The organism is Pantoea dispersa (assembly GCF_014155765.1).
Taxonomy (GTDB): domain Bacteria; phylum Pseudomonadota; class Gammaproteobacteria; order Enterobacterales; family Enterobacteriaceae; genus Pantoea; species Pantoea dispersa.
On record NZ_SCKT01000001.1, the window covers coordinates 683,987 to 796,681 of the forward strand.

Annotated in this window: 112 protein-coding genes, 5 tRNA genes and 1 pseudogene (1 of these 118 running past the window's edge); 46 read left to right on the plus strand and 72 right to left on the minus strand. The window is 57.3% G+C overall.

Annotation, left to right across the window (positions count from 1 at the left end):
* The first annotated feature begins 113 nt into the window (after positions 1-113).
* The 4 genes from bssS (at position 114) to H7K56_RS03315 (ending at position 3,024) form a co-directional block, all read left to right on the plus strand.
* Positions 114-368, plus strand: coding sequence for a biofilm formation regulator BssS (bssS, locus tag H7K56_RS03300; RefSeq protein ID WP_021506436.1), 255 nt, complete (start codon positions 114-116; stop codon positions 366-368).
* 106 nt (positions 369-474) lie between these two features.
* Positions 475-1,590: an N-methyl-L-tryptophan oxidase gene (solA, locus tag H7K56_RS03305; protein WP_150360965.1), complete on the plus strand. Its 1,116-nt coding sequence runs from the start codon at positions 475-477 to the stop codon at positions 1,588-1,590.
* A gap of 284 nt (positions 1,591-1,874) precedes the next feature.
* Positions 1,875-2,447: a cytochrome b gene (locus tag H7K56_RS03310; RefSeq protein WP_104092803.1), complete on the plus strand. Its 573-nt coding sequence runs from the start codon at positions 1,875-1,877 to the stop codon at positions 2,445-2,447.
* Position 2,448: 1 nt separating this feature from the next.
* Entirely contained in the window at positions 2,449-3,024 is a 576-nt protein-coding gene (locus H7K56_RS03315) for a YceI family protein (RefSeq protein ID WP_021506439.1), read from the plus strand.
* Positions 3,025-3,067: 43 nt separating this feature from the next.
* Here the strand turns inward: H7K56_RS03315 and trhO are convergent, their stop codons facing one another.
* Positions 3,068-4,123, minus strand: a complete 1,056-nt coding sequence (gene trhO / locus H7K56_RS03320; RefSeq protein WP_141495574.1) for an oxygen-dependent tRNA uridine(34) hydroxylase TrhO — start codon at positions 4,121-4,123, stop codon at positions 3,068-3,070.
* A 267-nt stretch (positions 4,124-4,390) separates the two neighbouring features.
* Between trhO and H7K56_RS03325 the strand changes: the two genes are divergently transcribed.
* The 3 genes from H7K56_RS03325 (at position 4,391) to H7K56_RS03335 (ending at position 6,658) form a co-directional block, all read left to right on the plus strand.
* Positions 4,391-5,314 (plus strand): Kdo(2)-lipid IV(A) acyltransferase, encoded by a 924-nt coding sequence (locus tag H7K56_RS03325; protein WP_021506441.1) that lies wholly within the window; start codon positions 4,391-4,393, stop codon positions 5,312-5,314.
* A 557-nt stretch (positions 5,315-5,871) separates the two neighbouring features.
* Positions 5,872-6,138 carry a hypothetical protein gene (locus tag H7K56_RS03330; protein ID WP_021506442.1) on the plus strand — a complete coding sequence of 89 codons (267 nt, stop codon included), beginning with the start codon at positions 5,872-5,874 and terminating at the stop codon, positions 6,136-6,138.
* A gap of 121 nt (positions 6,139-6,259) precedes the next feature.
* Positions 6,260-6,658, plus strand: a complete 399-nt coding sequence (locus H7K56_RS03335) for a MysB family protein (RefSeq protein ID WP_021506443.1) — start codon at positions 6,260-6,262, stop codon at positions 6,656-6,658.
* Between the two features lies 1 nt (position 6,659).
* Here H7K56_RS03335 and H7K56_RS03340 read toward each other — a convergent pair whose 3' ends face one another.
* From H7K56_RS03340 to H7K56_RS03350, 3 genes are all read right to left on the minus strand, one after another.
* Positions 6,660-6,899: a YceK/YidQ family lipoprotein gene (locus H7K56_RS03340; RefSeq protein WP_021506444.1), complete on the minus strand. Its 240-nt coding sequence runs from the start codon at positions 6,897-6,899 to the stop codon at positions 6,660-6,662.
* Positions 6,900-7,126: 227 nt separating this feature from the next.
* Positions 7,127-9,679 (minus strand): glucans biosynthesis glucosyltransferase MdoH, encoded by a 2,553-nt coding sequence (gene mdoH / locus H7K56_RS03345; RefSeq protein WP_058780762.1) that lies wholly within the window; start codon positions 9,677-9,679, stop codon positions 7,127-7,129.
* The gene (locus H7K56_RS03350; RefSeq protein ID WP_182688977.1) at positions 9,672-11,207 is read right to left on the minus strand and encodes a glucan biosynthesis protein G; all 1,536 of its coding nucleotides are present in this window, start codon (positions 11,205-11,207) and stop codon (positions 9,672-9,674) included. Before H7K56_RS03350 ends, mdoH begins: the two co-directional genes overlap by 8 nt.
* A 278-nt stretch (positions 11,208-11,485) precedes the next feature.
* Between H7K56_RS03350 and mdoC the strand changes: the two genes are divergently transcribed.
* Positions 11,486-12,631, plus strand: coding sequence for a glucans biosynthesis protein MdoC (gene mdoC, locus H7K56_RS03355; RefSeq protein ID WP_021506447.1), 1,146 nt, complete (start codon positions 11,486-11,488; stop codon positions 12,629-12,631).
* A 40-nt stretch (positions 12,632-12,671) separates the two neighbouring features.
* Here mdoC and H7K56_RS03360 read toward each other — a convergent pair whose 3' ends face one another.
* Positions 12,672-14,132, minus strand: a complete 1,461-nt coding sequence (locus H7K56_RS03360) for a phospholipase D-like domain-containing protein (protein WP_021506448.1) — start codon at positions 14,130-14,132, stop codon at positions 12,672-12,674.
* Positions 14,133-14,284: 152 nt separating this feature from the next.
* Between H7K56_RS03360 and H7K56_RS03365 the strand changes: the two genes are divergently transcribed.
* Complete coding sequence (locus tag H7K56_RS03365) at positions 14,285-15,424, plus strand: beta-glucosidase (protein WP_150360966.1); 1,140 nt, start codon at positions 14,285-14,287, stop codon at positions 15,422-15,424.
* Here H7K56_RS03365 and H7K56_RS03370 read toward each other — a convergent pair.
* From H7K56_RS03370 to H7K56_RS03485, 23 genes are all read right to left on the minus strand, one after another.
* Entirely contained in the window at positions 15,421-15,597 is a 177-nt protein-coding gene (locus H7K56_RS03370; RefSeq protein WP_021506450.1) for a hypothetical protein, read from the minus strand. The two genes, H7K56_RS03365 and H7K56_RS03370, sit on opposite strands and share 4 nt — an antisense overlap.
* 313 nt (positions 15,598-15,910) lie before the next feature.
* Positions 15,911-18,112 (minus strand): TonB-dependent receptor, encoded by a 2,202-nt coding sequence (locus H7K56_RS03380; RefSeq protein WP_150360967.1) that lies wholly within the window; start codon positions 18,110-18,112, stop codon positions 15,911-15,913.
* A gap of 169 nt (positions 18,113-18,281) precedes the next feature.
* A complete protein-coding gene (locus tag H7K56_RS03385) occupies positions 18,282-19,514 on the minus strand; it encodes a beta-ketoacyl-ACP synthase (protein WP_058759684.1) in 1,233 nt (410 codons plus the stop codon).
* Positions 19,514-20,245 carry a 3-ketoacyl-ACP reductase FabG2 gene (locus tag H7K56_RS03390; RefSeq protein ID WP_058769608.1) on the minus strand — a complete coding sequence of 244 codons (732 nt, stop codon included), beginning with the start codon at positions 20,243-20,245 and terminating at the stop codon, positions 19,514-19,516. The genes H7K56_RS03385 and H7K56_RS03390 overlap by 1 nt, the downstream gene beginning before the upstream one ends.
* The gene (locus tag H7K56_RS03395; protein WP_058769607.1) at positions 20,245-20,718 is read right to left on the minus strand and encodes a hotdog family protein; all 474 of its coding nucleotides are present in this window, start codon (positions 20,716-20,718) and stop codon (positions 20,245-20,247) included. Before H7K56_RS03395 ends, H7K56_RS03390 begins: the two co-directional genes overlap by 1 nt.
* Positions 20,711-21,868, minus strand: coding sequence for a beta-ketoacyl-[acyl-carrier-protein] synthase family protein (locus H7K56_RS03400; RefSeq protein ID WP_058759687.1), 1,158 nt, complete (start codon positions 21,866-21,868; stop codon positions 20,711-20,713). The genes H7K56_RS03395 and H7K56_RS03400 overlap by 8 nt, the downstream gene beginning before the upstream one ends.
* Positions 21,865-22,440 (minus strand): DUF3261 domain-containing protein, encoded by a 576-nt coding sequence (locus H7K56_RS03405; protein ID WP_058769605.1) that lies wholly within the window; start codon positions 22,438-22,440, stop codon positions 21,865-21,867. Before H7K56_RS03405 ends, H7K56_RS03400 begins: the two co-directional genes overlap by 4 nt.
* Positions 22,437-24,758 carry an MMPL family transporter gene (locus tag H7K56_RS03410; protein WP_150360968.1) on the minus strand — a complete coding sequence of 774 codons (2,322 nt, stop codon included), beginning with the start codon at positions 24,756-24,758 and terminating at the stop codon, positions 22,437-22,439. Before H7K56_RS03410 ends, H7K56_RS03405 begins: the two co-directional genes overlap by 4 nt.
* Positions 24,724-25,335, minus strand: coding sequence for an outer membrane lipoprotein carrier protein LolA (locus H7K56_RS03415; protein ID WP_150360969.1), 612 nt, complete (start codon positions 25,333-25,335; stop codon positions 24,724-24,726). Before H7K56_RS03415 ends, H7K56_RS03410 begins: the two co-directional genes overlap by 35 nt.
* Positions 25,332-25,748: an acyl-CoA thioesterase gene (locus H7K56_RS03420; protein WP_021508257.1), complete on the minus strand. Its 417-nt coding sequence runs from the start codon at positions 25,746-25,748 to the stop codon at positions 25,332-25,334. The genes H7K56_RS03415 and H7K56_RS03420 overlap by 4 nt, the downstream gene beginning before the upstream one ends.
* Entirely contained in the window at positions 25,741-27,435 is a 1,695-nt protein-coding gene (locus tag H7K56_RS03425) for a glycosyltransferase family 2 protein (RefSeq protein WP_150360970.1), read from the minus strand. Before H7K56_RS03425 ends, H7K56_RS03420 begins: the two co-directional genes overlap by 8 nt.
* On the minus strand, positions 27,429-27,776 hold the full coding sequence (locus tag H7K56_RS03430; protein ID WP_058780771.1) for an ApeI family dehydratase: 348 nt from the start codon (positions 27,774-27,776) through the stop codon (positions 27,429-27,431). The genes H7K56_RS03425 and H7K56_RS03430 overlap by 7 nt, the downstream gene beginning before the upstream one ends.
* On the minus strand, positions 27,763-29,091 hold the full coding sequence (locus H7K56_RS03435) for an AMP-binding protein (protein ID WP_150360971.1): 1,329 nt from the start codon (positions 29,089-29,091) through the stop codon (positions 27,763-27,765). The genes H7K56_RS03430 and H7K56_RS03435 overlap by 14 nt, the downstream gene beginning before the upstream one ends.
* Positions 29,088-29,648, minus strand: a complete 561-nt coding sequence (locus tag H7K56_RS03440) for a COG4648 family protein (protein ID WP_021508261.1) — start codon at positions 29,646-29,648, stop codon at positions 29,088-29,090. Before H7K56_RS03440 ends, H7K56_RS03435 begins: the two co-directional genes overlap by 4 nt.
* An 8-nt stretch (positions 29,649-29,656) precedes the next feature.
* Positions 29,657-29,908 carry an acyl carrier protein gene (locus H7K56_RS03445; RefSeq protein ID WP_021508262.1) on the minus strand — a complete coding sequence of 84 codons (252 nt, stop codon included), beginning with the start codon at positions 29,906-29,908 and terminating at the stop codon, positions 29,657-29,659.
* Positions 29,909-29,919: 11 nt separating this feature from the next.
* On the minus strand, positions 29,920-30,177 hold the full coding sequence (locus tag H7K56_RS03450; protein ID WP_021508263.1) for a phosphopantetheine-binding protein: 258 nt from the start codon (positions 30,175-30,177) through the stop codon (positions 29,920-29,922).
* Between the two features lie 3 nt (positions 30,178-30,180).
* Positions 30,181-30,981 (minus strand): lysophospholipid acyltransferase family protein, encoded by an 801-nt coding sequence (locus H7K56_RS03455; RefSeq protein WP_021508264.1) that lies wholly within the window; start codon positions 30,979-30,981, stop codon positions 30,181-30,183.
* On the minus strand, positions 30,971-31,702 hold the full coding sequence (locus tag H7K56_RS03460; protein WP_150360972.1) for a beta-ketoacyl synthase chain length factor: 732 nt from the start codon (positions 31,700-31,702) through the stop codon (positions 30,971-30,973). The genes H7K56_RS03455 and H7K56_RS03460 overlap by 11 nt, the downstream gene beginning before the upstream one ends.
* Positions 31,703-31,895: 193 nt before the next feature.
* Complete coding sequence (locus H7K56_RS03465; protein WP_375140407.1) at positions 31,896-32,285, minus strand: hypothetical protein; 390 nt, start codon at positions 32,283-32,285, stop codon at positions 31,896-31,898.
* A 236-nt stretch (positions 32,286-32,521) separates the two neighbouring features.
* On the minus strand, positions 32,522-33,892 hold the full coding sequence (locus H7K56_RS03470) for an efflux transporter outer membrane subunit (RefSeq protein ID WP_152391139.1): 1,371 nt from the start codon (positions 33,890-33,892) through the stop codon (positions 32,522-32,524).
* On the minus strand, positions 33,889-34,980 hold the full coding sequence (locus tag H7K56_RS03475; RefSeq protein WP_059008898.1) for an HlyD family secretion protein: 1,092 nt from the start codon (positions 34,978-34,980) through the stop codon (positions 33,889-33,891). Before H7K56_RS03475 ends, H7K56_RS03470 begins: the two co-directional genes overlap by 4 nt.
* Entirely contained in the window at positions 34,977-36,662 is a 1,686-nt protein-coding gene (locus H7K56_RS03480) for an MFS transporter (RefSeq protein ID WP_150360666.1), read from the minus strand. The genes H7K56_RS03475 and H7K56_RS03480 overlap by 4 nt, the downstream gene beginning before the upstream one ends.
* 2 nt (positions 36,663-36,664) lie before the next feature.
* Positions 36,665-37,096 carry a MarR family winged helix-turn-helix transcriptional regulator gene (locus H7K56_RS03485; protein WP_058769594.1) on the minus strand — a complete coding sequence of 144 codons (432 nt, stop codon included), beginning with the start codon at positions 37,094-37,096 and terminating at the stop codon, positions 36,665-36,667.
* A 478-nt stretch (positions 37,097-37,574) separates the two neighbouring features.
* On the opposite strand from H7K56_RS03485, the gene H7K56_RS03490 reads away from it, so the two are divergent.
* Both H7K56_RS03490 and H7K56_RS03495 read left to right on the plus strand, forming a co-directional pair.
* A complete protein-coding gene (locus H7K56_RS03490; protein ID WP_058759735.1) occupies positions 37,575-37,832 on the plus strand; it encodes a biofilm/acid-resistance regulator YmgB/AriR in 258 nt (85 codons plus the stop codon).
* Between the two features lie 151 nt (positions 37,833-37,983).
* Entirely contained in the window at positions 37,984-39,483 is a 1,500-nt protein-coding gene (locus H7K56_RS03495) for a SulP family inorganic anion transporter (protein ID WP_021508272.1), read from the plus strand.
* 41 nt (positions 39,484-39,524) lie between these two features.
* On the opposite strand, the gene rclA is transcribed toward H7K56_RS03495, so the two are convergent.
* On the minus strand, positions 39,525-40,850 hold the full coding sequence (rclA, locus tag H7K56_RS03500; protein ID WP_150360665.1) for a reactive chlorine resistance oxidoreductase RclA: 1,326 nt from the start codon (positions 40,848-40,850) through the stop codon (positions 39,525-39,527).
* Between the two features lie 138 nt (positions 40,851-40,988).
* On the opposite strand from rclA, the gene H7K56_RS03505 reads away from it, so the two are divergent.
* On the plus strand, positions 40,989-41,852 hold the full coding sequence (locus H7K56_RS03505; RefSeq protein ID WP_150360664.1) for a helix-turn-helix domain-containing protein: 864 nt from the start codon (positions 40,989-40,991) through the stop codon (positions 41,850-41,852).
* Positions 41,853-41,962: 110 nt separating this feature from the next.
* Entirely contained in the window at positions 41,963-42,133 is a 171-nt protein-coding gene (locus H7K56_RS03510) for a hypothetical protein (RefSeq protein ID WP_058769590.1), read from the plus strand.
* 207 nt (positions 42,134-42,340) lie between these two features.
* On the opposite strand, the gene H7K56_RS03515 is transcribed toward H7K56_RS03510, so the two are convergent.
* The 7 genes from H7K56_RS03515 to uvrY all read right to left on the minus strand — a co-directional run bounded on the left by H7K56_RS03515 (position 42,341) and on the right by uvrY (position 46,776).
* Positions 42,341-42,781, minus strand: coding sequence for a WapI family immunity protein (locus H7K56_RS03515; protein ID WP_150360663.1), 441 nt, complete (start codon positions 42,779-42,781; stop codon positions 42,341-42,343).
* 452 nt (positions 42,782-43,233) lie between these two features.
* Positions 43,234-43,319, minus strand: a tRNA-Leu gene (locus H7K56_RS03520).
* Between the two features lie 11 nt (positions 43,320-43,330).
* Positions 43,331-43,404, minus strand: a tRNA-Cys gene (locus H7K56_RS03525).
* 43 nt (positions 43,405-43,447) lie between these two features.
* A tRNA-Gly gene (locus H7K56_RS03530) sits at positions 43,448-43,523 on the minus strand.
* Between the two features lie 151 nt (positions 43,524-43,674).
* Positions 43,675-44,223, minus strand: coding sequence for a CDP-diacylglycerol--glycerol-3-phosphate 3-phosphatidyltransferase (gene pgsA, locus H7K56_RS03535; protein WP_021508275.1), 549 nt, complete (start codon positions 44,221-44,223; stop codon positions 43,675-43,677).
* Positions 44,224-44,291: 68 nt separating this feature from the next.
* Positions 44,292-46,124 carry an excinuclease ABC subunit UvrC gene (gene uvrC / locus H7K56_RS03540; protein ID WP_021508276.1) on the minus strand — a complete coding sequence of 611 codons (1,833 nt, stop codon included), beginning with the start codon at positions 46,122-46,124 and terminating at the stop codon, positions 44,292-44,294.
* Positions 46,117-46,776 (minus strand): UvrY/SirA/GacA family response regulator transcription factor, encoded by a 660-nt coding sequence (gene uvrY, locus H7K56_RS03545; RefSeq protein ID WP_021508277.1) that lies wholly within the window; start codon positions 46,774-46,776, stop codon positions 46,117-46,119. The genes uvrC and uvrY overlap by 8 nt, the downstream gene beginning before the upstream one ends.
* 433 nt (positions 46,777-47,209) lie before the next feature.
* Between uvrY and H7K56_RS03550 the strand changes: the two genes are divergently transcribed.
* The gene (locus H7K56_RS03550; protein WP_010616664.1) at positions 47,210-47,437 is read left to right on the plus strand and encodes a DUF2594 family protein; all 228 of its coding nucleotides are present in this window, start codon (positions 47,210-47,212) and stop codon (positions 47,435-47,437) included.
* A gap of 31 nt (positions 47,438-47,468) precedes the next feature.
* Here H7K56_RS03550 and H7K56_RS03555 read toward each other — a convergent pair whose 3' ends face one another.
* Both H7K56_RS03555 and H7K56_RS03560 read right to left on the minus strand, forming a co-directional pair.
* Complete coding sequence (locus H7K56_RS03555) at positions 47,469-48,080, minus strand: acyl-homoserine-lactone synthase (protein WP_031279842.1); 612 nt, start codon at positions 48,078-48,080, stop codon at positions 47,469-47,471.
* A 124-nt stretch (positions 48,081-48,204) separates the two neighbouring features.
* On the minus strand, positions 48,205-48,927 hold the full coding sequence (locus H7K56_RS03560; RefSeq protein ID WP_021508278.1) for an autoinducer binding domain-containing protein: 723 nt from the start codon (positions 48,925-48,927) through the stop codon (positions 48,205-48,207).
* 539 nt (positions 48,928-49,466) lie between these two features.
* On the opposite strand from H7K56_RS03560, the gene H7K56_RS03565 reads away from it, so the two are divergent.
* Positions 49,467-50,141, plus strand: a complete 675-nt coding sequence (locus H7K56_RS03565) for a DUF4396 domain-containing protein (protein WP_059008910.1) — start codon at positions 49,467-49,469, stop codon at positions 50,139-50,141.
* 1 nt (position 50,142) lies between these two features.
* Here H7K56_RS03565 and H7K56_RS03570 read toward each other — a convergent pair whose 3' ends face one another.
* A complete protein-coding gene (locus tag H7K56_RS03570; RefSeq protein ID WP_058769587.1) occupies positions 50,143-50,841 on the minus strand; it encodes an extensin-like domain-containing protein in 699 nt (232 codons plus the stop codon).
* Between the two features lie 286 nt (positions 50,842-51,127).
* Between H7K56_RS03570 and cycA the strand changes: the two genes are divergently transcribed.
* A complete protein-coding gene (gene cycA, locus H7K56_RS03575) occupies positions 51,128-52,519 on the plus strand; it encodes a D-serine/D-alanine/glycine transporter (protein WP_021508281.1) in 1,392 nt (463 codons plus the stop codon).
* A gap of 41 nt (positions 52,520-52,560) precedes the next feature.
* On the opposite strand, the gene H7K56_RS03580 is transcribed toward cycA, so the two are convergent.
* Together H7K56_RS03580 and rutR are read right to left on the minus strand one after the other, a co-directional pair.
* Positions 52,561-53,535, minus strand: coding sequence for a metal-dependent hydrolase (locus tag H7K56_RS03580; protein ID WP_058769586.1), 975 nt, complete (start codon positions 53,533-53,535; stop codon positions 52,561-52,563).
* A gap of 25 nt (positions 53,536-53,560) precedes the next feature.
* Positions 53,561-54,196, minus strand: coding sequence for an HTH-type transcriptional regulator RutR (gene rutR, locus H7K56_RS03585; protein ID WP_031279844.1), 636 nt, complete (start codon positions 54,194-54,196; stop codon positions 53,561-53,563).
* 308 nt (positions 54,197-54,504) lie between these two features.
* Here rutR and rutA point away from each other — a divergent pair, with 308 nt between their 5' ends.
* From rutA to rutG, 6 genes are read left to right on the plus strand one after another with little or no spacing between them, the layout of a single operon-like run.
* The gene (rutA, locus tag H7K56_RS03590) at positions 54,505-55,596 is read left to right on the plus strand and encodes a pyrimidine utilization protein A (protein WP_058759710.1); all 1,092 of its coding nucleotides are present in this window, start codon (positions 54,505-54,507) and stop codon (positions 55,594-55,596) included.
* On the plus strand, positions 55,596-56,306 hold the full coding sequence (gene rutB, locus H7K56_RS03595; RefSeq protein WP_059008915.1) for a pyrimidine utilization protein B: 711 nt from the start codon (positions 55,596-55,598) through the stop codon (positions 56,304-56,306). The genes rutA and rutB overlap by 1 nt, the downstream gene beginning before the upstream one ends.
* Before the next feature lie 42 nt (positions 56,307-56,348).
* The gene (rutC, locus tag H7K56_RS03600; RefSeq protein ID WP_021508286.1) at positions 56,349-56,744 is read left to right on the plus strand and encodes a pyrimidine utilization protein C; all 396 of its coding nucleotides are present in this window, start codon (positions 56,349-56,351) and stop codon (positions 56,742-56,744) included.
* Entirely contained in the window at positions 56,744-57,544 is an 801-nt protein-coding gene (gene rutD / locus H7K56_RS03605) for a pyrimidine utilization protein D (protein ID WP_021508287.1), read from the plus strand. The genes rutC and rutD overlap by 1 nt, the downstream gene beginning before the upstream one ends.
* Positions 57,545-57,558: 14 nt before the next feature.
* Positions 57,559-58,080 (plus strand): NADH-dependent FMN reductase RutF, encoded by a 522-nt coding sequence (gene rutF / locus H7K56_RS03610; protein ID WP_058780788.1) that lies wholly within the window; start codon positions 57,559-57,561, stop codon positions 58,078-58,080.
* 45 nt (positions 58,081-58,125) lie between these two features.
* On the plus strand, positions 58,126-59,451 hold the full coding sequence (rutG, locus tag H7K56_RS03615) for a pyrimidine utilization transport protein G (RefSeq protein WP_021508289.1): 1,326 nt from the start codon (positions 58,126-58,128) through the stop codon (positions 59,449-59,451).
* On the opposite strand, the gene H7K56_RS03620 is transcribed toward rutG, so the two are convergent.
* From H7K56_RS03620 to H7K56_RS03645, 6 genes are all read right to left on the minus strand, one after another.
* Positions 59,448-60,362 (minus strand): DMT family transporter, encoded by a 915-nt coding sequence (locus H7K56_RS03620; protein ID WP_021508290.1) that lies wholly within the window; start codon positions 60,360-60,362, stop codon positions 59,448-59,450. The genes rutG and H7K56_RS03620 overlap by 4 nt on opposite strands.
* A 110-nt stretch (positions 60,363-60,472) precedes the next feature.
* Positions 60,473-60,637 (minus strand): con-10 family general stress protein, encoded by a 165-nt coding sequence (locus H7K56_RS03625; RefSeq protein ID WP_010616548.1) that lies wholly within the window; start codon positions 60,635-60,637, stop codon positions 60,473-60,475.
* A 425-nt stretch (positions 60,638-61,062) separates the two neighbouring features.
* Positions 61,063-62,211 carry a hypothetical protein gene (locus H7K56_RS03630; RefSeq protein WP_150360662.1) on the minus strand — a complete coding sequence of 383 codons (1,149 nt, stop codon included), beginning with the start codon at positions 62,209-62,211 and terminating at the stop codon, positions 61,063-61,065.
* 90 nt (positions 62,212-62,301) lie between these two features.
* Complete coding sequence (locus tag H7K56_RS03635) at positions 62,302-64,344, minus strand: hypothetical protein (RefSeq protein WP_150360661.1); 2,043 nt, start codon at positions 64,342-64,344, stop codon at positions 62,302-62,304.
* A 227-nt stretch (positions 64,345-64,571) separates the two neighbouring features.
* The gene (locus H7K56_RS03640; protein ID WP_150360660.1) at positions 64,572-65,399 is read right to left on the minus strand and encodes a hypothetical protein; all 828 of its coding nucleotides are present in this window, start codon (positions 65,397-65,399) and stop codon (positions 64,572-64,574) included.
* Between the two features lie 94 nt (positions 65,400-65,493).
* Entirely contained in the window at positions 65,494-65,700 is a 207-nt protein-coding gene (locus H7K56_RS03645) for a hypothetical protein (protein WP_150360659.1), read from the minus strand.
* Positions 65,701-66,185: 485 nt separating this feature from the next.
* Here H7K56_RS03645 and H7K56_RS03650 point away from each other — a divergent pair, with 485 nt between their 5' ends.
* Entirely contained in the window at positions 66,186-66,506 is a 321-nt protein-coding gene (locus H7K56_RS03650) for a hypothetical protein (RefSeq protein WP_150360658.1), read from the plus strand.
* Positions 66,507-66,514: 8 nt separating this feature from the next.
* Here the strand turns inward: H7K56_RS03650 and H7K56_RS03655 are convergent, their stop codons facing one another.
* Both H7K56_RS03655 and H7K56_RS03660 read right to left on the minus strand, forming a co-directional pair.
* Complete coding sequence (locus H7K56_RS03655) at positions 66,515-66,727, minus strand: hypothetical protein (RefSeq protein WP_150360657.1); 213 nt, start codon at positions 66,725-66,727, stop codon at positions 66,515-66,517.
* A gap of 243 nt (positions 66,728-66,970) precedes the next feature.
* Positions 66,971-67,534, minus strand: coding sequence for a recombinase family protein (locus H7K56_RS03660; RefSeq protein WP_150360656.1), 564 nt, complete (start codon positions 67,532-67,534; stop codon positions 66,971-66,973).
* A 108-nt stretch (positions 67,535-67,642) separates the two neighbouring features.
* Between H7K56_RS03660 and H7K56_RS03665 the strand changes: the two are divergent.
* A pseudogene (locus H7K56_RS03665) lies at positions 67,643-68,787 on the plus strand (IS3 family transposase); the annotation flags it as partial.
* On the opposite strand, the gene H7K56_RS03670 reads toward H7K56_RS03665, so the two are convergent.
* Entirely contained in the window at positions 68,787-69,239 is a 453-nt protein-coding gene (locus H7K56_RS03670; protein ID WP_150360655.1) for a hypothetical protein, read from the minus strand. The pseudogene H7K56_RS03665 and the gene H7K56_RS03670 sit on opposite strands and share 1 nt — an antisense overlap.
* Before the next feature lie 315 nt (positions 69,240-69,554).
* On the opposite strand from H7K56_RS03670, the gene H7K56_RS03675 reads away from it, so the two are divergent.
* On the plus strand, positions 69,555-69,947 hold the full coding sequence (locus H7K56_RS03675) for a hypothetical protein (RefSeq protein WP_150360654.1): 393 nt from the start codon (positions 69,555-69,557) through the stop codon (positions 69,945-69,947).
* Positions 69,948-70,029: 82 nt separating this feature from the next.
* Here H7K56_RS03675 and H7K56_RS23285 read toward each other — a convergent pair whose 3' ends face one another.
* Positions 70,030-70,398 carry a hypothetical protein gene (locus H7K56_RS23285; protein WP_259395338.1) on the minus strand — a complete coding sequence of 123 codons (369 nt, stop codon included), beginning with the start codon at positions 70,396-70,398 and terminating at the stop codon, positions 70,030-70,032.
* Between the two features lie 87 nt (positions 70,399-70,485).
* Positions 70,486-71,730, minus strand: coding sequence for a recombinase family protein (locus H7K56_RS03680; protein WP_249042716.1), 1,245 nt, complete (start codon positions 71,728-71,730; stop codon positions 70,486-70,488).
* 43 nt (positions 71,731-71,773) lie between these two features.
* On the opposite strand from H7K56_RS03680, the gene wrbA reads away from it, so the two are divergent.
* The 3 genes from wrbA to H7K56_RS03695 are packed head-to-tail and all read left to right on the plus strand — an operon-like array spanning position 71,774 to position 74,071.
* Complete coding sequence (gene wrbA / locus H7K56_RS03685) at positions 71,774-72,394, plus strand: NAD(P)H:quinone oxidoreductase (RefSeq protein ID WP_150360653.1); 621 nt, start codon at positions 71,774-71,776, stop codon at positions 72,392-72,394.
* 20 nt (positions 72,395-72,414) lie between these two features.
* Positions 72,415-72,645, plus strand: coding sequence for a YccJ family protein (locus tag H7K56_RS03690; protein ID WP_021508292.1), 231 nt, complete (start codon positions 72,415-72,417; stop codon positions 72,643-72,645).
* A gap of 52 nt (positions 72,646-72,697) precedes the next feature.
* A complete protein-coding gene (locus H7K56_RS03695; RefSeq protein WP_150360652.1) occupies positions 72,698-74,071 on the plus strand; it encodes an NAD-dependent succinate-semialdehyde dehydrogenase in 1,374 nt (457 codons plus the stop codon).
* Positions 74,072-74,190: 119 nt separating this feature from the next.
* Here H7K56_RS03695 and agp read toward each other — a convergent pair whose 3' ends face one another.
* The 3 genes from agp to H7K56_RS03710 form a co-directional block, all read right to left on the minus strand.
* On the minus strand, positions 74,191-75,813 hold the full coding sequence (agp, locus tag H7K56_RS03700; RefSeq protein WP_182688959.1) for a bifunctional glucose-1-phosphatase/inositol phosphatase: 1,623 nt from the start codon (positions 75,811-75,813) through the stop codon (positions 74,191-74,193).
* 256 nt (positions 75,814-76,069) lie between these two features.
* Positions 76,070-76,157, minus strand: a tRNA-Ser gene (locus tag H7K56_RS03705).
* 39 nt (positions 76,158-76,196) lie between these two features.
* Positions 76,197-76,284: transfer RNA gene (locus H7K56_RS03710), tRNA-Ser, on the minus strand.
* A 223-nt stretch (positions 76,285-76,507) separates the two neighbouring features.
* Here H7K56_RS03710 and yccA point away from each other — a divergent pair.
* Positions 76,508-77,164, plus strand: a complete 657-nt coding sequence (yccA, locus tag H7K56_RS03715; protein WP_021508295.1) for an FtsH protease modulator YccA — start codon at positions 76,508-76,510, stop codon at positions 77,162-77,164.
* A 100-nt stretch (positions 77,165-77,264) separates the two neighbouring features.
* A complete protein-coding gene (gene tusE, locus H7K56_RS03720; protein ID WP_150360651.1) occupies positions 77,265-77,591 on the plus strand; it encodes a sulfurtransferase TusE in 327 nt (108 codons plus the stop codon).
* On the opposite strand, the gene yccX is transcribed toward tusE, so the two are convergent.
* Complete coding sequence (gene yccX, locus H7K56_RS03725) at positions 77,592-77,870, minus strand: acylphosphatase (protein ID WP_150360650.1); 279 nt, start codon at positions 77,868-77,870, stop codon at positions 77,592-77,594.
* 82 nt (positions 77,871-77,952) lie between these two features.
* Here yccX and rlmI point away from each other — a divergent pair, with 82 nt between their 5' ends.
* Positions 77,953-79,143 (plus strand): 23S rRNA (cytosine(1962)-C(5))-methyltransferase RlmI, encoded by a 1,191-nt coding sequence (gene rlmI / locus H7K56_RS03730; protein ID WP_150360649.1) that lies wholly within the window; start codon positions 77,953-77,955, stop codon positions 79,141-79,143.
* 59 nt (positions 79,144-79,202) lie between these two features.
* Complete coding sequence (hspQ, locus tag H7K56_RS03735; protein ID WP_058780792.1) at positions 79,203-79,520, plus strand: heat shock protein HspQ; 318 nt, start codon at positions 79,203-79,205, stop codon at positions 79,518-79,520.
* Positions 79,521-79,551: 31 nt separating this feature from the next.
* Here hspQ and H7K56_RS03740 read toward each other — a convergent pair whose 3' ends face one another.
* The gene (locus H7K56_RS03740; RefSeq protein WP_058769578.1) at positions 79,552-79,965 is read right to left on the minus strand and encodes a CoA-binding protein; all 414 of its coding nucleotides are present in this window, start codon (positions 79,963-79,965) and stop codon (positions 79,552-79,554) included.
* Between the two features lie 173 nt (positions 79,966-80,138).
* Between H7K56_RS03740 and H7K56_RS03745 the strand changes: the two genes are divergently transcribed.
* Together H7K56_RS03745 and H7K56_RS03750 are read left to right on the plus strand one after the other, a co-directional pair.
* Positions 80,139-80,765: a YccT family protein gene (locus H7K56_RS03745; protein WP_058780793.1), complete on the plus strand. Its 627-nt coding sequence runs from the start codon at positions 80,139-80,141 to the stop codon at positions 80,763-80,765.
* A 68-nt stretch (positions 80,766-80,833) separates the two neighbouring features.
* Entirely contained in the window at positions 80,834-81,295 is a 462-nt protein-coding gene (locus H7K56_RS03750; protein ID WP_021508301.1) for a methylglyoxal synthase, read from the plus strand.
* A gap of 4 nt (positions 81,296-81,299) precedes the next feature.
* Here the strand turns inward: H7K56_RS03750 and helD are convergent, their stop codons facing one another.
* Complete coding sequence (gene helD, locus H7K56_RS03755; RefSeq protein WP_150360648.1) at positions 81,300-83,354, minus strand: DNA helicase IV; 2,055 nt, start codon at positions 83,352-83,354, stop codon at positions 81,300-81,302.
* Positions 83,355-83,477: 123 nt separating this feature from the next.
* Here helD and H7K56_RS03760 point away from each other — a divergent pair, with 123 nt between their 5' ends.
* Together H7K56_RS03760 and yccS are read left to right on the plus strand one after the other, a co-directional pair.
* A complete protein-coding gene (locus tag H7K56_RS03760; protein WP_150360647.1) occupies positions 83,478-83,921 on the plus strand; it encodes a YccF domain-containing protein in 444 nt (147 codons plus the stop codon).
* Positions 83,922-83,929: 8 nt separating this feature from the next.
* Positions 83,930-86,068, plus strand: coding sequence for a YccS family putative transporter (gene yccS, locus H7K56_RS03765; protein ID WP_150360646.1), 2,139 nt, complete (start codon positions 83,930-83,932; stop codon positions 86,066-86,068).
* On the opposite strand, the gene H7K56_RS03770 is transcribed toward yccS, so the two are convergent.
* Positions 86,065-86,694, minus strand: coding sequence for a TfoX/Sxy family DNA transformation protein (locus H7K56_RS03770; protein ID WP_021508305.1), 630 nt, complete (start codon positions 86,692-86,694; stop codon positions 86,065-86,067). The two genes, yccS and H7K56_RS03770, sit on opposite strands and share 4 nt — an antisense overlap.
* Before the next feature lie 224 nt (positions 86,695-86,918).
* On the opposite strand from H7K56_RS03770, the gene sulA reads away from it, so the two are divergent.
* Together sulA and ompA are read left to right on the plus strand one after the other, a co-directional pair.
* Positions 86,919-87,410: an SOS-induced cell division inhibitor SulA gene (gene sulA / locus H7K56_RS03775; RefSeq protein ID WP_031279848.1), complete on the plus strand. Its 492-nt coding sequence runs from the start codon at positions 86,919-86,921 to the stop codon at positions 87,408-87,410.
* A gap of 348 nt (positions 87,411-87,758) precedes the next feature.
* Positions 87,759-88,832 (plus strand): porin OmpA, encoded by a 1,074-nt coding sequence (ompA, locus tag H7K56_RS03780; RefSeq protein ID WP_058769572.1) that lies wholly within the window; start codon positions 87,759-87,761, stop codon positions 88,830-88,832.
* A gap of 69 nt (positions 88,833-88,901) precedes the next feature.
* Here ompA and matP read toward each other — a convergent pair whose 3' ends face one another.
* Entirely contained in the window at positions 88,902-89,369 is a 468-nt protein-coding gene (matP, locus tag H7K56_RS03785; protein WP_021508308.1) for a macrodomain Ter protein MatP, read from the minus strand.
* A gap of 53 nt (positions 89,370-89,422) precedes the next feature.
* Between matP and H7K56_RS03790 the strand changes: the two genes are divergently transcribed.
* Positions 89,423-91,285 carry an AAA family ATPase gene (locus tag H7K56_RS03790; protein ID WP_150360645.1) on the plus strand — a complete coding sequence of 621 codons (1,863 nt, stop codon included), beginning with the start codon at positions 89,423-89,425 and terminating at the stop codon, positions 91,283-91,285.
* 67 nt (positions 91,286-91,352) lie between these two features.
* On the plus strand, positions 91,353-91,871 hold the full coding sequence (fabA, locus tag H7K56_RS03795; protein WP_010616565.1) for a bifunctional 3-hydroxydecanoyl-ACP dehydratase/trans-2-decenoyl-ACP isomerase: 519 nt from the start codon (positions 91,353-91,355) through the stop codon (positions 91,869-91,871).
* A gap of 66 nt (positions 91,872-91,937) precedes the next feature.
* Here fabA and rmf read toward each other — a convergent pair whose 3' ends face one another.
* The 6 genes from rmf to rlmKL all read right to left on the minus strand — a co-directional run bounded on the left by rmf (position 91,938) and on the right by rlmKL (position 99,881).
* Positions 91,938-92,105 carry a ribosome modulation factor gene (gene rmf / locus H7K56_RS03800; protein WP_150360644.1) on the minus strand — a complete coding sequence of 56 codons (168 nt, stop codon included), beginning with the start codon at positions 92,103-92,105 and terminating at the stop codon, positions 91,938-91,940.
* A 267-nt stretch (positions 92,106-92,372) separates the two neighbouring features.
* On the minus strand, positions 92,373-92,939 hold the full coding sequence (gene pqiC, locus H7K56_RS03805) for a membrane integrity-associated transporter subunit PqiC (protein WP_150360643.1): 567 nt from the start codon (positions 92,937-92,939) through the stop codon (positions 92,373-92,375).
* Positions 92,936-94,579: an intermembrane transport protein PqiB gene (pqiB, locus tag H7K56_RS03810; RefSeq protein WP_021508311.1), complete on the minus strand. Its 1,644-nt coding sequence runs from the start codon at positions 94,577-94,579 to the stop codon at positions 92,936-92,938. Before pqiB ends, pqiC begins: the two co-directional genes overlap by 4 nt.
* On the minus strand, positions 94,551-95,834 hold the full coding sequence (gene pqiA / locus H7K56_RS03815) for a membrane integrity-associated transporter subunit PqiA (RefSeq protein WP_150360642.1): 1,284 nt from the start codon (positions 95,832-95,834) through the stop codon (positions 94,551-94,553). The genes pqiB and pqiA overlap by 29 nt, the downstream gene beginning before the upstream one ends.
* Before the next feature lie 16 nt (positions 95,835-95,850).
* Positions 95,851-97,758 (minus strand): ABC transporter ATP-binding protein, encoded by a 1,908-nt coding sequence (locus H7K56_RS03820; RefSeq protein WP_150360641.1) that lies wholly within the window; start codon positions 97,756-97,758, stop codon positions 95,851-95,853.
* Positions 97,759-97,763: 5 nt separating this feature from the next.
* The gene (gene rlmKL / locus H7K56_RS03825; protein WP_150360640.1) at positions 97,764-99,881 is read right to left on the minus strand and encodes a bifunctional 23S rRNA (guanine(2069)-N(7))-methyltransferase RlmK/23S rRNA (guanine(2445)-N(2))-methyltransferase RlmL; all 2,118 of its coding nucleotides are present in this window, start codon (positions 99,879-99,881) and stop codon (positions 97,764-97,766) included.
* Between the two features lie 96 nt (positions 99,882-99,977).
* Between rlmKL and H7K56_RS03830 the strand changes: the two genes are divergently transcribed.
* A complete protein-coding gene (locus tag H7K56_RS03830) occupies positions 99,978-101,087 on the plus strand; it encodes a YcbX family protein (protein ID WP_058769568.1) in 1,110 nt (369 codons plus the stop codon).
* Positions 101,088-101,090: 3 nt separating this feature from the next.
* Here the strand turns inward: H7K56_RS03830 and H7K56_RS03835 are convergent, their stop codons facing one another.
* From H7K56_RS03835 to H7K56_RS03855, 5 genes are all read right to left on the minus strand, one after another.
* The gene (locus tag H7K56_RS03835; protein ID WP_058759732.1) at positions 101,091-101,633 is read right to left on the minus strand and encodes a cell division protein ZapC; all 543 of its coding nucleotides are present in this window, start codon (positions 101,631-101,633) and stop codon (positions 101,091-101,093) included.
* Between the two features lie 150 nt (positions 101,634-101,783).
* Positions 101,784-102,794, minus strand: coding sequence for a quinone-dependent dihydroorotate dehydrogenase (gene pyrD, locus H7K56_RS03840; protein WP_021508317.1), 1,011 nt, complete (start codon positions 102,792-102,794; stop codon positions 101,784-101,786).
* A gap of 120 nt (positions 102,795-102,914) precedes the next feature.
* Positions 102,915-103,919 carry a glycosyltransferase family 2 protein gene (locus H7K56_RS03845; protein ID WP_058769566.1) on the minus strand — a complete coding sequence of 335 codons (1,005 nt, stop codon included), beginning with the start codon at positions 103,917-103,919 and terminating at the stop codon, positions 102,915-102,917.
* Entirely contained in the window at positions 103,916-105,433 is a 1,518-nt protein-coding gene (locus H7K56_RS03850; protein WP_150360639.1) for a lipopolysaccharide biosynthesis protein, read from the minus strand. The genes H7K56_RS03845 and H7K56_RS03850 overlap by 4 nt, the downstream gene beginning before the upstream one ends.
* A gap of 102 nt (positions 105,434-105,535) precedes the next feature.
* Positions 105,536-106,330, minus strand: coding sequence for a hypothetical protein (locus H7K56_RS03855; protein ID WP_031279850.1), 795 nt, complete (start codon positions 106,328-106,330; stop codon positions 105,536-105,538).
* A gap of 732 nt (positions 106,331-107,062) precedes the next feature.
* On the opposite strand from H7K56_RS03855, the gene ssuE reads away from it, so the two are divergent.
* From ssuE to ssuB, 5 genes are read left to right on the plus strand one after another with little or no spacing between them, the layout of a single operon-like run.
* The gene (gene ssuE, locus H7K56_RS03860) at positions 107,063-107,614 is read left to right on the plus strand and encodes an NADPH-dependent FMN reductase (protein WP_021508321.1); all 552 of its coding nucleotides are present in this window, start codon (positions 107,063-107,065) and stop codon (positions 107,612-107,614) included.
* 10 nt (positions 107,615-107,624) lie between these two features.
* A complete protein-coding gene (locus tag H7K56_RS03865) occupies positions 107,625-108,584 on the plus strand; it encodes a sulfonate ABC transporter substrate-binding protein (protein WP_021508322.1) in 960 nt (319 codons plus the stop codon).
* 11 nt (positions 108,585-108,595) lie between these two features.
* On the plus strand, positions 108,596-109,741 hold the full coding sequence (ssuD, locus tag H7K56_RS03870) for an FMNH2-dependent alkanesulfonate monooxygenase (RefSeq protein WP_058775379.1): 1,146 nt from the start codon (positions 108,596-108,598) through the stop codon (positions 109,739-109,741).
* Between the two features lie 9 nt (positions 109,742-109,750).
* A complete protein-coding gene (gene ssuC, locus H7K56_RS03875) occupies positions 109,751-110,542 on the plus strand; it encodes an aliphatic sulfonate ABC transporter permease SsuC (protein ID WP_125308465.1) in 792 nt (263 codons plus the stop codon).
* Positions 110,539-111,330, plus strand: a complete 792-nt coding sequence (gene ssuB / locus H7K56_RS03880; protein ID WP_021508325.1) for an aliphatic sulfonates ABC transporter ATP-binding protein — start codon at positions 110,539-110,541, stop codon at positions 111,328-111,330. Before ssuC ends, ssuB begins: the two co-directional genes overlap by 4 nt.
* Before the next feature lie 79 nt (positions 111,331-111,409).
* Here the strand turns inward: ssuB and pepN are convergent, their stop codons facing one another.
* Positions 111,410-112,695 carry the 3' end of an aminopeptidase N gene (pepN, locus tag H7K56_RS03885; RefSeq protein WP_150360638.1) on the minus strand. The gene runs 1,330 nt beyond the window's last position, so 1,286 of the gene's 2,616 nt are visible here — the last part of the coding sequence; the start codon falls outside the window, past its right edge; its stop codon occupies positions 111,410-111,412.

The following is a 112,695-nucleotide window of genomic DNA, read 5'->3' on the forward strand; positions in this document are numbered from 1 at the left end:
CACTTTTTAACTACTGTACTGTTAATTCCATGTTATAATTATCTCGCTAGTGCAAGATACAGACGCATTGAACCTCGAAAGCACTTCGTTTAACGAGTAATAAGGAGGTTATAATGGACAGAAGTAAAGACGTCATCCAGACCCATCCGCTGGTGGGATGGGATATCAGCACCGTTGACAGCTATGACGCCATGATGATCCGCCTGCACTCGCTATCATCGCAGGACCAGAAAGAAGAAGAAGCTGACGTGGGCCCAACATACTGGCTGACAACTGACGTAGCCAGACAGTTTATCTCTATCCTCGAAGCTGGCATTGCAAAGATCGAGTCCACTGAGCAATACCTACGCGATAATCGCAAGCACTAATCATCACCATCGCGTGAAAAGGCACCCTACAGGGTGCCTTTTTCATGGGCGCACTCTTTTGATATGCTATTGAAAAAAATCGCCGTTTTGCAGGAGTGATGTCGTCATGGTTTATGATCTGATTGTGGTGGGGGGTGGTTCCGTCGGAGCTGCCGCGGGTTTCTACGCAACCCAGGCGGGCCTGTCGGTGCTGATGATCGACAGCGTGCACCCGCCCCACAGCCAGGGGACGCATCACGGCGAAACCCGCCTGATTCGTCATGCTTACGGCGAAGGTGAACGCTACGTGCCGCTGGTGCTGCGCGCCCAGACGTTATGGGATGAGCTGGAGCGCCAGAGCGGCGAACGCATTATGCACCGCAGCGGCATTCTTAATCTGGCGCCGGCCAGCTCGGATTTCATTCACAACGTAATCGACAGTGCTAACCGCTGGCAGTTAGCGGTGCAGGTGTTACAGGCCGATGAGGTGCGTAAACGCTGGCCGCAGCTTAGCGTACCGGACGGCTACGTCGGCGTGTTTGAGCCCAACTCTGGCTTCCTGAAATGCGAACAGGCGGTGCGCAGCTGGGTGCAGCTGGCGGAACAGGCTGGCTGCGCGCAGCTGTTTAACTGCCCGGTCAGCGCGATTGGCCGCGAGGGCGATCTGCAGCAGGTCACCACCAGCGATGGCGTATTCCGCGCGCGCAAGCTACTGATCAGCGCCGGCACCTGGGTCAGTCAGCTGGTGGACAATCTGCCCGTTACGCCGGTGCGCAAGGTGTTTGCCTGGTATCAGGCCGATGGGCGCTACAGCGAAAATAACCAGTTCCCCGGCTTTACGGTAGAGATGCCGGATGGCAGCCATTTCTACGGTTTCCCGGCAGACAATAATGCCCTGAAAGTGGGACGCCACGATGGCGGTCAGCCGATGCAGACGCCAGCGGACCGCAAACCGTTCGGCAGCATCGCCGCTGACGGTAACGAAGCCTTTAGCTTCCTGCGCCAGTTTCTGCCAGGCGTAGGCGTGTGCCTGCATGGTGAAGCCTGCAGCTATGACAACACGCCGGATGAAGATTTTATTATCGATACCCTGCCCGGCGAGCCTGACCGACTGATTATCACCGGCCTGAGCGGCCACGGGTTTAAATTCGCCAGCGTGCTGGGTGAACTGGCCAGCGAATTTGCGCAGAATAAACCGTTCTCCTTTGACCTCACGCCCTTCTCACTTACGCGTTTTGCCTGATTTTGTTGCTGCCGGTGCGGAGCGCACTGGCAGTTATTGACCTTTCCTGACACAGATTTACTTTCCTCCCGCGTTTATGGCGCATTTGGTGAAGCAATACCCATTGCCGCCAGGGCTAAAACTGCTTTTTGCTTATCTATTCAGAATTATTGAATTACACCGCCAGCCTTTCGCCATATATATCGAACCCCTAAATTCAAAGTTATAGAAAAGTAAGGACGATTGATTTTCTATTTCAGGTTGTAGATTCTCATTACCACTTATTTCCTGATAACGGCTTAACTATGTGGCGTAATTCTCCACGGCATTACGGTGCGTTAACCATTGCGTTGCACTGGCTGATGGCGCTGACGATTTACGGTATGTTCGCGCTGGGTTTATGGATGGTCGGACTTGGCTATTACGACGGCTGGTATCACAGCGCCCCTGAGATTCACAAAGGCATCGGCATCTTACTGTTTGGCGCTCTGCTGCTGCGCCTGTGCTGGCGTGTGATATCGCCGCCGCCGGCACCGCTCAACAGTTACTCGCCGCACGTACGCCGTGCCGCCCATGCTGCGCACTGGCTGCTGTATGGCCTGCTGCTGGTGTTGCTGATCAGCGGCTATCTGATCTCTACCGCAGACGGCAAGCCGGTCTCAGTGTTTGGCTGGTTTGAGGTACCGGCACTGTTTAGCGGCGCGGGTGAGCAGGCCGATGTCGCCGGTGAGGTCCATTTATGGCTGGCGTGGGCTCTGGTGCTGTTGTCTGCCCTGCACACCCTGGCCGCGCTGAAACACCATTTTGTCGATCGCGACATGACGCTGAAACGGATGCTCGGTTACCGCATCCCCTTAACCTCTGAAAAGGAAAAGTAATATGATCAGGAAAACCCTGCTGGCGCTCAGCGCCGCTGCCCTCTTTTCGACCAGCCTGAGTGCCAGCGCGGCTGAGTATAAGTTTGATAAAGAGGGTCAGCACGCGTTTGTTCAGTTCCGCATTCAGCATCTTGGCTACAGCTGGCTGTACGGCAGCTTTAAAGATTTTGATGGCAGCTTTACCTTTGATGAAGCCAATCCGGCCGCGGACAAGGTCAACGTGACCATCAATACCAACAGCCTCGATACCAACCATGCCGAGCGCGACAAGCATTTGCGCAGCGCGGATTTCCTCAATACCGGCAAATTCCCGCAGGCCAGCTTCAGCTCGACTGAGGTTAAAAAACAGGGCAAGGATTATAAGATCACCGGCAACCTGACGCTCAACGGCGTAACGAAGCCGATCACGCTGGATGCGCAGCTGATTGGGGAAGGCAAGGATCCGTGGGGCGGTTATCGCGCCGGCTTTGCCGCCAGCGGCGAAATTGTGCTGAAAGAGTTCAACATCAGCAAAGATCTCGGTCCGGCCTCACAAAAAGCCGAGCTGATCATTTCAGTGGAAGGTGTGCGTCAGTAATGGGCAGTACAGCCTGGCGGCAATACGCCAGGCTGTTAAGCCGTTACTTTTTGTCCGGCACGGGGATCGCCATGGTCATGTTGAGTAAACCGCGCGATTTATTGAACACTTTGTTGCCATTTTCACGGCCAGCGCGGCGCGCGCGCTGCTCTTCCGGCGCCAGTTTCGACTCTTCCATGCACAGCGGGCTGCAGCAGTTCTGATATTTTTCCGCACAGCTCGGGCACTGAATAAACAGCAGATGGCAGCCGTCATTGACGCAGTTGGTGTGGCTGTCGCACGGCGCACCACACTGGTGGCAGCTGGAGAGAATATCGTCAGAGATACGCTCGCCCATACGCTCGTCAAACACGAAGTTTTTGCCTTTGAAGCGCACCGGTAAACCCTGCTCGCGCGCGCGACGGGTATATTCGATGATGCCCCCTTCAATGTGGTAAACATCATCAAAACCGTTGTGCTTCATCCACGCACTGGCTTTTTCACAGCGGATGCCGCCAGTACAGTACATGACGATTTTTTTGTCTTTCTGCGCCTGCAGCATATCCACCGCCATCGGCAGCTGATCGCGGAACGTATCGGCTGGCACTTCCAGCGCGTTGTCGAAGTGGCCCACTTCGTATTCGTAGTGGTTACGCATATCCACAAACACCGCATCCGGATCGTCGAGCATGGCGTTGACTTCGGCCGCTTTGAGATAGTTACCGACGTTACTGGCGTCGAAGCTACCGTCTTCAATACCGTCAGCCACGATGCGATCGCGCACTTTCAGGCGCAGCACCCAGAACGATTTGCCGTCGTCATCCAGCGCGATGTTCATGCGCAGATTGTCGAGCGCCGGGTCAAAGGCATAGAGCATCGCCTTCATCGCCTCATAGCGACTGGCCGGCACGCTGATTTGTGCATTAATCCCTTCCTGCGCCACGTAGACGCGGCCGAACACCTTCAGCTGGGTTAAGGCAACATAGAGACGGTCGCGGAATGCCTGTGGATCGGCAATCTGGAAGTATTTATAAAAAGAGACTGTGGTACGCGGCTCGGTTTCGGCCAGCATACGTTCTTTCAGCTCTTTATTGGAAACGAGGTTGTGTAACACTGGCATGGTGAACACCTGTTAGCAATCAGAGAAATTTAGCGCGCATATGATACCTGAATTGAGCGTGATGCAAAGCCTCTGGTGCAATTCTCCTGCCGTCAGCCACAATCGACGGGGTTCTGCGTCATGCTCGCCAATATCTGCGCAGAAATGCTGTTCGTCGTGCGCTGACGCACGGATGGTTGATTTCAGTCAGAGAGAAAAAATGGCATAATCCCGGCCAATTACAGAAACCGGACTCTCTGGTACACGACGCAGGACATTGATATTTCCATGACGCAACTTCCGCAATTTACCCGCGAACTCCTTCATCCACGCTACTGGCTGACCTGGCTGGGCATCGGTTTCCTCTATGTGCTGGTGCTGTTGCCCTACCCGCTGCTGTACGTGACTGGCTGCGGGCTGGGACGCCTTGCCATGCGTTTTATGAAGCGTCGTGTTCAGGTCGCGCAACGCAATCTGGCGCTGTGCTTCCCGGATATGCCGACCAGCGAACGTGAAGCCATGGTGAAGCACAATTTCGAATCGGTGGGAATGGGGCTGATTGAGACCGGCATGGCGTGGTTCTGGCCGGACTGGCGTATTCGTAAATGGGTCAGCACCAGCGGCCTGGAGCACGTTACCGAGGCGCTGGCCCAAAAGCGCGGCATCCTGCTGATTGGCATGCACTTCCTGACGCTGGAACTGGGTGCGCGCGTGTTTGGCATGTACAACCCGGGCATTGGCGTGTATCGCCCTAACGACAACAAGTTACTGGACTGGCTGCAAACCTGGGGACGCATGCGTTCCAATAAAAGCATGCTGGATCGCAAAGATCTGAAAGGCATGATCCGCGCCATGAAGAACAACGACATCATCTGGTATGCGCCCGATCACGACTACGGCCCGCGCAGCAGTGTATTCGCCCCGTTCTTTGCCGTTCAGGAAGCCGCGACCACCACCGGCACGCATATGCTGATTCGTCTGGCTAATCCGAGCGTGGTGCCGTTCCTGGCACGCCGCCTGCCGCACGGCCGCGGCTACGAACTGAAAATGATGCCGGATATCCGCCACAAATTCTCACTGGAGAGTGAACTGGATACCGCTATCGTAATGAATAAAGTGGTGGAAGAGACGGTGCTGCTGGCGCCTGAGCAGTATATGTGGCTGCATCGCCGCTTTAAAACCCGGCCTGAAGGGCAGCCTTCACGCTATTAATCGGTTGCGGGGTATTATCAATGCCCCGCGTTATTTACCGCACATTTGCCTTAATTCACGTGATTGTCTGCGCAGTGGCACGCAAAAAAAGGCCCAGCCTGAACTGCTATGCCTTCCACACGGCGACACTCAAGTCAACGACACCCTTTACGCTGACTGCTGCTATCTTACGAATTAATCACGGTTTTTCGCTGCTACGCCGACGCGTTCTCCCTCGCCCGCCGCTGCTTTTCATTGCCTGAGTTTGTACGGCAATATGCGTAAATATGACGGGTGCGGATCTGATTTTGATGACTTCCAGGCCTTTTCCTATTTAATTTTACTCAGGCTTGCCGTCTTGTTTACTTATCTAATAAATTTTACTGATTAAACAAGTATTTGTCTGAAAGTTAACTGCCATATTCTTTTTTGATTAAAAATTCATCTTTAATATATCTTTATGGAATTGGTTAGCCCGATCGAATCCAGTTAGTTTCGACCCTGACAGTTAGCTCGTTAACTGCGCGTTTAAAAATATAAAAAGATTACACACAGCAAATATATTCAGGACACATAATATGAATAAAGGTATCTACTACTACGTGACGATCAGTACCGATCAGGAGGGTTACCATCTGCTGCATCGGAAAGAGTGTAAACGTCTGCCGGTTAAGGAGGATATGGTGTTCATCGGTACGCTCTATAATTTAAATCAGGCTTTGGCCACCGCACGAATTAATTTTAAAAAGGTGAAGCCCTGTATTAAATGCTGCATCCGTTATTCTGCACCCGTGTTACGCGAGTCGGTACGACCGGTTCTGCACTTTCCGCAAAAAATGATGTAACCGGCGCGGGTGGATGACTTTTTACGCATCCACCCCGTCATTGTTCTCTCCCGCCCTGACAGCCGCCAATTTTCGTCTATTCTTCTGTGAAATCCCTTTTTGCACTGACAAGGAGTTGCAGATGAGCCTGTATAGTACGTTAGAAGAAGCCATTGAAGCCGCACGCGAAGAGTTCCTCGCCAGCCAGCCTGAGCTGGAGCAGGATGACGCCAGTGTCAGCCAGTTTGCGCTGCAGAAGTACGTGATGCAGGATGGCGACATTATGTGGCAGGCGGAGTTTTTCGCTGACGAAGACGGCCAGGGCGAATGCCTGCCAATCTGCAGCGGTGAAGCGGCGCAGGCGGTGTTCGACGGTAATTTCGATGAAATTGAGCTGCGCCAGGAGTGGCAGTCGGAAAATACCCTGCACGAATGGGATGAAGGCGAATTTCAGCTGGAGCCGCCGCGCGACCTGGAAGAAGGCGAAGCAGCGGCCGAAGAGTGGGAAGACGACGACAGTCCGTCAGACAACTGGGCGTAAGTTACTCGTACGGGCCGTGCTGTGCGTCAACCGGCAGTAGCAGCGTGTCCATCACCAGCGACAGCGGCAGATCGAGAATGGTCAGCACGCGCCACGGCCCGTCACGCACATCCCACTGCACGCCTGGATAGTACTGGTTGCCGTGCCCCTGTCCGGGTACGGTGCGGCTGATAATGCTGCCACAGCCCGTCAGCAGCAAAATGGCGGCGCACAGCGCGATTAACTTCAGGCAATATTTCACTGCATTTACTCACCCTGAACTGACACCCCTGATTCTGATGTGCGTCAGTGACTGTTTAAATGTGCTCAGGAACACTGGCACGTGTCATCGAGCCATTTTAGCTGCGGGTGCAGCTAAACCGCTATGTCTTTATGCGTAAAGATTGTGTGAGGCGCGTTAAGCACTTCGCTGAAGCGCAGGCATAAAAAAAGCGGCATCGCTGCCGCTTTTTCATCACCGTTAGCCTGTCAGGCGCGCTGAGGCAGCGCCTGCGGGTTAAGCGTGAGTTTCTGATAACTCTCTACCCACTGATGATATTTATCCGCACTTTCCCACAAACGCGTGTGCACGCGCGCCAGCACCACCGGATCGCTGATCAGCTGCAGACGCTGTTCGCGATTCAGTTTTTCCGGTGCATCGCTCAATGCCTGATCGACGCGGCGATCGCGTGCGTGATCCAGCAGTGCGCTCTGCTTATGGCGCGATGTCGCCATCGCCGTCGCCAGCGCGTTGAACGCCGGATTGAACAGCGCATGCATAAAGCCATGCTTCAGCGCACGTTCCCGGTTCAGCTGCAGATAGTGATCGGTGTCGACCAGCTCTTTCGGCGGCTCATACTCTTCCGGGATCAGGAACAGCCTGGCACGCTTACTCTTCAGCCCGACCGTGGCGCGACTCGACATCACCGAGACAAACGGCGACAGAATCAGCGAGAAGACGATTGGCGCCAGCCACCACAGGAAGTTGAGATCGAGCACGCCCATCCCGACGGCCCAGACAATCCCCAGCAGCATCTGTGAACCATGGCGACGGAACGCTTCGCTCCACGGCGTGGCGTCATCGTCACGCTGCGGCGAGTTCCACACCACTTCCCAGCCGAGGAAGGCGCTGACCACAAACACGGTGTGGAACAGCATGCGCACCGGTGCCAGCAGCACCGAGAACAGCATCTCAAGCAGCAGCGAGAGGAACAGGCGGAATGCGCCACCGTACGGTTTCGCCCCTTTAAACCAGATCAGCACCACGCTGAGCAGTTTTGGCAGGAACAGCAACACCAGCGTGGTGGAGAACAGCGCAATCGCCAAATCCGGACGCCACTGCGGCCACACCGGGAACAGCTGACGCGGCTGCAGGAAGTAGGTCGGTTCCATCAGCGTATGCACCACCTGCAGGGCGGTCGACAACGCAAGGAACATAAACCACAGCGGCGCCGACAGGTAGGACATCACGCCGGTCAGGAACACCGCGCGGTGCACCGGGTGCATGCCTTTTACCAGGAACAGACGGAAGTTCATCAGGTTGCCGTGGCACCAGCGACGGTCACGCTTCAGCTCGTCCAGCAGGTTCGGCGGCAGTTCTTCATAAGAACCCGGCAGATCGTAGGCGATCCACACGCCCCAGCCGGCACGACGCATCAGCGCCGCTTCCACGAAGTCATGTGACAGAATCGAACCGGCGAAGGAGCCTTCACCCGGCAGCGGCGCCAGCGCACAGTGTTCAATAAACGGCTGCACGCGAATGATGGCGTTGTGCCCCCAATAGTGCGATTCGCCCAGCTGCCAGAAGTGCAGACCGGCGGTAAACAGCGGCCCGTAAACGCGGGTGGCGAACTGCTGACAGCGCGCATACAGCGTATCCATGCCTGACGCTTTTGGCGAGGACTGGATAATACCGGCGTTCGGGTTCGCTTCCATCATGCGCACCAGACCGGTAAGACACTCACCGCTCATCACGCTGTCGGCGTCCAGCACCACCATGTAGCTGTAGTTGCTGCCCCAGCGACGGCAGAAGTCATCGATGTTGCCGCTTTTACGCTTCACGCGGCGGCGACGACGGCGATAGAAGATCTTGCCTGCCCCACCGACATCCCGCACCAGCTCCATCCACGCTTTTTGCTCGGCGATGGCGATGTCGGCATCGTAGCTGTCGCTCAGGATGTAAACATCGAAATGCTCCGCGTTACCGGTGCGTTTCACCGACTCCCAGGTGGCGCGCAGACCGGCGAACACGCGTTCCACGTCTTCGTTACAGATTGGCATGATCAGCGCGGTGCGATGTTCCGGATTGAGCGGCTCATCACCGGTGGTCGAGTACGAGATGCTGTACTTATCGCGGCCGATCAGCAGCTGCAGGAAGCCCATCAGCGCGGTCCAGAAACCGGCCGATACCCAGCAGAACAGGATGGCAAACAGGAACAGGATGCCGGTCTGCAGAATATACGGCAGGATCAGCTCCACCGACTGCAGCCAGTTCTGGTTAAACAGCTCGACCGGATCGAGCAGCGTCCAGCCCTGATACGGCAGAATGGTTTTCATGTACCAGGTGGCGACCACGGTCTGCAGAATGGTCAGAATCAGCAGCACATAGCGACGCATGGAACCTACGTGGCGCCATTTGTCTTCCGCTTTCTGCTCTTCCACCGTGGCATAGCGTGGGTTGCCTTTTTGCCCGCGCAGTGAATCCCAGGCGCGCGCGATCGGGTTAGTACGCCAGGCTTCCGGGAACATCAGCGAACGCTTCACCGGCGGCATCGCCTTCAGCGTGGTGCGGTCGAGGTAATCTTTACTGAGCTGCTGGCCATCGGCGAGCGAATCCGGCCACGCCATGGATACGCGCGACGAGACCGATTTCAGCGGCGCATCGTCCGGCCGTTCGCTGGCGGCGATATCCTGCCCCAGCGCGCTGTGAATGGCATGAAACGCCTGCGCATTCTGCAGCGAGGCGCTGAGCGTGGCGCGTGCTGCCGCATCAAGCGGCAGCGCCTCCACATAAGATTGAGGTAAATAAGTCGATTTATTCATTGGCAGGTAACTGATAGCTCCAGGTTTCCGTCAATGTCTTGTCGCCGCTTACCAGCGCCGCACGCATTTCGGTCGGCTGCTTGTTGTCTTTGACGCGCAGACGCAGCACCAGACGCCAGCCTTTGGTGACCGGGTTGTAGCGTACGCTCTGCTCGACCACGTCGGCGTTGTTACCGACGCTGACCTGCGGCGCCACCTGGGTGTTTTCCGGCAGCTTGCTCATCGCTTTACCGACAAAGTCCACGGTAAAGGCGATGGAACCATCCGGCTGACGCACCAGGTTAGACTGCTTCACATCGCCCGCAGAACGCAGCGTGTCTTTCACCCAGGCCACATCGTCCTGGTGCAGCTGGTTTTCATCACGCGTAAAGTGCAGACGGTATTTGAAGTTCATCTCTTTGCCTGGCTCTGGCAGGCTCTCCGGCGTCCAGAAGGCCACGATGTTATCGTTGGTTTCATCTGCCGTCGGGATCTCCACCAGCTCTACGCGGCCTTTGCCCCAGTCGCCCTGCGGCTCAACCCAGCCGCTTGGACGCAGATCATAGCGGTCGTCCAGGTCCTGGTAATGGCTGAAGTCACGGCCACGCTGCAGCAGACCGAAGCCTTTCGGGTTTTCGATGGTAAAGGTGCTGACGGCCAGGTGTTTCGGGTTATTGAGCGGACGCCAGATCCACTCGCCATTTCCGGCGTGAATCGACAGGCCATTTGAATCATGCAGTTCCTGACGGAAGTTGCTGACCGGCGACGGCTGGTTAGCGCCAAACAGGAACATACTTGTGAGTGGGGCTACGCCGAGTTTGCCGACGTTGTCACGCAGATACACTTTAGACTGCACGTCCACGGTGGACTCTTTGCCCGGCTGGATCACAAAGCGATAGGCACCGGCGGCGCGCGGAGAATCCAGCAGCGCATAAATCACCAGCTGTTTATCCTGCGGCTTCGGCCGCTCGATCCAGAACTCTTTAAAGCGCGGGAACTCCTCACCGGAAGGCAGCGCGGTATCAATCGCCAGACCACGCGCCGACAGGCCATACACCTGGCCTTCGCCAATCACGCGGAAATAGCTGGCACCCAGGAAGCTGGTAATCTCATCGTCTTTACCCTTTTTATTTAAAGGATACAGCACTTTGAAACCGGCAAAACCGAGGTTTTTCACCGCATCGGCATCGTGTTTCACGTTGCCGAAATTGAAGTAGTCAGGGTTATATTTGATTTCACGTACCGAAGACGCGGTGACTTCATTGATTTTCACCGGCGTGTCGAAATACATGCCCTGATGATAGAACTCGAGCTTAAACGGCGTGCGCAGTTTGCCCCAGTATGCTTTGTCGTGGTTAAACTGGATCTGCTGATAGTCAGCAAACTTCATTTCACGAAACTGAGAGGGTAAATTGCTTTTTGGCGCTTCAAAACCTTTCCCTGCCAGCGCCTTAGCTTGCTTTGCCACATCATCAATGTTGAACGCCCAGCTATTGTTGGCGTACAACGCCAGCAGAACTGCTGCGCCTACCCAGCGCATCTTCACCAGCCCGCCATTATTCTTCACTTTAGTCAGCACATCCCCCCCTTTCGTGTGCTTAGATCAAACCCATTTATCTTAAAGGATTATTCGGTTTTCCGACAGCTTATGTAAAAGATTGTTCCCCTGATTCGTAAGCCGAAAGTGTACTTTTCGGATAATTAAACCCGGAAGATTAAGAAACAGATTCACCTGATAGTATACGCTGTTTACAGCCGGTAGAATTTCGTCCGGCATAATCCGGTTTCAGGGTGAAACCGGCAAGTAAACTGACAAACCGGAAGCTTATGAGTTCAGCAAAACCCGAACGTGAATATTTCCTCGACTCGATTCGAGCGTATTTAATGCTGCTGGGCGTGCCTTTCCACGTCTCGCTGATTTACTCGACCCAACGCTGGTCGGTTAACAGCCAGGACGCCTCACTGTGGCTGACGGTGCTGAATGATTTTATTCACGCCTTCCGCATGCAGGTGTTCTTTGTTATTTCAGGTTATTTCTCATATATGCTCTATCTGCGCTATCAGCCCAACCGCTGGCTGAAGGTGCGGCTGGAGCGCGTCGGCATTCCGCTGTTAACTGCGGTGCCGCTCATTACCCTGCCACAGTTTTTTATGCTGAAAAATCTCACCAGCAAAGTCGGCGACTGGGCAAACTTCTCGCTGTATGACAAGTACAACGCGCTGATGTGGGATCTGATTTCGCACCTGTGGTTTTTACTGGTACTGGTGATTCTGACCGCGTTTGGCATGCTGAGCTTCCGCTGGCTGCGCGATCAGCAGCGCCGCATCGATTATCAGCAGGTTGGCTGGGGCAAGCTGACGCTGGCCCTGCTGGCCTATGCGCTGGTGTGGTGCGCCTTCCGCCGGCTGATTTTCCACTTTGCTCCCGCGCTGTTAATGGATGGCCTGTTCAGCATTGCGGTTATGCAGTCGCTGTTCTTCCTGCCGTTCTTTATGCTGGGTGCGCTGAGCTGGAAACATCAGGCGCTGAAAGCGCTGTTTGTGCGTTTTAATCCGGTGATGTGCTTTGGTGCCATTGCGGTGTTTATCGCGTACAGCCTGAATCAGCGCTACAGCAGCGGTGAAGGCTGGCTGTACGAGCTTGATGCCATCATTTCTACGCTGATGGGCTTGTGTATGCTGAACGTCTGCTTTAGCTTCGGCCACAAGCTGCTGAACAGCCACTCGCCGCGCATCATGTATCTGGTGAACGCGTCGCTGTTTATTTATCTGGTGCACCATCCGCTGACCATCCTGTACGGCATCTACGTTACGCCACACATCAGCAGTAATACGCTGGGCTTCTTTGTCGGCCTGCTGATGGTGTTTGGCGTTGCCTTTGCCCTGTACGAGATTCATCTGCGTATCCCGCTGCTGCGCTTTTTGTTCTCCGGCAAGCCGCAGCGCAAACCAGAGACCTCCGCGCAGACGTAACGGCGTGCTTACCCGCCGGGCTGCGCGCGGTGCAGCCCGACTATAGCAGCCACTCCACCGGCAGACGCCATACCAGCCGCACCAGCAAACGCTGCAACAGCGTGCACTGCGGCTCGTGCTTATGCACCACTTCCCGCGCTTCGCCGCTGTACTCCACCCAGTTAACGCGGCCCCACTTATCCAGTCGCAGTGCCCAGGCGCGGTCGCGCATGCCGCTGCTGAAGCGCTGATGGGTCTGCTGCGCCAGCGCTTCGCTCTCAATCACCAGCCCCATCTCCGTATTCAGCACCGCCGAACGCGGATCGAAATTAAACGAGCCAATAAACACTTTGCGGTTATCGACGGTGAAAGTCTTGGCGTGCAGGCTGGAGCCGGAATTCCCGGTCAGGCCGCGATCGTGCGGGGCATCCGCGGCATTGGCCTGCGGCTTTAGTTCGTAGAGCGCAATGCCGTGACGCAGCAGCTTCTTGCGCCAGCGCGCATAGCCGGCGTGAACCACGGTGACATCATTGGCGGCCAGCGAGTTAGTTAAGATGGCGATCTTAACGCCCCGCCGCTTCAGCGCCAGCAGCTGCGCCACCCCGGCACGGGTCGGGACAAAATAGGCCGAGATGATATCGAACTGCTGCTGCGGCGTGCCGATCACCTCCAGCATGCGCTGCGGCAGCAAAGAGGAGCGCTTCGCTTTGCCCAGCCCTTTGCGCGGATCGTCACTTAACAGCCGCGTGTGTGCCCAGGTCATGCTCAACGAGCCCTGCTCCAGCTGGCTGACAAACGAAGATTTCTCCAGCCGCGCCAGATAGCGCTGCACCGCCTCGCTCTGCTGCCACTCCGGCGGTAAACGCACCGCTTCATGCGGCGGTGCGCCGGTGTCCACGACGCTGCGCAATGGCGATACCGCTTTGCTGTGCCAGTAGCGGGCGAAATCTTCCGCCACTTCATCTACCGCCGGTCCCAGCGCCAGCACGTCGAGATCGGTAAACAGCGGCTCATTGCCGGTGCCAAAATATTCGTCGCCGATGTTACGGCCACCCACCAGCGTTACCGCGCCGTCCACGGTCAGGCTTTTGTTGTGCATCCGGCGATTCAGGCGGGCGAAGTCAGTCAGATAGCCCAGCGCGCGCAGGGTTCGAAACGAGAAGGGATTAAACAGCCGCACGGCGATATTCGGATGCCGATCGAGTTCGGCCAGCGTTTCATCCAGCCCGGGCGTATTGTTGTCATCCAGCAGCAGGCGCACCTGCACGCCGCGCTCCGCCGCATCCAGCAGCGCGCTGAACAGCAGGCGTCCGGACATGTCGTTGTGCCAGATGTAATACTGGACGTCGATGGTGTGCTGCGCCATGCCCATCAGCAGATAGCGTGCCGCAAACGCATCCAGCCCATCGTTCAGCGGATGAATGCCGCTCAGTCCCGGATGACGGGCACATTGCTGTTGCGCATGTTCTCTCAGCCCGTCGCCCGGCCGTTCGCGTGAGGAACGCAGTGCCGCTTCGCTCATACTCAATCCCTGCTTACCCTGAAGCTGTTATTGTTGGTATCACCGCACGTAAAGGCAATCAGAGCCGTCTACTTCCGCGTCGGGTGCGGCGTTAATTTAGTCTAGACTTAGCCAGGCGTTCTGCATCCGGCGTTCTTCGTGAGGAGAAGATCATGACTCAGCTATCCCCGCGCCATCAGCCCCGGCTATTTCGCAGCTTTTTTCAGGGCAGCTTCCCCTGCTCTACCGCCTGCCGCAGCGGCGGGCGACGACTGGATATGGTCATCAGCAGCGGCCACGACATGCTGCTGGAGAAAGATTACGCCGCGCTGGCGCAGGAGGGATTGCGCACCGCGCGCGACGGCGCCCGCTGGCACCTGATTGAGGCCACGCCAGGTGAATACGACTGGCGCACCTTTCTGCCGATGATTCACGCGGCGGCGCGTCATGATTTACAAATCATCTGGGAGCTGGCGCACTTTGGCTACCCCGATCATCTCGATATCTGGAAGCCGGCGTTTGTGGAGCACTTTGGCCGCTTCGCGCGCGCCATGGCTGAGCTGATGCGGGATGAGGGCGTGGAGCAGCCGTTCTTTACGCCTATCAATCAGATATCCTTCTGGTCCTGGGCCGGCGCCGATGTCTCGTGGCTCGATCCCTACGCCAGCGCGCGAGGTCGCGAACTGAAACGTCAGCTGGTGCGCGCCTCGCTGACGGCCATGCACGCCATTCGCGACGTCTATCCGGACGCCCGCTTCGTGCTGACCGACCCGCTGGTGCAGATCGCCGCCGATCCGCATAACCCCGACAGCAAACCCTATGCCGACAGCCAGTATCAGGCGCAGTTTGAAGCCTGGGACTGGCTGGCAGGACGCGATGCGCCGGAGCTGGGTGGTCAGCCCGATTTTCTCGACATCCTGGGGCTGAACTATTATCCCGACAACCACTGGTTCTTCTCCGGCGACACCATTCCGCCCGACCACCCGCAGCGTCAGCCGCTGCACCGGCTGCTGATGCAGTGCTGGCAGCGTTATCAGCGCCCGCTGCTGCTGGCAGAAACCGGCGCGGAAGGCGACGCGCGCGCGCCCTGGCTGCGGCATGTCAGTGAGGAAGCGCGGCTGGCCTTAGCGCAGGGCGTGGCGCTGGAAGGCATTTCGCTCTATCCGGTGGTGGAGTATCCGGCGTGGGCCGACGATCGGCGCTCGCCTGGCGCGCTGTTTGGTCTGAGCGATCCCAATGGCAATCGCACCCTGCACGAAGCGCTGGCGCTGGAGTTACGCAGTCAGCAGATTAAATGGCGCACCCAGGATTAAGAGTGCTGCACCGGGCTGGCGGTTTTGGGCGGGCAGGTTTGTACATCCAGTGACGGATCGGCTGGATGGCGCACGTCCGTCAGCCAGGTCATGGTGAAAAGGAACACTACGCCGATCAGGCAGGCGGAAAGCAGTCCAATGATGGCGATCAGTTTGTCATCCCGGGATTCCATCGACATCTCCTTGCGGGCGTCCGTAGTCGGTTGCTGGCCTCAGCTCATCCATAATGTAAGCATCAGGACGAAGATTATAAGGGTAACCGAGGTCACTGCAAGTACCACAATGGCGAAGTGCGCATCATCCAGCGGTTGCCGTAAAGGTTCGTCGTGATCGTCAGGTGGCGCGGGTGAACTCATGATGACTCAACAGGAAAGAGGCGTTTTTCAGCGGGATTGCCGCACAGAGTGTAATGGAATAGCGGCCAACGTACAGCACTATTTCTGTCGGAAAAGACCACGGAGCGTCACTACGCCCCGTGGTGGCCGCTTAGAAATCGTAGCTCATGCTGATTTTCAGCGTGCGCGGGTCGCCCTGCGCGAGATAGGTGCCGGTGTCATCAACGTTTGACCAGTACTTCTCATTGGTGACGTTTTCGACCGCCACGCGCCACACCAGATCGTTCTGATTCACCTTCATGCGGTAACGCATACCAAGATCCAGCGTGGTATAGCTGTCCAGCTTGAGGGTGTTGGCCGAGTTGGCGTACTGAGCACCGCTGTGGTTGAGCAGCGCCGTGGCCGTCAGACCCTCCACCGGCTTGATGTCATACTCCGCGCCCAGCACGTAGGTGTAGCGCGGCACGCCGATCGCCTGTTTGCCATCGTAAGTGCCGCCGGCGGTTTTCTTCATCACCGGATCGATCCAGGTGGCGCTGGCGTTGAGGCGCAGGCCCAGCACCGGCTCACCAAACACGTTGGCTTCCACGCCGCGATGGCGCTGCTCGCCATCCATGACGTAGACATTGTCACTGTTGATCAGGCCGGACGGTTTCTGGATTTCGAACAGCCCCAGCGAGCCGCCGATGCGGCCGAAATCGGTTTTAACACCGATCTCATTCTGCTTCGAGTGCGCCACGCCGGTCACAGTGCCATAGTTGATGGCGTCTTTAGGGGCCACTTCACCAGGCTGCAGCGCTTCCGTATGGTTCGCGTACAGCGCCACTTCTTTCCATGGCTTGTAAACCACGCCGTACGTTGGCATCCAGCGGTCGTTGGTGAAGCGCGAATCAACGCTTTCCGCGCCGGTGTTGTAGTTATAGCTGCGCACCACCACTTTCTGATGGCGAGCACCGACGGTCACCAGCAGCGTATCGTCCAGTAATCCGAGCGTATCGCTCAGCAGATAGCCCTGGGTGCGGGTACGTGACGTGGTAAGCGGATCGGAGAACTTGCCGCCGGCGAAGGTGGCCGCCGGTTCCGCCACGTCACCGCTGTGGTAGATATTAAACGGCGTGCCCACCAGCGACATGTCGTAGGCATTTTTCGCATTGGTGGTCAGCGCCGAGTAACCCACGTTGACTTTATGACTGACGAAACCGGTGTGGAACTCACCGCGCAGCCCCACCATGCCGCTCATGTTGTCCTGAATGCGGTTGGAGTAGAAGCTGCTGATGGTGCCGTCACCGTTGCTGTTGGTAATGGTCGGCGCGCCGTAGTTGCCGGTTTCATGAGCGTGCTGTGCGCCGAGACCGGCATAGGCCGTCCAGCTGTCGGTAATATCGTATTCTGCTTTGGCGATACCGAATTCAGATTCCATATCGCTGTACACCCATTTCTGGCTGTAGTTGTGCGAATTTGACGGCACCGCCGGGATCACCCCGGCGCTGGCGAATTTCACGCCCTGTAAGCCGTCATGGAAGGTTTTCTTCTGATAGCCGACGTCCAGCGAGGTGCGCAGCCGGTCGCCGCGATAATCAAGACCGACCGAGGCCGCCGTGGTGCGTTTTTTCTCGCCGTCAACGCCGGTTTCACCCTCGCGATGCACGGCATTAACCCGCACGCCAAACTGATTGTTATCGCCAAAGCGACGCCCCACGTCCAGCGTTCCGCCAACCTGAGACGAGGAGGTGTAATCGAGGCCCACGCGATTGATCGGCGTATCGTCGGCATGTTTCGGCTCGAGGTTGATCATACCGCCGACGCCGGAACTGGCTGCGCCGTTAACCAGACTGTTCGCGCCTTTGAAGATCTCCACGCGATCGATCAGCGAAGCGTCCATCACCTGGCGCGGCACCACGCCCGGCAGACCGCCGAAGGTCATATCATCGCCGTCGAGAGTGAAACCCCGGATGCGGTAAGTTTCAGCAAAATTGCCGTAACCTTTTACGTTCTGCACGCCCGCATCGTTGCGCACCACATCGGCGATGGTTTGCGCTTGCTGGTCCTGAATCATTTTTGCCGTATAGCCGATGACGTTGAACGGCACGTCCATGGCGTTTTGCTCGCCCAGCATGCCGAGGCGACCGCCGTGGGCAATCTGGCCGTCGAGAAAGGCCGGTACTAAGTCGTTGCCGCCGGGTTTGAATTCACTCTGCGGCGTGGCGGTGACGGTCAGCGTCTGCTGTTCGTTAGCGCCCTGAGGTGCGTTACTGGTGTTAGTGGTAGCAGCCATCACTGGCAAACAACCGGCGCTGACCAGCATGGCCAGCAGCGTCGGTTTCATTCCGGGATTGAAAGGCGTTCTGCGCATGGTTATCCCCTGATGTAAATTATACTGAGAATCATTATTATTGCGGTTTGCGATTATGCGCAGCGTACAGCTAAATGCAAGCGAAATCCGGCGGTGTATCACCGCCAGAGGCATCATCGGGGAGGAAGATTCCCGCCGGGCGACGGGAATGAGGGGTAAACGGAGAGACTCAGGCGTCGCGCCAGCGTTTAAACACCAGTGAGGTGTTGATACCGCCAAAAGCAAAGTTGTTTGACTGGACGTAATCGGTCTGTAGCTGCCGGGGCGCGCCAGTGATGTAATCCAGCTCACCGCATTCGGCGGCGGGCTGCGTCAGATTCAGCGTGGGCGCAAACCAGCCCTCACGCATCATCTCAATACTCATCCAGGCTTCCAGCGCGCCGCAGGCACCCAGCGTGTGACCGAAATAGCTTTTCAGCGAAGAGATGGGTGTACGATTGCCAAAAATTGCTGCCGTCGCCTGGCTTTCGGCAATATCGCCGCGATCGGTGGCGGTACCGTGTGCGTTAATGTAACCAATCTGCGCTGCCGTCACCCCTGCGCTGTCCAGCGCGCGCTGAATACAAATCTGCATGGTTTCACGCTGCGGCTGAGTGATATGGGCCGCGTCACAGTTAGTGTGAAAACCGACCAGCTCCGCATAGATGGTCGCGCCGCGCGCCTGCGCATGTGCCAGCGATTCCAGAATCAGCGTGCCCGCCCCTTCGCCAATCACCAGACCGTCGCGCTGTTGATCGAACGGTGCCGGCGAGGTGTGCGGCGCGTCGTTACGCTGGCTGGTGGCAAACAGCGTATCGAACACGGCGGCTTCCGAGGGGCACAGCTCCTCTGCCCCGCCCGCGACCATCACGGTCTGATAGCCATGGCGAATGGCTTCCCACGCGTAGCCAATCGCCTGGCTGCCAGAAGTGCAGGCGCTGGACGTGGGGATCACGCGACCGCGAAGACCAAAAAACAGTCCGGCGTTGACTGCCGTGGTGTGCGGCATCATCTGCACGTAGGTGGTGCCGGTGATGTTGTTGGTGTGCTTTTCCGTCAGCATGGTGGCGAATTCGCTCACCGGACCGGTGCTGCCGGTCGAAGACCCATAGGCGATGCCGGTTTCACCACTGGTCAGCACCGGATGGTCAATCAGGCCGGCCTGCTCCAGCGCCAGCTCGGTGGCACGCGTCGCCAGCAGTGAGACGCGGCCCATGGCGCGGATGCGTTTACGCGTGTAGTGCGGCGGCAGCGTGAAGTCATCGATCGGCGCGCCCAGCAGCGTGTGCAGGCCATCATAGACTTGCCACTCCGGCATTTTACGTACCGCATTCTGGCCCTGTTTAATGCGCTGCGCCACCGCGCTCCAGCTCTCACCGAAAGCGGTGACGCCGCCCATACCGGTAACCACTACCCGCTGCATCACAACATCCCTCCGTTGATGGAAATCACCTGACGCGTAACGTAGCCAGCGATATCCGACATCAGATAGCTGGCCAGGCCAGCGACTTCGTCTGCCGCGCCCATACGTTTCATCGGAATGATTTTCAGCGCTTCGTCGATTACCTGTGGCTCAAGATCGGTCATGCCGGTATCGATCAAACCTGGCGCGATACAGTTAACGGTGATTTTGCGTTTCGCCAGTTCAATCGCCAGCGCTTTCGTGGCGCCGATGATACCGGCCTTGGCCGCGCTGTAGTTGACCTGTCCGCGGTTGCCCATCATGCCGGATACCGAAGAGAGGGTAATGATGCGTCCGCCCTGGCGCAGGCCGATCATCGGCATGACGCAGGGATGAATCACGTTGTAAAAGCTGTCGAGGTTGGTGTGGATCACGCTGTCCCATTCATCTTCGGTGAGCGCCGGAAAAGCGCCGTCGCGGGTAATGCCCGCATTGCTGATCACACCATAATAAGCCCCGTGCGCGGCGATATCCTGCTCCAGCGCGTTACGCGTGGCTTCCCGCTGTGCCACGTCAAACTGCAGCGTGCGGCCGCGGCCGCCTGCGGCAACGATCTGCGCCAGCGTCTGCTGCGCACCGGCGGCGTCGCGGTGGTAATGCACCACAATATCAAATCCGTCGACGGCCAGACGTAAAGCCATGGCACGGCCAATACCTTTACTGGCCCCGGTTACTAATACGCTGCGGGTCATCACTCGGTTCCTTGTTGCGCTAATCGGGTTAATTCGTCGTCGTCGGGCTGGTAGGTGTTCAGTCGTCCGCTGGCCAGCAGGCTGGTGCCGCAGCGGATCTCGCCCTCAAAACTGCCCAGCTTGTCATCGCGCATCAGCAGGTGCATCTCAATCTGCAACTCACTGTGTGCCGCGAAGGTGGACGCACTGGCACGATAGCCGCGCCCGCCCAGCAGCATGCCGGGGCGGATATCACTGGCACCGCGCTGGCGGGCATGAAAGCCGGACCAGACGCCCACGGTCTGCGCCATGATCTCGACGCCAAACCACGCCGGCAGCTCGCCCTGCGGCGTGAGAAACGGTGCCAGCACGCCATGCGGGCTCACCGTGACCGCACAGACAACGCTGTCTGGCGTGACGTCAAGCACGCGCTCAAGCAGCAGCAGCGGCGCGCGGTGCGGCAGGTAATCGCCCACCGGCAAAAAATCATTCATGCGAAGATCCTACAATCAGGCAGGTATTGTTCCCGCCAAAGGCAAATGAGTTGGAGGCAATCACCGGGCGCGCCAGCGGCTGTGCCACCGTCAGCAGTCCACAGGGCGGCAGCGTACTATCCTGCGTCGCGTGCGAAAAATCCTGCGGCGGCAGCGACAACTGTTGCTGGATAATCAGGGCCGCCAGCGCGGCTTCGGTGGCGCCTGCTGCGCCTAACGTGTGGCCGGTGAGGTGCTTAGTGGAACTGCATGGCACGGCATCGCCAAACAGGCGGTGAATCACCGCCGCTTCAACCTGATCGTTGAGCGGCGTGGCGGTACCGTGCAGATTGATATAGCCCACCTCGTGCGGCTGCAAACCGGCCTGCTGCAGCGCCATGCGCATGGCGGCTTCCGCGCCCACGCCCTGCGGATGCGGCGCTGACATGTGCCAGGCATCTGACGATTCACCGCAACCCAGCAGCGCCAGCGGCTGCGGCTCGCGCGTCAGCAGCAGCAGCGCCGCCGCTTCGCCAATAGAAATACCGTCGCGTCCGGCGCTGAACGGTGCGCAGTGATGTTCCGACAGCGAATCGAGGCTGGCAAAGCCGTTAATCGGCATGCGGCTGAGCGAGTCCGCACCGCCCACCAGCGCTACGTCGGCCAGACCGGCAGCAATCAGCCGCGCCCCGCTGATGATGGCGCGCGCGCTGGAGGAGCAGGCCGTAGAAATCGTGTACGCCGGGCCATCCAGCTGCAGATAGTGCGCCAGAAAGCGCGACGGATCGCCCAGTTCCTGCATCCGGTAGTCATAACCGGCATGGCCGCCGTCCGTCTGCCGATCGCCCTCATCCACGCCGGAAGTACTGGTGCCCAGCACGATGGCCACACGGGCGCGACCATAGCGCGTAATCGCCTCATCCAGCGCTGGCTGGCACTGCTGCAGCGCCGCCAGCAGCAATCGATTGTTGCGCGTATCATGCGCCGCCAGTTCAGCCGGTACCGGCGGCAGCGCGCCCGGCACTTCACCCAGCCAGCAGCGCTTGCCCTGCGCTAACCAGCCGTCACGCGGCTGCATGCCGGGCGCTGTGCCCTGCTGTAGCTGGGCGGCAATCTGCGCCAGGCTGCTGCCCAGCGCATTGACCATGCCAAAAGCCGACAGGTAAATCATGAGGAGGCGTCCAGATGCTGGATGTGAATCTGATAGCCAAAGGCGCGCTGATCAACGCTAATCGGCTCACGCTGTTCCCCGCGCTGCAGATAATGAATCAGGCTGATCAGCTGGCCGGAGGCATCGCGCAATTCGCGCCGGTCGCCCACATCGCGCAGCGTCCAGCCGGAGGGCAATTGCGGCTGCCACGCGCTGACCGGCCAGTAGCTCAGCATAATATCGGCCAGCACCTGGCTGGCTGGCGGCAGGTCGGGCAGCGCCATCATCTGCTGGGTATGAATCCCCTGTTGATCGTAAGTGACGCGGAATAGCCGGATGCCAAGCGACGACAGCCCGGCCAGCGAGATCTGCTGCGCATCCGCGCTGAGCAGCACCAGCAATGACTGGGTTTTGCCCTTCACGCGGCCGGTCAGCAACTGCTGCTGCTGAAAGCCGGGCGAAATGCCCGGTGCCGGCAGCGTGACGCGCACGCCGGGTTTGAGCCAGGCCGTGGGTCGGCTGGACTCGTCATGGTGAGACGCACACCCGCTCAGCAGCAGGCTGAGCGCCAGCAGTAACGCACCCATTCTCATCGTGATTTCCTTTTTCCGCCCGCCAGCGCCAGCGGCGCCAGTAAAAATGCACAAAAAATTCCGCTGCACAGCACGGTACCAAAACTGCTGATAGCGCTGGTGCTGCTGAATACCAGCATGCCCAGCGTCAGCAGCGTGGTCATCATCGCCAGCGTCACCGCCAGCATCGACGTCAGCGGCGTGCCGCGCGGATTACTGAAAAACAGCGTGTAATTGATGCCAATGCCCAGCACCAGAATCAGCGCCAGCAGCGCAAACAGATTCAGACTGGCACCCAGCCAGCCGAGCGTGGCCAGCGCGGCCGCCAGCGACAGCCATGACGGCAGCGCGCTGCGCAGCCCGGCTTTGAGGCCAAGGCGCAGGGTGTAGCTGACGGTGATCAGCAGCAGCGCCAGCGCCAGCAGGCCGCTTAGCAGCGTGCGCCAGAAGCCAAACAGCTCATCGTAACGGGCCTTGCGATCAACCCAGCTCACACCTGCCTGCGCTGTCGCCAGCTTTTGCAGCGCGGCACTGTTCTGCACGCCGCTCACCGGGACCAGCACGCTGCTGCGTCCGTCAGGCAGCGAAAGCCACAGCAGCCGCCAGCCTTCACTCAGCGGACTCGCCAGCCACGCCTGCACGCTGACCGGCATCGGCTGCAGACTGGCCTGCGCCGGACGAATACCGGCCTGTTGCAGACGCGCCATGATGGTCGGGGCCGCCTGCTGTAACAGCGCGACATCCTGCTGCTGCTGTTCCAGCGTGCTGAGCGGCAGCAGGCGATAGCTCGCCAGCCAGCCCTGCTGCTGCGCGCGCTGCAGTTCGGGCGCCAGCGCATTAAGCCGCTGCAACACCTGCTGCTCGTTATCACCCCAGACGACAAACCAGGTTTGATCGGCCTGTTGCCCGGTGAGCTGCGCCAGCTGGCGATCCTGCGCCAGCAGCTGCGCCGGCGCGCTCTGCAGATGAGCAATATTATCGTCGACGCGCAGCTGTAAGATGCCGCTCAGCGCGTAAAGGGCTACCAGCAGCGGTAACCCGACGCGCAGCCCGCGCTGGCGGCGCCACGCGGCCAGCCAGCGCGCCAGCCACACCATCGCTGGCACCGGTCGCACCGGCAGGCCGCGCACCAGCCACGGATAGAAACAGATCACCGTCAGGCACGAGGCGCTCAGGCCGCTGGCGGCAAATACCGCCAGCTGGCGCAGCCCGGGAAACGGTGCCAGCAACATCAGCAGCCAGGCGATCGCCGTGGTGCCCAGCGCCAGCAGCAGCGTACCGCGCACTTTATGCAGACTCTGCCACGGTGTGGCGTGCTCACCGTGCACCATGCGTTCCGTCAGGTAGTACAGCGTATAATCGGCCGAGATGCCGACAATACTGAGACTCATCACCAGCGTGGTGAGATGCAGCTCACCAAAAAACAGCAGCGTGAACACGGTGCCGGCCATCGCCCCGATGGCTACCGACAGCGCGCTCAGCGCCAGCGGCCGCAGTGAGCGAAACACCAGCCACACCAGCAACAGCAAACCGCCCAGCGTCACGCTGCCCAGCGTGGCAACATCATGCTGCGCGCGCTGGCTGGCATCGTCGCCGAACAGCACCGTGCCGCGCGTCAGCAGCTGCGCCTGCGGCCAGCGCTGTTTCAACTGCTGCTCAAGCTGATGCAGCGCGCTGACCAGCTGATGGCTCTGCGCCATGCTGAAGGCGTTATGTACCAGTTCGCCGTGCAGAAAATACCAGCGGCGCTGCTGCGCATCGCTGACCGTCAGCCAGCCGTTGTGCAGCACCATTTTGCTGGCGTTCTGCTGCAGCGCCAGCTGCGCGCCACGCACCAGCAGCAGCGGGTCACCGGCAAGCTCTTTGCTGCTCACCCCGGCAAACGCCGAAAACAGCTGCGCCAGAATCCAGTCGGCCTGCGCGCCGCCGCCGTGCTGCAGTCGCGCACGCGTCAGCGGATCGATCAGCCCGTTGCGATGCTGATAAGCAAAGCTTCCCCAGCGCTGCAGCTGATCATCATCCAGCGCGCCGCTGACCTCACTGAGCATCGGCAGTGCCCGGAGCTGCGCCTGCCACCACGCGGCGGCGGCGTCACCGTCTGCACCAGGCGCACTCACCAGCCACACCAGCTGGCGGTCGAGCCGCTGCATAAACCCCTGCTGAATCTCTGCCGGCGCCTGGCCAAGATTCTGCTGCGGCAGGAGAGCCAGCACGCTGCTGTTAATGTGGCTGCGCGGCAGTAACCAGGCCAGCGCCAGCATCAGCAGCAGACAGACGGCCAGCCAGGCGCGCGCGGCAAAAATCTCACTGCGCTGCGGCAAAACGGGCTCGCTCTTCATCAGTCAGTTGGCAGGGCTGCGTACGGGTATCGCTCAGAGTGATTTCCGTTTTATCGCCCTGGCGGTCATCCAGCGTAATGCGGTTGAGATACGCCGCGCCCTGCAGATCGATGCGGTTGAAGATCTTATTCAGCGGTGCCGCTTTCGGCGTCAGGCTCAGCTGCCAGCCGTCGCCACCATCATCGCGGAAATCGAGCACAAAATTCTCGCGCAGTACCTGCTCATCCGCCTGGAACAGCGCGCGCAGCAGATGGTTAAACTGGAACATTTGCGGATTGCTGTCTGCGGTGATCACCTGCGGCGGCTGGCCGCTCATGCTTTGCACCATGCGGTGATCATCCAGAATCAGCGTCATCGGGAACGGTGTCGCCTGGTGCCACCACAGCCCCTGCTGCTGAGCAATCAACAGCTGGCCGCGCGACACCAGCGGCTGTGCCATGCCAGCGATGCTGCGCACCTGAACAAAGTTGGCGCGAATCACCGGCTGGCTGGCAAAGCGCTGCTGTAGCTGTTCCAGCGTCACCGCGCTGGCGCTGGCGCTGAGCAGCGTCAGCAGCAGGCAGACCAGACGAATCATGATGACACCCCCAAACGCTGCAGCAGAATATCTGGCGAGACAAAGCACATCTCCTGCGTGCTGGCGCTGACCGCCACCTGCAGCGTGTGCGCTTTGGTGGTCACCTGCCCGGCAGCGTTACGGATGACATAATCGATGCGCAGCCGGTTCTCATATTCGCTGATGCTGGCTTCAACACGAATGGCCTCTTCACAGCGCAGCGGCAGGCGGTATTTAACCCGGGTATCGACCACCGGCCAGACGTAGCCGCTGGCGCTCATCTCTGCATAGCTGTAGTTAATACTGCGCAGCAGCGCTTCACGCGCCACTTCGAAGTAGCGGAAATAGTTGCCGTGCCACACCACGCCCATCGGATCGCAGTCATGAAACGAGACCACCCGTTCAATCTCCGCGCGCCAGCTTGCGTCACGCATCGCGTTGCTCCTCTTCGGGCAGAGCCCAGAAATCGTAAAAGTTAAACCAGTCCAGCGGTGCCAGCAGGGCATGATGCTGCAGGCGCGCAGCGTAGCGATCGACCGCCGCCTGCAGCGCCTGCTGTCGCCCATTGCGCGGCAGCGGTAAAGGATCGGCAAAGGCCTCGCAGTGCACGCGCAGTTTGCCCTGCTGGCGCAGCGCGAACATCAGCAGCACAGGACAGCGCAGCGCCGCCGCCAGCACAAAGGGTCCCTGCGGGAACGGTGCCGGTTGGCCCATAAATTCACTCCACACCACGCGCCGTTCGCCGCCGCGCTGACGCTGCACGGCGGTGCGGTCGCCAACAATGGCCACCCACTCACCGGCATCCAGCTTTTGCTGCAGTAAAATTGCGGTGTCCGGGCCGATATCACTGACCGGCAGCAGATTGACGCCCGCCTGCGGCGCAATGCTCTCCAGCACCGCGCGGAAGCGCTGGGCGTTGTCGGTGAACACCAGCGCGTTGATCACCAGACCGCTGACCTGCTTCGCCATCGCCCGGCAGGCTTCGATATCGCCCAGATGCGAGGCGAGAATCAGCTGGCCTTTGCCTTCAGCGGCGCGAATCACCGTTTCCGCACCGGGCGCGAAGTCGATATCGCGTCCCCATTGCAGGTCACCGCGCCAGCTGGCGACTTTATCCAGCATGCTGTTGCCAAAACGCAGGAAGTGGCGATAGCTGCTGAGCGGCCGCGGCAGCGTAATCTGCTGTTGATGCGCCACGGCCTGTACGCGCGTCAGCCACTGCTGCGACGCCGACCGCGCCGCGCGACCGCTGAGCCAGTACACCGCCACCACTGGCCACAGCAGCAGAATAAACGGCAGGCGGCCGGCACGCTGGTACAGCCACAGCATAAAGCGCAGCCCCCACTGGCCGCGGCGCTCTGGCGTCGCTGCCCAGTGCGCCTGCTGATGCCGGCGGGATAGCAGCTGCGGGATGCGTGGCAGCATGCCAAAGAACAGACGGGTGTGCATCCACGAGATACGCAGGTTGTCGTGCAGCGCGTCAAAGTGTGAGACGCCGCTCGGCGGATAGGTCACGCGCGTGCGGATAAACCGGCTCGGCGTGCCCTGCCAGTAGAGGCGCACCATGATCTCGGTGTCAAAATCCATGCGCTGGCCAATAGCGCGGCGATCGCACAGCTCAAGCGACGCTGCCAGCGGATAGACGCGGAAACCGCACATGCTGTCTTTCAGCGAGAACGACAGCGTTTCCACCCATACCCAGAAATGGGTGATGTAGCGTCCATAGAGCCGGGATTTCGGGATTGAGGCATCGTACTGCGGCTGGCCGGAAATCAGGCAGTGCGGATAGCGTTCGGCCTCTGCCAGCATGCGCGGTGTGTCCTCCACCTGATGCTGTCCGTCGGCGTCCAGCTGCAGCGCATGACTAAAGCCCACGGCTGCGGCGGCGCGCAGTCCGGCAATCACCGCCGCTCCCTTACCCTGGTTGTGCGGCAGCGTCAGCACCCGGAGCTGCGGCGCATCCAGCGCAGCGATGTGCTGTTTGGTCCGGGCATCGCTGCCGTCGTCGACCACGATCACCGGCAGGTTGAACGGGGCCAGCCGCGCCAGCACCGACGCCAGCATGGCACCGTGGTTGTAGCAGGGAATCAGCACGCAGGGCGCAAAAGAGGCACTCAGCACAGGCGAATCTTCCCGCTGCTGGCGACCTCAGCCTGCGCACCGCGCAGCAGCGCGTAGCGAAAACTCAGCAGCGACTTTTCCGGCAGCCACTGCAACTGCAGCTCCAGCTGCGCATCCGGCGGCACCGGCTGCTGGAATTTGATGTTTTCAATTGAGGCAAAGCTCTTACCCGGCGCGAGGCGCGTCAGGCCGTAGTGCAGTACCCAGTCAAGCTGCGCCACTCCTGGCAGAATCGGCAGCGTAGGGAAGTGACCGCGAAACCACAGCAGGTCGGCAGCCGCCAGCAGGCGCAGGGTGAGCGTGTCGTCCTGCTGTTGCGCGTCTAATTCAACCGGTAACATCAAACAGTTCCTCTATCTGCGGCCATGCGCGTTTGCTCTGCGCGGTGACCGGAATTGCCGTCACCACCCGCCAGTAGCGCGGCATGGCAACCGGCTCCAGCCAGGGTTGCAGCGCGCGTTTCCATTGTTGTTTACGCTGGTGCAGCGTGGCGGCGTCTGGCAGCTGCGGCAGCGCCAGCACCACCGCGATGGCATGGCGGCCGTGACGCTGAATCGCCAGCGCGGCGGCATCTTCCACACCAGGCAGCGCCAGCAGGCGACGCTCTACTTCGCTCAGCGACACGCGCTTGTCTTCAATTTTCACCACCCGATCCTGGCGCCCTGCCAGCTGAAACTGGCCCGACGGCTGCTGCACGATACGATCGTCCAGCGCACAGCCCGCGCGGCTCTCCAGCAGATCGGAGAAGACCTGCCAGCGCTGCGGCGCGATCTCGCGCAGCGAAACGTGGGGGAAACACTGCCACAGCGCAGCGTCATCGCTGGCCCGGCGCCACGCGATCACTCCGGTTTCGGTACTGCCATAAATTTCATCCACCGCGCAGTCCAGCGTTTGCTGCGCGCGTTGCGCATCCGCGCCCGGCAGCGCGCCGCCCGCGGAGACAATCAGCGCGCAGGATGGCGGCGACAGCGTGGCGTCCAGCCGGCGCAGAAATGCCGGGCTGCTGATGAAGGCATAGCGGCGATCGGCACGCTGATCGGCCAGCTGCTCGCCATAAAAGATCTGCTGCGCGGCGAACGGCAGGCCGAGCGCCATCGGCAGAATAATGCGAAAACTCAGGCCATACAGATGCTGATGGCTTACCGAGGCAATGACGTGACACGCCTGCAGACGCGTGCCCCACAGATCGGCCAGCCACTGAGCTTCCAGATCCATGGCGCGCAGTGATTTGACCACGCGACGCGGCGTTCCGGTTGAGCCGGAGGTGAACAGCACCAGACTCGCCTGCGCCGCCATCTCTGGCAGCGCGCCCTGCGCCAGCGCGCCGTCCCAGCGTAGCTGTGGCAGTGTGACCGCCAGCGGCATATCGCTGATCACGCCATCAAGACTGTCGTGCATCTCTTCCAGCTGCGCTGCGCGGCAGTGGCCAGGGATGACCGGCGTTTTACCGGCGTACCAGCTCGCCAGCAGCGCCACAGTAAAGTGGTAACTGTTGTCAAAGCACAGCGCCCAGCGTGCGCCAGGCTGCGCCTGTAGCTGATGGGTTAAGCCCAGCACCTGCTGCCGCATCTGCGCCAGCGTATGCAGCTGTTGCCCCTGCCAGGCGACGAGACGATCGGCGCCGTGCAGCCAGTCGCGAATCGCCACGGCCTTCATGCGTGTTTCCTCATGCGCTGACGCAGCAGCCATTCGCCGCCCATCAGCGCGCCCATCAGCACATAGCTGATGCACCCGTTCCAGAGTGTCCATAGCCGGATATGACTCAGCAGGCAGGTAGTCAGGGCCACGCTGCCGTTGAAAATAAAAAACCCGCACCACACCTGCGTCACGCGTCGGGTATAACGAACGGCACGCGGCGGCAGCTGAGGTTCACGCAGGCGCGCCAGGCGCTCTACCAGCGGCATCGGGCTGAACAGCGACGCGGCGAACAGCAGAAGCAACAGGCCATTCACCACCACCGGATACCACAGCAGCAGATGCTGCGCCCGCAACACGATACTGGCGAGAGACAGCAGGCAGCCGATCAGCGCCAGCAGCAGCAGCGTGCGGTTCAGCGCGCCCTGCGCCTGACGCAGGCTCCAGATGCGCGCCGCAAACACCAGCGCCAGCAGCACCAGCACGCCGCGCCACTGCGGGTGAGTCAGCGCCAGCCATACCAGCAATGGCCAGGCGATCAGCGCCAGCGCGTTCAGCAGCTGCAACAGCCTGTGCATGGCGTTTATCAGGCCTGGTCGCGCATCAGCTGGTCGACGGCGTCAACCACGTCCTGTACGGTGCGCACCGCGCGGAAGGCTTCTGGCTTGATCTTACGCCCGGTGCGTTTTTGCAGATGCACCACCATGTCAACCGCATCAATACTGTCGAGTTCGAGATCTTCATACAGGCGAGCGTCCGGGCGAATCTCGTCCGGATCAATTTCGAACAGCGTAGTCAGCAGCGTCGCCACTTCCTGGTAAATATCTTGTTTATTCATGTCGACGGTTCTCAGGCTTGCTGTTGTTCAACAAAAGCGGCCAGCGTGGCCACGGAAAAAAAGTGCGCCCGCAGCGTTTCGCTCTCGGCGGAGAGCTGCACGCCGAAGCGGTTTTTCACCGCCAGTCCCAGCTCCAGCGCATCGATCGAGTCGAGCCCCAGCCCTTCGCCAAACAGCGGTGCGTCGCTATCGATATCATCCGGACTGATATCTTCCAGATTCAGCGTGTCGATAATCATGGTTTTGATGTCGTCAATCAGTGCTTGCATAACTTACTTTGTCTCTTCAGGCACCAGCGCCTGTTGCAAATAACGCGTCAAACGGCGCGCGGCCAGCGGCTGCGCATCCTCATCCGCTTCGTGAAAGGCGTGGCTGGCAATACGCGATTGTACGCGTACCGTAAAAACCGGTTTAACCAGCGGAATCTGATACCAGCGGCTTTGCTTGTCGAGCATACGCTGGGTACAGGTGATATGAATCACGCGCAGATCGCATCCGGCGCGCACCGCAATATTTGCCGCACCGCGCTGCAGTTGCAGCGGCTGGCCGTAGCGGGTGCGCGTCCCTTCGGGGAAAATCAGAATGGTATCGCCGCGTGCCAGCCGCTGCTGGCTATCCGGCAGTAGCGTCTCCGCCTCGCTGTTAATCAGGTAATCGGCTGATTTAATAACGCCGCGGAAGAAAATGTTGTGCTGCAGGTCGGCCTTCACCAGGCAATCCATCTCGGGTAACAGCGAGGCGATCATCACGTAATCGATCAGCGACGGATGGTTAGCGACAATCAGGCAGCCGCGATCCTGACGCAGCGCTTCTGCGCCCAGCATCTGATAGTCATACACGCCGACAAAACGGCAGAAGCGCAGAAAGCAGCGAAAGCTCCATGCAATGCTGCGGCGCGCGATCTGCCGCCGGCGCAGACCGTCACGCTGAATCAGCAGCAGCAGGTTGAACCAGATCAGCGACAGCAACAGACCGCCAATGCTGAACAGGCTAAAGCAAAGCGCGGTCATCACCAGCCGCCAGTAATAGTTGCCACCGCGCCGCTGGCGCATCGGCATAGCGTTATCCGCCATGAGCACGCTCCCAGCGCCACTGATGACGCTCGCCGGCCAGGGTGAAATCCGCCGTCTCGCTCAGCATTGCATGCAGAAACTGCAGGCTCTGCGGCAGCGCATCGGGCTGAGCGCGGGCGGCGGTCGCCGTACAGCGCCACGCTTCGCCGGCGCGCAGCAGCAGCGCAACCGCGTAGGGTGCATTAAAAGTAGCGATCTCCGGCAGCCACGGGCGGTAGTAGTCGGGCACCAGCCCGTCAAAATCCACCAGCAGCACCTGCTGGTAACCGGCCTGATGCAGCGTGGTAACCTCAAGCAGGCCCTGCTGGAAGCTGTCGATACCGGCAGAAATTGACGATGACACCAATGGCTGACGTGCGGCGATGGTCAGGCTGCCGACCGCCGAGTTGTGCACCGACATCGCGAAGTCGGTGGGGGATAGCGGCTGGCCGTCCGCGAGCGTACGCAGAATACGCAGATTGCGTTCCAGTTCGCCATGGCGGCTGGTAAACACCACGGCGTCAACCGACTGTCGGGCCAGCAGCGCAAGGCCGCACTCAACGGCGGCGCGACTGCCGGGGCTGAGACGACGGGCAGTCATCATCGGTAAAAACTGAGGTTTGACGATAGCCAGGCAGGCATCCAGTACCCGCGCGTGTTGCGCCCAGCGCTGCCAGTCGTCGGCGCTGCTGTGGCCCGGCGCGATGGCATGCCAGTCAACAAGGGAGTAAGCGAGTTTCATACCTGCATTCTTTCTTCAGCCTCAGGGATGGTCAGATTTTCGCTGCACGGCATCCCTTCCCTGCTCTCTATTCCAGTCATCCGCCTCACGCGGATGTCGCCGAGTTCTCAGGCGGACATCGGGTCCGCCTGTTTCTATTTCGGCAGCGTGCCGGCTAACTTTACGATTAACTGTTAGCGGCGCGCGTGATGACTTATTTTACCGCCTGCACCGCCAGACGGGTCTGGATGCCCTGGTTCAGGTTCTGAATCCAGCGGTTGTAGTTACGGTGAATCTGGCCACTGCCTGCTTTCAGATTGGTGCTGCTGACGTAATCAATGCGGTAGCTGTTAACAGTGTAGGTGATACGGATGTTCGCCGTGTGGCCGCGTTCTGCCAGCAGACCATTCATCACGCCCGGACCCGCCGGTGAGATCACCCAGTGATTGGCCGCGCCAGCTTCCACGATAGCGCGCTGCATCTGCTGATCGCTGTAGCTCTGTGCGACCGTCTGGCTGACGTTCTGGATCGGTGCCGTGCGCGATGCACAGCCGGTGATTAATACCGTTGCAACCAGCAGTGCCAGCGTGGCTTTTTTATTCATCATTTCCTTTTCTTCCCCTGTCATGGCAAGCCGCGCAACCACGCGGCCGTGCAGGCAACAACCCCTGCATAGTTCCGTTCAGACTGTGTAAAGCGCCGCGGATAATACCACTAATTGTAAAGACAAGTAAAAAAAAGCATGAACCACTTAAGTTCGGGCTGGTGCTGTTGTGAAAGCGGGGTGAACGGGCTTAAGACGTCATTTATAACCGCAGCCAGGCGGCTGCGGCGTGATGATCAACCCTGCCAGCCGCCACCAAGGGCGCGGTAGAGATCGATTTGCGCCAGCAGCAGCGTGTTTTTCACCGCCACAATATTCAACTGGGTGCTGAACAGCGTGCGCTGCGCATCAAGCTCATCGAGATAGGACGCATAGCCATTCTGATAACGGTTGCGCGCAATCCGCCACGCCTCGGCAACGTAGCGCTCCTGCGCCTGCAGTTCCGTCAGCTGCTGCTGGCTGCGCGTAATGGCATCCAGCGCGTTATCCACCTCGGCAAAGGCGTTGCGCACCACCCTTTCGTAGCCGTACAGCGCCTGGTTGCGCGATGCCATCGCCACATCCACCTGTGCGGTCAGCGCTTCGCGGTTGAGCAGCGGTGCCAGCACGCTGCCGCCGATGCTCCACAGGCGGAACGGATTATCCAGCAGATCGTGTAGCTGGCTGCTCTGCAGCGTGCCGGACGCCGTCAGGTTGAGCGATGGCAGCAGCTGTGCCTGTGCCGCCGCCAGCGACGCGTCGCTCGCCAGCAGCAGGCGCTGCGCCTGGACAATGTCAGGCCGGCGATTCAGCAGCTGCGACGGCAGCAGCGCCGGCAGTGCGTGGGGTCGCAGCTGGTCGAACTGGCTGCTGCGCGCGATCTGGCGCGGATTCATGCCAACCAGAATGCTGAGCGCGTTCTCCTGCTGGGCGATCTGATGCTGCAGCTGCGGAATTTGCGCTTTCGCCGTCTGATACTCCGACGCCGCCTGCATCCATTCCAGCCGCGAGGTATAGCCGGTTTCGAACTGACGCTGCGCCAGGTTCAGCGAGTTCTGTCGCGTTTCCAGCGTGGCCTCGGTGACGCGCAGCTGCTCGTCGAGCGCGCACAGGCTGAGGTAACCGGACGCGACCGAACTGGCCACCGTCAGCTCGGCTGCCGAGGCCGCCGCACGCTGCGCCGCCAGCGTGGCTTCCGCCGCGCGGATGCTGTTGCTGCGGCTGCCCCATAAGTCGACCTCATAATTCGCCTGCAGCAGTCCCTGAAATACCGCACTTTCGTACGGCTGACCGGTCGCCGCTGACAGCGCACGCTGATGGGTTGCCGCCACGCCCGCCGACAGCGTCGGGAAGTTGTCGCCCTGCGCAGCGCGCAGCTCGGCGCGATACTGATCGACGCGCGACCGGGCAATGAGAATATCGCTGTTGTGCTGCAGCGCCTGGTTCACCAGCCAGTTGAGGCGATCATCACCAAAGCTGCGCCACCACTGCGCTTCCGGCGCGGCGGCGGGCCCGACCTGCTGGCGCCAGCCGGGCGGAATCGGCAGCGACGACGGCGCCTGCTCCACTTCGCGGGCGCAGCCGGTCAGCAGCAGCGCGATGAGCACCGCGAGTAACGGCCGCTTCATAACGCATCCCGGTGTGGTTCGGCGGCGGTATCAATGTCGACTTCCACCGACATCCCCGGCCGCAGCTGCTGCAGTTCATCACCAAGAATTTTGATGCGCACCGGGATACGCTGGGCGATTTTCACGAAGTTACCGGTGGCGTTATCTGGCGAGATGGCGCTGAACTCAGATCCGGCGGCGGGCGAGATAAACTCAACGCGGCCGTCAAAGCGCTTGCCGTCCAGCGCATCAACGCGGATCGACACCGGCAGACCGGGGCGCACGCGCGCCAGCTGGGTTTCCTTCAGGTTGGCAATCACCCATTTATTATCCGGCACCACCGAGGTCAGCCGCGTGCCGGCAGTAACGTAGGTGCCTTTGCGCACCGACAGCTGACCGAGCTGGCCGCTGTCCGGCGCGATAATGCGCGTGTTGTCCAGATCGATATTGGCCAGCTCCAGTGCCGCCTGTGCGCTGGCTACGTCGCCGGCCAGCGCCGCGCGGTTAACGATGGTGGTTTGCAGATTCTGCTGCGAGACCGCCACCTGCGCCGCCGCCTGGCGCAGCTGGGCCTGCGCCTGCGCATTGGCTGCGCGCGCGGCATCACGCTCGCGTACCGACAGCGAGCCATCCGCCGCCAGATTTTCCACCCGCTTCAAATCGAGACTGCTTTTCAGCGCCTGCGCTTTGGCATTCTCCAGCGCGGCTTTATTGCTGACGATAGTGGCTTCCGCACTCTTCTGCTGCTGCTGGTTGTTATTCTGCGCGGCGATCTTCATCGCCAGCTGTGCCTGCGCCTGATGCACGCGCTGGCGATAGATACGATCGTCAATGGTCATGAGCAGCTGTCCTTTGCGCACCGGCTGTAAATCAACCACCTCAACGTTCGTCAGGTAGCCGCTGACCTGCGGGCTGATAAAGGTCACCTGGCCGCGCACGTAGGCGTTTTCCGTTGACTGGATGGTGCTGGTAAAGGGCCACAGCTGCCAGGCGTATAAAATCACCAGCACGCCCACGATGGCGATACCGCTCCCGGCGGCGATAGAGAGAATGCGTCGGCGGTTGGTGCGCTCGCGCTCCGCAGCCTGTAGATCGTCCTGTTGACTCATGGGGTCTCCGTTCGGTTTGCTGGCGCAGCCTGCTGCTGTTGCTCAGTCAGATTATGTAGCGCCTGGCGCCAGTTAAGATAACGCAGCCGCGTCAGGCGCCACAGCACCCACATCAGCGTTATCATTGCCAGCGCGGCGGTCAGTAAATAGGTATCGTTATAAGCCAGCACGTTGGCCTGCAGCGTGGCCACGGTTTGCAGCTGACTGCTGCTCTGCGCGCTGAGCAGGCCGCTGTCCGCCAGCTGGCTGCGAAACAGCGCGCTGTACTGGCTGAGGCGATCCACCACATTGGGATCGAGCAGCGACAGCTGATCGCCCAGCAGGCTGGAGTGATATTTTTCGCGCCACGTCTGGAAGGTGCCAAGAATGGCAGAGCCAATCAGCCCGCCAAGATTCTGGCTCATGCCAAACAGCACGACAAAACTCACCAGATTTTTCGGCTGAGTCACCACGCCGCCGATGCCAAGCAGCATCGCTGGCCCAAGGAAAAAAGCACTGCTGAAACCGAGCAGAAACTGGCTGAAGTAGAGATTGCTGGCACGCGTCAGCGGGCTGGATTGCGCATCCATCAGCGAGGCGACAATCATTACGGCCAGCGAGACCACGATTGGCCAGCTCAGATGGTTGGGTTTAATGGTCAGCGCGCTGGCAATCATGCCGCAGATTACGCCCGCAATGATCGCCAGCGCCAGCCCGCGCATCTGATCGTTGAGCAGGCCCAGCTGCTGCAGAAAACCCACCGCGCCGGTATTCTGCTCGGCCAGCACGATGCGCATCATGATCATCACGATGCCGAGCCGCACGATCATGCCATTGCTCAGCCAGCGGGTGTTAATCAGCGGGTTAGCGCGGTTATGCTCCAGCACCACCGCCGCGACAATCAGTACCAGCGCCAGCGCCAGACAGACGCCGAGCCAGGGTGTGCTGAACCACCACTCAATGCGGCCGAGCGACAGCACGCCGCACAATAACGCCATGCCCGGTGCCAGCAGCATAAAGGTGACGAAATCGAGCTTTTCGAACGCTTTGATACGGTCGCCCGGCGGCAGCTTGACCACCAGCACGCAGCCCAGCGCAATCATCGCCAGGCCCAGCTCAAACAGATAGAGGCCGCGCCACTCCTCCAGCTGCAGCAGCTCGCTGGAGAACAGCCGCGCCAGCGGAATCGCCAGCTGTGAAGCGGTGATGCCAATCACCAGCGCTTTGAGACGGTGCTTCGCCGGCCAGGCCTGAATCTGATAATAGATACCCAGCGAGCTGAGCGCCGCGCCCACCATACCGTGCGCGGTACGCACGATAATCGCCGAGCTGAGATCGTTCGCGAGGATGTGAAAAAACGCCACGATGACGTACAGCACCAGAAAGGCTTCGGTAAACAGCCGCAGACCAAACTGCTGGCGGAACTTCACCAGCAACAGATTAATGGAGATATTGCCCATCACGTAGACCGCCGGCAGCCAGGCAATTTCGTTGCTGTATGCGGCGAAGGTGCCCTGCAGATTGGTGAGGTTGGCGGTCACCAGCGCATTACTCAGCGCGCCGGTAATGGAGATCAGCAGGCCGATCAGGCCAAACGCGATGCGTTTCGATGGCGCATGCAGCGGTGTCGAGGGCGATCCCGGCAGCATCGGCTTTTCGTGCGGCAGCCATTCGCGGGGGGCGTACGGGTTACGTTTCGCCACGGCTATACGTTTCCTAAGCGTTCAAGCAGCTGCTGCAACACGTTTTCGGTCACTGCCAGCGCGGCGGGATCGATATCGGCCAGCAGCTGGGCGCGCAGCGCATCCGCCTGCGTTTTTACCGTAGCGAACGCCTCGCCGCCCTGCTCGGTTAACACCAGCAGGCGCTTGCGACGATCTTCCTTTGGCTGCACCCGTGCCAGCAGCTGCTGTTTCACCAGCCGATCGACCAGCGGCACCACACTGGCTTCCTCCAGCCCCAATAGCTGTGCCAGCGCCTTTTGCGTCGGCGGTTCACTGGCGGTCGCTACGCTGGCAATTGCCAGCCAGCTACTCATACTCAAACCGCTCTCTTTCAGGCGACGATCAACCGCCAGCCGCCACGCATGGGCAGTAAGATGCAACAGACGGGAGAACGGTTGTGGATGGTCAGTCAAAGCGTAGCGGCCTAATGGTTAGAGTTCTAACTAAATGGGAGGGTTATTATAAGCTAAGCGACGTGCGAATGAAAAGTTTGCTTACATCAGCAAATTTAGTCGTGCTGCGCGAAGATTACCAGTTTCACTTAAGTCGCGGAAAGGCCCGATCAGGTCGTGTGTACAGCTTGCCTGTATAACTTTTTTCGGCAAAATACCCTATAATATTGAGTAAATTAGCCTGATAAGCACGAAATGCACAAGCCGCCGCTTGTACAGATTAGGGGTTACTGTATAACTTTAGCCGCCATGAATCGGTTAACGATTCGGTAACGAATGATGCAGTTGCGTCGCCTCTGAAGGTGTTGTGGATTTCCACCTTCAGAGGTGTCTTTTTGTGTTGGGTGGTGAGTCAGGTTTTTCGCGCCTGTCCGCGCGGAAATATTTCTTCCTGGTTGTGCTGGCCGCTGGGCCATCAGCCAATCTTAAGGGCTTACACATGCAAAATGCCGTCAATAGCAGTGATGTCCTCGCTGACAATTTCAAACAGGCCGTTAACAGTGAAACCAATGAGATGGAAGTCTTAGGCCATCTGATTGCTGAAATCCTGCACAGCGGTATGCCGGTGACCAATAAGGCGATTATTGCCGCCCTGATTGGCCGGCTGGAGCAGGAAGCCGATGTCGTCCAGCTGGATGTCTACCGTCACCTGCTGGAACTGGTGGTTCACCAGACTCCGGATGATTTTTCGCTGTAGCCGCAGCGGATTCCAGGGATGGAATCAACCTTATCGCCCCGTTTTACTGGCGCCTCGCGTCATCCCCCGGTAACATCGCCAGCGTTAACTTTTCCATTAAATATTGCTATGCCGTGACGGCATGCGCATCCAATAAAAGAGCCTGCAACAGATGAGTCAAACTGCCGATCGCCCCGCTGCCACAGCGAGCGACATCACGGTCGCACGTGTGCTGCGTTCCCCCTCTCTTTTCACCCGCGAGTGCCTGGCCGGGGTGATTACCGCCCTGGCGCTGATACCGGAAGTGATTTCGTTTTCCGTGATTGCCGGCGTCGACCCTAAAGTCAGCCTTGTCGCTTCGGTGGTGCTGTGCCTGACGCTGTCGATTCTGGGAGGGCGGCCAGCGATGGTCACCGCGGCGGCCGGTTCCGTCGCGCTGGTGATCGGGCCGATGGTGCACGCGCATGGCGTGGAGTACATTCTGCCAGCGGTGATCCTCGGCGGTATGATTCAAATCATTTTCGGCCTTGCCGGGCTGTCGCGCATGATGCGCTATATTCCGCGCTCGGTGATGATCGGCTTCGTTAACGCGCTGGGCATACTGATTTTCTTTGCGCAGGTGCCGCACGTCTGGGGCCAGTCGGGTCTGGTGTGGCTGCTGTTCGCCGCCACGCTGGCCATCGTGCTGCTGCTGCCCAAAGTGCTTAAAAGCGTGCCTTCGCCGCTGGTGGCTATCGTGGCTGTCACCGCTGTCGCGCTGCTGCTGGGCTATCGCGTGCCCAACGTCGGCGATGAAGGGCCAATGCGCGCCGGCCTGCCGGATTTCAATACCCTGCTGGTGCCGCTTAATCTGCAGACGCTGCAGATTGTCTGGCCCACCGCGCTGTCGGTCGCCTTCGTCGGCCTGATGGAATCCCTGCTGACCGCCAAACTGGTGGATGACATGACCGATACGCCTTCCGGCAAGCGGCGTGAATCCTGGGCGCTGGGCGTCGGCAATATTCTGGCAGGCTTTTACGGTGGTATCGCCGGCTGCGCGATGATCGGCCAGACCATTGTTAACGTTGAGCTGGGCAAGGCGCGTACCCGGGTGTCCACCGTGGCCGCGGCGCTGGTGCTGCTGTTGCTGGTCACCGGTCTGAGCCAGATCATGGCGCAGATTCCGATGGTGGTGCTGGCGGGCATTATGATGGTAGTCGCGGTGAAAACCGTGAACTGGCACAGCCTGCAGCCGGCCACGCTGAAACGCATGCCGTGGTCGGAAACGCTGGTGATGGTGCTGACCGTCGCCGTCACGGTGTGGACCGGTAACCTCGCGCTTGGCGTGCTGGTGGGCGTGATGCTGGCCATGATGCTGTTTGCCCGCCGCATCGCTCACGTGATCCACGCCGAACGTCAGCTGAGTGACGATGGCCAGCAGGTGCACTACACGGTGCGTGGCCCGCTGTTTTTCGCCAGCAGCAACGATCTGTTTGAGCATTTTGACTACGGCCACGATCCGCAGCGCGTCACCATCGATTTGACCCACGCGCAGATTTGGGATGCTTCCAGCGTGGCGGCGCTCGACGCTATTGAGTACCGCTACCAGCGGCACGGCGCCAGCGTCACCTTCACCGGCCTGGATAACCGCAGCAGCGATTTCCGCGATCGCCTCAGCGGCAATCTCGGCTAGATGTGCGATCGGGACGCCCGCCGCGGGCGTCCTGTTCGGCATTATTTTACCAGGGCAAACAGATCATTGAGCGATTCGCTCATGGTTGGGTGGGTAAAAATCTGGTCACGCAGCACGCTATACGGCAGCCCGGCATCCATTACCGTTTTCACGACGTTAATGACTTCATGCGAGTCCGCTGCCAGCAGCGCCACGCCGAGAATCTGCTGGCTGCCATTATCAACCACGGCTTTCAGCATGCCACGGGTGTCGTCAACAACGCGCGCACGCGGAATCGCGGCAACCGGCAGTGTCACCACCTGAATATCCCTCCCCTGCGCGCGCGCCTGCGCTTCAGTCAAACCAATGCGTGATAACACAGGCGTCATAAACACGGAATACGGGATGTTAATGCGGTCTTCGGTGGTGCGCGTGCCCTTGCCCAGCAACTGATCGTAAACGATGCGGAAATCATCAAGCGAAATATAGGTAAACTGTGGCCCGCCGGTAACATCGCCCAGCGCCCAGATATGATCCACAGAGGTTTTAAGCTGTTTATCGACACGCACCGCGCCGCGCGCATCGGTCACTACTCCCGCGTTTTCCAGTTTCAGTGCCTTCGTCGCCGGGCGACGGCCCGTGGCGACCAGCAGCACATCGACTTCACGATCGCCCTGTGCGGTATGCAGCGTCACGCTGTCGCGACCGCTGGTAACACGCTGTAATGCAGTGTTGAGCTCGAGCTTAACGCCCTGCTCCTGCAGGATCCTGGCTATCGCCGCACTGATATCATCATCTTCCCGCGCCAGAAATTGCGGTGCACTTTCAAACAACGTCACTTCGCTACCAAAACCGGCAAACATGGAAGCAAACTCAACGCCAATATAACCGCCGCCAAGGATCCCCAGCCGCTGCGGTAGTTGCGTTAAATTCAGGATCCCGCTGCTGTCAACCACGCGCGGTCCGGCAACTAAGCCTTCCATTGCGGGAAACACCGCTTCGGCACCGCTATTGATAAAAATTCGCTCAGCATGAATCTGGCTGACCTGCTGTGAGGAGGTGATTTTCAGCGTGTGGGCATCCACAAATTCCGCCTCACCATCAATGACATCGACCTTCCCAATAGCGGCCAGGTTGAGATAATTCTTCTCACGCAACAATTCTACTACTGCCGCTTTGCGCTGCATGGCCTCGCTGAAACTGGCATGATGTTGCACATCGTGTACCAGTGCTTTCGTTGGGATACAGCCAACATTAATGCAGGTGCCACCATACATTACGCGGGATTTTTCGATGATCGCGACACGCCATCCGGCGCGCCCCAGTGCCGCCGCCAGTGTTTTACCTGCTTTACCAAATCCGATGATTGCTGCCTGATAATGGTTCATGATGTTCTCCATGAGCGTCAAAAATAGTCATCACCCAAAGCTTACGGTTTGCTGCCGCGCCGTATTTCGCCGCAACGCTGGTATTTTTGTCTTTGCGTCTGAATCAAGCGGGCAGTTCAGGGAAAAGGGAAAAAACAGATGGATCCATTGAGTCAACTGCTGCTGCTGCATAACCCGCAGGGCAGCATAGATAAGAACTGCGTGCTGAGCGGTGAGTGGCAACTGCCGCACAGCGCCGGGCACCTGTGCGCAGTGCGCTGGCATACGGTCACAGGTGGCCCGGTCATGCTGGATATGCCCGTCACTGCGGGTGTCGAACTCCCTGCTGGCAGCGTCATATTTTTGCCGCAAAACGCCGCGCATCGTATTTATCAGCGCCATACGCAGCCAACCCAACTGGTATGCGGCCTGCTGGAACTCCCCGCGTCGGCGCATGCTTTCCTCACCGCCCTGCCCGAAGTGCTAATGCTGGCCCCCGAACCCACAAGCAGCGATGGGCGCTGGCTGGCTGCGGTGCTGCCGTTCATCACCCAGAGTGCGGGCGCACTGCCAACTGCTGGTGATGCCGCACTTCGCAGCCAGCAGATTGGCAGCCTGTTCACACTGGCGGTGCGCCATGGGCTCTCAACTCACGCAGCGCACCCCGGCTTACTCTCCCTGGCTCTGCATCCACGACTTGGCCCTTTAATCACCCAACTGTGCGCCGCGCCGGAAAGGCCGTGGACGGTAGAAGCCATGGCTCAGCAAGTGTTTATGTCCCGCGCTTCCTTCGCGCTGCTGTTCCGCCAGCTCAGCGCTACCACGCCGCTGGCCGTGCTCACCGCCCTTCGTCTGCAGCTGGCCGCTCAGCGACTGGCGCGCGAAACAGCCCCGTTAATCAACATCGCTCTGGCCGTCGGCTACGCCAGCGAATCATCCTTTCACAAAGCGTTTGTCCGTGAGTTTGGCTGCACACCGGGAGAATACCGACGTCGTGTTGAAACGCTGGCGCAGGACCGCTAAGAGTAAAGAAGAAAACTGTACGCGCTTCGCTTGCGTAAAGGCGGATTCGTGGCTTTGCTTATTTCTCAGTGCGTTAACGATTACGCGGTTCGTAACAGGAGGAGAGCAGGATGAGTGGTTTGATGAAGGCAGCCTTAGCGGCACTGACATTGGTTACCCTGGCCGGCTGTATGCAACACAGCGATGCGGTGGGCAGTGACGGACGTCCGCACGCACCCAGCAAGCAGTCAGTACCTGGCGCCAGCGAAGGCGAAGGCCCGGTCGGCCAGCCACAGGATTGAGATTAGCGGGACAGACGTTATGTCCCGTTTTTATTTGACTGCCAGACGTCGGCCCCATGAATTCCGACATAAGTGAAGTCATGGTTAACGAACTGGATCGTCTGTTAATCGATGTAAAAGCCCTTAACTTCCCCAGTAATCTCGCTGCTAATTGGCAAATCCCGATTGCGATTGCCCACTTCAAGAGATGGCGGATAAATCAGAATTTTATTCCGGCCAGCTGATCATCTCCTCCAGCTGCCTGAGAATGTCCGGGAAGTAACTCTCATTAATAGCCAGTTCGCCCTTTATCTGAACGCTATCAGCATGGTCTTCCGGACGAAGAACATATTCAATAATCACGATATCATCACCCGTGACCTTACTCAGAACCATATTGAGCTGGTTGAGCTGGTTGCGAAAACTAAAAGATTCAATTTCATGGCGGGCCATTACCGCCTTGTAGTATCGAGAAAATGTTGCGCGCAGCTCCCTCAGTTCGCCGACGGTAAACTCAGTTTGAAACTGCACCTTCACTCCGCTGACGGAAAACTCCACATAAGACTTAATCCAGTCCCAGACGTGATTAACCGGATCGGTTTCGTTATCAACAACACGCTCAAAGGGTGAGATGGTGAAGACGAATCCTTCATTTCTAAAATCAAGCATGCGTGCTTTCCTGCCGGTTAATCAAAATATTTAAAATGGGTGATCGTCCAGTCTGACTCTCGCACCACAACCTCAAGAGTGTATTTTTTATACTCGGTTATGTTTAGCTTGCGATTGAGTTTATACATCTCAGTTTCATAGCGAAACATCCCTTCGCCTTAAAGGGATCCGCCATTCCCTGCACCAGATACGGGCGAGCATGCCATGAGGTGAGCGACGCCACAATGCACCACTTCCACCGTCATTTCTGGCATGGTTTACTGACCATATAAATGTAAAACCGACCGCTGCACGTGGTCGAAAAAGCAGGATGGTTCAAACGGTTAGCGGGCAGAGGAAGACCGTTTGATATTATGAAGTGATATTAGGAAAAATTTTCAGGCACAAAAAAACCGCCCTTGGGCGGTCACGACATTGCTACTTATTGCTTTGATTTTATTCGGTATTAAATATGGTGCCCGGGGCGGGACTTGAACCCGCACGACCATAAGCCGAGGGATTTTAAATCCCTTGTGTCTACCGATTTCACCACCCGGGCAGGGTGTAAACTGGAGGCGCGTCCCGGAGTCGAACCGAGGTGGACGGATTTGCAATCCGCTGCATGGCCACTCTGCCAACGCGCCTTTTAATCTGAGGTGCAAGCCGTCTGCGACGTATTGCAATATCTGGAGCGGGAAACGAGACTCGAACTCGCGACCCCGACCTTGGCAAGGTCGTGCTCTACCAACTGAGCTATTCCCGCATTTGCTTATACTTCACCGAACTTGCTGATTTTATTCAGCTTCTTGCAGCCTTGCTGCCGTTCGATGCGATGCATTCTACTTATCTGACGCAACGAGTCAATAGAATTATCCACACACTGCGTCCGTTTGCTGCTTTTTAAATCGCATCGATCAGCTATCGAGCAAATCGCCGCGTGCCGCGCTTAAATACTGGAACATTGACCAGAAAGTCAGCACCGCTGCGATGTACAACGCCACCACGCCAACGCCTACTACGGTCGCGTCCGGACGCCACAGCAGCGCCACCAGCGACAGCATCTGCGCCGTGGTCTTCACTTTGCCAATCCACGACACCGCCACGCTACTGCGCTTGCCAATCTCCGCCATCCACTCACGTAAGGCCGAGATAATGATTTCACGCGCGATCATGGTGGCGGCCGGCAGCGTGATCCACCAGGCGTGGAAATACTCGGCGACCAGCACCAGCGCCATCGCCACCATCACTTTGTCAGCGACCGGATCGAGAAAGGCACCAAAACGTGTTGTCTGCTTCCAGCGACGCGCGAGGAAGCCATCAAACCAGTCAGTGACCGCAGCAATGACAAACAGCAGCGCCGTCGCGAAGGGAGCCCAGTGAAATGGCAGATAGAACGCCAGCACGAAGAACGGGATCAGAACAACTCGAAACAGGGTAAGACACGTCGGAATGTTAAATTGCATATGCCAGTAACTGTCTGGTGTGAGTAGGATTTAACGTATGTTCCTACATTGCCCACCCTGTTTCAATGTTAGTGTTTCAGCGAGTAGTAGATTTTTTCCGCCAGGGCGAAGGAGATACCCGGTACTTTAGCGATCTCATCGACGCTGGCATTCATCAGCGGTTGCAGGCCGCCCATGTACTTCAGCAGCTGCTGACGCCGTTTGGGTCCGACGCCTTCAATGCTCTCCAGCGCGCTGGTGTTCTTCACTTTGGCGCGTTTTTTCCGGTGGCCCGAAATTGCGTGATTGTGAGCGTCGTCACGAATGTGCTGGATAACATGCAGCGCCGGCGAGTCCGGCGGCAGCGAAACGCCCTCGCCTTCCGCCGCAAAGAACAGCGTTTCCAGGCCGGCTTTACGGTCGCTGCCTTTTGCCACGCCGAGCAGAATCGGCCGGTTTTTATCCCATGGCACATCCAGTTCCGCAAACACCTGCTGCGCCTGCGCCAGCTGCCCTTTACCGCCATCGATCAGGATCACATCCGGGATCTTTTCCGGTTCCAGCGCCTTGCCGTAACGACGGCGCAACACCTGATTCATCGCCGCGTAGTCATCACCGGGGGTAATGCCTTCAATGTTGTAGCGGCGATAGTCAGCGCGCAGCGGGCCGTCACGGTTGAACACCACGCAGGACGCGATGGTCTGTTCGCCCATGGTGTGGCTGATGTCGAAACACTCCATGCGGTTAATCTGCTCCAGTTTGAGGAACGCCGCCAGCGCCGCCAGACGCTGCTGGATGGTCGAGTGCTGCGCCAGCCGCGTCGTCAGCGCCGTGGCGGCATTGGTGCGCGCCAGCTTCAAATAGCGCGCGCGGTCGCCGCGCGGTTTGCTCTGAATGCTGACTTTGCGCCCGGCCAGTTCGCTCAGCGATGCGGCCAGCAGTTCCCGCTCAGGCAGATTGAAGTCCAGCAGGATGTCCGCCGGTAAGGTACGCGCTTCGCTGCCCTGCAGATAAAACTGTCCGACAAACGTCTGCACCACTTCGGTGAGTTCCGTGTCCGCCGGCACCTTCGGGAAATAGCTGCGGCTGCCCAGCACTTTGCCCTGCCGGATAAACAGCACGTGCAGACAGGCCATGCCGGCGTCATAGGCCACGCCCATCACGTCGAGATCATCGCCCTGATTGGAGACGAACTGTTTCTCCGTAATCCGCCGCACCGCCTGAATCTGGTCCCGCAGGCGCGCCGCCTCCTCGAAGCGCAGGCCCACGCTGGCCTGCTCCATACGCTGCACCAGCTGATTAATTACCTGATCGTCTTTACCGGCCAGAAACAGCCGCACATAGTCGGTTTGCTGCGCATATTCCTCTTCGCTCACCAGGCCGGCGACGCAGGGGCCGAGGCAACGGCCAATCTGATACTGCAGGCACGGACGCGAGCGGTTGCGGTAGACGCTGTTCTCGCACTGGCGAATCGGAAACACCTTTTGCAGCAGCGCCAGGGTTTCACGCACCGCATAGCCGTTGGGAAACGGACCAAAGTATTCGCCTTTGGCGTGTTTGGCACCGCGGTGCATCGCCAGGCGCGGATGCGGATCGCCGCTAAGGAAAATATAGGGGTACGACTTATCATCGCGCAGCAGCACGTTGTAGCGCGGCTGATACAACTTGATGTAGTTGTGCTCCAGCAGCAGCGCTTCGGTCTCCGTATGGGTGACCGTGACATCAATATTATGGATGTTGCTGACCAGCACTTCGGTCTTACGGCTTCCCACCTGCGTGCGGAAATAGCTGCTCAGGCGTTTTTTAAGGTCTTTGGCTTTACCAACATAGATCACCGTGCCTGTCGCGTCATACATGCGGTAGACGCCGGGCTGACTGGTCACGGTGCTGAGAAAGGCTTTAGGATTGAAAACGTCACTCACTACTGATTAACGGCTCCGCATTGAACAGGCCATGGCGTATGGCCAGATGCGTTAACTCTACGTCACCACTGATGTTCAACTTGCTGAACATGCGATAGCGATAGCTATTAACGGTTTTCGGGCTCAGGTTAAGCTGCTCGGAAATCTCCGTCACCTTTTGCCCTCGGGTAATCATCAGCATAATCTGCAATTCCCTTTCCGACAAACAGCTGAACGGTGATTCGGCGCGCTGCGGCTCAATCTGGCTCAGCGCCATCTGCTGAGCGATATCAGAGGCGATGTAACGCTGACCGGCGTGCACCGAGCGAATGGCGCTGACCACTTCCTGCGGCGCCGCCCCTTTGCTGAGATAACCTGCCGCACCGGCCTGCATGACTTTCGCTGGCAGGGGATTTTCGGTGTGGATAGTCAGCATGATGATGCGGATATCCGGATTGAAGCGCACGATTTTGCGCGTCGCCTCCAGTCCGCCAATGCCGGGCATGTTCATGTCCATCAGCACCACATCCACAGGATGTGTGCGGCACCATTTTACCGCATCCTCACCACAGGCCACTTCCCCGGCAATCACCAGTCCCTTCATATCTTCCAGTATGCGACGAATACCGGCGCGTACCAGTTCATGGTCATCAACAAGAAGCAGGCTGATCAACGGGACGTACTCCGCAGGTTAGTGGGGGAAAATATATTTCAGGGGCGTTATCTTACCGGGTTTCGCGTGGAAAGAACATCAGGGGCGCCAGATAAATCTCAAAACCAATGACCCATGTCAAATAGCAGGCAGCGGTGATTGTTTTTTTTAGCTGATGCAATACCATACTGGAATAAAATTGTTAAAATGTGACTAATATCATTAAGTTATAATTTATAACCCGCCTTCGCTTCTTCCCGCCGGCAGCACCTAAAAATAATCTTTCCGTGGAAGTTTTTTGCGCACAAAAAATAACGAACGGCGCAATTAATTAACCGTCTGCGCGCGGGTCGATGATGTGGCCTAAATTCTTCCATCAAGCGTATGATATACTCTGTTTTTTATGCACGGGAAGAATGTGTGCGCACAAGGTCATTCCACAAAGGAGATAATGATGAGTGATGAAGATTTCGTAACATCGCGCGATACCCAGGCGCTGGCGGATGAAGTCGCCTGCCTGAAAATGATGGTGACGCTGATCCTGAAAGGTATGGGCCAGGCTGATGCCGGTAAGGTGATCATCAACATGGAGCGCTACGTTCAGTCCGCGCTGGCCGATAAACCGCAGGCCGAAGTGTTCAGCAACACCATCCGCCAGATTAAAACCGCCTACCGTCAGTAAGCGGCGTGCCCTGCGCATCCTGCGCGGGGCGTTAGCTGTGTGACTGCCAGTTGACCGACACGCCCAGCGAGGGCAGCACTTCTTCCGGACTGAAGCGACGCGTGCCGCGATACTTCTCCGCCAGCGCCGGCTGCTGCACCGGAATACGAATGGCAAACAGATTGTCTTCTGACTGAATCAGTCCCGGCGAGAGCGGCTCGTACACCACCTGATGCTGCTCAAACATTTTCTCCAGCATCGGCGTGGCCGAACTGATCAAATACTCCATCCCGCTCAGCTCAGCCAGCTGTACCGAATGCCATAAGATGTTCAGCGGCAGTTCGGCATCCACTTCAAGGCGGGCCGAATAGCGCGACATTTCCCACACTTTTTGCTGATCAAAAGGCAGCACCATGCCTTCCGGCACTTCCGGCTCGTGCCACGGTAACAGACGTGCGCAGCCACAAATGCCCTGACGCGCAGTCCAGGCAATCAGCCAGGTGACATCGGAACGATCGAAGCGATCGTACTCCTGTCCCGGCGTGCTGAGTCGCGGCGGAATTGACCAGCCCTCGCCACGCGCAAAGACGCTGTAACGATAGGTGCCCAACTCGGCCAGCAAAGAGGACGGCATATCCTTTAGCTGTGTTTGAATTATTTTCATCATGCGCCCCTGACATCCCCATGTTTGCAATGATTTATTAAGCGCCAGCCTGGCGGAGTTTCCGGCGCAGGGTAGACAACTGACTGCGGCTTAGGAACTACTAAAATTAGTAGTTGCCTTTTCGCTATATCAGGCCGATGGCTGCGGCATAACAGGCAATCTGCGTTTTATTGGAAACATTAAAACGCTTTTGCATATTCTTTTGGTGAAAATTTACCGTGTGTTCAGAAATAGCCAGAATGAGGGAAATTTCGGCTGAGGTTTTCCCCTCCGCTGTCCATTTCAATATTTCCAGCTCGCGCTGACTAAAATCATTCGATAACACCACCATTGAGCCGTCATTCAGACGGTCCAGCACACGCAAACTCAGTTCCGCCAGGAAGTGCAGTTGCACCTCCAGCTCAACGCGTCTGTGCTGGGTCTGGCTGGGTTGTTGCGATGCTATAGATAATATACCAATGGCACGATTTAGCGCCATTGCCGAGCATGAAAAGCCACTTACCAGCCCTGCTGCATTGGCTTCTGCCCATAAATTGCCTGCGCCGGTAAATAAATCACGCGTCCACTCTACGCCGCGACCGGGCTGCTGGCAGAGCATTAACACCGGATCCACCGCATAGTAATTTTCACTCTCGTAGCGTTTCACCCAGCTCTGCGGATAGGTGCTAAAGAGAAAAATACGCGGTCGGGTAAAAGGCACTGGATGCTGTACCAAAAAGGCAAAAGCATCAAATCCAAGGGCCTCAACATGTTTTTGCAGCAGCGATTTCAATTGCAGCACTTCGGAAAGCGCCTGAAATTCTTTTTCAGTTTCGCCTCGCCAGACGAAATAATTATCGATGGTCATTATTGCCCTGGCGCTGTTTCACGCCTTATTCATAGCAGGATATCTGTGCCGATTAATGTAAAAAACAAATTAACCAGAGAAAAAATATTGATTGAAACCAGAGCGGCATTGCGGGCAAAAAGTGATAACTACCTTGTTGTCAATATGTTACCCAAATGAGAAATTAAACTATGGTGCGTTTGCCAGCGGCACCATCAGGATGATAAGTCGTGCGAATCAGAATAAGATTTTTCTGAAGAGTTTTCAATCGTCCTGTTGATTAAACGCCAGACTTCGCAGATAAAACATTCGCCTCATCATTAATCGCTATTATCTTTGCCATTCCCCTTTTTTATACCGCCCGTCATAATCTTCCTGCTGATTAAGTCCGCAGCGCGGCTTAATTCCAGTTATTTCTGCAGTGTTTCCCTGCCGTGCCCCTGTGGCAGACATTTCCGGCACCGTCTTTTCCAGCTACGCTTTAGCAGAGGCGCAAGGTGGCAGGCACCAGCATAGCTCCGCAGGCTGGCGCGATTTCAGCAAACTGAGTGGGACTGACTATGTTAAACCAGCTGGCATTACCCTTTCTGGTCGTGGGCATGTGTACCGCCCTGATGATCGCTAAAGATCTGTTGCGTCACCCGCATCCGCTGGCGGTCATGAATATCATCTGGCCGCTCACCGGGCTGTACATGCCGTTTTTCGGCTGGCTGGCATGGTGGTATCTCGGGCGTAAACCGTCACGTCAGCGAAAACTGGCGCTGCTGCTGCCCTCCGGATTAACCGGTTATGCCAGCTGGCAAACCATTTTTATTTCCACCTCGCTCTCTGCCGCCGCCTGTATATTCGGCGACATCATCACCCTGCCAATAGTCACGCTACTCAAGCATTTTGCAATTAGCCCCGCGCTGTGGTTACAGGCGGTTATTTGCGTGATGATTTCGTTACTGGCGGGATTATTTTTTCAGTTTCTGGCCATTCGCCAGCGGGAACAACTTTCTATTGTCCGTACGTTATTATTAGCGCTGAAAACAGAAACCTTTCCGCTGCTGATTTATCAAACGGGAATCTTTATCTTTATGACGCTGGCCCTAAAATATGTGCTTAATCAACAGCTCAATCCCCTGCTCAGCGCCTTCTGGTTTATGTTACAGCTGGCGATGCTCACCGGATTTATTTTCTCCTGGCCGGCAAATCATTTCCTCATCAAACGCGGATTAAACCCGGCGGTGTAGTTTAGCGACAAAAGCCTGCGCCGCGCATGCCAAGGTGGAAATGGCTGGCATGCGCCGCATTGTAATCCGGCCCCAGCGCATTACCGAAGCTGGCACAGCCGTTGCGCCATAACGCGTGCAAACCGGCAGCGGCCTGCGGCGGTTGCTGCCAGTTTTTGCCTACCTGTAGCCAGCGCCCATCCGCCAGCTGAAAGCCCGTGATGTCCCACGCCTCCGCCGTCGCATGTTCACTGCGGCGTCCTTCCTGGCGGTGATAAATATTGCGGCAGGCGTAACTGCCAACATGCGCGATGCGGCGCAGCGGCGAGGTAATGCCGGCCTGCTGCAGCGCCGCATTGCTGCGTGTGACATACAGCGTGCTGGCCACCGCCATCGGACAGCTGGCAAGAAAACTGCTGCTCAGCGTGACCTCACCGAAGCGGCTGATGCGCAGCGGTTGATCAATCGGACAATCGCCCTGCAGCGGCGGCACCTCACGGAAACTGACTCTGCCCTGCGCGCTGGCCGCGCGCATCACCGCCAGACACGCGGCCGGATCGCTGCTCAGCCGCTGCAGCTTATAGCGCGTCATCCAGCCCGGCGGATCGGTAACCTGGAGCGGTATAAACGGATTCCACTGTGGCGGCAGATGCGTTTTCAGCCAGGGTAAACTCCACCAGCCGCACAGGGCCAGCAGCACTATCGCGAGCAATGCGCGCACGCTGCCTCACTTTTTCCGGGTTCATCGAAATGACAAGTGTAGAACCCTGCGCAGCGCTGCGTGGTGCAAGCGGCTCATTTGCAGAACATTTACGCAAAATGACGGCACGGCGCGCCATGTAAATATTTACTGACACGGTAAAGCACGCAAAAGGGCACAAAGGTTTAAAAACCATTACCGAGAGTGGCCGCCTTTCCTCTATCTTATGCCCTCTTGCCCTGTGCAACAGCACGTTATTCAACAGCCAGCAGAGCTGACACAACATCAAGACAGGAAAGATATTTTTATGGTTGATCAATCTAAAGCGGCGCCCATTGAGGCCGAACAGCCGGAAAAACTCCGGCGCAACCTGCATAATCGTCACATCCAGCTTATCGCCATCGGCGGTGCCATTGGCACCGGTCTGTTCATGGGCTCCGGTAAAACCATCAGCCTGGCGGGTCCGTCGATCATCTTCGTTTATATGATCATCGGTTTTATGCTGTTCTTTGTGATGCGCGCCATGGGTGAGCTGCTGCTCTCCAACCTTGAGTACAAATCCTTCAGCGACTTTGCCGCCGACCTGCTCGGTCCGTGGGCCGGTTATTTCACCGGCTGGACTTACTGGTTCTGCTGGGTGGTGACCGGTATCGCCGACGTGGTGGCGATCAGCGCCTATTTCCAGCTGTGGTTCCCGGACTTCTCGATCTGGATGAGCGCGCTGCTGTGCGTGTTTGTTTTCCTTGCCCTGAACATCGCCACGGTGAAACTGTTTGGCGAGATGGAGTTCTGGTTCGCCATTATCAAAATCGTCGCCATCGTGGCGTTAATCATCACCGGTATTGTGCTGGTTAGCCTGCACTACCCTTCGCCGAACGGAAGCCACGCGGCGCTGAGCAATATCTGGGATCACGGCGGCATGTTCCCGAAAGGGCTGAGCGGTTTCTTTGCCGGCTTCCAGATTGCGGTGTTTGCCTTTGTCGGCATTGAACTGGTGGGCACGGCGGCGGCGGAGACCAAAGATCCGCATAAAGTTCTGCCGCGTGCCATCAATGCGATCCCGCTGCGCATCATCATGTTCTACGTGCTGGCGCTGCTGGTGATCATGGCGGTGACGCCGTGGAACCAGGTCATGCCGGATCGCAGTCCATTCGTTGAAATGTTTGTGCTGATTGGCCTGCCGGCCGCTGCCAGCATCGTTAACTTTGTGGTGCTGACCTCCGCGGCCTCCTCAGCCAACAGCGGCATCTTCTCCACCAGCCGCATGCTGTATGGCCTGGCGGAACAGGGCGTGGCGCATAAAGCGTTTGGCCGTCTCTCGGCGCGCGCGGTGCCGACCACCGGCCTGTTCTTCTCCTGCCTGTGTCTGCTGGCGGGCGTGGCGTTGATCTACCTGATTCCGGATGTGATGACGGTCTTCACCATGGTGACCACGGTTTCGGCGATTCTGTTTATGTTTGTCTGGACCATTATCCTGTGCAGCTATCTGGCCTACCGCAAACAGCATCCGCAGCGTCATGCGGCGTCACGCTTCAAAATGCCACTCGGCAAGCTGATGTGCTGGGTGTGCATGGCTTTCTTTGCCTTTGTGCTGGTGCTGCTGACGCTGCAGGAAGATACCCGCCAGGCGCTGATGGTGACGCCACTGTGGTTTGTGGTGCTGACCATGGGCTGGCTGCTACGCCGGCGTAAAGCCTGATCCACCTAAACGAAAAGGCCCGGTTATCCGGGCCTTTTTCGTTATAAGCGTTCAGTGAATTTGTGCCACGCCTGCGCCAGCGACGGCCGCAGCGAGTCTTCCCGCTGTGGTGCTGCTGCCGGCGCTGCGGCGGGACCGAGATTAAAGGTAAAGGTGTAATCCGGCTCTTCCCCCATGCGCAAATCCACGATCAGCGTGTCATTGCCCTGCTGGCGCATGGCATAAAATCCATGGCTGAACCACGCAACGCGTTCGGCGTGCCACTGGCCTTTAAACGGCGCAAAAAGCGCGGGATGGCGATCGTACCAGCGGATCTGTAAGGGACGATCGGGCGACAGCAGCGACCACCAGGCTTCCCCGTAACGCTGCGGCGTGATAATTACCGTGCGCCACACCAGCGTGTTGAACGCGGTGGGCGTCACCAGCAGTTGCTGCGGCTGCACGGCCTGCTGCGTCAGCTGGTGCTCAATATGCCGGGTAGCAACACTCTGCGCCACCATACTCCAGCCCAGGTACAGCGTGCTGATGAGCAATCCGGCCTGATTCCAGCGCAGCCCGCACGCATCCCGCCGCCACAGTGCGACGATCAGGGCGATCAGCAGCGGCAGCGTGTAGAGCGGATCGATGATGAACATGCTGCCGATGGCGAACGGGTAATCGGTCAGCGGCAGCCCGAGCTGCGTGCCGTACACCGTGGTCAGGTCCAGCAGCGGATGCGTGATCAATGCCAGCCAGATGGCGAGGCACCAGGCGCGCCAGTGCTGCCGGCTGCGCGTCGCGCCAGCCACCAGCCAGCCAAATAACGGTGCCACCAGCGTCAGCCACAGCAGCGCGTGGCTCTCGGTGCGGTGCAGCGTCATGTTGCGAATGGCATCGCCGTGGTCGATAAACACGTCGAGGTCTGGCAACGTGCCCGCGACCGCCCCCGCCAGCGCCGCCTGCCACAGCGGCACACGTTTGCCCATTACGGCCACGGTCACCGCCGCGCCCAGCGTTAGTTGTGATAGCGAATCCATGCACTCTCCTGGTCAGCCACGGGGATCAGCGCACGCGGATCCCTTCAATAATCATGCGCTGAACGTTATCCAGCGTCTGGGCAAAAAATTCCGCATCGTTTAGCGTCTGGCCGGTGATGGCTTCCACCTGGGACGCGAAATCAGCGTAGTGCTGCGTGGTCGCCCATAGCAGAAAGAACAGATGCTGCGGCTGCACGCCGGCAATACGCCCTTCGGCGATCCACTGTTCGATAATCGCCGCTTTGTCATCCACCAGCGCTTTTAAATCCCCCGCCAGCTCGCCCTTCAGCAGCGGCGCGCCCTGCAGCATCTCCAGACAGAACAGGCGCGATGCCTGCGGATGGTCACGCGACACTTCCAGCTTGAGACGAATATAGTTGCGGATGGCCACCAGCGGATCCTGGTCATGACGCAGCGCACGCAGCGGCGCCAGCCACACATCAAGAATCTCTTTCAGTACCGCCACATACAGCACTTCTTTTGACGGATAGTAGTACAGCAGGTTGGTTTTTGAGACGTCCGCGCGCTCAGCCACTTTATCCAGACTGGTGCCGTGAATGCCAAACTGCGAGAAGAAGGCCAATGCCGCTTCCAGAATAGCTGCCCGTTTCGCCGCAACGGCCCGCGATCGGCGTCCTGGCTTTTTTTCATCGCTTTTCACACTGTTACCTCTTCCATCCTGCGAAATCGCATCATAACAAACGCCCTGTTTCCTGCCTAATGCTGTGCCCTGCACCTTTTTCGCTCAGGTGACGCATGAAAAACGTGCAATTTGTTTTGACCAGATGGTCTGTTTTGGACCAGTCACTCAGGATTCATTACGTCGCCAATTTTAACTGATTGTTATGTATCACTTTTAAAATTGTGGCACAGGCTTTGCAATTTTGTGATCGAGCGCCGCCCGCAGGATGCGTGCAGGAAGCAACGCAGCGCGTGAAGCAATCCATGTTCAATGCAGAGAGGTTTCACATGAAAATTGGCGTTTTCGTTCCGATTGGCAACAATGGCTGGCTCATCTCCACACATGCCCCGCAATACAAGCCGACCTTTGAGCTCAACAAAGCGATTGTGCTCAAGGCTGAGCACTATCACTTCGACTTTGCCCTGTCGATGATTAAGCTGCGCGGCTTCGGCGGCAAAACCGAATTCTGGGACCACAACCTGGAGTCCTTCACCCTGATGGCCGGGCTGGCCGCGGTGACCTCACGCATTGAAATCTACGCCACCGCCGCCACCCTGACGCTGCCGCCCGCCATCGTGGCGCGCATGGCCGCCACCATCGACTCCATCTCGGGCGGCCGCTTCGGCGTCAATCTGGTGACCGGCTGGCAGAAGCCGGAGTATGAGCAGATGGGGCTGTGGCCGGGCGATGAATATTTTGCCAGCCGCTACAACTACCTGACGGAGTACGTCACGGTGCTGCGCGACCTGTGGGGCACTGGCCAGAGCGACTTCAAAGGTGAGTTCTTCACCATGAACGACTGTCGCGTCAGTCCGCAGCCGCAGAAGCCGATGAAGGTGATTTGCGCCGGGCAAAGTGATGCCGGCATGGCCTTTTCGGCGCAATACGCTGATTACAACTTCTGCTTCGGCAAGGGCGTCAATACCCCGACCGCCTTTGCACCCACCGCCGCACGCATGAAACAGGCCGCGGACAAAACCGGGCGCGACGTCGGTTCCTACGTGCTGTTTATGATTATCGCCGCCGAAAGCGACGAAGCCGCGCGCGCCAAATGGGAACACTACAAAGCCGGCGCAGACGAGGAAGCCCTCGCCTGGCTCACCACGCAGAGCCAGCAGGACACCAAATCCGGCAGTGACACCAATGTGCGCCAGATGGCCGATCCGACCTCTGCCGTCAACATCAATATGGGCACACTGGTCGGTTCCTATGCCAGCGTGGCGCGCATGCTGGATGAAGTGGCGCTGGTGGAAGGCACCGAAGGCGTGCTGCTGACCTTTGATGATTTCCTGCAGGGCATTGAAGATTTTGGTGAACGTATCCAGCCGCTGATGGCGTGCCGCCGCGCGCTGATTGACGCCCACAAGGAGGTTGCATAATGAATACCGTCGTTTGTGCCCACAGCAGCAGCCAGCCTGCAGTGACTCTGCCGGCGCGCCCGGAAGCCATCGCCCTGCCGCCGGCGCAAAGCGCACTGATTGTGGTGGATATGCAGAACGCCTACGCCAGCCAGGGCGGCTATCTCGATCTGGCCGGGTTTGATGTCTCCGCTACCCAGCCGGTTATCGCCCGGATTCATCAGGCGGTCACCGCCGCCCGCGCGGCGGGAATGCAGATCATCTGGTTCCAGAACGGCTGGGATAATCAGTATGTCGAAGCCGGTGACGCCGGTTCGCCTAATTTCCATAAATCCAACGCGCTGAAAACCATGCGTCAGCGGCCGGAGCTGCAAGGCACGCTGCTGGCAAAAGGCGGCTGGGATTATGCGCTGGTGGATGAACTGGTGCCACAAGCCGGCGATATTGTGCTGCCCAAACCGCGCTACAGCGGCTTTTTCAACACGCCGCTCGACAGCATGCTGCGCAGCCGCGGTATTCGTCATCTGGTGTTTACCGGCATTGCCACCAACGTCTGCGTGGAATCGACGCTGCGCGACGGCTTTTTCCTCGAGTATTTCGGCGTGGTGCTGGCTGATGCCACCCATCAGGCCGGACCGTCGTTTGCTCAGCAGGCGGCGCTGTTCAACATTGAAACCTTTTTTGGCTGGGTCAGCGATACCGACACCTTCTGCGAGGCGCTGAAGTCATAACCGCCGTTTCACCTGCACGCTTAATAATAAGGACTCTGAGTCATGCCTAAAACAGTGATTATTCCTCCCGGCACCACGACGCCGATCGCTCCGTTTGTACCCGGCACCTTAGCCGATGGCGTGGTGTACGTTTCCGGTACGCTGCCGTTCGATGCCGACAACAACGTGGTGCACGTCGGGGATGCGGCGGCGCAAACCCGCCACGTGCTGGAAACCATCAAAAAAGTGATCGAGACCGCCGGTGGCAGCCTGCAGGACGTCACTTTCAACTCGATTTTCATCACCGACTGGAGCAACTACGCGGCGGTAAACCAGGTATATGCCGACTATTTCCCCGGCGACAAACCGGCGCGCTTCTGTATTCAGTGCGGTCTGGTGAAACCCGATGCGCTGATTGAAATCGCCAGCGTGGCACACATTGGCCGGCAGGAGGCGTAATGCATCTGGACATTCAGGGATTAAGCGCGCCCGACGCGCCGACGCTGGTACTGTCGTCCGGGCTGGGCGGCGTGGCCGCTTTCTGGCAACCGCAGCTGGCGGCACTGACGCCGCACTATCGCGTGGTGACCTACGATCAGCGCGGCACCGGTCGCAGCCCCGATACGCTGCCGGAAGGTTACAGCATGGCGATGATGGCAGCGGAACTGGCCGACGCGCTGGCGGAGCACGGCATCGAACAGTATGACATCGTGGGCCATGCGCTTGGCGGGCTGATTGGCCTGCAGCTGGCGCTCGATTATCCGCAGCGCGTGGGACGCGTGGTGGTGATTAACGGCTGGCTGGCGCTGGATGCCCACACCGAGCGCTGCTTCCAGGTGCGCCAGGATCTGCTGCTCAACGTTGGTGTTGAAGCGTTTGTGCGCGCGCAGCCGCTGTTTCTTTATCCGGCCGAATGGCTGGCACGCCATCAGTCGCGCATCAGCGCGGAGGATGTGCATCACGTGGCGCATTTCCAGGGCATGGAGAACCTGCTGCGGCGTCTGCACGCGCTGAAATCGGCCGATTTCCGTCCGCACGCCTCGCGAATCACCCAGCCGGTGCTGGCGATATGCAGTCAGGATGACCTGCTGGTGCCGTGGAGCTGCTCGCCGCAGCTGGCGCAGGCGCTGCCCAACGGCAGCCTGATTGAGATGCCGTGGGGCGGCCATGCCATGAGCGTGACCGATGCCGACAACTTTAATGCGCTGCTACTGCGCTGGCTGGCGGACACCGCCACGCCGGCTCGCCGCGCCAGCTAATCACGGAGCCGATGATGAGCGTACATGAACTGCCCCTGCTGCCCGAAGTGAGCCAGCAGGCTTTCCGCGATGCCATGTCCGGCCTGGGCGCGGCGGTCAATATCATCACCACTGACGGTCCCGCCGGACGCGCCGGTTTTACCGCCACCGCGGTGTGCAGCGTCAGTGATACGCCGCCGACGCTGCTGGTTTGCCTCAATCGCAACGCGTCGGTGTGGCCCCTCTTCCGCGATAATGGCGTGCTGTGCGTGAACACGCTGGCCGCCGGACAGGAGTCATTGTCGACGCTGTTTGGCGGCAAAACCCCGATGACCGAACGTTTCGCCGCCGCCCGCTGGCACACGCAGCGCAGCGGCGCACCGCTGCTGCAGGGGGCGCTGATGGCGTTCGACTGCACCATCTCGCAGGTCGTCAGCGTGGCGACACACGACATTCTGTTTTGCAACGTGATGGCGCTGGAGCGCCATGATGCCCAGCCCGGTCTGATGTGGTTTGACCGTCGCTACCATGCCCTTTCACGGCAGGACGCCCGCTAACGCCGCACCGTGCGGCCCGGTTCGACCACTACCCTGGAGAAGACGATGGCGAGTTCCTGGTTCCCCCGCTGGCAGAAAAAGTCAGCCATGAGCGATAACGGGCTGATTGCCCCGGACGAAACCCTGCCACTCGGGCAGACGTTCGTGCTGGGCCTGCAGCATGCGGTAGCAATGTTTGGCGCAACGGTGCTGATGCCGCTGCTGATGGGGCTGGATCCCAACCTGGCGATTCTGGTTTCCGGTATCGGCACCCTGCTGTTCTTTGTCATTACCGGTGGTCGCGTGCCGAGTTATCTCGGATCGAGCGCCGCGTTTGTCGGCGTGGTGATCGCCATTACCGGCTTCAACGGTCAGGGGCTCAATCCCAACCTGGCGCTGGCGCTGGGCGGCGTTATTGCCTGCGGCGCGCTCTACACGCTGATTGGCCTGGTGGTGATGAAAGTGGGTACCGGCTGGATTGAACGGTTGATGCCACCGGTGGTAACCGGTGCGGTAGTGATGGCCATCGGCCTTAACCTGGCACCGATTGCGGTGCACAGCGTCTCCGCCTCGATGTTTGATAGCTGGATGGCGGTGATGACGGTGCTGTGCATCGGGCTGGTGGCGGTGTTCACCCGCGGCATGGTGCAGCGGCTGCTGATTCTGGTCGGACTGATTGTCGCCTGGGCACTGTACGCTCTGCTGACCAACGTGATGGGCTTCGGCAAGCCGGTGGATTTCAGCCGCGTGGCCAGCGCCGCGTGGTTTGGTCTGCCGCACACCACCGCGCCAGTATTTGATATGCAGGCAATCGTGATGATCGCACCGGTGGCGATTATTCTGGTGGCAGAGAACCTCGGCCATATTAAAGCGGTGGCGGGCATGACCGGGCGTAATCTCGATCCGTGGATGGGACGCGCGTTCGTCGGCGACGGCCTGGCAACCATGCTGTCTGGTTCCATCGGCGGCAGCGGCGTCACCACCTATGCCGAAAACATTGGCGTGATGGCGGTGACCAAAGTCTACTCCACGCTGGCGTTTGTCGCTGCGGCGCTGATTGCGCTGGTGCTGGGCTTTTCGCCTAAGTTCGGCGCGCTCATCCACACCATTCCCGGCCCGGTGATTGGCGGCGCTTCAATTGTGGTGTTTGGCTTAATCGCCGTGGCGGGCGCGCGCATCTGGGTGCAGAACCACGTCGATTTTAGCCAGAACAGCAATCTGATTATGGTGGCCACCACGCTGGTGCTCGGCGCCGGGGATTTTGCGCTGAAGATCGGCAGCTTTACCCTCGGCGGCATCGGCACGGCCACCTTCGGTGCCATCATCCTCAACGCAATTCTGCAGCGACGCGGTGCCGCGCTGACCCAGCCGGCGGCGCGCCCGCAGCCTTAAGGCTTCTGCGGTGCCTGCTCCGGCACCGCTTTTTTGCGCCGCAGGCGCAGTTCACTGACAATCACCCCGCAGACAATCAGTGCGCCGCCCAGCAGCGCCGCGGCCGGTAACCGTTCGCCGGCAATGCGTCCGACCACACCGGCCCACACCGGCTCGCCGGCATAAATCACTGTGGCGCGCGTCGGCGAGACGCTGCGCTGCGCCCAGTTCATGGTGACCTGAATCAGCGCGCTGGCCGCGCCGAGGCCCAGCGCGCTAAACAGCAGCGGTGCCGATAGCGTGGGTAAAGATTCGCCGTTGGGCAGCATCAGCACGAAGGCGCAGGCCGAAGCCACCAGCAGCTGTACCAGCGTCACGCGGCGCACATCGACCTGCCCGGCGTAGCGGCTGATAAGAATGATCTCGGCGGCAATGGCGAGGGTGCTGAGCAGCGTGGCGATCTCACCGGCATTCAGCGTCAGGCTGCCATCCTGCGGACCCGCCACCAGCACCAGACCGGTGAACGCCAGCAAAATGCCCAGCCACGCCATCAGGCCCGGCGGCCGGCGCAGAAACAGCCATTGCAACAGCGGCACCACCGGCACGTAAAGTGCCGTCAGAAACGCCGACTGGCTGCTGGAAATGGTTTGCATACCCCAGGTTTGCAATCCGTAACCGCCGGCAATCGCCACGCCAATCAGCGCACCCGCTTTGATTTCCAGCCAGGTAATGTGACGCAAATAGCGGCGAAAGAAAAAGGCCAGCAGCAGCGAGGCGGTAGCGAAACGCAGCCCGACAAAAAAGAACGGCCCCGAATGCGCCATGGCGCGATGCACCACCAGAAAGGTGCCACCCCAGACCATAGTGATAAAAATAAGTACCAGCTCCTGACGCGTAATACGCAGGCTGAGGCGGGAAGTGGAAGCAGACATAACGCACCAGAATAGAGGACTGGCGCACATTTTTGCTGATTAGCCGGGCAAATTGCAATCATTGTAACCGCCGGGCGTACCCGGCGGCCGGGGATACCGTCACAGACGCACTATTTTTTCGCGCGGCTGCGTCCCCCCTTTTCACCTGCTTCGGCAGCACGCTGCGGATCATTTCTGAAATTCCCGCCGCTGTTTTTACCGCCTTTTCGACCCGCTTCCGCGGCCCTTTCGCGATCTTCCGCGAAGTTGCCTGATCCTCCACGATGTTGAGCCATCATTTCCTCCAGGTATTGAGCATAGGTGGTGAAGACATTTCACTGCGCAAACAGTGTCAGGTCAGGTGCGTAATATCTCGCCACACCCGCTTAAAGCATAGCCAATGGATGCGCACAATCAGGCACATATTCATACTTTGCAACAGATAAACCGCTTAGCATCGTTTTTATGGCGAGATATTCAGCTGAAAAACAAGCGGTTAGCGGCAGAAGTCGCAGCGCGATCTCCGTGACTGTTCAATGGCTGACCAGCATAGCGCGCAGCCTCTTCTATACTTCTTTCTGTTCCTTACACCACAGGATGAAAACACGATGGCAAAAATTCTGGTCATCTTACTTAGCTAAACAAGAACAAAGAAACTCATTGATTTTAATATAAAAAACTCACAATAAGATTAGTGTCTCTTTTATGAGCCAGTGTGTTTTTAAAGGTTAGCTTGTCGCTTATTTTTGGAATAGATCATCATCTTAACTTTGAGGTAGGTAATTTCTAACGATTCTAAATTATTGAAATTGTACCTATTTTTGCTATATTTATTGAAATTATTGATATACATCTCGAACAAAGGATCATACCTTTCACTTGATACCATGCTGAAAAACTTTCCAAGCTCGTAGCTCAAAGAGCGATCTGGTAATCGTGTTGGAAGAAGATCATCGCAATCGAGATCGACTATTTCCATCCGCTGTAGATTACTTCTTATAGCCTGTAGCATTGGTAAGAGAGCATTTTTGAACAATTTTTCCTCGTCCAAAAGATGACTTTCGGTAATTTTCGCTGAAAATAATTTTTTCAAGCTCCATAGGAGACCGTGGTAGTAATCACTGTCAAACCTCTTTTCAGACTCCTCAGTCAAAATTTCTATTTCGTCATGAATGTCAGAGCTATCAGGTATCATCTGATCGGCAAGTAATGAGCAATAATCATTAAGGATATTTGTGATTTTGTCGCTGAGTTGCAAAAGATACTGGTAACGTTCACTTGCATACGCAAGGATTTCCTCTATGTAAATACCAAAGTGGATATCATCTTGGTCAGGTGCTGAACTGTAAATACTGACTGCGAAATCTTCGCCTTTCAACGAGTGTTCAAAAGGCCAACTGGCGAACATACGTAACTGGTTTCCGCCTCTTAGATCAGTTGGATGAGCACCAAACACTGCTCGAATTTGTTTGAAATATTTGTCGTCATCAAAATTTTGAAAATCGCTGACTTTGTTTTTGAAAATGCTCTGAACATCTTTAAAAGGCCATAATTTTGCCTTACTATCATCGAAAATCACTCGATGTAGTAATTGGATGCTTTCGTTGAGTATGTCTATTGATGATATCAAAGAATAGATTTGCATAGCTTTAACATCGATTTCATCGGACATTTCAGGGTAGTTATTTATGTATCTAACAGAGACAGAAATCCAATCCATAGCACTGCATATTGCATTCCAGAGATTTTTACCCTCTTTTGCTCGGAAATACTTACACACGAAATGATCACTGCTGTTAACGTGATCTCTGAAACTAACTATGAGTGCTGGATCTAAGTCGTTTGCATAATCGTCGAGTAAGGTGTTCATTCCTGTCTGCCTTGTGAATTTTGATAAGACTTGGTTGAGTATTAGGGCGTAAAAAAGCTCTCGTCGCTATGAAGCTATGAGAGCAAAAAATCATTTTCTTTTCAGAAGCGAAGGGTTCCAGCCAACGTTGTTCCCCGTTGATTGCCATGAACCAGCGAGGCCAGTTGCAGACATCATCTGGAGTTCATGTTGTTGGTTGTAGGTATCCAGCGCTACACGTTGCATCGTTCCGTCTGGCATGGTCACGTTAAGCTGTCCATTGGAAACAACCTCGATTCGCAGAGGGGCAAACTGGATGGGTCTGTGTGCTAACAATGCTGCCTGATTCTGGAGCATGTTTGGCGACAGCATTGGGACACCGTTGTTAGGTACAGGTGCAGACTTTATACGATCATACATGCTATCGATCCATGACCAGCCCTTGTCTACCCATGAATCTTTGATAGCGTTACCGTCATGAGTGGTCTCAGTGCCATCTTTACCGCCCCAGCCCCATTTGTCATGGGCGAACTTCTGGAACTCTGGGATGAATTTATCAAACAGCAGATCACCGAGTTCTTTACCCATCACAACAGCGGCTGCGATACCGAACGTGCGTCCTGCTGCTGACATGATCTCACCTGTCCCGATACCCGTCATCTTACCGAATTTCGAGATACCAGCCAGAGCGAGCTTACCAGCGACCACAGCGATCAGAACGTCAAACCACTCGTTAAACACACCCGATAGCTTGGTCAGGTTCTGCTGCGTGGATTTGTCCAGACTCGAATAGAAGTTGCTCCAGCGCTCTGAAGCGAGTGATGAATAACCAGCCAGATTCATTGCGGCTGTATTGGCGTTCTCTCCAATGTCTGACAGACGATCAGCGAAGTACCCTACCGCTTTAGATACGGGTGTCAGAGTGATTCCAAGATTGTCTGCCGACTCGGTAAGCGTTTTGAACAGACGAATAATAGGGCGCTCCATCGAGTCGAAAAAGTCACGCTTAGCAAACATCATCGAACCAGCTAACCTGCCCTGTGCAGCAATAATGTTTTCCTGCGCCATAGTCTTCTGTTGCTCAGTGGGCTTCATCACTTTGAGGCTGTCTGAGACGAATGCACTACCGGGAACAGTTTTATAGTATTCCTTGAGTTGGCTGCTGTTCGTGAATCCGTGCAGTTTCTGGAGACCTTTGATCAGTGCAGGACTGGCGTTGACCACCTGTAAGAAGTCCTGTCCCATAAGATGTGCGCTGGTGGCGATCTGCTGGAAAGCATAGTTAAGGCGTCCAACAGCATCTGGACTCATGCCTGTTGTATGCGCGAACACAGACTCATTTTCGAACAGTTCAGCAATCTTATCGTTGGAAAAGTTGTCAGGCATCGTCATGCGCATCTGTGCCATCTGTTCTCTGGTCAGTAGTGGATCAAGGCCATAACCGCGACTGATGGTGTCAGCTTTCTGTGTCATGCGTGTATTTTCGGCTTCATCACCATAGGCTACAACGCCCATCGTGTGGGCCTGCTGGAACTTGCCGCCGATAGTGATTGTTTCCTGTAGTGATGACAGTGCTCTGTTGAGTGCAAAGAAGCCACCAATTAAGCCTGTAGTGCCTTCTGCAAGACGTGATAACCCTACCCCAGCGTTAGATGCTTCGAGAGCCTGTAGACGGGCTGTTGCACGCTGCTGTGATGCTAAACGTTGCCCCTGTGCAAACTCATAGTTGAGGGATCGAATACTGTTTCTGAATCCACGCATGTCTTGCGATGCAGTGTGCTCCATGCGGAGACGTTCGAGACGAGAACGGTATTCTGCTGCGCGATTTGAATCACGAAGTTGCATCTGACCGTAAAAGCCCGATGTTAGCTGGCGCTGGTGGGCATCTTCAATTACCTGACGAAGGTTAGCTCTTGAACTTGGCTGACCAGGACGAGGGAGCGGCGGTAAAGGCGGATTCAAAGAACCGCGCACACGGTATGCATCACGGATTGCTCGACCGACTTCACGAGCAGCGTTCTGCCCTTCCCTCTGATAGCGGGTAAAAAGGCCACTGTCCGCGCCTCTGATACGGAAAGAATCAGTCAGAGCTTTGTTGATGTTACGTCCAGCAAGGGCAGCACGCTTTTCAAGTGCTTTGAACGTTGGCTCCATCAACTTTGCGCGGTTTTTGGAAAAGACTCGGTCAAGATCCTTTTCGATTCTTTTGGCTACGGGCAGGATCTGCTTTTCGAGGCGTCTTAGCCCCTTCAGAACTGTCTACTGTAAGGACATTTCGATAACGAAACTGTCCACTGTGATTTGATTCGACATTATGTGGGCCTTATAAAAAAAGCCCACGTGCGATACGTGAGCTTTACAAAGTGGTCTTGATTGTGAGGTTACTTTTTCGCACGTTTTACGGCTTCAGAGATGAGATCTTCAAACGTTGGAATAGTGGCCAAAGCATCCCGAGCTTTTTGTTTAGCTTGAGTGAGAGCGACGGCAGCATTTTTACATTTCTGAATAAGGCGCTGTAGCTTCCGGTCGTATTCGACCTTCGAAAACTGTTTCGCCTCGTCTGAATCAGCATATGCCATAACGTTGACCACACCATGAGGTAAAAAGACAAGCGTTGATGACAAGCCACCATTGGATCGACGCTCTGCCAGACGATAACCTTCGATGTTGTAGAGGCCATCTTTCAGCATTGTATTAAAATGATACTCCCCTGCGGCGAACATGGTTTTGATCTCAGTGTGTCTCAGTTCGTAGGCCCATTTAGATTGAATCTGTGCACGGTAACGCAGTTCATCAGCTTCGAAATCTGATACTGCATCACAAGCTGCGATATGGTCTGCCGTCAGCTTTTTGATGATTGGCGTAAAGTATTCCTCAACTCTTAAACGCTGCTCAGAAGGGAAAAGCTGATCAAAGCTTTGCTGGTGGTCTTCAGCGTCCCGCTGCTGTGCCTCGCGTTGCATAGCGTTAAACAATTCTGCTTCAGCCTGTAACTTGTCGGCAATGGTGTCGTCAGTGTCTGCCTGTGTCACAGGTACAAGCTTCATCCTGCCTGTGCCTGCATCCCATTCTGAACGGAAAGAAACAACATCAACTGGTGTAGGTTCTTGTTCTGCTTGTGCAATAGAAGCAAGAGCTTTTACATGAGCTTCTTTTTGGAGCAGTTCCGGTGACTTCTGGTCATCTGCTGTTTGTAGTGTATCGGTCATTATCGAAATCTCATTGAATATGGTGCGTTGCAGGGATTCTTACGTAGGGTGTGGCTCGCAGGCGGTCGATCATTGCGTCAAGTTGGCTGCGTGTTTATTCGTAAGTCTGATGGGCCAGAGAGTCAGCTTCTTCTGGAGTAAAACGCATGAGCAGGAAGCAATCAGCGAAGGCTGAGATGAGTTCTTCAGGGCGCATGTAGATTCCACTAAAAACTTGTGCGGCTGAACCGTTCTCAAGGTCGATAATGAAACCTTTTGACAGGTCTTCAGGGTCACGCCACTGGATAAGGTTATTGTTCATGATGTTGCCTCCAGGCTGTGTCGAGTCTATAGGCGGCGATAACGGTAAAAGTGAGTACAAGTGCAGGGATCATTGCGGGGATACCTTATAGGGTTAGATAAAAAATTATTGTTAACCTGATGATCGGGTTAGCGACTTAGAGAACCATTATTCGCAAAGCTGCTTATCGCCGCATCCCCGCAAAGGTACGGGAAAACAGTTTTGCACCTATCGCTACGAGGCCGCTGGAGAAACGGGAGCTGACAGGATTTAGTTGAGATGACTGCTGAAAGGCATCTTTGCGAATCTGGCTGGGGATATTTTGAGATAGGCGGTTAAGACACCGCGCTATAGATGAAGCATCAGGAAGGACTACCCTTAAATATTAACATTATTGTAACATATTGTCAATATTTTAATAACACAAACACCCATAAAAATGGCTAATGTATCGTGGCAACATGCCGATATCAAAAACTGTGGAAACCTACAAAAAGGAAACAGCAGTGAGAAAAATCATAGTTATTTTGGCATCAGCAATTTTGTTCACAGGTGCTGCACATGCTTTTGGCGAAGGTCCAGCAGAATTGCAAGAAAAGGCTGCGCGTGTAATGGCGCAGGAGATAGGCATGACACGTGACCAGATAAATGAATTGAAGAGTGTTATTGCGGAAAACGCACCTATTGGTGATCTGAACAAATGTTCAGACTACGGTTACCTAATGGGACAAAAGATGGGTGAGCAAATGCCATCAATGTCTGACAAAGTGACAGATGCAATACAAGATTTTGCTACTTGGGGCTGTGTTGTTAAAAACAGAGGCTGATTAGCTCTTTAGTAAAGTGATATTGGCAGGCTGCTGATACCTACCTTGTTACCATCTGAGTTCTGGTAGAAATAACCTGGCTCGACTGGTTGTGTGCGGAAGTAGTCAGCAGTTGCTTTTACATCCCGGAATGCACGCTGTCTTAGGATCTCACGCTGACGATCTTCTTCTGATAGGCGACGGTTGTAATCAATTTCTGATTGGGAGATTTTGGTAGACATTGCAGGTAGGCCTTTTTTAATTTTTTTCTTCTGAAAAATTGGGGGATGAATTAACAGGGGGTGTGGGGAGGGTCTGAATAAAATATCTGTGGAGTCTAAATCGAGGCACTTAGAGGCTGAGAGCTTAGCGTTACCTTTCTATCGCAGAGGGACCCTGAAATATCTGCACAGATGCGCTGTGAGAGCTTCTGAGAAGGGTTCTGAACAGCGTGGGCCTCTACAGACCCGCTGTGGATTAACCTGTCACGATGTCGCCTGTTGCCTGAGGCGGTAAAAAGTTGCCTTGCTTATGTTCAGTTGAGACATGATGTCTTTTGGTGACATGCCAGCCTTAACCAACTGTTCAACCTGCTCTCCAGTGGCTTTAATTGGCCTGCCACAGTGAACACCTTCTGACTGAGCACGCTTAATGCCTGCTGTCCTACGCTCTGCAATCAGATCCTTTTCCAGTGATGCAAGTCCAGCCATCATGGTCAGCATGGCTTTCCCGACCGGGGTAGACAGGTCGAAGCCTTCACGAAGACTGATGACCTTAACGCCCTTAGCCTGTAGAAGTTCAACTGTGGACAGCACGTCGATTGTGTTACGTCCAAGACGGTCAATGGCGACAACGATAAGTGTATCCCCTTCACGAACATATTTCAGAAGGTCACTGAACCCATGACGCTCTGACGCCTTAACACCACCCGATACAGCGGAATCACTGAACCACTTTGTTACCTGGTAACCAGCTTCAGAAATTTGCTGTTGCTGGTTTGCGATGGTCTGTTCGTTTGTTGATACACGAGCGTATCCGATTACTGACATGTGATAGATCCTGTCTCAAAAGTTAGTCTCATAAATATACATGTATGAATCGCCACAGGTTTAACAGACACCTCAGAGTCATTTAAGATGACTTAAAGAGAGGTGCCCATGAGCGGTAAGCGTTATCCTGAAGAGTTTAAAATTGAAGCAGTCAAACAGGTTGTTGATCGTGGTCATTCTGTTTCCAGTGTTGCAACACGTCTTGATATCACCACTCACAGTCTTTACGCCTGGATAAAGAAGTACGGTCCGAATTCTTCCACTAATAATGAACACTCAGATGCTCAGGCCGAGATCCGCCGTCTTCAGAAAGAGTTGAAGCGGGTGACAGACGAACGGGACATATTAAAAAAAGCCGCGGCGTACTTCGCAAAGCTGTCCGACTGAAGTACGCCTTTATTCGCGACAACCGTCGTTGCTGGCCTGTTCGTCTGCTCTGTCGGGTTCTGGATGTCCATCCGAGTGGATTTTATTTCTGGCTTCAGCAGCCACATTCACAGCGTCACCAGACAGACCAGATGCTGACCGGGCAGATCAAACAGTTCTGGCTTGAGTCTGGCTGCGTCTATGGTTATCGCAAGATCCATCTCGATCTGCGTGATACCGGACAGCAGTGCGGAGTGAATCGGGTCTGGCGGCTGATGAAGCGTGCCGGAATAAAAGCTCATGTTGGGTACCGTAGCCCACGGGCACGTAAAGGCGAAGCCAGCATCGTGACACCCAACAGGCTCCAGCGGCAGTTCAATCCGGACTCACCGGATGAGCGTTGAGTGACGGACATAACCTACATCCGAACCCACGAAGGCTGGCTGTATCTGGCCGTGGTGGTTGACCTGTTCTCACGAAAAGTTATCGGCTGATCAATGCAACCCCGCATGACAAAAGAGATTGTCCTGAACGCATTACTTATGGCGGTGCGGAGGCGTAATCCTCAAAAGCAGGTACTGGTTCACTCTGATCAGGGCAGTCAGTACACGAGCCATGAGTGGCAGTCGTTCCTGAAATCACACGGTCTGAAAGGCAGCATGAGTCGTCGCGGTAACTGCCATGACAACGCGGTTGCGGAAAGCTTTTTCCAGTTGCTGAAACGCGAACGAATTAAGAAAAGGATCTACGGAACGAGAGACGAAGCCAGAAGCGATATTTTTGATTATATCGAAATGTTTTATAACAGTAAGCGTCGGCATGGTTCGAGCGAGCAGATGCCACCGGCTGAATATGAAAACCTATATTATCAACGGCTCAGAAGTGTCTATATTATCCGTGGCGATTCATACACCCTGTCAAAGGAGGTTTTACATACACGGCAATTCCAGTTCGGTTTCTCAATACTATGCCCTAAGCCAGCGTACTGATGCGTACGTGCAAGTAAATGAATCTTTTTACCATCGTTTTCCCAACATTTAGGGCAAAAGGCCGTATCATCGCCATCTTTCCAATACACACCGGATTTGAAGGTAAAGGTGTCTTTGTCTCTGAGCTTTTCTTCAAGCTCTTTGTTCTTCTGCTCCGCATCAAATACCAGTGCCTGAAGTGAGATTACTTCCATCTTCACGCTCGCCAATTCGACCATCAAGTTTGCTAACTCAAGTTTGAGCGTAGCTTTGTCAAGCTCTGGACTGTTATCAGAAAGTTTTTTAGTGATATTTACAGCTTTGTCTATGATGCCAACGGCGGTTGCTGCACTGGCTAATGTGATACCCATCTATAACCTCAATTGTAAAAGCGATCCCACTCATCAACCCAACTCGTCACAGCCTGATGCATTCCCTCTCGACCAAATTGCATATATGAGAAACCATTTTGCTGACGTAGGTATGCCTGGAACAACATGCTTTTCCCTGGATTCTGCTGACGTCTTTCGGGCCAGTTTAGATACAGAGAACGTACTTCTTGCTTAGTTTCAGCTACACGACGATTCATCCTTAACCTCATCTCATGATAAACGCTTGTTTATCTTATAATCTGTGATAAGAAAGGACAATACGTAATCAACATGAGTTACACAGGAGAGAAATAGATGTCAGATTTTTTGGTCAACCTTTTGATGAGTTTAATCACTGGTGGCTATATGGGCATAGTAGTCTCAAAGGGAGTAGCCTTTTCCAACTTGAAGAAAGAAGCGTTACGTATCATAAGAACCATCGATACACTTGGCCCAAAAGGTAATTACTTTCACAATACTGAAAGGGTAAATGAACTGTCTCTCCTGAGTTCCGAGCTGTTAGGATTAAAGCATCAGGAAGCAGGCTTCGGACTTTTAAAGATTTACAACGCAATACACAAAGAGATTTACTCACCTTCAGATGATTCTTCAATAAGGAGCAGACTTCTGGAAGAATCTCAAGTTACAGTGCGCAAACTTCGACCTTCCATAATAACCTTATTTAATCCTTTAGATTTTAGTCTGTGATAATCGCTCTTTGAGGCCAGAAAGCCTCGATTGATAATGTCAGGCTTTAAGTCTACGGCTGTTCAGAACAGCTTATAAGTTTCTAATCTTGTGTATTTGGATAGTCAGGTTCGACTTTAGGCCAGTCACTGTGATCGGTTTGGTTTCCGTTCTCGAACTCTTCCGCCGGGAGCACTTTAGGAAAGTCCTGCCCCATCACTGCAATGAAATCATGATCAGGTGTATCGTCAGTAGCTTGTTCGAAGGTCAGAGTAAAGTCTCGTTCACCTTCCAGAGAAAACCCTCGGATTACGTTCCCATTGTGAAGACGCACGTCTACCAGCTTAGCGCGACCATCTACAATAATTTCTCGTACCATCTTTTTGATGATTACATGCGCCTTTGTCCTGCCTTCTGAACTCTCCAAATCAAGTTTTGACAGGTCGAGGTCAGACACTGACTGAATACGCATCGTTTCGCGTCTGAGTTCAGCCTGGAGCGATTCTTTTTCCTTCTGCTTTTCAGCAAGTGCATCACGTATCTGTGTGATAGTGGGTAACTATAATAACGTCTCAGTGAGTGTCTGAAGTTCTCTATCAACAGTCTGAAGCCTACGCTGTATTTCGATTATCTTGCTCTGGTCAATGTTGCTGTCATAAAGCTGTGACAGTTTACTGAATAGACGGGTACAAAGTTCGGTATCCAGCTTTTTGCGTGACACTGAACCATAATCACATCGACCTTCATGCATCCCATTGCAGCGATAAGTTCCCTGATAAACAGGTTTACGGATGCCAGAAGGCGACATAGTCAGACCACATTTACAACGAAGCATTGTCCTGAAGATATTAACGTATAGCCAGTGGTCACCTGCTGCCAGTCTCCCCTTTCCTCCCTTTTCAAGAAGTGTCTGAACAGCATTAAAAGTCTGATCGTCGATGATGCGTGGATAGTAATCAGCTATCTCATCACGAAGGATTATCTTGCGATCTTCAGTGCTGATCTTTGCAGGAAGATACCCAAGCACGCTGCGTGAGGTTAGAAGGCATTTAACAGATACAGCAGACCAACCACCGCCACCAGGTTTGAACGTTTTTGATATACGAGCCTTGCGGTCATTGATGGTTTCGATACCGTTTTCATTAAGATGCTTACAGATAGCGAACATGCTATGACCAGCTAAGCGCAATTTGAAGATCAGCCTGACGATGTCAGCTTTAGGCTCGATAACGACGAACGATTGTCTGTCGGGGCTGAGTTCAATCCAGCCGGGGGTTTGTCTGCCCATCGGTAAGCCTGTCTCGATTGCCTTAGCAGTCTTCCCTTTCCAAACAGCTGTAGTGCGCTCTTGTTTCACTACTGACTCTTGGTGAGCACGTTCAGCAATCAGAATGTGTTTGATGAGTCTGATTGGATCAGAAAGGGATGATTTATCGTATCGTTCATTGTCACCTAAGGTCAGAATTTCAACACCCTTTCTAAGAATCTGCCGAATGTCATCAATCGCGCTGTCGATGTCTGCACGGGATGCACGATCAAAGTTTTCCATGACAATAAGACTGCCAGCAGGAATGTCACCAGAGAGCACGTTATCAAGCATTCGTTTGAATTCGCCCCCGTCAGCCTTGTGTTTCTGGTGAAAGCCAGACTTCCCTTTATCAACATAGCGGTGCGTTGCTTGCATGAAATACTCGTCGCTGTGCTTACGATAAAACGCATCGATCATATCGTTCTGACGACGCAGACTGTCACCCGAGTCTTGGGCTTTGGTACTCCACCTGACATAAGAGACAAGCAATTTCATGTGCTACGCTTTCCTTTAACAAAGTAACTGGCTGGAGGATAACATGACTGACGAGGTGCGTGGTAAGGCCAGAATTCTGGTGCTTTATTACTCCATGTATGGACATATCGAAACCATGGCTAACGCGGTGGCGGACGGTGCGAAGAGCGTGAGCGGTGCCGAAGTCACCATTCTGCGCGTGCCGGAAAGTATGGATGCCGAACGGTTTGCTCAGGTCGGCGGGAAGGTTAACCAGCCGGCGGCGGAAGCCAAACCGGACGATCTGCCGCAGTACGATGCCATCATCGTCGGCACCCCGACGCGCTTCGGCAACATGTCCGGTCAGATGCGTAATTTCTGGGACCGCACCGGCGGCCTGTGGGCCTCTGGCGCGCTGTACGGCAAGATTGCCAGCGTGTTTGCGTCTACCGGCACCGGCGGCGGTCAGGAGCAGACCATTACCTCGGTGTGGACCACCCTCGCACATCACGGCATGGTGATTGTGCCCATCGGCTACGGCACCAAAGAGTTGTTTGATATTTCGCAGGTGCGTGGCGGTACGCCATATGGCGCAACCACGCTGGCGGGCGGTGATGGATCGCGCCAGCCCTCGGCGGAAGAACTGGAAATTGCCCGTTATCAGGGCCAATACGTCGCCGGTCTGGCGGTAAAACTGAAAGGATAAATTCCCAACAGGAGAGAGTTATGGCAACAGAACAGTTTAAAGCTCACCACGTGGGCGAATGGGCGACCTTACGTCACACCTCACCGGAAATCGCTGAAGCAATTTTCGAAGTGGCGAATTATGACGAACGGCTTGCCGAAGAGATCTGGCGCCAGCAAGGCAGCGATGAGGTGTTATTCCGCGCGTTTGAGAAAACCGACCAGGACGTCCTGACGTGGGACGATAAGCCGGTCGAACGCAAAAACATCTGAAGCACAGGCGGGCATGTCCCGCCTTCTCATTTTTAGCCGTCAGGGAGCCTTTATGTCAGCCTATCAAAGCATTAATCCGGCCAATAATCAGCTGCTGAAAACCTGGCCATCACACGATGACAGCTACGCGCAGCAGGCGCTGCACACCGCCGATGCGCTCTACCATTCGCCGTGGAGCAAAGGCGATATTCAGCCGCGTCTGCAGGTGCTGCTGCGCCTGGCAGAGTTGATCGACCAGCGCAGCGAAGAGCTGGCCACCATTGCCAGCAAAGAGATGGGTAAACTGATTGGCCAGAGCCGCGGCGAAGTGAAAATCTGCGCCAGCATCGCGCGCTATTATGCCGAACACGCGGCAAGGCTGTTGCAGGCACAGCCCTATCCCAGCGATGTTGGTGATGCGTGGCTCGAATACCATCCGATTGGCGTGGTGGTGGCCGTCGAGCCGTGGAATTTCCCGTATTATCAACTGATGCGCGTGCTGGCACCGAACCTGGCACTGGGCAATCCGGTGCTGGCAAAACATGCCAACATTGTGCCGCACTGTGCCGACGTGTTTGAAAAGCTGGTGCTGGAAGCCGGCGCGCCGCAGGGCGCGTGGACCAATCTGTTTATCTCTAACCAGCAGGTGGCCGATCTGATTGCCGATCCGCGCGTGCAGGGTGTGGCGCTCACCGGTTCAGAGCGCGCCGGCAGCGCGGTGGCTGAGCAGGCCGGTAAGCACCTGAAAAAATCCACGCTCGAGCTGGGTGGTAACGATGTGTTTGTGGTACTGGACGATGCCGATATTGATGAAGCGGTGCGCCAGGGGGCGCAGGCGCGGCTCAGCAACTGCGGTCAGGTATGTACTGCGGCCAAGCGCTTTATTCTGCATGAAAAGATTGCTGAAAGCTTTATGGCTAAGTTTAGCGCGGCGCTGAAATCCGCGACGCCTGGCGATCCATTAGATGAAAAAACCACGCTGGGGCCGCTGTCGTCACAGGATGCACGTGACCGGCTGGTGAAACAGGTGGACGAGGCGGTGGCGCATGGCGCACGCGTGGAATGCGGCGGACGCGTAATCGACGGCGTCGGCTGCTACTACCAGCCAACCATCCTGACCGGCCTGACGCCGGATAACCCGGCTTACTATCAGGAGTTTTTCGGCCCGGTGGCGCAGGTGTATGTGGTGGCGGACGACCGTGCTGCCGTGGCGCTGGCTAACGATTCGCACTACGGTTTGGGCGGTTCCGTGTGGACGCGGGACATTGCGCGCGGGCGCAACATGGCTTCGCAGATTGAGACCGGCATGGTGTTTATCAATTCGCAGAGCGATACTGCGGCTGAGCTGCCGTTCGGCGGCGTGAAGCGTTCCGGCTATGGCCGTGAACTGTCCGATCTCGGGCTGAAGGAGTTTGCTAACCAGAAACTGGTCGTGGTAGCCGGTTAAGCGGCATGAAACCACCGTGGAACTGAACGGTGGTTTTATTCGATTTACTGCGGTGCGCGTCAATGCGCAGCCGGTAACAACACAGCAGGGTCGCCGTGCATGGCGACCCTGCTGGCGTTTTAGTTGCTGGCTGCTGCCGGCTGTTGCGCGGGTTTAGCGTCCGCCTCCGGCTTCGCCGGCGCTGCTTCAGCCTGCGCTTTCTGCGCCGCTGCAGCATCGGCTTTCGCCTTCTCATCTGCGGCCTTCTGAGCGCTGGCCTTCTCAGCTTTGGCTTTGTCGTCCGCCGTTTTTTGCGCCGCGGCCTTGTCCGCCTTCACTTTTTCCTCAGCGGCTTTGGCGTCAGCGGCTTTCTGCGCTGCAGCTTTATCAGCCGCGGCTTTGTCAGCCGCCGCTTTATCTGCGCTGGCCTGATCCGCTTTGGCCTGTGCGTCATCGCTGGCTGCCGGCGCGGCAGCAGGCTGTGCGGCCGGTGCCGGTGCGGCTGGCTGCAGCGGTGTACCCTGCAGCGCGTTGTTCAGCGCGCTGGTGAACTGATCCCAGCTGCAGTAGCCGTTGGCGTCAGTGTCACACCCCGCCAGCTGCAGCGTAACGCGCTTCGGTGGGTTCTTCAGGCTCAGCACATCGGCATTACGCAGCTGATCCGCCGTCTGATAGACATACTCCACTTTCAGCAGATCTTTATTGTTCTTCGCATCGTGCCAGCGTTCAAACACCACCTGGCCGCCAATCGGGGTTTTCTCGTCGTTACCCGGCAGCTCGTATGGCTTAACCTGCAGCGCGCTGAGCAATGACGCGATATTCGAATCGTGTCCGACCATCAGCGTGACTTTTGGCGCGGTGGCTTTGTCCTGATCGACCAGCTGGCTGCGGATGTAATCCACCAGCGGGGCGGCAACGTCACGCGCCACTTCAGGCGCGGTAAACAGCGCATCCTGATAGCCATTCTTGATCGCCGCCAGCTCTTTCCACTGTTCAGGCGTTTTGATTTGTCCCCAGGCAACCTGATCCGCCGGGAAACCTTCGTAATATTGCAGCGTGAAGGCGTCGACCAGCGAGTTACCCACTTTCAGCGGGCCATTGACGCCGGGCTCTTTGCCGTTTTCCGCGCTAAAGGTGTTGTCGCCGCTGCTTAGGTCGCACTGTTTCTTGCCGTTACAGGCCGGAGCTGATTTGTAATCCACGATTTTTTCCAGCCGCTGGAAGGCCGGCTTCAGCGCCAGCTTCTCATTAGCTGCGGTCATCGCCGCCAGCGCTTTCTTGTTAAACGCTTCGCTGCCATCGGTGATTACCGGATTGAAGATCGGGTCCATAGTGCCCATCGCATCCTGATGGGTGACAGCGATATCGCAGCCCGGGAAAGCACCAGTGACGAAATACTGCGCCGTCGCGACGGTACGCTGCAGGCTGTTGGCATAGACAAAGATGTTGCTGCTGTCCGGACAGGTGCCGTTCTGTACCAGCCCCTGCTGGGCCAGCCACTGACGGGTGTAGTTACCCATGTAGACTTCCAGCACGCCGCCTTTGGTGGTCAGCTCACCGCCGGGCACATCCCACTGCGGCCAGCTTTTTTTCGTCGCCTGCTCCAGCACGCTGCCGTTGTTGGCCAGCGGAGCACGCAGGTTGTGACGACTCAGCATCAGGACCTGCTGCAGTTGCATGTCGCCATCCGCGGCGTAAGCGCTCATACCCATCGGCAGCGCCGCGATCACTGACAGCGCGCAAAGACTCAGTTTCTTGATCATTGTGCATATTCCATAATTCATCAGGGAAACACTCTGGCATTCAAGCGATTAGCTCGCCAAAGAGCGAATTACCGCACAGTGTAACCCAGCTTGCCTGAGAAAATCGCCAGATGTTTGCAAAAACCGTGCATCGACTATAGCAGTAAACGCGCTGGCCGTCGGGTTACGGCAGCAGATTGAAAAGCTTCAGGATGTTTTTCAGAAGGATGGAAAGCAGAAAAGCGAAAAGCCCGCATCGCTGCGGGCTTCTCTTATATGGCGGAGGAACAGAGATTCGAACTCTGGGATGGTTTCCCATCGGCGGTTTTCAAGACCGCTGCCTTAAGCCACTCGGCCATCCCTCCTGAAATCTTTTTGTCACCTCACACTGCGAGAGTGTGAAGTGGCGGAGGAGGAGAGATTCGAACTCTCGGATGGTTTCCCATCGGCGGTTTTCAAGACCGCTGCCTTAAGCCGCTCGGCCACCCCTCCGCAATGAGGCGCACTATAAACATCCCCCCGAACGATGTAAAGCATCCGATGATTCGTTCGCCTGAAAAACAGTCAAAAATGATTTTTTTGCCGTCTTAATCGTCATTCTGCTCAGTGAAACAGCAATTTATCGCGTAAAGATGGGTAAAACGCCTTTTCTGTCCTCTGACCGTTGCGTATTCTCAGGCCATGTTTGGTGTTCTCTCTCTAATAGGAGCGCATGATGGACAGAATAATTAGCTCATCACAGCAGCAGTCGCTACTCAGCACCCATAAAGTGCTGCGTAATACTTATTTCTTACTTGGCCTGACGCTGGCGTTTTCCGCCGTCACCGCCACGCTCAGCACCGTTTACGCCCTGCCCTCGCCGGGACTGATTCTGATGCTGGTGGGCTTTTACGGGCTGATGTTCCTGACCTATCGCCTGGCGAACAGCCCCGCGGGTATTCTGGCCGCGTTTGCCTTCACTGGCTTCCTCGGTTACTGCCTCGGTCCGATTCTCAGCTCGTTCCTTACCGCCGGTATGGGTGATGTTATCGCCATGGCGCTGGGCGGCACCGCGCTGGTGTTCTTCTGCTGTTCCGCCTATGTCCTGACCACGCGTCGCGACATGTCTTTCCTTGGCGGCATGATGATGGCCGGCTTTGTGGTGCTGCTGGTGGCCGTGGTTGCCAATATCTTCCTGCAGCTGCCTGCGCTGCACCTGGCGATCAGCGCACTGTTTATTCTGTTCTCTGCCGGTGCCATTTTGTGGGAAACCAGCAACATCATTCAGGGCGGTGAAACCAACTACATTCGCGCCACCGTCAGCCTGTATGTCTCGCTGTACAACATCTTTGTCAGCCTGCTGAGCCTGCTGGGCTTCGCCAACCGCGACTAAGACGTAACGCACGCACCGTTAAACCCCGCTCCGGCGGGGTTTTTGCTTTTTATCCGCCGCCGCCTTTACAATGGGCGCGCTGACGATATGAGGAAATAATGTGATTTTTGCCGGTAAAGAGATTGCCACTGACGCAGAAGGCTATCTGAAAAATAGCGCCGACTGGAATGAAGCGCTGGCGCAGGCCATCGCCCAGCAGGAAGCGATTGAGATGAGTGAAGCGCACTGGGAAGTGGTGCACTTTGTGCGTGATTTTTATCAGCAGTTTAATACCTCGCCGGCGGTGCGCATGCTGGTCAAAGCCATGGCGCAAAAATATGGCGAAGAGAAAGGCAACAGCCGCTATCTGTTTCGCCTGTTCCCGGAAGGTCCGGCCAAACAGGCCACAAAAATTGCTGGCCTGCCAAAACCGGCGAAGTGTCTGTGATCATCCGGTAGTAAACCGCGTCGGCCGCTCCGCCAGCTGATGCGGCTCCACCAGCACCTTATCGACCCGGGCACTGGGCGGTCCGCCCGCCTTTAACCAGGCAATCAGAGACTCTACCTGCTGTGCCTCTCCTGCGGCCAGTACCTCCACGCTGCCATCGGCCAGATTATGCGCATAGCCGGTGACGCCTAGCACGTTCGCCTGCGCCTGGGTGTAATAACGGAAGCCCACGCCCTGCACCCTGCCGTGAACCCAGATTTTATAACCTGTCGTCGCCATGGTGATCTCCCCTTTGTGCGTTGCATTTTGCCGCCATCCACCGGAAAATGGCGCCTCATTTTTTCAGGTAAGCATAGCAAACATGACCGTTCGATTGATTCTCGCTAAGGGACGTGAAAAATCCCTGCTCCGCCGCCATCCGTGGGTGTTCTCCGGGGCCGTTGCCCGTATGGAAGGTAAAGCCCAGTCGGGTGAAACCATTGATATCTGTGACAGCAACGGCAAATGGCTGGCCCGCGCCGCCTACTCTCCCCAGTCACAAATTCGCGCGCGCGTCTGGAGCTGGCAGCAGGATGAGTCAATCGACATCGCCTTCTTTGTGCGCACGCTACAAAAAGCCCAGCAGTGGCGCGACTGGCTGGCACAGCGCGACGGGCTGGACAGCTATCGCCTGATTGCCGGCGAGTCCGATGGACTGCCGGGCGTCACGATTGATCGCTTCGGTAACTTCCTGGTGCTGCAACTGCTGTCGGCCGGGGCGGAGTATCAGCGTCCGGCTCTCGTCTCGGCGCTGCAGCAGTGCTATCCCGACTGCGCCATCTACGACCGCTCTGACGTGGCAGTGCGCAAGAAAGAGGGACTGGAGCTGGCGCAGGGTCCGGTAAGCGGTGAACTGCCGCCTGCGCTGCTGCCGATAACCGAGCATGGCATGCAGCTGCTGGTGGATATTCAGGGCGGTCACAAGACCGGTTATTACCTCGATCAGCGCGACAGCCGTTTTGCCACCCGTCGTTACGCAGAAAATGCCCGGGTGCTTAACTGCTTCTCCTACACCGGCGGTTTTGCGGTCTCTGCTCTGCTCGGCGGCTGCCGGGAAGTGATCAGCGTGGATACCTCGCAGGACGCCCTTGACGTAGCAAAACAGAACGTGGCGCTTAACGGGCTGGATGTCTCACGCGCGCAGTTCCTGCGTGACGATGTGTTCAAACTGCTGCGTCGCTACCGCGACAGCGGCGAGAAGTTCGACATGATCGTCATGGATCCGCCGAAATTCGTTGAGAATAAAAACCAGCTGATGGGCGCCTGCCGCGGCTATAAAGACATCAACATGCTGGCAATGCAGCTGCTGAATCCGGGCGGCATTCTGCTGACTTTCTCCTGTTCCGGGCTGATGGCCACCGAGCTGTTCCAGAAAATTATCTCCGATGCCGCTGTTGATGCCGGTCGTGATGTACAATTTATAGAGCAGTTCCGTCAGGCAGCCGACCATCCGGTGATCGCCAGCTATCCTGAAGGGCTTTATCTGAAAGGCTTTGCCTGTCGCGTGCTGTGACTTGAAAACGCTGTCCCTGCCCCCATATCGGTGGCAGGGCAAAGTTTTGGGAGGTCACAATGATTGCCAGTAAATTTGGAATTGGACAGCAGGTCCGGCACCGTCTCTCCGGGGTGCTCGGCGTGATTGTGGATGTCGACCCGGAGTATTCGCTGGACGATCCGCAGCTGGATGAGGTTGGCGCGACGGAATCGCTGCGTGCGGCCCCCTGGTATCACGTGGTGATGGAAGATGAGGAAGGCGAACAGGTGCATACCTATATCGCTGAGATTCAGCTGGCCGGCGAAACCTCGCTCGAACATCCGGAACAGCCATCCATGGATGAGCTGGCCGCCTCGATCCGCCAGCAGCTGCAGGCACCCAGCCTGCGGCATTAAGGGTACGGCGACGCCGCGTCGCCGTTTGTCTTTAACGCGTCACGCCCAGCCGCGGAATTTCTATCTTCGGGCAGCGATCCATCACCACCGTCAGCCCGGCATCACGCGCCAGCACCGCCGCCTGCTCATTAATCACGCCCAGCTGCAGCCACAGGGTTTTGGCTCCGATAGCAATCGCTTCCTGCGCCACGCCCCATGCCGCTTCGGAATTGCGGAACACATCCACCATGTCGATCTTGCCCGGGATCTCCGCCAGCGTGCCATACACGGTCTGGCCCAGCAGCTGCTGTCCCGCCAGCTTCGGGCTCACCGGCACCACGTCATAACCCTGATCGAGCAGGTATTTCATTACGCCATAGCTGGCACGCTCAGTGCGATCGCTGGCACCGACCAGCGCGATGCGTTGGGTTTGCGTCAGGACATCGCGAATCGTTTGATCGTTCATGTTTTTCTCCTTGTTCACTCGCCTGAGTGTAGATGCCATTGCGCGCTAAAGTGCAAGCGCAGCGCACGAAAAGTTTGCGCGGCGACACGAATAAATATGTTAAAATGTAAATTAACTGCCATAATGTAATAATTTGCTACACATCGCCCTTTTTCCCTGTTCCGGGAGTTGAAATGAAGCTGTCTCTGGCTGTTACGGGTTTGCTGTTGTTGCTCGTATCGGCAACCTGCCATGCCATCACCCTGAAGCTCGATCCGCAGATCGACCTGCTGGTGCTGGATGGGCGCAAAATCTCAGGTTCGCTGCTGAAAGGCGCGGACAGCCTTGAGCTGGAGCGCGGTCAGCATCAGTTTTTGTTTCGCGTGGATAAACCCTGCGCCGATGCCACCCACTTCCGCTCAGAACTAATGATCGTCACCTTCACCGCCGACGCCCATTCCGTAGCGATTCGCCTGCCAGCGCTGAATAACCGCCGCGAACGCAGCCTGTTTGATAAATCGTTAAATTTTCAGCTGATTGATGAGCGTGGTAATGAAATAGCCAGTATTCGCGATCGGTTGCCGGGTGAGAGCAGCGGCAATGTTGAACAGGCGATGATCAATTACAACCGTACGGCGCAGGCGGCCAGCGTGCCGCGCTTTGCGCTGCAGGCGGCCAGCGTACCGGACGCCAGTCTCAGTCTGGATATTGTATGGCAGGACGCCAGTAATTTGCCCGCGCTGCAACGCTGGCTGCAGCGTGTTGATGCCGCCACGCGGCAGCGTTTTATCAGTTGGGTGAAAACCCTACGCGCAAGTTGATAGCAGCTGAACGCCAGGGGTAAACTCGTGCCTTCACTACGTTTGCACGCGCCGAAACAGGAAGCCCCATGGAGCAGACCGTTCGTACCCTGAAAGTTCAGAAACACATCGCCCTCGTTGCCCACGACCACTGCAAAGCCTCGCTGCTGGACTGGGTAAAAATCAATCAAAATGCGCTGCAACCTCACGTGCTATACGCCACCGGCACCACCGGCAACCTGATCAATCGTCACACCGGACTGGATGTAAATGCCATGCTCAGCGGGCCGATGGGCGGCGATCAGCAGGTCGGCGCGCTGATTGCTGAAGGTAAAATTGATGTGCTGTTCTTCTTCTGGGATCCGCTCAATGCAGTACCGCACGATCCGGACGTCAAAGCGCTGCTGCGCCTCGCCACCGTATGGAATATCCCGGTGGCGACCAACCGCGCCACCGCTGATTTCATTATCCATTCGCCGATGTTTGCCAGCGAAGTGACCATCCAGATCCCCGATTATCAGCGCTACCTGACAGAACGTTTGAAAGCCTGATGGCTCAGGCCTTCCGGCTCTGCGCAACGCCCAGTTCGCGCAGGTGTTCGACAAACACGGAAGGCCGCTCTTTATCAAACATCAGCCACACCTGCTGACGCGCGCGCGTGATGGCCACGTAGGCCAGGCGCCGCTCTTCTGCATGCGGAAAATCCTCCGGCTGTGGTAGCAATCCCTCTTCCATGATCGACTCGCGCGCCTGCGCCGGGAAGCCGTCACGCCCTTCGTGCAGCCCCAGCACGATGACAAAATCCGCCTGCTGACCTTTACTGGCGTGGATGGTCATGAAGTCGATACGCAGTTTCGGCCAGCGGGTTTTGGCTTTATCCAGCATGGCCGGACGCAGATGATGGTAACGCGCCAGCAGCAGTACGCGCTCGTCCGGCTTCGCGTAACCGCTCAGCTTGTCGAGCAGCGCTTCCAGTTGCTCCTGCGGCAGCAGCGTAATGGATTTCTTGTTCCCTTTGCTCAGGCTGTTGAGCGGCTTGCGCAGCTGATGCGGATTCTGCTGCACAAAGCGGTTGGCAATGTCACCGATGCGATCGTTGAAGCGGTAGGTGGTATCCAGCACGCAGCGGTCGCCTTCGCCAAAATAGTGATGAAACGCGGTGGTCAGGCTCATCTCCGCGCCGCTAAAGCGATAGATCGCCTGCCAGTCATCGCCGACCGCAAATAAACTGGTGCGCTTATTTTGCTGACGCAGCGCGCTGAGCAGCGCCGCCCGCTGCGGGGAAATATCCTGGAATTCATCCACCAGAATGTGCTTCCACGGGCTGATAAAGCGGCCCTTCTCCAGCACAGCGATTGCCTGGTGGATCAGCCCGGAGAAATCCACCGCGCCCTCGGCTTTCAGTGCGCTTTTCCATGCTTTCAGCAGCGGTGCCATCAGCCTGACGCGCTTCGTGAAATTGTCGCGCAGCGGTTCCGGCACATCGGCAATCATCGCCGCCTGCGCGCCGCCGTGCATGCGCATCAGGCCGAGCCAGCGCTCCAGCCGCACGGCAAGACGCTGCGCCAGTTTGTCATCCTGCCAGAACGGACCTTCCGGCACGTCCCACGCCAGCTCTTCCTGCAACCACTGTCGCCAGCCGCTGGCCTGCGCCTTTTTGCTGTTGCACTGCTCGCGCCAGTTTTCGATCAGCAACTGACGTCGCGCGCTGCTGTCACTTTCCAGCCGGCTAATGACCGGCTGCTTATTGCTGCCTTCACGAATGATGTGCAGCGCCAGCGCGTGGAACGTACGCGCCTGAATCGCGCTCTCACCCAGCCGCGTCTGGATCCGATCGTTCATCTCTTCCGCCGCCTGGCGACCAAAAGCCAGCAGCAGGATTTGCTCCGGCTGCGCCAGTTTGCGCTGTAACAGCCAGCCGGCGCGCGCCACCAGCACCGAGGTTTTACCGCTGCCCGCGCCGGCCAGCACCAGCAGCGCGTCTTCACCGTTGACCACCGCCTCACACTGCGATGGATTGAGCGGCGTGGTTTCAACGGTGGAGAAGAAGGCGTGATTATCGCTGATCACCCGCGCGCTCCATTCACGGTTGCGCTGCCGAATCGCGCTCTCGCCCTGCTCGAGCCACTGCTGGCAAAAGCGCCACAGCGTGCGGCAGTTATCAAACTCCTCCAGCCGTGCCAGCGGCAGCGGTAAGGCGGAAAACTGGCGCGTGATGGTCTCTTTTACCGCAGCCAGCTCGCTGCGCTTCAGCCAGCGATCCTGGCTTGTAAATGCGACGATCTCCTGCTGCAGCGCGCTCAGCACCTGCGCGCTGATTTCGCTCATTTCGAGGCTCCACTGCTGCCACGCCTGCTGCAGGTAATGATAAAAACGCTGGGTTTCCTGCCACTCGGTGCCGTGCAACCGCACCACTTTCTCTTCCGGTAACAAAAACTCCAGCTCGCCCCACACCAGGCCGCGTTTGCAGGTAATACCGATCAGCTGATTAAACGGGATCAGGTACTCATGGCGATCGCCGCTGACTTCCACACCGGCAGCCAGCAGTCGCACCCGGTTATAGGGATGCTGTGCCAGCCGTTTGCCCATGGATGTTGCTTTTAGTTCCATCTCCGCACCGTCATGTGGAATTCAATTATCGCGCAGTTTACCTGTCAGACCCTTAGCGCTCCAGCCTTAAAACACGCTAAACTGGGCGACACATATTGCGGATTGCAAAAGGAAAATCGCGTTATGCGCACCGTGCTTAATATTCTGAATTTTGTTCTTGGCGGCTTTATCACCACTCTCGGCTGGCTGCTGGCCACGCTGATCAGCATCGTGCTGATCTTTACCCTGCCGCTGACCCGCTCCTGCTGGGAGATCACCAAACTGTCCCTGCTGCCGTTTGGCAACGAAGCGGTTCACGTTGACGTGCTGCGCCCGGAGAGCAAAAGCCACGTGCTGAACGCCGGCGGCACCTTCCTCAACCTGTTCTGGCTGATTTTCTTTGGCTGGTGGCTGTGCCTGATGCACATCTCGACCGGCATCCTGCAGTGTCTGAGCATCATCGGTATTCCGACCGGCATTGCCCACTTTAAAATCGCCGCTATCGCGCTGTGGCCGGTAGGTCGTCGCGTGGTGTCAGTGGAAGAAGCGCAGGCGGCGCGTGAAGCCAGCGCGCGGCGCCGCTACTGAGGCTGAAGATGATGCCTGACGCTATGCCCGGCTGGCGCCGTTATCTGTTCAACAGCAGCCTGCGCTACCTGCTGCGCATCTTCTTCGCGCTGGCCGGCTGTGCCGCCGTTCCCTGGTGGCTGCAGCAGATTGAGTGGACCATCCCGCTGACGCTCGGCGTCGTGGCGGCGGCGCTGGCCGATCTTGACGATCGCTGGACCGGCCGCGTGCGCAACCTGCTCATCACGCTGGTGTGCTTCTGCATTGCCTCGGTCTCGGTCGAGCTGCTGTTTCCGCACCCGTGGCTGTTTGCTATCGGTCTGGCGCTCTCCAGCTGGGGATTTATTCTGCTGGGCGCGCTGGGGCAGCGCTACGCCACCATTGCGTTTGGTGCCCTGCTGATCGCGGTGTACACCATGCTGGGCATTGGCCTGTTTCCGCAGTGGTGGATGCAGCCGGCGCTGCTGCTGATTGGCGCGCTGTGGTACAACCTGCTGACCTTTATCGGCCACCTGATGTTTCCGGTGCGCCCGGTGCAGGAGCAGCTGGCCGCCAGCTTTTCCCAGCTGGCGCGCTATCTGGAAGCCAAGGCCAATCTGTTTGATCCCGACGGCGGTGAGCAGGATGACGCGGCGCTGATCGCCACCGCGATGGTCAATAGCCAGCTGGTGGCGCAGCTCAATCTGACGAAAACCACCATTCAGAGCCGTTTACGCGGCGATCGCGGCTCGCGCAGCACGCGGCGCAGCCTGCATTACTATTTTGTGGCGCAGGATATTCACGAGCGCGCCAGCTCGTCGCATCTGCAATATCACCTGTTGCGCGATGACTGGCGTTACAACGAAGTGCTGTTTCGCTTTCAGCGGCTGCTGAACATGCAGGCGCAGGCCTGTCGCCAGCTGGCAGAGAATATCGTGCTGCGCCAGCCGTGGCACCACGATAGCCACTTTGCGCGCAGCTTTGAACGGCTGGAGACCGCCCTGCAGCGCCTGCAACATAACGATCCGCAGGCGACGCACATTCGTCCGCTGTTCTGGTTGCTGCGCAACTTACGCGCCATTGATGCGCAGCTGGCGTCGATCGAATCAGAGCAGCGGCTGGCAGAACCGCTGACGCAGAGCGATCACCATCTGTCGCGCGAAGGCTTGAGTGGCTGGGCGGATATCCGCCTGCGCCTCAGTCGCCATCTGAGTCCGACCTCGGCGTTGTTCCGCCACGCGGTGCGCATGTCGCTGGTGCTGTGCGTGGGGTACGCCTTCATTCAGCTTACCGGCCTGCATCGCGGCTACTGGATCCTGCTGACCAGCCTGTTTGTCTGCCAGCCCAACTATAACGCCACACGGCGGCGGCTGGCGCTGCGTATTGGCGGAACCCTGGCCGGTATTGCGATTGGCCTGCCGGTGCTGTGGCTGGTGCCCTCTATCGAGGGCCAGTTGGTTTTGATTGTGCTGAGCGGCGTGCTGTTTTTTGCCTTCCGCCAGATTCAGTACGCGCAGGCGACGCTGTTCATCACCCTGCTGGTGCTGCTGTGCTTCAATCTGCTGGGTGAAGGCTTTGATGTCGCCCTGCCGCGCGTGGTGGATACCTTGCTCGGCTGTGGCCTCGCCTGGCTGGCGGTGGCGTTTGTCTGGCCTGACTGGCGTTTCCGTCAGCTGACGACGGTTGCCGATCGCACACTGAATGCCAACTGTCGTTATCTTGATGCCATCCTGGAACAGTATCATCAGGGTAAAGATAACCGTCTCGCCTACCGTGTGGCGCGCCGTGACGCGCACAACGCCGATGCGGAACTGGCGTCCGTGGTGTCCAATATCAGCGGCGAACTGAAGCAACAGCCGCCGCTGCGCGAGAATGCGTTCCGTCTGATGTGCCTCAACCACTCGTTTCTCAGCTACATCTCGGCGCTGGGCGCGCACCGGGAGCGGCTGACGCAGGGCGAACTGCTGACGCTTTTAGATGACGCGGTATGCTTCGTCGAGGATGTGCTGCAGATCGATCGCGTCAGCGAAGCGCAGGCGGAAACGATGCAGCAGACACTGATGCAACGCCTGAGCGCGCTGAAAACCAGTGAGGAGGCGCAGGCACCGCTGGTGTTGCAGCAGCTGGGGCTACTGATTGCGCTGCTGCCGGAAATTGCCCGCCTGCGCCGCACCCTCGCTGCCGCTTAAGGCAACAGGCGCTCTGCCGCGGCGTGCTGGCGGAGCGTTTCCTGATACCAGGCGCTCAACTCTTCACGTACCGCCGCCGGCAAAGCGGCCTGGTGATGGCCGGAAATGGCGCCTTCCAGTGCCAGCAGCGTTTTCAGGCCGATATCTTTATTCACCGCCCGCAACTTCAGCCAGCTCTGACGCGAGCCCATTTCATACAGCAAGCGAACAGAATTGATCCCGACTTTGTGCAGCATCAGCTCCATGCGCAGGCTGAGATTGGGCAGATCTTTCAGCCTGAGCAAGACAAGTCTGTTCGCCGCCTCGGCGCGCGCCGCAGACAGCGAACTGGCCGATAAGCGCAGCAGCTGATCGGCGTCCTGCCAGAGCTGATTATCCACTTTGTAGTAGCTGAGCGTCACCGGCATGCCGCGCTTGCGATATATCAACGGTTCCAGCGGGCGCTGTGCGGCATAGTGCTGTAGCGCCTCACTGGCGCGCAGATAGAGCGCATCCTCATTGATGTAAGCAAACACCACCTTTTCGACCGCCAGCGCGTAACCACCAAACTGGGTGCGCGATTCAATTTTTCCCAATGCCGCTAACTGGGCTTTGGACTGCTCAACCACCGGATTATTTTTCTTCATAACGTCCCCTTTTCCTCATTCCTTGCGCGGGAAATTTCCTATAAAAAGCTCAGAGATTCATCTGGTTAGAAGATAGAAAAAACGATTTAGCTGTTCAATGAATAAAAGCGGCAACGCGCCGATCTTGTGCGGAATTTGCGAGGCATTTTCAGAAATTGAGGTTGATCTTTATCCAGGAACTCATTACTGTATATTCATACAGTTCATTACTGAGTGATTAAAATATGCGTACTCAATACTCTGGCCCTGCTGATCGTGCTCACCGTTTCGCTGCGACGGGCTTAACGCAACCTTCTCTGGGTGGTATTACTGAACTGCGTTATAGCGAGCAGCCCGGCATCATGCCGCTGCTGTTACTGCCGGTCCTCAAGCAGCTGAGCACTCAGTCACGCTGGCAGCTGTGGCTGACGCCAGCGCACAAACTGAACCGCAGCTGGATGCAGCAGTCAGGATTACCGCTGGAAAAGAGTATGCATATTACGGAATCCGAGCGTTTAAGCACGGTTGAGAGCATGGTGAAAGCGTTGCGCACCGGCAACTACAGCGTGGTACTCGCCTGGATTCCTTATGAATTGAGCAATGAAGAGCGCCTGGAACTTGAGCAGGCAGCCGCCGAAGGCGAAGCGTTGGGATTGATTATGCGTCCTCAGGGGCGGGATCTTGCTCTGTCCAGACAGCCAAACAGCGCAAAAATTCCCTCTGATTTGTTTCATTAAGTAAAACTAAGATTTTTCTCACGCTATTTTTTCACAAAGTTGCGGCTAAGCCACTGATTCTTTTCCCGCCAGCTATGACAATGGCTTAGCCGCATTTTTCTTTTCTGGTAGCGAAAATTTTGCCATGTCATTTGTTAAAATGTGTGTATAAATCCCTGTTTTTTTATCCGCTGACGTCACATCATACTTGTAAGTTTCCAATCTCGTTGTAGACTTTACCTCGCCAGGGTGCTCAATAACCTCCGTTTTTTCGGTAGAGTCATAAGCGAGCGTTTAGACCCGGCGAAGGATTACAACCAAGAGCAACCTTTTTGCTCATTGCCTATTTGGATGATAACGAGGCGCAAAATGAAAAAGACAGCTATCGCAATTGCAGTGGCACTGGCTGGCTTCGCTACCGTAGCGCAGGCCGCTCCTAAAGATGACACCTGGTACACCGGTGCTAAACTGGGCTGGTCTCAGTATCACGATACTGGTTACTACGGTAACGGTTACGAAAACAACGACGGTCCAACTCACGAATCTCAGCTGGGCGCAGGTGCTTTCCTGGGCTACCAGGCTAACCCATACCTGGGCTTCGAGCTGGGCTACGACTGGCTGGGCCGTATGCCGAACAAAGGCAACGAAGTTAACGGCGCATTCAAAGCACAGGGCGTACAGCTGGCAGCTAAACTGAGCTACCCAATTGCTGACGATCTGGACGTGTACACCCGTCTGGGTGGCATGGTTTGGCGTGCAGACTCAACTCAGGCTAACGTAGCTGACGGCACTCGCATCAGCAACCACGACACCGGCGTTTCTCCGCTGGCTGCTGTTGGTGTTGAATACGCACTGACCAAAAACTGGGCGACTCGCCTGGACTACCAGTGGGTTAACAACATCGGTGACGCAGGTACCGTTGGTGCGCGTCCAGACAACAGCATGCTGAGCGTCGGCGTTTCTTACCGTTTCGGTCAGGACGAAGCTGCAGCTCCAGTTGTTGCTCCAGCGCCAGCTCCGGCTCCGGTTGTTGAAACCAAGCGTTTCACTCTGAAGTCTGACGTGCTGTTCACCTTCAACAAATCTACCCTGAAACCAGAAGGCCAGCAGGCTCTGGATCAGCTGTACAGCCAGCTGAGCTCAATGGATCCGAAAGACGGTTCTGTTGTGGTTCTGGGCTTCACCGACCGCATCGGTTCAGACCAGTACAACCAGAAACTGTCTGAGAAACGTGCTCAGTCTGTTGTCGACTACCTGGTATCTAAAGGTATCCCGGCTAACAAGATCTCTGCACGTGGCATGGGTGAATCTAACCCAGTTACTGGCAACACCTGTGACAGCGTGAAAGGCCGCAATGCCCTGATCGACTGCCTGGCGCCAGACCGTCGCGTAGAAATCGACGTGAAAGGTATCAAAGACGTTGTAACTCAGCCACAGGCTTAAGTTATCGCGCAATAAAAAACCCCGCTTCGGCGGGGTTTTTTTTGGCTTTTTATCACACGCAATTTTTTGCTATTCGTTATCCGCGCCGCCTTTACCCAGAATCGCCTGCAGATCCTGCTTCAGCGTCGACATCTGACTGGCATACTTCTCTTTGCGTTCTGCATCTTCGATCAGCTGAACGATGGTCTCTGACAGGGTGCTGTTACGACGCTGCGCCAGACCTGCCAGACGCTGCCACACCAGATACTCCAGATCGATCGATTTTTTCCGCGTGTGCTGATGCTCTGCGTTGAAATGGCGTTTACGCCGCGCGCGTATGGTCTGCTTCAGACGGTTTTCCAGCTCCGGATGGATATGCTTTGCGATCCAGTCACCGACCTCAACCGGGTTATTCTCCATCGCCAGCAACGTCTCTACCGCCGCCTGCGCAGCGCTCAGCTCAATATGCCGGGTGATCAGCTCACCTTCCCGATGCTTTTTCACCAGGTATTTCCACTTCCATCCACTTTCAAGATTTTCGAGTTGCTGGTATTTCATCGGAATCTCATCGTGATCACGTAACAAACTAAGAATAACAGCTTTTTTCCCGGATGCAGCAAGGAAAAACATGTTGCGGCCATCACAGTTCAGGCCGGAAGTGCGCCGTGCTTAACCGGGTTGAATCCTGTATAATCGCGCTTTTCCTGAACCAGACTAATGCGAATATTTTGACCAGCACTCAACTTACGTGGCAAGCCCTGCAGCCGGATAGCTCACGCTACCAATCACTTTTCTCAACCGTCTCTCTGGAAGATAGCGATACGCTTGCCGCGGTTCAGCCGCGTCTGCTGAATGCGCTGGCGCATTTACATCATCAAACGCTGGGTTTTCCGTTGCTGCTGTTACGCAGCCAGGAAAACAGTGATTATCTGGCGTGGATTGCCGAGGCGGCGCAGCGCTTTCAGCCTGACGAGGACGCGCTGTACGGCGGTGATTACCATGTGATGGGCGACAATGTCAGCCTGCAACCGCCTGTCGACGCCGGCCGTCCCTTCACCAGCACCGGCGGCGTGCATTATGCCGACTGGATTGAGTCCGAACAGCTGTTTGGCTGCGTGCGTCAGTATAAAGATCGCGTACAGCTGGAGCCCGGTCTGCTGCATCAGGCTAACGGTGGCACGCTGATTCTGTCGATCAATACCCTGCTGGCGCAGCCGCTGCTGTGGCTACGCCTGCGCAAAGTGATCGAGCTGGGTCGCTTCGACTGGTACTCACCGGATGAGCGCCGCCCGTTGCCGGTGACCATTCCCTCACTGCCGCTGCAGCTGCGTCTGATTTTATGTGGCGAACGCGAGGCGCTGGCCAGCTTCCAGGAACTGGACGTTGAAGTGCACGAAATGGCGCTCTACAGCGAGTTCGAAGAGAATCTCCAGCTGGTCGATGATGATGACATGGCCAACTGGTGCCGCTGGACGCTATGCCAGGCGGAACTGGCCGGTCTTACGCCACCCGAAGCTGATTTCTGGCCGCTGCTGATCCAGGAAGCGGTGCGTCTGACCGGCGATCAGGACACGCTGCCGCTGTGCCCGCGCTGGCTGCGCCGTCAGCTGCAGGAAGCCGCGCTGCACGGTGAGACACTGAATGGTGAGGCGCTGAAAGAGGCGCTGGAAGCACGCCAGTGGCGCGAGAGTTTCCTTGCCGACCGGATGCGCGATGAGATCCTGTTAAATCAGATCATGATCGAAACGGAAGGCGAAGTGGTTGGTCAGATCAACGGCCTGTCGGTGATTGAATTCCCTGGTCATCCACGTCCGTGGGGCGAGCCATCACGCATCACCTGTGTTGTGCACCCGGGCGATGGCGAATTTACCGACGTGGAGCGCAAAGCGGAGCTTGGCGGCAACATCCACGCCAAAGGCATGATGATCATGCAGGCATATCTGATTTCGGAGCTGGAGCTGGAACAGCAGCTGCCCTTCTCGGCATCGCTGGTGTTTGAGCAGTCTTACTCCGAAGTCGACGGTGACAGCGCCTCGCTGGCCGAGCTGTGTGTGCTGATCAGCGCGCTGGCAAACCAGCCGCTGAACCAGCAGATTGCCGTTACCGGTTCGGTGGACCAGTTTGGTAATGTGCAGCCGGTGGGTGGTCTGAATGAGAAAATCGAAGGCTTCTTCCACATCTGCCAGTCGCGTGAACTGACCGGCAAACAGGGCGTGATTCTGCCTGCCAGCAACGTGCGCCATCTCAGCCTCAGCGACGACGTGGTAGAAGCGGTGCAGCAGGGCCAGTTCCATATCTGGGCGATTGAGCGCGTTGACGAAGCGCTGCCGCTGTTAACCGGTATTGCCTGGCAGAGCGAAAGCGGCGACTCGCTGCTGAGCACCATTCAGGAGCGCATTACTCAGCTCAATCAGCAGGAAAACCGACCGCGGCCCTGGCCATTACGCTGGCTCAACTGGTTCAACCACAGCTGATTACATTGCCCAGCGTACAACTGTTCGCTAATATTCGGGCTTCACTAAAAGAAGGCATATTGAGAACATGGTAGATAAACGCGAATCCTATAGCAAAGAAGACCTGATTGCCTCTGGTCGCGGCGAACTGTTTGGCGAGAATGGCCCACCGCTTCCGTCTGACAACATGTTGATGATGGACCGCGTGGTCAAAATGACCGAAGACGGCGGCAAATTCGATAAAGGTTATGTGGAAGCCGAACTGGATATCCGCCCTGACCTGTGGTTCTTTGATTGCCACTTTAAAGGCGATCCGGTGATGCCAGGCTGTCTGGGTCTGGATGCTATGTGGCAGCTGGTTGGCTTCTATCTCGGCTGGCTGGGTGCGGAAGGTAAAGGCCGTGCGCTGGGTGTGGGTGAAGTGAAATTCACCGGCCAGGTTCTGCCGACGGCGAAGCTGGTTACTTACAAAATTCACTTCAAACGCGTCATCAACCGCAAGCTGGTGATGGGCGTGGCCGATGGCGAAGTGTTCGTCGACGGTAACCTGATTTACACCGCGACTGACCTGAAAGTGGGCCTGTTTAAAGACACTTCAGCGTTCTGACCCGCCAACAAAAACCTCCGCACGCAGCGGAGGTTTTTTTTCCTGTTTACAGACATCCGACGGTGCCTAAGCCACCGCCGACCTGTCCTCCATGGCTTGTCGCCAACCTCCCAACCAGTGAGACCGGGCATCGATCCTTTGATAAGGGCATATCTCTTTTGAGCGGCCGGTAATGCCTGCCTGATAGCCTCGTGAATGTGCTCGTTCCAGGCGGTCTCTCTTCTGTCTCTTCATACCTCGTTTCCCTCATTTCAGGTCTGGTGGAATCTGGTGGAAAGAAAGAGTGGTGAATTAATGTTCAACCACAGTAATGTTCTAACCTGTGGTGGGTGAAAGGTCAATGCGCAAAATTCACGCCAATGTCATCAATTTGCCGTGAAATCGACACAAATTCTTCAGTGCCGCTGCCATATCTGGCTGATTCCGCAATAAAAAAGTCCCTGATTTGCGCGCCGTCACATAACGGCAAATCAGGGACTTAGCATAAGCATCGAACAAATCCTAATTTAGCGTCACCACGCTGTTAGCAATTTGCTGTGCCGTTTGCTGCCAGCCGAGCGCCAGCGTGCGCACCAGCGCATCGTAGCCATCTTCGCTCTGCGGCAGCGTCAGATTAAAGCCATGTTTGATAAGCCGGCCTTGATGTTGTAACAGCCATTCACCGCTTACTACTACCTTGCCGTCATAGCGGCCGTGGAAGCCGGTGACGTGCACGCTGAGCGTATCGTGCGTGTCACCCAGCGGCTGACTGGCCACCAGCCGGCCGGGCAACGCCTGGCCGAGGTTACTTACCAGTGTCTGCTGCAGCTGCTGGTCGAGCGGACTGGCCCACAGATTATTGGCGGCAATCACGTACTTCACGTCGCTGGTTTGATAAACCAGCCCGTTGCCGGCGAGATAATCCGGCACGCTCACCTGTTCAACCCAAATCATCGGCTGGCTGGCGGAGGCGTCACTGCTGACGCGCGCCATATTGCTACCCGCAGGCAGCTGGTAATAAGTGGTGTCGATAGTGCTGCTGCAGCCCGCCAGCAGCAGCATAGCACCGATAATCAGCCCTTTTTTCACTGTTTCGCCCTCTTTGGCTGCGGATCCTGACCCGGTTTGGCTTCAAATACCAGCGCGTTGCTCTTGCTGTTGAGCGTTTTCAGCACCGGCTGCAATTCGCGCAGCACCTGGTCAAGGCGCTGCATATCGCCCACCAGTTTGTTATAGGCTGGCGATCCCGGCTGCAGCCCCTTCATGCTGCGATTAAGCTCGCGCAGGGTTTGCTGCATATCGGCCGGCAGCGTTTTCATCGCCGGGTTGGCGGTGATCTGATTGAGGTTATCCAGCGTTTTCTGCAGCTGCTGCAGGGTGCGCTGGCTCTCTTTCAGCGTGCCGGTGGCCTGGTTGATCATCGGGTTGAGCGGCAATGCGTTGATTTTATCCAGCGCCGCCATCAGTTTCTGCTGAATCTGGCTCAGGCCGCCGCTTACGGTCGGAATCACTTCCAGCCCCGCCACTTCGTTCGGTCCTTTGTAAGCCGGTGCATTGTCATAGAAGTCGAGATCGACAAACAGCGCACCGGACAGCAGGTTGCCGGTTTTCAGCGTGGCGCGCAGGCCACGTTTCTTACCATCCTGCAGATGCTGTTCAAGATTGAAGTCGCCACCCAGACGGCTGATAAAGCGGTCCGGCTCGATGCGGATCAGCACCGGCACGCGGTAATCAGTGTTCAGCGCCTGATTTACGCCCGGGATCATGTAAGGCACCTGAGCCACGGTACCAAGACGAATGCCGCGGAACTCTACCGGAGCGCCGACCTGCAGACCACGAATCGAGTCGCTGAAGAACATCAGGAAATCAGTGTGTTTGGTGTACAGCGAATCCTGAATGCTGCGCTGGTCATCATACAGATGGTAGTCGTCCTGGTTTTTGGCCAGCTCGCCGAGTTCCCAGCCGTCCGGCACGTCAAAGCTCACACCACCGCTAAACAGGGTCGTCAGCGAGCCCATTTCGACGCGCATGCCGGAAGCGGACATATCCACCGCAATGCCGCTGTCTTTCCAGAAGCGCACATTGGTGGTAATCAGGCGATCGTAAGGCGCGGCGATGAACAGCTGATAGGTCATCATGCGCTTGTCGGTATCAAAGGTGCTGGTTTCCACCGTGCCGACGCGATAGCCGCGGAACAGCACCGGATCGCCCGGATTAAGCTGGCCGGCTTTTTTGCTGTCAAGGATGACGCGAATACCTTTGGCATCCGGCGGTGCCAGCGGCGGCGCATCGAGCAGCTGATAGTGCTCTGGCTTATCCCCTTTGGCGCCGGGCTGCAGTTCAATGTAGGCGCCGGAGAGCAGCGTACCGAGGCCCGTCACCCCTTCCCGGCCAATCTGCGGCTTCACCACCCAAAACACGCTGTCTTTATGCAGCAGTTTTTCCATGCCGGCATTCAGGCGCGCGGTGATCTCCACATGGTGCAGATCGTCCGTCAGCACCGCGCTTTCGACGGTGCCCACGTCGACGCTGCGGCTTTTAATGGTGGTTTTACCGGCAACAATGCCTTCGGCGTTTTCGGTGATCAGCGTGACCTGCGGTCCCTGATGGCTGAAGTGATAAAACAGAATCCATCCGCCGATTAACAGCGTGACGATAGGTACGATCCACACCGGCGACCAGCGTTTAATCTGGTCGACGTTAGCAATGCCGTGTTGGTTGTCCGTCAAGACGCGGCTCCTTACGTTCAGTTTCCTGTAGGCGATCCCAAATCAGGCGCGGATCAAACGTCATGGCGGCGAACATAGTCAGGATCACCACCAGCGCAAACAATAGCGCGCCTGGCGCAGGGTAAACACTCATCAGCTGGCCCATGCGCACCAGCGCAGTAAGCACAGCGATCACAAACACATCAATCATTGACCAGCGGCCAACAAACTCCACCACCTCATAAATCAGGTGCATCTTCTCGCTGTCGCGCCGGCCGCGGCCGCTGGCGTGCCAGCACAGCCAGCCAATCGCCACCATCTTCAGCGAAGGCACCATAATACTGGCGATAAAAATCACCAGCGCGACCGGCCAGGAGCCATCGCTCCACAGCAAAATCACGCCGGCCATAATGTTGGACGGATACTGCGAGCCGAGCGTTTCGGTCACCATGATCGGCATAATATTCGACGGGATATACAGCATCACCGAGGTGATCAGCAGCGCCAGCGTCCACTGCAGGCTGTGCTGCCTGCGTGGCGCGGCGCTTACGCCGCAGCGTGGACAGGTTTTCTGCGCGGCCGGCAGAATCGCGGTGCAGCACGGACAGCTGCGCAACCCCTGCTTCAGTCCGCTGATGCCCGCCTGCGGCGTTTGCGCCAGCGGCGGCAGCGGATCGATCCGCTGCCAGACCCAGCGGCGATCGACGCACTGAAACGCACGCAGCTGCAGCAGACAAAACAGGCACCACGGCCAGAAGCTGCTGCCAAGGCCAATTTCACCGTAGGCCATCAGTTTGACGAAGCTGACCAGCACGCCGGCCATGAAAATTTCCGCCATACCCCAGCTGCGCAATTGAAACAGAATGCGTGCCAGCCCGAGTCGCAGGCTGTGCGGCAGGCGCACCGGATTCACCAGCAGCAGAATGGCGATCATGCAGAAAGCCGGAATGCCCTGCACAAACAGCAGGAACAGCGTGGCGAGGCTGCGATAATCCTCACGATCCATCACTTGCGGGATAGCCATCAGCGAGATCTGGCTGCTGAGCCCGGCCACATGCATGCTGATAAACGGAAACAGATTGGCCAGCAACAGCATAAACAGCGCCGCCAGCGCATAGCCGGTGGGACGTTTACGCGGTTCGTGCCAGTTAGCCACCAGCGTGGTGTGACAGCGCGGACAGCGCGCACGGCTGCCCACCGGTACGGCGGGCAGTTTTACGGTTAAATCACACTGCGGACAGAGCATCCAGTGCTGCGTCTGATGCGTGGCACACATGCTGACTCCCTCTGCGTTATGCGCCGTTTTTCAGCGCTTCCAGCTCTTCCCACCGTTCAAAGGTGGTTTCCAGCTCCTGCTCCGCCTGCGCCAGCGCATCCAGCACCGGCTGCGTTTTGTCGTGCGGCTGGCTGAAGAACTCCGGATGACTCATCTGCGCCTGCAGCTCACCGATACGCGTCTCCAGCTGCTCCAGCTTTTGCGGCAGCTGTTCCAGTTCACGCGTCAGGTTATAGCTTAGCTTGCCTGCGCTGCGTTTGGGGGCGTCGGCTTTTTCTGCCGGTTTAGCCGCTGCGCTTTTGACCGGTGCGGCTTTGGTCTGTTTGTAGGCGGCGCGCTGCTGCTGCGCATCATGGTAGCCACCGACGAAGGTACCGATCTCGCCGTTGCCTTCAAAGATCCAGCATTCGGTCACGGTGTTATCCACAAACTGACGATCGTGGCTCACCAGCAGCACGGTGCCTTGGTAGCCATCCACCAGCTCTTCAAGCAGCTCGAGCGTTTCGACGTCAAGGTCGTTGGTCGGTTCGTCAAGGATCAGCAGGTTGCTGGGCTTGAGGAACAGACGCGCCAGCAGCAGGCGGTTACGCTCGCCGCCGGACAGCGCACGCACCGGCGTCATGGCGCGTTTCGGGTGGAACAGGAAGTCCTGCAGATAGCCGAGCACGTGGCGCGGCTTGCCGTTGACCATCACTTCCTGTTTGCCTTCCGCCAGGTTGTCCATCACGGTTTTATCCGGATCGAGCTCCGCGCGGTGCTGATCGAAGTAGGCGATTTCCAGTTTGGTGCCGCAGTGCACGCGACCGGCATCCGCCTTCAGCTGGCCGAGCATCAGGCGCAGCAGCGTGGTTTTACCGCAGCCGTTCGGGCCAATCAGGGCGATTTTGTCGCCGCGCTGCACCTGGGTGGAGAAATCCTTCACCAGCGTTTTGCCGTCAACGCCGTAATCCACGTTTTCCAGCTCAAAGACGATTTTGCCGGAACGCGCCGCTTCACCGACCTGCATATTGGCTTTGCCCATCACGTCACGCCGTTCGGAGCGTTCACGACGCAGCGCTTTCAGCGCGCGCACGCGGCCTTCGTTACGGGTGCGACGCGCTTTGATGCCCTGGCGAATCCACACTTCTTCCTGCGCCAGCTTGCGGTCGAATTCGGCGTTTTGCATCTCTTCAACGCGCAGCGCTTCCTCTTTGCCGAGCAGGAACTGATCGTAATCGCCCGGCCATGACACCAGCTTGCCGCGATCGAGGTCGACGATGCGCGTCGCCATATTGCGGATAAACGAGCGGTCGTGCGAAATAAACACGATGCTGCCGTTGAAGGTTTTCAGGAAGCTTTCCAGCCAGTCGATGGTTTCAATATCGAGGTGGTTAGTCGGTTCGTCGAGCATCAGCACGCGCGGGTTGCTGACCAGCGCACGGCCCAGCGCGGCTTTACGCAGCCAGCCACCGGAGAGTGACGACAGCTCGGTGTCCGGCTGCAGCCCGATTTGCTGCAGCACATCGTTGATGCGGCTGTCGAGCTGCCACAGGTTGTGATGGTCGAGAATCGTCTGCAGTCGCCCCATTTCGTTGAGGTTTTTCTCGCTCGGATCTTCCATCACAAGGTGCGATATGGCGTGATACGCCTTAAGGTGCTCAGCCTGTTCGGCCACGCCTTCGGCAACGAAGTCGTACACCGAACCGGTGATATTGCGTGGCGGATCCTGTTGCAGCCGCGCGACCACCAAATCCTGCTCATAAATAATGCGGCCGTCATCCAGCGGCTGTTCGCCGTTGATGATTTTCATCAGCGTCGATTTACCGGCGCCGTTGCGCCCAACCAGACAGACGCGCTCGCCCTCTTCGATATGCAGTTCGGTGTTATCCAACAGCGGCGCATCGCTGAACGACAGGTAAGCGCCATGGATACTGATCAGTGACATAAAACTTATTCCTTACCGGCGTGGCTTACCAGCCAGCAGTTGTGAATTTGACGGTTGCGCGCAAAGTCCTGCGACAGCGTTTTTTGCGTTATTTCCTGCGCCTGCAGACCCAGACGCTGCAAGCCGTCCAGATCCATTTTGAAGCCGCGCTTGTTATTGGAGAACATAATGGTGCCGCCGCGACGCAGCATGCGCTTCAGGTTCTGCAGCAGCATAAGGTGGTCGCGCTGCACATCGAAGTCATCTTCCATGCGTTTGGAGTTGGAGAAAGTCGGCGGATCGATAAAGATCAGATCGAACTGCTCATCGCTTTCGCGCAGCCAGCTCAGGCAGTCCGCCTGCATCAGGCGATGCTGGCGCCCGGTTAATCCATTCAGGCGCAGGTTACGTTCGGCCCACTCCAGATAGGTGCGCGACATATCGACCGTGGTGGTGGATTTGGCGCCGCCCAGCCCGGCGTGCACGCTGGCGCTACCGGTATATGAGAACAGGTTAAGGAAATCTTTCCCCTGGCTCATCTGGCCCAGCATCTGGCGCGCGATACGGTGGTCGAGGAACAGGCCGGTATCGAGATAATCCGTCAGGTTCACCAGCAGCCGCGCGTTAAACTCCTGCACTTCAAAGAATTCGCCCTTCTCGCTCAGCTTCTGGTACTGGTTTTTGCCCTTCTGCCGTTCGCGGGTTTTCAGCACCAGGCGATTGGCCGGTATCTCCAGTACGCTCAGCGTGGCACCGATTACGTCAAACAGGCGCTGACGCGCTTTGGTCGCATCCACGGTTTTCGGCGGCGCGTACTCCTGAACCACCACCCAGTCGGCGTAGCGATCGACCGCCACGTTATACTCCGGCAGATCGGCGTCATACAGGCGGTAGCAGTCAATATTCGACTGGCGCGCCCACTTGTCCAGTTTTTTGCTGTTCTTACGCAGGCGGTTAGCAAAGTCTTCGGCAATCTGTGCGCCGCCTTCGGCGCTGTTCTCCGCCAGCTGGTAGTTCTTCTGTACGCACTCCAGCGGACCGTTTTTCGCTTTAAACTGGCGATCGGCGCGCAGCTGCAGGCAGCTGAGCAGCTCGGGTGAGGCGCTGAACAGCGACAAATTCCAGCCGCCAAACTGCTGTTTCATGATGCGGCCCAGCTGGCTGTGCAGCGCAATCAGCGCCGGCTCGCTCTCCAGACGCTCACCGTACGGCGGGTTACTCAGCACCGTACCGCGCATCGCTTCGCCCGCCAGCGGATTTTTCAGCTGCAGCACATCCTGCTGCGCAAAGGTGAACAGATCGAACACGCCGGCGCGGCGTGCGTTGGCACGTGCCCACTCCAGCACGCGGCCATCATTATCATAGCCAAAGAAGCGTGACGTGGTGGCGGCTGTGCCGGCGCGCGCACGCTGCAGCGCTTCGCTGCGCACCTCCTGCCACAGTGCATTGTTGTGGCGTTTCCAGCGGCTGAAGCCCCAGTGCGAACGCAGCAGGCCCGGCGCGCGATCGCAGGCGATCAGCGCCGCTTCAATCAGCAGCGTGCCGGAGCCGCACATCGGATCGACCAGCGGCGTGCCGCTCTGCCAGCCGGAGCGCATCACAATCGCCGCCGCCAGGTTCTCTTTCAGCGGTGCCTGGCCGGTTTGCTGGCGATAGCCGCGCTGATGCAGTGCGGTGCCGCTCAGATCCAACGCGATGCTAACGCGATCTTTGTTCAGCCACGCGTTAATGCGGATGCCCGGCTGCTCGCGATCGACACTCGGACGCTCCAGATTCTGCCGGGTAAAGCTATCGACAATCGCATCTTTGATGCGCAGCGCACCAAACTGGCTGTTGCGGATCACCTCATTGGTGCCGCTGAAGTGGATGGCGAACGTGGTGTTGCTGTCAAACAGCTCGCTCCACGGGATGCTTTGCGCGCCGACGTAGAGATCGAGATCGCTCCAGACGCCGAATTCTCCCAGCGGCAGCAAAATACGTGAAGCCAGACGGCTCCACAGCAGGCTTTGGTACATTACGCGGTCGTCGGCTCGGAAGTGGACGCCGCCCTGCACCACCTGCAAATCCTGCGCACCCAGCGCGTCCAGCTCAGTTTTCAACAGCTCTTCGAGCCCACGCGCCGTACTGGCAAACAGAGAATTCATATCGTCACTTTTACTCTTGCTAAAATTGTTGCGCATTATAGCGAATCAGCGTCCTATGTCATAAAGTTAGCTTCTTTTTGTCTGTACGGAGTTGTGATGATTACCCTGTCTCGCCTGTATATTCACCCGGTTAAATCGATGCGTGGTTTGCAGCTGTCACACGCGCAGGTGCTGGAAAGCGGTCTGGCCTTCGATCGCATCTTTATGGTGACCGAAGCGGACGGGACCTTTATTACCGCCCGCCAGTTTCCGGAGATGGTGCGTTTCACGCCCGCCCTGCTGCCCGACGGGCTATTCATCACCGCGCCGGACGGCAGCCAGGCGCTGATCCGCTTCAGCGATTTCAGCGCCCAGCCGGCACCGACCGAAGTGTGGGGCAATCAGTTCACTGCGCGTATTGCGCCTGACACCATCAACCAGTGGCTGAGCGGCTTTTTCCCGCGCCCGGTGCAGCTGCGCTGGGTTGGCACTGAGCCGTCACGCCGGGTAAAACGCTTCGACCATGTCCCGCTGGGGTTCGCTGACGGCTTCCCTTACCTGCTGGTCAACATGGCGTCGCTGCAGGATCTGCAGCAGCGCTGTCCGGCCAGCGTGCGGCTGGAACAGTTCCGCCCCAATCTGATCGTCAGCGGCGCCAGCGCCTGGGATGAGGACAGCTGGAAACGTATTAAGATCGGCGAGATCACCTTCGAGATGCCGAAGCCGTGCAGCCGCTGCGTGTTTACCACCATCGGCACCGAAAGCGGCCGCAAGCATCCGCAGGGCGAACCGCTCGCCACGCTGCAGCGCTTTCGCAGCGCGCAGGACGGCAGCGGTGATATCGATTTCGGCCTCAATCTGATTGCGCTTAACAGCGGCATCGTGCGCGTCGGCGATACGGTTGAAGTGCTGGAACGGCAAACGCCGCGCGCTTACGGTGCCGGTGAGGTGGTGGAAACGCTGCAGGCCGCCAGCAGCGCGCCGGCCGCCGTGACCATTGGCTATCAGGGTCAGCAGTTTGCCGGCGATAATCAGCAGGTATTACTGGAACAGCTGGAGATGCAGGGCTTTCGCATTCCCTATTCGTGTCGTGCCGGAATCTGCGGCAGCTGCAAAATGACGCTGGTGTCGGGTGACGTGAAGGCGCTGAAGCAGAGCGCGGTACGCGGTGACGGCACCATTCTCAGCTGCAGCTGTATTCCGAACGGAGATATCGAACTGGCGTAAGCGCTACACCGCGCGGGCGAAGGGCGCGCTGCTCTCCTGCAACTGCGGCTGCAGGCGATCGTTCATGATCTTGATGGCATCGCCGAGCTGCATCCCTTTGCCCGCCACCGTCAGCGCACTCTGCGCCAGCAGACAGAGCGCGGCATTCTCGCCGCTTTCGACCACCAGCAGCTGTGCCTGTTCGCCGCTGTCAGCCAACGTTACCGCCACCATATCGCCCGCGACGGGCTGCCAGCTGTGCGCATGGCTGGTGAAGTGCCAGCTTTTCGGCATCAGCGGCTTAAGGAAACGGCTGGCCACCAGCGCATTTAGCACCAGCTCGGCGCGCTGATCGCTTTTTAAACCGCTCTGGCGACAGCGCTCTTCAAAAGTAAAATAAAGCGCAGCGTCATCAACGCAAAAACCGCTGTCATTAAAGGCATCGGGCGTCAGCATTTTGCGCGAGAAGCGCGAGCGAAATAACATTCCATCGGCCAGATCCAGCATCATCCGGTCATGCTCTGCGTCAAAATACCAACGCCAGTTGTCATCGGGTTTGATTTTCATGGGGTGCCCTGTGGATTTACGCTGCGCTAAACGGCGCTTAAATTTAAAACATTGCTTTAAGGAAAAAGCTGAAAATTGTACGAACAGGACAAAATATAAACGAGCCGGAGGGAGAAATAAACCCCCCGGCCAGGGAAAGTGAGAAATGTCTTAGAGATGGGTCACGATATCTTTAATTAAACCCGGACCTTTATAAATAAAGCCCGAGTATATCTGCACCAGCGTTGCACCAGCCGCCATTTTTTCCCGTGCCGCGACCAGCGAATCAATGCCACCGACGCCAATAATAGGCAGACGTCCCTGCAGCTCCTGCGCCAGACGGCGAATCACCTCGGTGCTGCGCGACTGAACCGGACGGCCACTTAATCCCCCCGCTTCGTCGGCATATTTTAGCCCGCTCACCAGCGAACGATCGAGCGTGGTATTGGTGGCGATCACGCCATCTATTTCGTGACGCACTAAACTGTCAGCAACCTGGATCAATTCTTCTTCAGAAAGATCCGGCGCGATCTTCACCGCCACCGGCACATATTTAAGATGGCTTTCCTGCAGCGCCCGCTGTTTTAATTTAATCGCCGACAGCAGATCGTCCAGCGCTTCGCCATATTGCAGCGAACGTAATCCGGGGGTATTCGGTGAGGAAATATTGATGGCAATATAACCGGCGTGCGCATACACCTTTTCCATGCAGGTGAGATAATCATCTTTGCCCTGCTCTACCGGCGTGTCTTTATTTTTACCAATATTGATGCCGAGCACGCCTTTAAAGCGCGCCTTTTTCACATTCTCTACCAGGTGATCGACGCCGAGATTATTAAACCCCATGCGGTTGATGATACCTTCCGCCGCCACCAGCCGGAACATGCGGGGTTTGTCATTGCCCGGCTGCGCGCGCGGCGTCACCGTGCCCACTTCGACAAAGCCAAAGCCCATGGCGCCAAAGGCATCAATGCACTCCGCGTTCTTATCCAGACCCGCAGCCAGACCCAGCGCGTTCGGAAAGGTCAGCCCCATACAGGTCACCGGGCGTGACGGCAGCGACTGACGAATCAGCCCTTCCAGCGGCGTGCCGCTGATGAAACGTAACTGTTGAAAGGTGAGTTCGTGCGCGCGCTCTGGATCGAGCTTAAACAGCGCCGGCCGGACGATAGGATATAGCATGCACTCTCCTGAATGGCTGAAGCTTCGTGAAAGTCGGGTGCACGGGAATTTGTGCGCCAGAATGGTAAGGTGCTCTGGCGCAAAAGTAAATTACTCTGGGATGCAACAATTTGATCGGTATCAGCGTCGGGCGGAATAGCGTCCGAGACGATCGCGGCAGGCCTGTAAGCCGCTGTAAATCGCCGGGCAATACCACAGCAGTTTCAGACGCGCGTTGTGCTGTAACACTTTACGCACCAGCTGATTCACCTGCGGCTGCCACTCGGCGGGCACCGTCATGTGATTTTTGCGGATTTGCGTCAGGCAGCCGTGCATCACCGTCTGGTAATAGTCATCCAGCAGCGCCTCATCGTACGGCAGTTGCTGCTGCTGCAGGAACTGCTCACTGCCGGCGCGGGCGATAAAGTAATTTTTCACCCACGAGAAGTCGCGCGTGCTCTGCGACAGTGAACTCAGCATAAAGCGTTTGTAGTAGTAGCTCTGGCTGGTGCAGTACAGCGCGCGCGCCTGCAGGTAGAGGGCGAACATAAAGGGCGCGTCTTCATGGTTCTGGATCGGCAGAAACTGCAGATCGAGCTGGTCAATCAGGCGACGCGAGATGATGCTGCTCCAGATCACCCGATGCGCCGACTGATGCTGAATCAGCGTGCGCAGCGTGGCGCTGCCGCCCGGCAGCAGGCCGCTGACGTGGCGCTGATGGATGGTCTGATAATGGCGCTGCGGCGCTGGCAGGTCGAAAAACATTTTCGCGCCAAAGCAGAACAGATCAATCTCCGGGTGACGGGCCTGCACGCGGCGGAAATCGGCGAACAGTTCAGTCGAGACGAAGTCGTCGGCATCCATAAAATAGACGAAATCGCCGCTGGCTGCGGCCAGCCCCTTCATGCGCGCGGCACTGACGCCGCCGCGTCCGCCACTCAGCAGCGTCACCTGCGGATGCTGCGCAGCAAACGCCGTCAACCAGGCAACGCTGTCATCGCTTGAGCCATCATCAATAATGATGATCTCTTCCGGCGGCGATGACTGGCGAAGCAGCGACCCCAGGGTTTCCGGCAGCCAGGGCGCGCAGTTCCAGTTAGGGATAATTACCGAAACCGTCGGCGTGCGGCGTGATGTCATGCTCATCCTCTTTCCTCTGCGTTAACAAGCGGCGCGCGCAGGCGTTTTAGCACCAGGCTGTGTAACAGACAGCACACGCCAAGGTTAAAGGCCCCGATCAGCCCCAGCCACAGCAGGTTGATCCAGCGATTCTGGTTCCACTCAATGGGCAGCAGCGTGCTGAGCCAGGCAATCAGCGCCGAGACCGCCCAAATCAGCGCCACGTCGCGCGTCAGCCAGCTGAAATGGATACCCGGCGCAAAGCGGCGATGCACCAGCCACGCCCAGCCAACTAAATAGAAGATATTCTGCCCCAGCCACAGCCAGCCGGTGCCCAGCGCCCCGTAATGGACGGCACACCAGATGTTGAGCGGCACCAGCACGACGGCAAAACAGGTGAATCCCTGCATGTGCAGTTTCAGATTGCCGTTGACGTATTGCAGGTGATACAGCAGGCCGCAGATCGCCTGGATGCCGCTGCCGAGCGCATACAGGCTAAGCACGAACGCCATCTCTTCGACAATTTGTGGTTTCTGCGTCCACGCCCACAGCAGCGGTCCGGCATAGCAGGCAATGGTGATGCTGAGCGGGGCCATAAAAATTGTCACCGCCTGGGTGGTATAGCGATAAAGCTTCAGCGATTCGGCATCGCCCTGCTGACGGGTTTTCATGCCGGTCATGCGCGGCACAATCGCCTGCATAATCGGACTGCTCAGCAGCAGGATACCGGTCGCGGCCGTGGCGACCACGGTGAACGAGCCGTACTCGCTCAGCGGCAGGGTTTTTGACAGCACCAGCCGGTCAATCTGCGAAATAAAGGTCCACACGGCGCTGGAGAAGGCGGCGCTCAGCGCAAAGCGGATAAAGGGTTTGAGCACGCCTTTCAGGTCGTCGCGCTTCTCTTTGCGCGCTGCGCGGGGCACCAGCTGACAGGATTTCCAGATACAGCAGGCGGCTTCGGCAATCGACACCAGCAATTGCCAGATAAAGAAGGTCAGCAGCGGATTCGGGAACAGCTGGATCACCAGTACCGCGCCAAAAGTACGCAGCGTGGTAATGATCAGGTTCACGCCGTTGAGCCAGACCTGATGCTCAAAACCGACAATCACGCTGCGATACGGGCTGGTACGCCAGCGAATCGCGGCGGTGATCACCATGATCGCCACGGCCACCACCACATCGCCGGCGGGTAAGTGCTGCGCATCCAGCCAGTGCGTGGCAATCCATGGCGTCGCCAGCCAGCCGAGCACCACCAGCACCAGGGTGGAGAACAGGAAGAAGCGGGTCAGCGTGGCAAACAGCGCCGGAAACCAGACAAATTCTGCCTGATTTGCCCGGTAGCGTGCCGCCTCGCGCATCAGCGTGGTTGAAACGCCCGCGTCGAGCAGCTGCAGCCAGGTCAGCAATATAGAAAAGAAGCCCACGAGACCGTAAGCTTCCATACCTAAATGCTGAATATACAGGGGAACTACTAAAATACCTGACAGCGTCAGATAGATCTGGCCAACATAGTTGGCAATCGCGTTACGTTTGATAGACATAAAAACTCTGGCGTCTGGGTATTTTTCTCAGTGTTAACAGCGTGACACAAAAATACCTCAGCGCCCACGGGAGTAATTCTTAAAATTAACGCTGGCGCTATCTCAGCGGCTTTTTCTCATTTTCATCAGTGAGAAATAGAGGTCGGGCTGTTTCAGTAACAGTTTTTCCATTGTGCTCTGCGGTGAAAACTGATCGGCAAAGTAGCGCACCGCGTGCCGCACATTATTAGAGAACTGCGTTTCAGCGTTTAATTCCTGCTGTACCAGCTGTAATAACCCGCTGCGTAAATAACTCTGGCGATAACGGTTTCGCTCCGGAATAAAGTGTGACAAACGGGTGACCTTTTCATACTCCGTCATAAATTGCTGATAGCTGGGTGGCGGATTAACCGTGGTGACCTCATGCTCAGCGCGAGCATCCAGCAGCCATACCGTTTGCGTATTTAACAGGCCGGCCAGCATCACATCCTGAATGCGTACCAGCGGAGCGGCATTTTTCACCAGCGCGGCGCGCAGGATGACCGCATAGTTATTCTGCTGCCACAGGCGCTGCGCCTGCAGCTGCTGGAACAGCTGCAGCGACGACTGCAGGCCGCTGCTCAGTGCGCGTGGTGCCAGTGAAACCAGCATGCAGTTGAGCTCCGGGCGCTGATGGCTGAGCGTTGCCACTTCCTGCAACAGTGCAGCAGAGGGCGCAAAGCCGTCGGCGGCAAACAGTAAGAACGCGTCGTCGCTGACGCTCTCCGCCGCTGGCTGTGGCACAGCGGTAAACTGGCTGTGCGCGGCATCCGGCTGCAGCAGATAACACAATAGTGGATTAACGTTATCAGCCGCGACGCGCGCGGGCTGAGCGGCAACCGGCTCAGCCGGGTGCACTAACAGAGCAGACCTTCCCATATTCCTCTCCCTAAAAATAATACTGAATAATGGCCAGACAAAAATCCGCCCAATTAAGGCGCAAATAAGGCAGTGACTTTTTTTTAGCGTAAGAAAACTCAATCAATTATAAACAGCCCGCCGACGGCATGACTATTGGCCCTTGCCAGACTGGCTGTTTATTTGCCTTTTATTGTTAAGCGTCACTAAAGAAAGCCCCACTTAAGCGCAGAGGAAATTAGCAATACTCGTAACAGGAAACGTTGAGACATGGCTCAATTTTAATAAAAGGCTACGTTTTGACACACTTCCTCTTCAATTTAAGGCCAACTTAAAATGGAGCAGCGAAAACAGCAGGTGAGAAAAATCCTGGTGATAATTTTTAACTTAAGCCGCCATTTCTTCGCTACAGCTTAAATTACCTCATCTATTTCTTCTTAAGCCTGACGACAATGGCGCGCCCGGCGATATGTGTCGACGGTTACACCTCTGATTTAACCAGGCAACAGCGCTTTTAATCATTCTCACCTTGCCCGTGACGGAAGCCGCTAATGAAAACCCGGCAATCTGCGGGTGCAATTCAGATTAACCTTAGAGGCGCTTTTCCCTTCCTTTATATGAGCGAGCTATTCCCGCCTGACGGCTATCCATTGCCGGATAAATCATTTACGCCTCGCCGCCTGCTCTGTCAGGATTGAATGCATCAGTTCTCAATAATTGCTAATCAATAACTTTCAGTTATAAGGAGTGACCATGCGGGTTATTACGCTGGCGGGGAGTCCGCGTTTTCCTTCACGTTCTACGGCGCTGCTGAGTGTGTGCCAGCGGGCGCTGGAAGCGCGTGGCGTCGAGGTGATTCCGTGGAACATTCACAACTTTCAGCCGGAAGATTTGCTATATGCGCGCTTTGACTCACCGGCACTGACCGCGCTGAAAGCGGATTTAGCGCTCGCGGAGGGGCTGATCGTCGCCACACCGATTTATAAAGCCTCTTTCTCAGGTGCGCTGAAAACCCTGCTCGACCTGCTGCCAGAGCGGGCGCTGGAACATAAAGTGGTGCTGCCGCTGGCCAGCGGCGGCAGCGTGGCGCACATGCTGGCCGTTGACTACGCGCTGAAACCGGTGCTGAACGCGCTGAAAGCGCAGGAAGTCCTGCACGGCGTGTTCGCCAGTGATACGCAAATCACCCATTACGACCGCCAGCCTGAGCTGGATGCGCTGCTGAGCGAGCGCATTGATGAGGCGCTGGAAACCTTCTGGCAGGCGCTGCACCGTCGTCATCAACCCTATGCTCAGGCTGTATAAAGGAACCGCGATGAAAAGGATGTTAACCCGCTGGCTGCTGCCAACCGTTACCGCGCTGTTTGCCCTGACCCTCGCGGCTCAGGCTGCCGAAGCGCCAGCACAATTCCGTATCGGCTATCAGAAAGGATCGGTCAGCATGGTGCTGGCCAAATCGCATCGGCTGCTGGAGCAGCGCTTCCCGGCCACCAACATTCAGTGGATCGAGTTTCCGGCCGGTCCGCAAATGCTTGAGGCACTGAACGTGGGCAGCATTGACCTGGGCAGCACCGGTGATATCCCGCCGCTGTTTGCTCAGGCCGCCGGGGCGGATTTGCTGTATGTCGGCTCGGAGCCACCTAAGCCGCAGGCTGAAGTGATTCTGGTGCCGAAGGACAGTCCCATCCACAGCGTGGCGCAACTGAAAGGCCATAAAGTGGCGTTCCAGAAAGGCTCCAGTTCGCACAATCTGCTGCTGCGCGCGCTGGAACAGGCCGGGCTGAGCTTTAACGATATTCAGCCGACTTATCTGACGCCAGCCGATGCGCGCGCCGCGTTTCAGCAGGGCGATGTTGACGCCTGGGCGATCTGGGACCCCTACTATTCCGCTGCGCTGCTGCAGGGCAACGTCCGTGTGCTGGTGGACGGTAGCAAGCTGAATCAGACCGGTTCGTTCTATCTCGCCACGCGCAGCTTTGCTACCGATCACGGTGACTTCGTGCAGCAGGTGCTGCACACCTTTAGCGAAGCCGACGCGCTGACGCGTAGCCAGCGCCAGCAAAGTATCGATCTGCTGGCACAGGCGATGGGCCTGCCGAAGCCGGTGATCGCCAGCTACCTTGACCATCGTCCTCCGACCACCATTACGCCGGTCAGCGCCCACACGGCGCAGGCCCAACAGCAAACTGCCGATCTGTTTTATGCCAACCATTTAATGCCGGTCAAAGTCACCATTGCCGATCGCATCTGGCAGCCACAGCCGGCCCGGCCATAAGGAAATTTATCATGAGCGTATCCGTATTCTGGTTTCTTCCCACCCACGGCGACGGCCACTATCTCGGTACCGCCGAAGGCGCGCGCCCGGTGGACCACGGTTATCTGCAACAGGTGGCGCAGGCCGCCGATCGCCTCGGTTTTGGTGGCGTGCTGATCCCCACCGGCCGGTCGTGTGAAGATGCATGGCTGGTGGCCGCATCCCTGATTCCGGTGACGCAGCGCCTGCGTTTTCTGGTGGCGCTGCGCCCGGGAGTGATTTCCCCGACGCAGGCCGCACGGCAGGCCGCCACGCTCGATCGTCTCTCCAACGGTCGCGCGCTGTTTAACCTCGTCACCGGCGGCGATCCGGAAGAGCTGGCGGGCGACGGCGTTTTCCTCGATCACCGCGAGCGTTATGCCGAATCTGCGGAGTTTACCCGCGTCTGGCGCCGGGTGAGTGAAGGCGAAACGGTCGATTACGAAGGCAAGTACGTCAAAGTGCGCGGTGCACGATTGATGTTTAAAGCGGTGCAGCAGCCACGTCCACCGCTGTGGTTTGGTGGCTCATCGGATGCCGCGCAGGATTTGGCCGCGGAGCAGGTGGATGTCTATCTGACCTGGGGCGAACCGCCCGCGCTGGTCAAAGAGAAGATTGAACAGGTGCGCGCCAAAGCGGCGGCGCAGGGGCGCACGGTGCGCTTCGGCATTCGTCTGCACGTGATTGTGCGTGAAACCAATGAAGAAGCATGGCAGGCGGCAGACCGGCTCATCGCCCATCTTGACGATGCCACCATTGCTAAAGCGCAGGCGGCTTTTGCCCGCACCGATTCAGTCGGTCAGCAGCGCATGGCCGCGCTGCACGGCGGACGCCGCGATCGGCTGGAGATCAGCCCGAACCTGTGGGCCGGCGTCGGTCTGGTACGCGGTGGTGCCGGGACTGCCCTGGTGGGCGACGGTCCGACGGTCGCGGCGCGTATGCAGGAGTATCAGGATCTCGGCATCGAGACCTTCATTCTGTCTGGCTATCCGCATCTGGAAGAGGCCTATCGTGTGGGCGAGCTGCTGTTCCCGCATCTCGACCTGGCCGTGCCGGAAATCCCGCAACCCCGCGTGGTGCAGGCGCACGGTGAAGCGGTCGCCAATGATTTCACCCCGCAAAAAGTCGCGCAGAGTTAAGGAGTGCATATGGCAAAGGTCAATAAACAGCTGAGTAATGCCCTGCTGCCGTGGGCGCTGCCAGTGCTGCTGGTGGTGGTGTGGCAGATTGCCTCACAGGCCGGCTGGCTGTCGACGCGCATCCTGCCCTCGCCGGAGAATATTGTCATCACCTTCTGGCATCTCGCGGCCAGCGGTGAGTTGTGGCAACACCTCGCCATCAGCGGCTGGCGAGCGGCAATCGGCTTTGCCATTGGCGGTTCGATTGGTCTGATTCTCGGGCTGATTACCGGCACGTCGCGCACCGGCGAACGGTTGCTGGATACCTCGGTACAGATGCTGCGTAACGTGCCGCACCTGGCGCTGATCCCGCTGGTGATTCTGTGGTTCGGCATCGACGAGTCAGCCAAAATTTTTCTTGTGGCGCTCGGCACGCTGTTCCCTATCTACCTCAATACCTATCACGGCATACGGAATATTGACCGCGGCCTGGTGGAGATGGCGCGCAGCTATGGTCTCTCCGGCTGGAGCCTGTTTATTCAGGTGATTTTGCCGGGCGCGCTGCCGTCAATCATGGTTGGCGTGCGTTTTGCCCTCGGTCTGATGTGGCTGACGCTGATCGTGGCCGAAACCATCTCGGCCAACTCCGGTATTGGTTATCTGGCAATGAACGCCCGTGAGTTTCTGCAAACCGATGTGGTGGTGGTCGCCATCATTCTCTATGCCCTACTGGGCAAACTGGCCGACGTGACGGCACAGCTGCTGGAGCGTGTCTGGCTGCGCTGGCATCCGGCTTACCAATTGAAGGAGGAGAACGCATGAGCAACGCAACGCTAAGTCCGGCGCGCCTGAACCGCGGTACCCCGGTGGGCGTCAATGGCGTCACCAAGCAGTATGGCAATCGCACCATCCTGAATCATATCGATTTACATATTCCGGCCGGCCAGTTTGTCGCGGTGGTCGGCCGCAGCGGCTGCGGTAAAAGTACCCTGCTGCGCCTGCTGGCCGGGCTGGAATCCACCACGCACGGTGAACTGCTGGCGGGCAACGCGCCGCTGGCCGAGGCGCGCGAAGATACCCGCCTGATGTTTCAGGATGCGCGTCTGCTGCCGTGGAAGAAAGTGATCGATAACGTTGGCCTCGGTCTGAAAGGCCGCGAGTGGCGCAGCGCCGCGCTTGAGGCGCTGGCGGCGGTCGGTCTGGCCGATCGCGCACATGAGTGGCCGGCAGCGCTCTCCGGCGGACAGAAACAGCGGGTGGCACTGGCGCGGGCGCTGATTCATCGCCCCGGCCTGCTGCTGCTCGATGAACCGCTCGGCGCACTTGATGCACTGACGCGCATTGAAATGCAGGGCCTGATTGAGTCGCTGTGGCAGCAGCATAATTTTACCGTGTTGCTGGTGACGCACGATGTCAGCGAAGCGGTGGCGATGGCCGATCGCGTGCTGCTGATTGAAGAGGGTCAGATCGGGCTGGATTTGGCGGTGGATTTACCGCGTCCGCGCCGCAAAGGATCGGCGCGCCTCGCCGAGCTGGAGGCCGAGGTGCTGGATCGGGTGATGAAGCGGGGAACCTCAGAGCAGCCCCTGCAGTTCGCGCAGCAGCGTTAATTCAGGACGCGCGATAAATCGCGCCGCTACAGAGGATTGCAACTCTTTGTAGCGGCGCAATTTATTGCGCATTGTTTTCTTACGCGTTCAGCGCTTTGGTGATCTTCTCATACAGATCGCCGGACAGATTTTCCAGCCCTTTCAGCGTCTCCAGCGCCTTACGCATCAGCGCCTGACGTTCGGCATCATAACGCTTCAGACGAATCAGCGGCTCAATCATGCGCGCTGCCACCTGCGGGTTGCGGCGGTTGAGATCGGTCAGCATTTCCACCAGGAACTGGTAGCCGCTGCCATCTTTGGCGTGGAAGGCTGCCGGGTTGGCCGAGGCAAACGCGCCAATCAGTGAACGGATGCGGTTCGGGTTACCCATGGTGAACGAGCGATGCGTCAGCAAGCTACGTACCTTGCTCAGCACGTCTGCCGCCGGGCTGGTGGCCTGCAACATAAACCACTTATCCATCACCAGACCATCCTGATGCCAGCGCTCGTCGTACGCCGCCAGCAGCGCATCACGGCACGGCAACTGCGCCGCCACCGCCGCTGACAGCGCGGCCAGCGCGTCGGTCATGTTGCTGGCTTTGTCGTACTGCGCCTGCACCAGTTTGCTGGCCTGCTCCGCGTCCGCAAACGCCAGATAGCTCAGGCAGACATTCTTCAGCGCGCGCTTGCCGATCTCGGCATGCTCGACTTTGTAGTCGCTGCTCTGGTTGGCGAGATACACCGCATAGAATTCATCGCTCAGCTCATTCGCCAGCGTGCGCACCAGCGCCGCGCGCACTGCGGCAATCGCCAGCGGGTCGATCACCTCGAACAGCTCGGCGATCTCATTCTCTGACGGCAGCGACAGGATCAGCGCCATCAGCGCCGGATCGCCCTGCTCATCCAGCAGCACCGCGCGGAAAGCATCGGCGACGTGCAGCGGCAGCGACAGCGGCTGGCCCTGCTGATGGCGCGCCACGTTGAGGCGGATATACGTCGCCAGCAGGCTTTGCGCCGCATCCCAGCGCGAGAAGTCGTTGCGCGCGTGGCGCATCAGGAAAGTCAGCTGCGCATCGCTCCATTTATAGTCGAGCTTCACCGGTGCGGAGAATTCCCGCAGCAGCGACGGCACCGGCTGGAAATAGACGTTGTCGAAAATGAAGGTCTGGAACTCGTCGGTGACGTTCAGCACGTGATGAACCGGATGACCGTTGTGCTGCAACGGAATGACCTTGCCTTCACCGTCATACAGTTCGATATCCAGCGGAATGTGCAGCGGCAGCTTCTCTTTTTGATCGGCGGTCGGTGGCGTGTGCTGCGTGACGTGCAGCGTGTACTGCTCCAGCTCCGGGTTGTAGTCATCACGCACCGTCAGCACCGGCGTGC

Excerpts from the sequence above, each read along its gene's own strand:
- bssS (WP_021506436.1), top strand. The coding sequence starts at position 114 with ATGGACAGAAGTAAAGACGTCATCCAGACCCATCCGCTGGTGGGATGG.
- solA (WP_150360965.1), top strand. The coding sequence starts at position 475 with ATGGTTTATGATCTGATTGTGGTGGGGGGTGGTTCCGTCGGAGCTGCC.
- H7K56_RS03310 (WP_104092803.1), top strand. The coding sequence starts at position 1,875 with ATGTGGCGTAATTCTCCACGGCATTACGGTGCGTTAACCATTGCGTTG.
- H7K56_RS03315 (WP_021506439.1), top strand. The coding sequence starts at position 2,449 with ATGATCAGGAAAACCCTGCTGGCGCTCAGCGCCGCTGCCCTCTTTTCG.
- trhO (WP_141495574.1), bottom strand. The coding sequence starts at position 4,123 with ATGCCAGTGTTACACAACCTCGTTTCCAATAAAGAGCTGAAAGAACGT.
- H7K56_RS03325 (WP_021506441.1), top strand. The coding sequence starts at position 4,391 with ATGACGCAACTTCCGCAATTTACCCGCGAACTCCTTCATCCACGCTAC.
- H7K56_RS03330 (WP_021506442.1), top strand. The coding sequence starts at position 5,872 with ATGAATAAAGGTATCTACTACTACGTGACGATCAGTACCGATCAGGAG.
- H7K56_RS03335 (WP_021506443.1), top strand. The coding sequence starts at position 6,260 with ATGAGCCTGTATAGTACGTTAGAAGAAGCCATTGAAGCCGCACGCGAA.
- mdoH (WP_058780762.1), bottom strand. The coding sequence starts at position 9,679 with ATGAATAAATCGACTTATTTACCTCAATCTTATGTGGAGGCGCTGCCG.
- mdoC (WP_021506447.1), top strand. The coding sequence starts at position 11,486 with ATGAGTTCAGCAAAACCCGAACGTGAATATTTCCTCGACTCGATTCGA.
- H7K56_RS03360 (WP_021506448.1), bottom strand. The coding sequence starts at position 14,132 with ATGAGCGAAGCGGCACTGCGTTCCTCACGCGAACGGCCGGGCGACGGG.
- H7K56_RS03365 (WP_150360966.1), top strand. The coding sequence starts at position 14,285 with ATGACTCAGCTATCCCCGCGCCATCAGCCCCGGCTATTTCGCAGCTTT.
- H7K56_RS03370 (WP_021506450.1), bottom strand. The coding sequence starts at position 15,597 with ATGGAATCCCGGGATGACAAACTGATCGCCATCATTGGACTGCTTTCC.
- H7K56_RS03380 (WP_150360967.1), bottom strand. The coding sequence starts at position 18,112 with ATGCGCAGAACGCCTTTCAATCCCGGAATGAAACCGACGCTGCTGGCC.
- H7K56_RS03385 (WP_058759684.1), bottom strand. The coding sequence starts at position 19,514 with ATGCAGCGGGTAGTGGTTACCGGTATGGGCGGCGTCACCGCTTTCGGT.
- H7K56_RS03390 (WP_058769608.1), bottom strand. The coding sequence starts at position 20,245 with ATGACCCGCAGCGTATTAGTAACCGGGGCCAGTAAAGGTATTGGCCGT.
- H7K56_RS03395 (WP_058769607.1), bottom strand. The coding sequence starts at position 20,718 with ATGAATGATTTTTTGCCGGTGGGCGATTACCTGCCGCACCGCGCGCCG.
- H7K56_RS03400 (WP_058759687.1), bottom strand. The coding sequence starts at position 21,868 with ATGATTTACCTGTCGGCTTTTGGCATGGTCAATGCGCTGGGCAGCAGC.
- H7K56_RS03405 (WP_058769605.1), bottom strand. The coding sequence starts at position 22,440 with ATGAGAATGGGTGCGTTACTGCTGGCGCTCAGCCTGCTGCTGAGCGGG.
- H7K56_RS03410 (WP_150360968.1), bottom strand. The coding sequence starts at position 24,758 with ATGAAGAGCGAGCCCGTTTTGCCGCAGCGCAGTGAGATTTTTGCCGCG.
- H7K56_RS03415 (WP_150360969.1), bottom strand. The coding sequence starts at position 25,335 with ATGATTCGTCTGGTCTGCCTGCTGCTGACGCTGCTCAGCGCCAGCGCC.
- H7K56_RS03420 (WP_021508257.1), bottom strand. The coding sequence starts at position 25,748 with ATGCGTGACGCAAGCTGGCGCGCGGAGATTGAACGGGTGGTCTCGTTT.
- H7K56_RS03430 (WP_058780771.1), bottom strand. The coding sequence starts at position 27,776 with ATGTTACCGGTTGAATTAGACGCGCAACAGCAGGACGACACGCTCACC.
- H7K56_RS03435 (WP_150360971.1), bottom strand. The coding sequence starts at position 29,091 with ATGAAGGCCGTGGCGATTCGCGACTGGCTGCACGGCGCCGATCGTCTC.
- H7K56_RS03440 (WP_021508261.1), bottom strand. The coding sequence starts at position 29,648 with ATGCACAGGCTGTTGCAGCTGCTGAACGCGCTGGCGCTGATCGCCTGG.
- H7K56_RS03445 (WP_021508262.1), bottom strand. The coding sequence starts at position 29,908 with ATGAATAAACAAGATATTTACCAGGAAGTGGCGACGCTGCTGACTACG.
- H7K56_RS03450 (WP_021508263.1), bottom strand. The coding sequence starts at position 30,177 with ATGCAAGCACTGATTGACGACATCAAAACCATGATTATCGACACGCTG.
- H7K56_RS03455 (WP_021508264.1), bottom strand. The coding sequence starts at position 30,981 with ATGGCGGATAACGCTATGCCGATGCGCCAGCGGCGCGGTGGCAACTAT.
- H7K56_RS03460 (WP_150360972.1), bottom strand. The coding sequence starts at position 31,702 with ATGAAACTCGCTTACTCCCTTGTTGACTGGCATGCCATCGCGCCGGGC.
- H7K56_RS03465 (WP_375140407.1), bottom strand. The coding sequence starts at position 32,285 with ATGAATAAAAAAGCCACGCTGGCACTGCTGGTTGCAACGGTATTAATC.
- H7K56_RS03470 (WP_152391139.1), bottom strand. The coding sequence starts at position 33,892 with ATGAAGCGGCCGTTACTCGCGGTGCTCATCGCGCTGCTGCTGACCGGC.
- H7K56_RS03475 (WP_059008898.1), bottom strand. The coding sequence starts at position 34,980 with ATGAGTCAACAGGACGATCTACAGGCTGCGGAGCGCGAGCGCACCAAC.
- H7K56_RS03490 (WP_058759735.1), top strand. The coding sequence starts at position 37,575 with ATGCAAAATGCCGTCAATAGCAGTGATGTCCTCGCTGACAATTTCAAA.
- H7K56_RS03495 (WP_021508272.1), top strand. The coding sequence starts at position 37,984 with ATGAGTCAAACTGCCGATCGCCCCGCTGCCACAGCGAGCGACATCACG.
- rclA (WP_150360665.1), bottom strand. The coding sequence starts at position 40,850 with ATGAACCATTATCAGGCAGCAATCATCGGATTTGGTAAAGCAGGTAAA.
- H7K56_RS03505 (WP_150360664.1), top strand. The coding sequence starts at position 40,989 with ATGGATCCATTGAGTCAACTGCTGCTGCTGCATAACCCGCAGGGCAGC.
- H7K56_RS03510 (WP_058769590.1), top strand. The coding sequence starts at position 41,963 with ATGAGTGGTTTGATGAAGGCAGCCTTAGCGGCACTGACATTGGTTACC.
- H7K56_RS03515 (WP_150360663.1), bottom strand. The coding sequence starts at position 42,781 with ATGCTTGATTTTAGAAATGAAGGATTCGTCTTCACCATCTCACCCTTT.
- pgsA (WP_021508275.1), bottom strand. The coding sequence starts at position 44,223 with ATGCAATTTAACATTCCGACGTGTCTTACCCTGTTTCGAGTTGTTCTG.
- H7K56_RS03550 (WP_010616664.1), top strand. The coding sequence starts at position 47,210 with ATGAGTGATGAAGATTTCGTAACATCGCGCGATACCCAGGCGCTGGCG.
- H7K56_RS03555 (WP_031279842.1), bottom strand. The coding sequence starts at position 48,080 with ATGAAAATAATTCAAACACAGCTAAAGGATATGCCGTCCTCTTTGCTG.
- H7K56_RS03560 (WP_021508278.1), bottom strand. The coding sequence starts at position 48,927 with ATGACCATCGATAATTATTTCGTCTGGCGAGGCGAAACTGAAAAAGAA.
- H7K56_RS03565 (WP_059008910.1), top strand. The coding sequence starts at position 49,467 with ATGTTAAACCAGCTGGCATTACCCTTTCTGGTCGTGGGCATGTGTACC.
- cycA (WP_021508281.1), top strand. The coding sequence starts at position 51,128 with ATGGTTGATCAATCTAAAGCGGCGCCCATTGAGGCCGAACAGCCGGAA.
- H7K56_RS03580 (WP_058769586.1), bottom strand. The coding sequence starts at position 53,535 with ATGGATTCGCTATCACAACTAACGCTGGGCGCGGCGGTGACCGTGGCC.
- rutA (WP_058759710.1), top strand. The coding sequence starts at position 54,505 with ATGAAAATTGGCGTTTTCGTTCCGATTGGCAACAATGGCTGGCTCATC.
- rutB (WP_059008915.1), top strand. The coding sequence starts at position 55,596 with ATGAATACCGTCGTTTGTGCCCACAGCAGCAGCCAGCCTGCAGTGACT.
- rutC (WP_021508286.1), top strand. The coding sequence starts at position 56,349 with ATGCCTAAAACAGTGATTATTCCTCCCGGCACCACGACGCCGATCGCT.
- rutD (WP_021508287.1), top strand. The coding sequence starts at position 56,744 with ATGCATCTGGACATTCAGGGATTAAGCGCGCCCGACGCGCCGACGCTG.
- rutF (WP_058780788.1), top strand. The coding sequence starts at position 57,559 with ATGAGCGTACATGAACTGCCCCTGCTGCCCGAAGTGAGCCAGCAGGCT.
- rutG (WP_021508289.1), top strand. The coding sequence starts at position 58,126 with ATGGCGAGTTCCTGGTTCCCCCGCTGGCAGAAAAAGTCAGCCATGAGC.
- H7K56_RS03620 (WP_021508290.1), bottom strand. The coding sequence starts at position 60,362 with ATGTCTGCTTCCACTTCCCGCCTCAGCCTGCGTATTACGCGTCAGGAG.
- H7K56_RS03625 (WP_010616548.1), bottom strand. The coding sequence starts at position 60,637 with ATGGCTCAACATCGTGGAGGATCAGGCAACTTCGCGGAAGATCGCGAA.
- H7K56_RS03630 (WP_150360662.1), bottom strand. The coding sequence starts at position 62,211 with ATGAACACCTTACTCGACGATTATGCAAACGACTTAGATCCAGCACTC.
- H7K56_RS03635 (WP_150360661.1), bottom strand. The coding sequence starts at position 64,344 with ATGGAGCCAACGTTCAAAGCACTTGAAAAGCGTGCTGCCCTTGCTGGA.
- H7K56_RS03640 (WP_150360660.1), bottom strand. The coding sequence starts at position 65,399 with ATGACCGATACACTACAAACAGCAGATGACCAGAAGTCACCGGAACTG.
- H7K56_RS03645 (WP_150360659.1), bottom strand. The coding sequence starts at position 65,700 with ATGAACAATAACCTTATCCAGTGGCGTGACCCTGAAGACCTGTCAAAA.
- H7K56_RS03655 (WP_150360657.1), bottom strand. The coding sequence starts at position 66,727 with ATGTCTACCAAAATCTCCCAATCAGAAATTGATTACAACCGTCGCCTA.
- H7K56_RS03660 (WP_150360656.1), bottom strand. The coding sequence starts at position 67,534 with ATGTCAGTAATCGGATACGCTCGTGTATCAACAAACGAACAGACCATC.
- H7K56_RS03670 (WP_150360655.1), bottom strand. The coding sequence starts at position 69,239 with ATGGGTATCACATTAGCCAGTGCAGCAACCGCCGTTGGCATCATAGAC.
- H7K56_RS03675 (WP_150360654.1), top strand. The coding sequence starts at position 69,555 with ATGTCAGATTTTTTGGTCAACCTTTTGATGAGTTTAATCACTGGTGGC.
- H7K56_RS23285 (WP_259395338.1), bottom strand. The coding sequence starts at position 70,398 with ATGCGTATTCAGTCAGTGTCTGACCTCGACCTGTCAAAACTTGATTTG.
- H7K56_RS03680 (WP_249042716.1), bottom strand. The coding sequence starts at position 71,730 with ATGAAATTGCTTGTCTCTTATGTCAGGTGGAGTACCAAAGCCCAAGAC.
- wrbA (WP_150360653.1), top strand. The coding sequence starts at position 71,774 with ATGACTGACGAGGTGCGTGGTAAGGCCAGAATTCTGGTGCTTTATTAC.
- H7K56_RS03690 (WP_021508292.1), top strand. The coding sequence starts at position 72,415 with ATGGCAACAGAACAGTTTAAAGCTCACCACGTGGGCGAATGGGCGACC.
- H7K56_RS03695 (WP_150360652.1), top strand. The coding sequence starts at position 72,698 with ATGTCAGCCTATCAAAGCATTAATCCGGCCAATAATCAGCTGCTGAAA.
- agp (WP_182688959.1), bottom strand. The coding sequence starts at position 75,813 with ATGATCAAGAAACTGAGTCTTTGCGCGCTGTCAGTGATCGCGGCGCTG.
- yccA (WP_021508295.1), top strand. The coding sequence starts at position 76,508 with ATGGACAGAATAATTAGCTCATCACAGCAGCAGTCGCTACTCAGCACC.
- yccX (WP_150360650.1), bottom strand. The coding sequence starts at position 77,870 with ATGGCGACGACAGGTTATAAAATCTGGGTTCACGGCAGGGTGCAGGGC.
- rlmI (WP_150360649.1), top strand. The coding sequence starts at position 77,953 with ATGACCGTTCGATTGATTCTCGCTAAGGGACGTGAAAAATCCCTGCTC.
- hspQ (WP_058780792.1), top strand. The coding sequence starts at position 79,203 with ATGATTGCCAGTAAATTTGGAATTGGACAGCAGGTCCGGCACCGTCTC.
- H7K56_RS03740 (WP_058769578.1), bottom strand. The coding sequence starts at position 79,965 with ATGAACGATCAAACGATTCGCGATGTCCTGACGCAAACCCAACGCATC.
- H7K56_RS03745 (WP_058780793.1), top strand. The coding sequence starts at position 80,139 with ATGAAGCTGTCTCTGGCTGTTACGGGTTTGCTGTTGTTGCTCGTATCG.
- H7K56_RS03750 (WP_021508301.1), top strand. The coding sequence starts at position 80,834 with ATGGAGCAGACCGTTCGTACCCTGAAAGTTCAGAAACACATCGCCCTC.
- helD (WP_150360648.1), bottom strand. The coding sequence starts at position 83,354 with ATGGAACTAAAAGCAACATCCATGGGCAAACGGCTGGCACAGCATCCC.
- H7K56_RS03760 (WP_150360647.1), top strand. The coding sequence starts at position 83,478 with ATGCGCACCGTGCTTAATATTCTGAATTTTGTTCTTGGCGGCTTTATC.
- yccS (WP_150360646.1), top strand. The coding sequence starts at position 83,930 with ATGATGCCTGACGCTATGCCCGGCTGGCGCCGTTATCTGTTCAACAGC.
- H7K56_RS03770 (WP_021508305.1), bottom strand. The coding sequence starts at position 86,694 with ATGAAGAAAAATAATCCGGTGGTTGAGCAGTCCAAAGCCCAGTTAGCG.
- sulA (WP_031279848.1), top strand. The coding sequence starts at position 86,919 with ATGCGTACTCAATACTCTGGCCCTGCTGATCGTGCTCACCGTTTCGCT.
- ompA (WP_058769572.1), top strand. The coding sequence starts at position 87,759 with ATGAAAAAGACAGCTATCGCAATTGCAGTGGCACTGGCTGGCTTCGCT.
- matP (WP_021508308.1), bottom strand. The coding sequence starts at position 89,369 with ATGAAATACCAGCAACTCGAAAATCTTGAAAGTGGATGGAAGTGGAAA.
- H7K56_RS03790 (WP_150360645.1), top strand. The coding sequence starts at position 89,423 with ATGCAGCAAGGAAAAACATGTTGCGGCCATCACAGTTCAGGCCGGAAG.
- fabA (WP_010616565.1), top strand. The coding sequence starts at position 91,353 with ATGGTAGATAAACGCGAATCCTATAGCAAAGAAGACCTGATTGCCTCT.
- rmf (WP_150360644.1), bottom strand. The coding sequence starts at position 92,105 with ATGAAGAGACAGAAGAGAGACCGCCTGGAACGAGCACATTCACGAGGC.
- pqiA (WP_150360642.1), bottom strand. The coding sequence starts at position 95,834 with ATGTGTGCCACGCATCAGACGCAGCACTGGATGCTCTGTCCGCAGTGT.
- H7K56_RS03820 (WP_150360641.1), bottom strand. The coding sequence starts at position 97,758 with ATGTCACTGATCAGTATCCATGGCGCTTACCTGTCGTTCAGCGATGCG.
- rlmKL (WP_150360640.1), bottom strand. The coding sequence starts at position 99,881 with ATGAATTCTCTGTTTGCCAGTACGGCGCGTGGGCTCGAAGAGCTGTTG.
- H7K56_RS03830 (WP_058769568.1), top strand. The coding sequence starts at position 99,978 with ATGATTACCCTGTCTCGCCTGTATATTCACCCGGTTAAATCGATGCGT.
- H7K56_RS03835 (WP_058759732.1), bottom strand. The coding sequence starts at position 101,633 with ATGAAAATCAAACCCGATGACAACTGGCGTTGGTATTTTGACGCAGAG.
- pyrD (WP_021508317.1), bottom strand. The coding sequence starts at position 102,794 with ATGCTATATCCTATCGTCCGGCCGGCGCTGTTTAAGCTCGATCCAGAG.
- H7K56_RS03845 (WP_058769566.1), bottom strand. The coding sequence starts at position 103,919 with ATGAGCATGACATCACGCCGCACGCCGACGGTTTCGGTAATTATCCCT.
- H7K56_RS03850 (WP_150360639.1), bottom strand. The coding sequence starts at position 105,433 with ATGTCTATCAAACGTAACGCGATTGCCAACTATGTTGGCCAGATCTAT.
- H7K56_RS03855 (WP_031279850.1), bottom strand. The coding sequence starts at position 106,330 with ATGGGAAGGTCTGCTCTGTTAGTGCACCCGGCTGAGCCGGTTGCCGCT.
- ssuE (WP_021508321.1), top strand. The coding sequence starts at position 107,063 with ATGCGGGTTATTACGCTGGCGGGGAGTCCGCGTTTTCCTTCACGTTCT.
- H7K56_RS03865 (WP_021508322.1), top strand. The coding sequence starts at position 107,625 with ATGAAAAGGATGTTAACCCGCTGGCTGCTGCCAACCGTTACCGCGCTG.
- ssuD (WP_058775379.1), top strand. The coding sequence starts at position 108,596 with ATGAGCGTATCCGTATTCTGGTTTCTTCCCACCCACGGCGACGGCCAC.
- ssuC (WP_125308465.1), top strand. The coding sequence starts at position 109,751 with ATGGCAAAGGTCAATAAACAGCTGAGTAATGCCCTGCTGCCGTGGGCG.
- ssuB (WP_021508325.1), top strand. The coding sequence starts at position 110,539 with ATGAGCAACGCAACGCTAAGTCCGGCGCGCCTGAACCGCGGTACCCCG.